Origin of the sequence: Pseudomonas nabeulensis (assembly GCF_004682045.1) — a bacterium.
GTDB lineage: Bacteria > Pseudomonadota > Gammaproteobacteria > Pseudomonadales > Pseudomonadaceae > Aquipseudomonas > Aquipseudomonas nabeulensis.
Map to the genome: position 1 here is coordinate 1 of NZ_QUZT01000009.1, position 113,742 is coordinate 113,742.

Annotated in this window: 105 protein-coding genes and 1 pseudogene (1 of these 106 only partly in view); 61 read left to right on the top strand and 45 right to left on the bottom strand. The window is 60.2% G+C overall.

The window, feature by feature from the left end:
• Window positions 1-1,111: 1,111 nt before the first annotated feature.
• The 3 genes and pseudogenes from DYL61_RS31850 to DYL61_RS06990 form a co-directional block, all read left to right on the top strand.
• Window positions 1,112-1,315: pseudogene (locus tag DYL61_RS31850) on the top strand (HAMP domain-containing protein); the annotation flags it as partial.
• 153 nt (window positions 1,316-1,468) lie between these two features.
• On the top strand, window positions 1,469-2,173 hold the full coding sequence (locus DYL61_RS31855; RefSeq protein ID WP_420825068.1) for a methyl-accepting chemotaxis protein: 705 nt from the start codon (window positions 1,469-1,471) through the stop codon (window positions 2,171-2,173).
• Between the two features lie 126 nt (window positions 2,174-2,299).
• Window positions 2,300-2,731 (top strand): hypothetical protein, encoded by a 432-nt coding sequence (locus DYL61_RS06990; protein WP_135307756.1) that lies wholly within the window; start codon window positions 2,300-2,302, stop codon window positions 2,729-2,731.
• Here DYL61_RS06990 and DYL61_RS06995 read toward each other — a convergent pair.
• Both DYL61_RS06995 and cra read right to left on the bottom strand, forming a co-directional pair.
• Window positions 2,678-3,454 (bottom strand): TatD family hydrolase, encoded by a 777-nt coding sequence (locus DYL61_RS06995; protein WP_135307757.1) that lies wholly within the window; start codon window positions 3,452-3,454, stop codon window positions 2,678-2,680. The two genes, DYL61_RS06990 and DYL61_RS06995, sit on opposite strands and share 54 nt — an antisense overlap.
• A gap of 2 nt (window positions 3,455-3,456) precedes the next feature.
• Window positions 3,457-4,452, bottom strand: coding sequence for a catabolite repressor/activator (cra, locus tag DYL61_RS07000; protein ID WP_135307758.1), 996 nt, complete (start codon window positions 4,450-4,452; stop codon window positions 3,457-3,459).
• A 294-nt stretch (window positions 4,453-4,746) separates the two neighbouring features.
• Between cra and ptsP the strand changes: the two genes are divergently transcribed.
• The 4 genes from ptsP to DYL61_RS07020 all read left to right on the top strand — a co-directional run bounded on the left by ptsP (window position 4,747) and on the right by DYL61_RS07020 (window position 11,986).
• Window positions 4,747-7,605, top strand: a complete 2,859-nt coding sequence (gene ptsP, locus DYL61_RS07005; protein ID WP_135307759.1) for a phosphoenolpyruvate--protein phosphotransferase — start codon at window positions 4,747-4,749, stop codon at window positions 7,603-7,605.
• Window positions 7,606-8,526, top strand: a complete 921-nt coding sequence (gene pfkB, locus DYL61_RS07010; RefSeq protein WP_135307760.1) for a 1-phosphofructokinase — start codon at window positions 7,606-7,608, stop codon at window positions 8,524-8,526.
• Between the two features lie 11 nt (window positions 8,527-8,537).
• Complete coding sequence (locus DYL61_RS07015; RefSeq protein WP_135307761.1) at window positions 8,538-10,250, top strand: PTS fructose-like transporter subunit IIB; 1,713 nt, start codon at window positions 8,538-8,540, stop codon at window positions 10,248-10,250.
• Window positions 10,251-10,444: 194 nt separating this feature from the next.
• Window positions 10,445-11,986 (top strand): alkaline phosphatase D family protein, encoded by a 1,542-nt coding sequence (locus tag DYL61_RS07020; protein WP_135307762.1) that lies wholly within the window; start codon window positions 10,445-10,447, stop codon window positions 11,984-11,986.
• A 133-nt stretch (window positions 11,987-12,119) separates the two neighbouring features.
• On the opposite strand, the gene DYL61_RS07025 is transcribed toward DYL61_RS07020, so the two are convergent.
• Window positions 12,120-14,645 carry a PepSY domain-containing protein gene (locus tag DYL61_RS07025; protein WP_135307763.1) on the bottom strand — a complete coding sequence of 842 codons (2,526 nt, stop codon included), beginning with the start codon at window positions 14,643-14,645 and terminating at the stop codon, window positions 12,120-12,122.
• A 135-nt stretch (window positions 14,646-14,780) separates the two neighbouring features.
• Window positions 14,781-17,084, bottom strand: a complete 2,304-nt coding sequence (locus DYL61_RS07030; RefSeq protein WP_135307764.1) for a TonB-dependent receptor — start codon at window positions 17,082-17,084, stop codon at window positions 14,781-14,783.
• Between the two features lie 209 nt (window positions 17,085-17,293).
• Here DYL61_RS07030 and DYL61_RS07035 point away from each other — a divergent pair, with 209 nt between their 5' ends.
• Window positions 17,294-17,974: a Fe2+-dependent dioxygenase gene (locus tag DYL61_RS07035; protein WP_135307765.1), complete on the top strand. Its 681-nt coding sequence runs from the start codon at window positions 17,294-17,296 to the stop codon at window positions 17,972-17,974.
• 1 nt (window position 17,975) lies between these two features.
• Window positions 17,976-18,728, top strand: coding sequence for a tetratricopeptide repeat protein (locus DYL61_RS07040; protein ID WP_135307766.1), 753 nt, complete (start codon window positions 17,976-17,978; stop codon window positions 18,726-18,728).
• Window positions 18,729-18,851: 123 nt separating this feature from the next.
• On the opposite strand, the gene DYL61_RS07050 is transcribed toward DYL61_RS07040, so the two are convergent.
• The 5 genes from DYL61_RS07050 to DYL61_RS07070 form a co-directional block, all read right to left on the bottom strand.
• Window positions 18,852-20,015, bottom strand: coding sequence for a type III PLP-dependent enzyme (locus tag DYL61_RS07050; RefSeq protein WP_105697409.1), 1,164 nt, complete (start codon window positions 20,013-20,015; stop codon window positions 18,852-18,854).
• A gap of 476 nt (window positions 20,016-20,491) precedes the next feature.
• Window positions 20,492-21,649 (bottom strand): osmoprotectant ABC transporter ATP-binding protein OsmV, encoded by a 1,158-nt coding sequence (locus DYL61_RS07055; RefSeq protein WP_135307767.1) that lies wholly within the window; start codon window positions 21,647-21,649, stop codon window positions 20,492-20,494.
• Window positions 21,646-22,299, bottom strand: coding sequence for an ABC transporter permease (locus tag DYL61_RS07060; protein ID WP_135307768.1), 654 nt, complete (start codon window positions 22,297-22,299; stop codon window positions 21,646-21,648). The genes DYL61_RS07055 and DYL61_RS07060 overlap by 4 nt, the downstream gene beginning before the upstream one ends.
• Window positions 22,300-22,310: 11 nt before the next feature.
• On the bottom strand, window positions 22,311-23,207 hold the full coding sequence (locus DYL61_RS07065; protein ID WP_135307769.1) for a glycine betaine ABC transporter substrate-binding protein: 897 nt from the start codon (window positions 23,205-23,207) through the stop codon (window positions 22,311-22,313).
• Between the two features lie 9 nt (window positions 23,208-23,216).
• The gene (locus DYL61_RS07070) at window positions 23,217-23,933 is read right to left on the bottom strand and encodes an ABC transporter permease (protein WP_105697406.1); all 717 of its coding nucleotides are present in this window, start codon (window positions 23,931-23,933) and stop codon (window positions 23,217-23,219) included.
• A gap of 331 nt (window positions 23,934-24,264) precedes the next feature.
• Here DYL61_RS07070 and DYL61_RS07075 point away from each other — a divergent pair, with 331 nt between their 5' ends.
• From DYL61_RS07075 to DYL61_RS07085, 3 genes are all read left to right on the top strand, one after another.
• Window positions 24,265-25,848: a peptide chain release factor 3 gene (locus tag DYL61_RS07075; RefSeq protein ID WP_105697405.1), complete on the top strand. Its 1,584-nt coding sequence runs from the start codon at window positions 24,265-24,267 to the stop codon at window positions 25,846-25,848.
• Window positions 25,849-26,092: 244 nt separating this feature from the next.
• Window positions 26,093-26,338 (top strand): hypothetical protein, encoded by a 246-nt coding sequence (locus tag DYL61_RS07080; protein ID WP_135307770.1) that lies wholly within the window; start codon window positions 26,093-26,095, stop codon window positions 26,336-26,338.
• Between the two features lie 99 nt (window positions 26,339-26,437).
• On the top strand, window positions 26,438-26,695 hold the full coding sequence (locus tag DYL61_RS07085; RefSeq protein ID WP_135307771.1) for a hypothetical protein: 258 nt from the start codon (window positions 26,438-26,440) through the stop codon (window positions 26,693-26,695).
• 113 nt (window positions 26,696-26,808) lie between these two features.
• On the opposite strand, the gene DYL61_RS07090 is transcribed toward DYL61_RS07085, so the two are convergent.
• From DYL61_RS07090 to DYL61_RS07140, 11 genes are all read right to left on the bottom strand, one after another.
• Window positions 26,809-27,780, bottom strand: a complete 972-nt coding sequence (locus DYL61_RS07090) for a peptide ABC transporter ATP-binding protein (RefSeq protein WP_105696218.1) — start codon at window positions 27,778-27,780, stop codon at window positions 26,809-26,811.
• Window positions 27,780-28,748 (bottom strand): ABC transporter ATP-binding protein, encoded by a 969-nt coding sequence (locus DYL61_RS07095; protein WP_135307772.1) that lies wholly within the window; start codon window positions 28,746-28,748, stop codon window positions 27,780-27,782. Before DYL61_RS07095 ends, DYL61_RS07090 begins: the two co-directional genes overlap by 1 nt.
• Before the next feature lie 10 nt (window positions 28,749-28,758).
• Window positions 28,759-29,670: an ABC transporter permease subunit gene (locus DYL61_RS07100; RefSeq protein ID WP_105696216.1), complete on the bottom strand. Its 912-nt coding sequence runs from the start codon at window positions 29,668-29,670 to the stop codon at window positions 28,759-28,761.
• Window positions 29,671-29,680: 10 nt separating this feature from the next.
• Window positions 29,681-30,691: an ABC transporter permease subunit gene (locus DYL61_RS07105; RefSeq protein WP_017739471.1), complete on the bottom strand. Its 1,011-nt coding sequence runs from the start codon at window positions 30,689-30,691 to the stop codon at window positions 29,681-29,683.
• A gap of 76 nt (window positions 30,692-30,767) precedes the next feature.
• Window positions 30,768-32,366, bottom strand: a complete 1,599-nt coding sequence (locus DYL61_RS07110; protein WP_135307773.1) for an ABC transporter substrate-binding protein — start codon at window positions 32,364-32,366, stop codon at window positions 30,768-30,770.
• 80 nt (window positions 32,367-32,446) lie between these two features.
• A complete protein-coding gene (locus tag DYL61_RS07115) occupies window positions 32,447-33,844 on the bottom strand; it encodes an OprD family outer membrane porin (protein ID WP_135307774.1) in 1,398 nt (465 codons plus the stop codon).
• 169 nt (window positions 33,845-34,013) lie between these two features.
• Entirely contained in the window at window positions 34,014-35,618 is a 1,605-nt protein-coding gene (locus tag DYL61_RS07120) for an ABC transporter substrate-binding protein (RefSeq protein WP_135307775.1), read from the bottom strand.
• A 303-nt stretch (window positions 35,619-35,921) separates the two neighbouring features.
• Complete coding sequence (locus DYL61_RS07125; RefSeq protein ID WP_135307776.1) at window positions 35,922-37,547, bottom strand: ABC transporter substrate-binding protein; 1,626 nt, start codon at window positions 37,545-37,547, stop codon at window positions 35,922-35,924.
• 258 nt (window positions 37,548-37,805) lie between these two features.
• Entirely contained in the window at window positions 37,806-39,407 is a 1,602-nt protein-coding gene (locus DYL61_RS07130; RefSeq protein WP_135307777.1) for an ABC transporter substrate-binding protein, read from the bottom strand.
• Between the two features lie 87 nt (window positions 39,408-39,494).
• Window positions 39,495-42,638 carry a dermonecrotic toxin domain-containing protein gene (locus tag DYL61_RS07135; RefSeq protein ID WP_238704544.1) on the bottom strand — a complete coding sequence of 1,048 codons (3,144 nt, stop codon included), beginning with the start codon at window positions 42,636-42,638 and terminating at the stop codon, window positions 39,495-39,497.
• A 348-nt stretch (window positions 42,639-42,986) separates the two neighbouring features.
• On the bottom strand, window positions 42,987-43,697 hold the full coding sequence (locus DYL61_RS07140) for an SIMPL domain-containing protein (protein WP_135307779.1): 711 nt from the start codon (window positions 43,695-43,697) through the stop codon (window positions 42,987-42,989).
• Between the two features lie 217 nt (window positions 43,698-43,914).
• Here DYL61_RS07140 and DYL61_RS07145 point away from each other — a divergent pair, with 217 nt between their 5' ends.
• From DYL61_RS07145 to DYL61_RS07155, 3 genes are all read left to right on the top strand, one after another.
• Window positions 43,915-45,177, top strand: a complete 1,263-nt coding sequence (locus DYL61_RS07145; protein ID WP_135307780.1) for an ATP-binding protein — start codon at window positions 43,915-43,917, stop codon at window positions 45,175-45,177.
• On the top strand, window positions 45,170-45,730 hold the full coding sequence (locus DYL61_RS07150) for a response regulator transcription factor (RefSeq protein ID WP_135307781.1): 561 nt from the start codon (window positions 45,170-45,172) through the stop codon (window positions 45,728-45,730). Before DYL61_RS07145 ends, DYL61_RS07150 begins: the two co-directional genes overlap by 8 nt.
• Window positions 45,731-45,828: 98 nt before the next feature.
• Window positions 45,829-47,553 carry an ABC transporter ATP-binding protein/permease gene (locus tag DYL61_RS07155; RefSeq protein WP_135307782.1) on the top strand — a complete coding sequence of 575 codons (1,725 nt, stop codon included), beginning with the start codon at window positions 45,829-45,831 and terminating at the stop codon, window positions 47,551-47,553.
• Between the two features lie 195 nt (window positions 47,554-47,748).
• On the opposite strand, the gene DYL61_RS07160 is transcribed toward DYL61_RS07155, so the two are convergent.
• Window positions 47,749-48,186 (bottom strand): Z-ring associated ZapG family protein, encoded by a 438-nt coding sequence (locus tag DYL61_RS07160; RefSeq protein WP_105696206.1) that lies wholly within the window; start codon window positions 48,184-48,186, stop codon window positions 47,749-47,751.
• A 147-nt stretch (window positions 48,187-48,333) separates the two neighbouring features.
• On the opposite strand from DYL61_RS07160, the gene DYL61_RS07165 reads away from it, so the two are divergent.
• From DYL61_RS07165 to zapE, 3 genes are all read left to right on the top strand, one after another.
• Complete coding sequence (locus DYL61_RS07165; protein WP_135307839.1) at window positions 48,334-48,963, top strand: alpha/beta hydrolase; 630 nt, start codon at window positions 48,334-48,336, stop codon at window positions 48,961-48,963.
• A gap of 24 nt (window positions 48,964-48,987) precedes the next feature.
• Window positions 48,988-50,343 (top strand): tryptophan--tRNA ligase, encoded by a 1,356-nt coding sequence (locus DYL61_RS07170; RefSeq protein ID WP_135307783.1) that lies wholly within the window; start codon window positions 48,988-48,990, stop codon window positions 50,341-50,343.
• A gap of 79 nt (window positions 50,344-50,422) precedes the next feature.
• Window positions 50,423-51,517: a cell division protein ZapE gene (zapE, locus tag DYL61_RS07175; RefSeq protein WP_135307784.1), complete on the top strand. Its 1,095-nt coding sequence runs from the start codon at window positions 50,423-50,425 to the stop codon at window positions 51,515-51,517.
• A gap of 116 nt (window positions 51,518-51,633) precedes the next feature.
• Here zapE and DYL61_RS07180 read toward each other — a convergent pair whose 3' ends face one another.
• Window positions 51,634-52,554: a GlxA family transcriptional regulator gene (locus tag DYL61_RS07180; RefSeq protein WP_193559431.1), complete on the bottom strand. Its 921-nt coding sequence runs from the start codon at window positions 52,552-52,554 to the stop codon at window positions 51,634-51,636.
• Between the two features lie 220 nt (window positions 52,555-52,774).
• Between DYL61_RS07180 and DYL61_RS07185 the strand changes: the two genes are divergently transcribed.
• The gene (locus DYL61_RS07185) at window positions 52,775-53,911 is read left to right on the top strand and encodes an acyl-CoA dehydrogenase family protein (RefSeq protein WP_135307786.1); all 1,137 of its coding nucleotides are present in this window, start codon (window positions 52,775-52,777) and stop codon (window positions 53,909-53,911) included.
• 130 nt (window positions 53,912-54,041) lie between these two features.
• Here the strand turns inward: DYL61_RS07185 and DYL61_RS07190 are convergent, their stop codons facing one another.
• Complete coding sequence (locus DYL61_RS07190) at window positions 54,042-55,082, bottom strand: NADP(H)-dependent aldo-keto reductase (protein WP_135307787.1); 1,041 nt, start codon at window positions 55,080-55,082, stop codon at window positions 54,042-54,044.
• Between the two features lie 248 nt (window positions 55,083-55,330).
• On the opposite strand from DYL61_RS07190, the gene rplM reads away from it, so the two are divergent.
• From rplM to DYL61_RS07230, 8 genes are all read left to right on the top strand, one after another.
• Window positions 55,331-55,759 (top strand): 50S ribosomal protein L13, encoded by a 429-nt coding sequence (gene rplM, locus DYL61_RS07195; RefSeq protein ID WP_105696198.1) that lies wholly within the window; start codon window positions 55,331-55,333, stop codon window positions 55,757-55,759.
• A 14-nt stretch (window positions 55,760-55,773) separates the two neighbouring features.
• Window positions 55,774-56,166 carry a 30S ribosomal protein S9 gene (gene rpsI / locus DYL61_RS07200; RefSeq protein WP_135307788.1) on the top strand — a complete coding sequence of 131 codons (393 nt, stop codon included), beginning with the start codon at window positions 55,774-55,776 and terminating at the stop codon, window positions 56,164-56,166.
• A gap of 267 nt (window positions 56,167-56,433) precedes the next feature.
• On the top strand, window positions 56,434-57,030 hold the full coding sequence (petA, locus tag DYL61_RS07205; RefSeq protein WP_135307789.1) for a ubiquinol-cytochrome c reductase iron-sulfur subunit: 597 nt from the start codon (window positions 56,434-56,436) through the stop codon (window positions 57,028-57,030).
• Window positions 57,030-58,241, top strand: coding sequence for a cytochrome b (locus DYL61_RS07210; protein ID WP_017734511.1), 1,212 nt, complete (start codon window positions 57,030-57,032; stop codon window positions 58,239-58,241). Before petA ends, DYL61_RS07210 begins: the two co-directional genes overlap by 1 nt.
• On the top strand, window positions 58,241-59,023 hold the full coding sequence (locus DYL61_RS07215; protein WP_135307790.1) for a cytochrome c1: 783 nt from the start codon (window positions 58,241-58,243) through the stop codon (window positions 59,021-59,023). Before DYL61_RS07210 ends, DYL61_RS07215 begins: the two co-directional genes overlap by 1 nt.
• A gap of 146 nt (window positions 59,024-59,169) precedes the next feature.
• On the top strand, window positions 59,170-59,787 hold the full coding sequence (locus DYL61_RS07220) for a glutathione S-transferase N-terminal domain-containing protein (protein ID WP_105696195.1): 618 nt from the start codon (window positions 59,170-59,172) through the stop codon (window positions 59,785-59,787).
• A gap of 17 nt (window positions 59,788-59,804) precedes the next feature.
• Entirely contained in the window at window positions 59,805-60,224 is a 420-nt protein-coding gene (locus DYL61_RS07225; protein WP_135307791.1) for a ClpXP protease specificity-enhancing factor, read from the top strand.
• Window positions 60,225-60,366: 142 nt separating this feature from the next.
• Complete coding sequence (locus DYL61_RS07230) at window positions 60,367-61,116, top strand: FadR/GntR family transcriptional regulator (RefSeq protein ID WP_105696193.1); 750 nt, start codon at window positions 60,367-60,369, stop codon at window positions 61,114-61,116.
• A 13-nt stretch (window positions 61,117-61,129) separates the two neighbouring features.
• Here DYL61_RS07230 and DYL61_RS07235 read toward each other — a convergent pair whose 3' ends face one another.
• Window positions 61,130-61,495: a hypothetical protein gene (locus DYL61_RS07235; protein WP_135307792.1), complete on the bottom strand. Its 366-nt coding sequence runs from the start codon at window positions 61,493-61,495 to the stop codon at window positions 61,130-61,132.
• 257 nt (window positions 61,496-61,752) lie between these two features.
• Here DYL61_RS07235 and kdgD point away from each other — a divergent pair, with 257 nt between their 5' ends.
• From kdgD to DYL61_RS07260, 5 genes are all read left to right on the top strand, one after another.
• Window positions 61,753-62,664: a 5-dehydro-4-deoxyglucarate dehydratase gene (gene kdgD / locus DYL61_RS07240; protein ID WP_135307793.1), complete on the top strand. Its 912-nt coding sequence runs from the start codon at window positions 61,753-61,755 to the stop codon at window positions 62,662-62,664.
• A gap of 54 nt (window positions 62,665-62,718) precedes the next feature.
• Window positions 62,719-64,164 (top strand): aldehyde dehydrogenase family protein, encoded by a 1,446-nt coding sequence (locus tag DYL61_RS07245; RefSeq protein WP_135307794.1) that lies wholly within the window; start codon window positions 62,719-62,721, stop codon window positions 64,162-64,164.
• 99 nt (window positions 64,165-64,263) lie between these two features.
• Complete coding sequence (locus DYL61_RS07250; protein WP_135307795.1) at window positions 64,264-65,628, top strand: MFS transporter; 1,365 nt, start codon at window positions 64,264-64,266, stop codon at window positions 65,626-65,628.
• Window positions 65,629-65,639: 11 nt separating this feature from the next.
• Window positions 65,640-67,193 (top strand): galactarate dehydratase, encoded by a 1,554-nt coding sequence (gene garD / locus DYL61_RS07255; protein WP_135307796.1) that lies wholly within the window; start codon window positions 65,640-65,642, stop codon window positions 67,191-67,193.
• A gap of 174 nt (window positions 67,194-67,367) precedes the next feature.
• On the top strand, window positions 67,368-68,309 hold the full coding sequence (locus tag DYL61_RS07260) for an AEC family transporter (RefSeq protein ID WP_105696188.1): 942 nt from the start codon (window positions 67,368-67,370) through the stop codon (window positions 68,307-68,309).
• A gap of 108 nt (window positions 68,310-68,417) precedes the next feature.
• On the opposite strand, the gene DYL61_RS07265 is transcribed toward DYL61_RS07260, so the two are convergent.
• The 6 genes from DYL61_RS07265 to gatC all read right to left on the bottom strand — a co-directional run bounded on the left by DYL61_RS07265 (window position 68,418) and on the right by gatC (window position 73,673).
• Window positions 68,418-68,801 carry a carboxymuconolactone decarboxylase family protein gene (locus DYL61_RS07265; protein WP_135307797.1) on the bottom strand — a complete coding sequence of 128 codons (384 nt, stop codon included), beginning with the start codon at window positions 68,799-68,801 and terminating at the stop codon, window positions 68,418-68,420.
• Window positions 68,798-69,844: a calcium/sodium antiporter gene (locus tag DYL61_RS07270; RefSeq protein WP_105696186.1), complete on the bottom strand. Its 1,047-nt coding sequence runs from the start codon at window positions 69,842-69,844 to the stop codon at window positions 68,798-68,800. The genes DYL61_RS07265 and DYL61_RS07270 overlap by 4 nt, the downstream gene beginning before the upstream one ends.
• Before the next feature lie 58 nt (window positions 69,845-69,902).
• Window positions 69,903-70,274 carry a septal ring lytic transglycosylase RlpA family protein gene (locus tag DYL61_RS07275; protein ID WP_135307798.1) on the bottom strand — a complete coding sequence of 124 codons (372 nt, stop codon included), beginning with the start codon at window positions 70,272-70,274 and terminating at the stop codon, window positions 69,903-69,905.
• A 187-nt stretch (window positions 70,275-70,461) separates the two neighbouring features.
• A complete protein-coding gene (gatB, locus tag DYL61_RS07280) occupies window positions 70,462-71,907 on the bottom strand; it encodes an Asp-tRNA(Asn)/Glu-tRNA(Gln) amidotransferase subunit GatB (protein ID WP_135307799.1) in 1,446 nt (481 codons plus the stop codon).
• A gap of 10 nt (window positions 71,908-71,917) precedes the next feature.
• Entirely contained in the window at window positions 71,918-73,369 is a 1,452-nt protein-coding gene (gene gatA, locus DYL61_RS07285) for an Asp-tRNA(Asn)/Glu-tRNA(Gln) amidotransferase subunit GatA (RefSeq protein WP_135307800.1), read from the bottom strand.
• Between the two features lie 16 nt (window positions 73,370-73,385).
• A complete protein-coding gene (gene gatC / locus DYL61_RS07290; protein WP_105696182.1) occupies window positions 73,386-73,673 on the bottom strand; it encodes an Asp-tRNA(Asn)/Glu-tRNA(Gln) amidotransferase subunit GatC in 288 nt (95 codons plus the stop codon).
• A 210-nt stretch (window positions 73,674-73,883) separates the two neighbouring features.
• Between gatC and mreB the strand changes: the two genes are divergently transcribed.
• From mreB to tldD, 8 genes are all read left to right on the top strand, one after another.
• Entirely contained in the window at window positions 73,884-74,921 is a 1,038-nt protein-coding gene (mreB, locus tag DYL61_RS07295) for a rod shape-determining protein MreB (protein ID WP_002555108.1), read from the top strand.
• A gap of 140 nt (window positions 74,922-75,061) precedes the next feature.
• Window positions 75,062-76,144 carry a rod shape-determining protein MreC gene (gene mreC / locus DYL61_RS07300; protein ID WP_135307801.1) on the top strand — a complete coding sequence of 361 codons (1,083 nt, stop codon included), beginning with the start codon at window positions 75,062-75,064 and terminating at the stop codon, window positions 76,142-76,144.
• Complete coding sequence (mreD, locus tag DYL61_RS07305) at window positions 76,144-76,632, top strand: rod shape-determining protein MreD (protein WP_105696180.1); 489 nt, start codon at window positions 76,144-76,146, stop codon at window positions 76,630-76,632. Before mreC ends, mreD begins: the two co-directional genes overlap by 1 nt.
• 51 nt (window positions 76,633-76,683) lie before the next feature.
• A complete protein-coding gene (locus DYL61_RS07310; RefSeq protein WP_135307802.1) occupies window positions 76,684-77,280 on the top strand; it encodes a Maf family protein in 597 nt (198 codons plus the stop codon).
• 70 nt (window positions 77,281-77,350) lie between these two features.
• Window positions 77,351-78,808, top strand: a complete 1,458-nt coding sequence (gene rng / locus DYL61_RS07315) for a ribonuclease G (protein WP_003171790.1) — start codon at window positions 77,351-77,353, stop codon at window positions 78,806-78,808.
• A gap of 42 nt (window positions 78,809-78,850) precedes the next feature.
• Entirely contained in the window at window positions 78,851-82,666 is a 3,816-nt protein-coding gene (locus DYL61_RS07320; RefSeq protein ID WP_135307803.1) for a YhdP family protein, read from the top strand.
• A gap of 48 nt (window positions 82,667-82,714) precedes the next feature.
• The gene (locus tag DYL61_RS07325) at window positions 82,715-83,563 is read left to right on the top strand and encodes a carbon-nitrogen hydrolase family protein (RefSeq protein WP_135307804.1); all 849 of its coding nucleotides are present in this window, start codon (window positions 82,715-82,717) and stop codon (window positions 83,561-83,563) included.
• Between the two features lie 16 nt (window positions 83,564-83,579).
• The gene (gene tldD / locus DYL61_RS07330; protein ID WP_105696176.1) at window positions 83,580-85,022 is read left to right on the top strand and encodes a metalloprotease TldD; all 1,443 of its coding nucleotides are present in this window, start codon (window positions 83,580-83,582) and stop codon (window positions 85,020-85,022) included.
• 46 nt (window positions 85,023-85,068) lie between these two features.
• Here the strand turns inward: tldD and yjgA are convergent, their stop codons facing one another.
• Window positions 85,069-85,590, bottom strand: coding sequence for a ribosome biogenesis factor YjgA (gene yjgA, locus DYL61_RS07335; protein ID WP_135307805.1), 522 nt, complete (start codon window positions 85,588-85,590; stop codon window positions 85,069-85,071).
• 108 nt (window positions 85,591-85,698) lie between these two features.
• On the opposite strand from yjgA, the gene pmbA reads away from it, so the two are divergent.
• The 6 genes from pmbA to DYL61_RS07365 all read left to right on the top strand — a co-directional run bounded on the left by pmbA (window position 85,699) and on the right by DYL61_RS07365 (window position 90,968).
• Entirely contained in the window at window positions 85,699-87,045 is a 1,347-nt protein-coding gene (gene pmbA, locus DYL61_RS07340) for a metalloprotease PmbA (RefSeq protein WP_135307806.1), read from the top strand.
• A gap of 148 nt (window positions 87,046-87,193) precedes the next feature.
• On the top strand, window positions 87,194-87,589 hold the full coding sequence (locus tag DYL61_RS07345) for a FagA protein (protein WP_135307807.1): 396 nt from the start codon (window positions 87,194-87,196) through the stop codon (window positions 87,587-87,589).
• Window positions 87,582-88,958, top strand: a complete 1,377-nt coding sequence (locus DYL61_RS07350; RefSeq protein ID WP_135307808.1) for a class II fumarate hydratase — start codon at window positions 87,582-87,584, stop codon at window positions 88,956-88,958. Before DYL61_RS07345 ends, DYL61_RS07350 begins: the two co-directional genes overlap by 8 nt.
• Window positions 88,959-88,985: 27 nt before the next feature.
• Window positions 88,986-89,429 carry a hypothetical protein gene (locus DYL61_RS07355; protein ID WP_105696171.1) on the top strand — a complete coding sequence of 148 codons (444 nt, stop codon included), beginning with the start codon at window positions 88,986-88,988 and terminating at the stop codon, window positions 89,427-89,429.
• A 1-nt stretch (window position 89,430) separates the two neighbouring features.
• Complete coding sequence (locus tag DYL61_RS07360; RefSeq protein WP_135307809.1) at window positions 89,431-90,042, top strand: superoxide dismutase; 612 nt, start codon at window positions 89,431-89,433, stop codon at window positions 90,040-90,042.
• 32 nt (window positions 90,043-90,074) lie between these two features.
• The gene (locus DYL61_RS07365) at window positions 90,075-90,968 is read left to right on the top strand and encodes a ZIP family metal transporter (RefSeq protein ID WP_135307810.1); all 894 of its coding nucleotides are present in this window, start codon (window positions 90,075-90,077) and stop codon (window positions 90,966-90,968) included.
• Between the two features lie 36 nt (window positions 90,969-91,004).
• Here the strand turns inward: DYL61_RS07365 and DYL61_RS07370 are convergent, their stop codons facing one another.
• From DYL61_RS07370 to DYL61_RS07415, 10 genes are all read right to left on the bottom strand, one after another.
• Window positions 91,005-91,277 (bottom strand): HPr family phosphocarrier protein, encoded by a 273-nt coding sequence (locus DYL61_RS07370; protein ID WP_135307811.1) that lies wholly within the window; start codon window positions 91,275-91,277, stop codon window positions 91,005-91,007.
• A 16-nt stretch (window positions 91,278-91,293) separates the two neighbouring features.
• Window positions 91,294-92,151, bottom strand: a complete 858-nt coding sequence (gene rapZ, locus DYL61_RS07375) for an RNase adapter RapZ (RefSeq protein ID WP_105696167.1) — start codon at window positions 92,149-92,151, stop codon at window positions 91,294-91,296.
• 2 nt (window positions 92,152-92,153) lie between these two features.
• On the bottom strand, window positions 92,154-92,618 hold the full coding sequence (gene ptsN, locus DYL61_RS07380; RefSeq protein ID WP_135307812.1) for a PTS IIA-like nitrogen regulatory protein PtsN: 465 nt from the start codon (window positions 92,616-92,618) through the stop codon (window positions 92,154-92,156).
• Between the two features lie 12 nt (window positions 92,619-92,630).
• On the bottom strand, window positions 92,631-92,936 hold the full coding sequence (hpf, locus tag DYL61_RS07385) for a ribosome hibernation-promoting factor, HPF/YfiA family (RefSeq protein WP_135307813.1): 306 nt from the start codon (window positions 92,934-92,936) through the stop codon (window positions 92,631-92,633).
• Between the two features lie 75 nt (window positions 92,937-93,011).
• Window positions 93,012-94,505 (bottom strand): RNA polymerase factor sigma-54, encoded by a 1,494-nt coding sequence (locus DYL61_RS07390; RefSeq protein WP_135307814.1) that lies wholly within the window; start codon window positions 94,503-94,505, stop codon window positions 93,012-93,014.
• A 185-nt stretch (window positions 94,506-94,690) separates the two neighbouring features.
• Window positions 94,691-95,416 (bottom strand): LPS export ABC transporter ATP-binding protein, encoded by a 726-nt coding sequence (gene lptB, locus DYL61_RS07395; RefSeq protein WP_003171806.1) that lies wholly within the window; start codon window positions 95,414-95,416, stop codon window positions 94,691-94,693.
• Complete coding sequence (gene lptA / locus DYL61_RS07400) at window positions 95,416-95,949, bottom strand: lipopolysaccharide transport periplasmic protein LptA (RefSeq protein WP_135307815.1); 534 nt, start codon at window positions 95,947-95,949, stop codon at window positions 95,416-95,418. Before lptA ends, lptB begins: the two co-directional genes overlap by 1 nt.
• Window positions 95,936-96,508, bottom strand: coding sequence for an LPS export ABC transporter periplasmic protein LptC (gene lptC, locus DYL61_RS07405; RefSeq protein ID WP_135307816.1), 573 nt, complete (start codon window positions 96,506-96,508; stop codon window positions 95,936-95,938). Before lptC ends, lptA begins: the two co-directional genes overlap by 14 nt.
• A gap of 8 nt (window positions 96,509-96,516) precedes the next feature.
• Window positions 96,517-97,041: a KdsC family phosphatase gene (locus DYL61_RS07410; protein ID WP_135307817.1), complete on the bottom strand. Its 525-nt coding sequence runs from the start codon at window positions 97,039-97,041 to the stop codon at window positions 96,517-96,519.
• Window positions 97,042-98,016, bottom strand: a complete 975-nt coding sequence (locus DYL61_RS07415; RefSeq protein ID WP_135307818.1) for a KpsF/GutQ family sugar-phosphate isomerase — start codon at window positions 98,014-98,016, stop codon at window positions 97,042-97,044.
• A gap of 311 nt (window positions 98,017-98,327) precedes the next feature.
• On the opposite strand from DYL61_RS07415, the gene DYL61_RS07420 reads away from it, so the two are divergent.
• The 10 genes from DYL61_RS07420 (at window position 98,328) to hisC (ending at window position 106,371) form a co-directional block, all read left to right on the top strand.
• Window positions 98,328-99,137, top strand: a complete 810-nt coding sequence (locus DYL61_RS07420) for an ATP-binding cassette domain-containing protein (RefSeq protein ID WP_003171811.1) — start codon at window positions 98,328-98,330, stop codon at window positions 99,135-99,137.
• Window positions 99,137-99,934 (top strand): lipid asymmetry maintenance ABC transporter permease subunit MlaE, encoded by a 798-nt coding sequence (gene mlaE, locus DYL61_RS07425; RefSeq protein WP_105696159.1) that lies wholly within the window; start codon window positions 99,137-99,139, stop codon window positions 99,932-99,934. The genes DYL61_RS07420 and mlaE overlap by 1 nt, the downstream gene beginning before the upstream one ends.
• Window positions 99,934-100,401: an outer membrane lipid asymmetry maintenance protein MlaD gene (gene mlaD, locus DYL61_RS07430; protein WP_003171814.1), complete on the top strand. Its 468-nt coding sequence runs from the start codon at window positions 99,934-99,936 to the stop codon at window positions 100,399-100,401. Before mlaE ends, mlaD begins: the two co-directional genes overlap by 1 nt.
• A gap of 11 nt (window positions 100,402-100,412) precedes the next feature.
• On the top strand, window positions 100,413-101,063 hold the full coding sequence (locus tag DYL61_RS07435; RefSeq protein ID WP_135307819.1) for an MlaC/ttg2D family ABC transporter substrate-binding protein: 651 nt from the start codon (window positions 100,413-100,415) through the stop codon (window positions 101,061-101,063).
• Window positions 101,060-101,365, top strand: coding sequence for an STAS domain-containing protein (locus tag DYL61_RS07440; protein WP_135307820.1), 306 nt, complete (start codon window positions 101,060-101,062; stop codon window positions 101,363-101,365). The genes DYL61_RS07435 and DYL61_RS07440 overlap by 4 nt, the downstream gene beginning before the upstream one ends.
• Before the next feature lie 114 nt (window positions 101,366-101,479).
• Window positions 101,480-101,719 carry a BolA family protein gene (locus tag DYL61_RS07445; protein ID WP_008434291.1) on the top strand — a complete coding sequence of 80 codons (240 nt, stop codon included), beginning with the start codon at window positions 101,480-101,482 and terminating at the stop codon, window positions 101,717-101,719.
• A gap of 23 nt (window positions 101,720-101,742) precedes the next feature.
• Window positions 101,743-103,008 carry a UDP-N-acetylglucosamine 1-carboxyvinyltransferase gene (murA, locus tag DYL61_RS07450; RefSeq protein ID WP_016974278.1) on the top strand — a complete coding sequence of 422 codons (1,266 nt, stop codon included), beginning with the start codon at window positions 101,743-101,745 and terminating at the stop codon, window positions 103,006-103,008.
• A 226-nt stretch (window positions 103,009-103,234) separates the two neighbouring features.
• A complete protein-coding gene (hisG, locus tag DYL61_RS07455; RefSeq protein WP_071494135.1) occupies window positions 103,235-103,870 on the top strand; it encodes an ATP phosphoribosyltransferase in 636 nt (211 codons plus the stop codon).
• Between the two features lie 128 nt (window positions 103,871-103,998).
• Window positions 103,999-105,315, top strand: a complete 1,317-nt coding sequence (gene hisD, locus DYL61_RS07460; RefSeq protein WP_135307821.1) for a histidinol dehydrogenase — start codon at window positions 103,999-104,001, stop codon at window positions 105,313-105,315.
• 3 nt (window positions 105,316-105,318) lie between these two features.
• Window positions 105,319-106,371: a histidinol-phosphate transaminase gene (hisC, locus tag DYL61_RS07465; RefSeq protein ID WP_135307822.1), complete on the top strand. Its 1,053-nt coding sequence runs from the start codon at window positions 105,319-105,321 to the stop codon at window positions 106,369-106,371.
• A 144-nt stretch (window positions 106,372-106,515) separates the two neighbouring features.
• On the opposite strand, the gene DYL61_RS07470 is transcribed toward hisC, so the two are convergent.
• Window positions 106,516-107,790, bottom strand: coding sequence for a uracil-xanthine permease family protein (locus DYL61_RS07470; RefSeq protein ID WP_135307823.1), 1,275 nt, complete (start codon window positions 107,788-107,790; stop codon window positions 106,516-106,518).
• Window positions 107,791-107,792: 2 nt separating this feature from the next.
• Complete coding sequence (gene upp / locus DYL61_RS07475) at window positions 107,793-108,431, bottom strand: uracil phosphoribosyltransferase (RefSeq protein WP_105696151.1); 639 nt, start codon at window positions 108,429-108,431, stop codon at window positions 107,793-107,795.
• Between the two features lie 164 nt (window positions 108,432-108,595).
• On the opposite strand from upp, the gene DYL61_RS07480 reads away from it, so the two are divergent.
• The 4 genes from DYL61_RS07480 to DYL61_RS07495 all read left to right on the top strand — a co-directional run bounded on the left by DYL61_RS07480 (window position 108,596) and on the right by DYL61_RS07495 (window position 110,603).
• Window positions 108,596-109,153, top strand: a complete 558-nt coding sequence (locus DYL61_RS07480; protein WP_105696150.1) for a hypoxanthine-guanine phosphoribosyltransferase — start codon at window positions 108,596-108,598, stop codon at window positions 109,151-109,153.
• A gap of 3 nt (window positions 109,154-109,156) precedes the next feature.
• Window positions 109,157-109,624 (top strand): WbuC family cupin fold metalloprotein, encoded by a 468-nt coding sequence (locus tag DYL61_RS07485; RefSeq protein WP_135307824.1) that lies wholly within the window; start codon window positions 109,157-109,159, stop codon window positions 109,622-109,624.
• A gap of 35 nt (window positions 109,625-109,659) precedes the next feature.
• Window positions 109,660-110,145: a hypothetical protein gene (locus tag DYL61_RS07490; RefSeq protein WP_135307825.1), complete on the top strand. Its 486-nt coding sequence runs from the start codon at window positions 109,660-109,662 to the stop codon at window positions 110,143-110,145.
• Window positions 110,146-110,315: 170 nt separating this feature from the next.
• Window positions 110,316-110,603 (top strand): PA4642 family protein, encoded by a 288-nt coding sequence (locus DYL61_RS07495; RefSeq protein WP_016976601.1) that lies wholly within the window; start codon window positions 110,316-110,318, stop codon window positions 110,601-110,603.
• 82 nt (window positions 110,604-110,685) lie between these two features.
• On the opposite strand, the gene mqo is transcribed toward DYL61_RS07495, so the two are convergent.
• A complete protein-coding gene (gene mqo, locus DYL61_RS07500; protein WP_135307826.1) occupies window positions 110,686-112,194 on the bottom strand; it encodes a malate dehydrogenase (quinone) in 1,509 nt (502 codons plus the stop codon).
• 724 nt (window positions 112,195-112,918) lie between these two features.
• Window positions 112,919-113,152, bottom strand: coding sequence for a hypothetical protein (locus DYL61_RS07505; protein WP_135307827.1), 234 nt, complete (start codon window positions 113,150-113,152; stop codon window positions 112,919-112,921).
• A 194-nt stretch (window positions 113,153-113,346) separates the two neighbouring features.
• Here DYL61_RS07505 and DYL61_RS07510 point away from each other — a divergent pair, with 194 nt between their 5' ends.
• Window positions 113,347-113,742: the 5' portion of a YajG family lipoprotein gene (locus DYL61_RS07510; RefSeq protein WP_122487557.1), read on the top strand. Its footprint extends 189 nt past the window's final position; 396 of the gene's 585 nt are visible here — the first part of the coding sequence; it begins with the start codon at window positions 113,347-113,349; its stop codon lies off the right edge, out of view.

A 113,742-nucleotide genomic window follows, 5' to 3' on the forward strand; every position in this document is an offset into this window, starting at 1 on the left:
GAATGCGGTGGTTGTTGCATCTGGGTACGTCGAATCGTCGTTAACCTTAAGTTACAAAACTCCCTTTCAAATTGAGCTATACAGGTGATGGCTAACTGCCGCCCCTGCGCCTCAATAAAAATAAAAGAAAGGGAGTTCACCTGTGAAGAGCTTGCTCTATCCCGCCGTCGCGCTGATGAATCGCCTGAGTTTCGGCATGAAGTTCAGTTTGATCAGCGTGCTGTTCCTGCTGCCGATGCTGGCGACCAACTATTACCTGGTGCGTGATTCCTGGCGCGAATTCCAGGCCACGCGAATCGAACTGCAAAGCCTCGATCTACTGGGTAGCAGCCTGGCGCTGCGACGCGACCTGGAAACCCTCAACAATCAGGTACAGATCAACGCAACCCTTGGCCAAGCCGGCAAGGCCGGTGACCTTGAGGGCAAGATCAGCGCCTTGGAACAGAGCGTATTGAGCCGCCTGCAAGGCCTTGCTGCGATGACCACTGATGCCGATCAGGTCGCCGCGTTCAACGCTAAACGGGATGAGTTGATCGCGGCCTTCAAAGCCCAGCAACAGGAAACCTCGCTATTGAGCAAAAGCGCATTGATCGGCAAGTTGCTGAACAAAGCACAGATGCTCAGCCAGATCATCGCCAGTCAATCCGGCCTGAGCCGTGATCCCCAAAGTGACCTGCGCCAACTCAGCGAACTGATCACCAGCGTGACGCCGCAGGTCACCCAGACCTTGGGCGAAGGGCGGGCGATGGGCGCTTATTCCCTGGGCCAGGGTTTTCTCAATTCGTCGTCCAGCACGCGTTTTGACGAATTGTTGCAGCAACTGGAGAAGCTCCAGTCTGAATACGGTTTGAAGTTGCAGGACGCATTGGGCGCCAGCAACGCGGCGCAGGCCTCGCTCGACAGCCTGGCCAAGGCCAGCAGCGCCAGCCTCAAGCAAGGCAGCGAGTTGTTTGAAGAACAGGTCGTCATGGCCGAAACCCTCGACGCGCCCTGGCAGGGTTTCTACGACAACGTTACGCAACTGATGGCCCAAACCTACCAGCTCAATGAAGCCACCCTGGCGTTCATCGGGCAGCAGTTGGACCAGCGTTTGGCGCAGAACCGTACACACATGGTGACGTTGATCTCGGCGCTGAGCGCAGTGTTCCTGTTGATCTTTTATCTGTACGGCGGTTTCTACGCGTCTACCCGCACCACACTTCGGCGTTTGGGACTGATGATGGACAAAGTGGCGGCGGGTGACATGACCGTTTCCTTTGTTTCCCACAGCCGCGATGAGTTGGGCGACCTGGGCCAGGTGTTCAACGGCACCGTGGCGAAGATCCATGATTTGATCGAGCGAGTCGGGCACACCGTCGGTCAGGTCGAGCTGCAAGCCGGCCAGGTGGAAACCGTCTCGGCCCACAGCAACCAGGCCGTGTCCGGCCAGCGCACCCAGATCGAGCAAGTGGCCACCGCCATGAACCAGATGTCATCCACTGCTCAGGAAGTGGCGCGCAGTGCGGCGGCGGCGGTCAGCAGTGCCCATAGCGTCAACGATGAAACTGTCAGTGGTCGTGGCCTGGTGCAATCCCAGCAGGGCAGCATCGCGCGGCTGGCGTCGGAAATTGACCAGTCGGTGCAGGTGATCAACCAGTTGGCCACGGACAGCCAGTCCATCAGCAGCGTGTTGGAAGTGATCAAAAGCATTGCCGAACAAACCAACTTGCTGGCGCTCAATGCCGCCATTGAGGCGGCACGCGCCGGTGAGCAAGGGCGTGGTTTTGCGGTGGTGGCCGATGAGGTGCGCACCTTGGCGCGGCGCACCCAGCGTTCAACCGAAGAAATCGAGCAGATGATCAGCCGGTTGCACAGTGGCGTAAGTGCGGCAGTGAAGGCCATGGGCACCAGTCATGCCATGGCGAATGGCACGGTGGGGCAGTCGGAGAAGGTGCAGCAGGCGTTGGAAAATATCCTCGGCGCTGTAGGCATGATCGTTGATCAAAACCAGCAGATTGCGGCAGCGGTTGAGCAACAGACAGCGGTTGCCCACGATATCGACCAGAACATCGTCGAAATCAACCGTGCCGGGGAGCATGCGGCCCACGGTGCGCATCAGACTGAAGCGGCGAGCCGCCAGCTGTCTATGCAGGTGATCGAGTTGAAACAACTGATCGGTGCGTTTCGTGTGTAGGACTATGCTGTAGGCTTTATCTAAAATGAGTGTGGCGTTTGTCCTGATTTCCCCGAGGATGCTTTTTGGTCACCTGAATAAGTGAGAATTTATTTCACTCAAGTCGACGTTCCAGGGAGCACAGCGATGACCGCTGCAATCGGCATCAAAGGGCACTGCGCCCACTGCGACATTACCTTCGAACTCAAGCCTTGGCAGGTGAATGCCATCGCCATCGAGGAGCCCTTCGATTGCCCGTACTGCCAACGGGTCTTGCAGTTGAGTTGTCCGCGGCAATTGCGTCAGTTCAAGGCGCTGGATCATTGGGCGCTGGTGCGTCCGAGCATGGCGGTACTGACGTGTGTCGTGCTGATCGTGGCACTGGTGGCGGAGTGGGTGGGCCTGATCAGCGTGATCGGCCAGTTCAATGTGTCGCTGGTGGTGTTGTTGGTGCATTTTCTGGCACTGCGTTACGCGCGTTTCCGTCAGCGCATTACCCTGGACCTGCAAGTGGTGACGCCAGCGCTACCAGTCGAACAGCTCGCACGCATTGCGTGTGCTCGCCTCAGCCAGCAATAACGGCTCGATGCCCATGCGCTCGGCCAGCGCAGTGCAGATATCTGGCAGGTGTTGCGGGCTGTTGCGCTGGCCTGGGTACATGGCGGGCGCCATGTCGGGTGAGTCGGTTTCCAGCACCACCGCGTCCAGGGGCAATTGCGCCAGCACCTTGTGCATGCGCAGGGCCTGTGGCCAGGTGGCAGCGCCGCCCAGGCCCAGCTTGAAGCCCAACTTGATGTACTCGCGGGCTTCCTCACGGCTGCCGGCAAATGCATGGACAATGCCGCCCCGAGGCAGGCGGATGCGCTTGAGGGTGGCGATCACCGCCGCGTGGCTGCGGCGCACGTGCAGCAGCGCCGGCAGTTGGAAGTCCACCGCGAGCTTGAGTTGAGCTTCAAACAAGGCTTGCTGGCGTTCGCGGTCCAATGCTTCAAGGAAGTAATCCAGACCGATTTCTCCCACCGCGCAAAGCTGTCGATGGCCTTGCAGTCGGGTCAGCCAGTCGCCCAGCGCTGTCAGGTCGGCGGGGCGATGCTCATCGAGATACACCGGGTGCAGGCCAAAGGCGGCGAATAAACTGTCATCGGCTTGCACCAGATCCCACAGCCGCTGCCAATTGCGCTGATACACCCCCAACACCACCATGCGTCGCACGCCCCGTTCACGACTGTGGGCGAGGACCTCCCGGCGGTCGCTGTCAAAGTCCGGGAAGTCCAAGTGAGTGTGAGTGTCGATCAGCTCCACGCTCAGGCCTCGTGAATCCGTTGCTTGAACGTACGGCCGATGGCGTGCACGCCCGGTTGGTACTGTTGCTCTTCAATCGCGGCCAGGGCCAGTTTCAGGGCGGTGTCGGCGATCAGTTGATGTTGCTGGGCCATGGCATTGACCGGCAATGGCAGGAAGTCCAGCAATTGGGTATCACCAAAAGTGCCTAGGCGCAGGGGCCGCGATTTGAGCGGGAAGTCGTGCAGCGCGTCGAACACACCTTGCAGCAGCACGTAGGACGTGGTCACCAGCGCATCGGGCAAATGCCCCAGGCGTTGCAGGAGTTGCTCCATCAGCTGTCGGCCACCGTCACGACTGAACGACTCGCTGTGTTCGATCAACACCTCGCCCTTGAAGTCGTGCAGTGCTTCGCGAAATCCAGCGGCGCGCTCCTGGCTGATACTCAGCTCGGGCCGCGCACCGATCAGCACGATCTGCTTGGGCAGCGGTTGCAGCAGGCTGCTGGTCAGTTGCTGGCAGGCCTGGCGGTCATCGCTGACCACCGAGCAGAACTGCCCTGGCTCCATCACCCGGTCAATCGCGATCACCGGCAGGCCTTTGGCTTGCAGCTCGCGGTAGCTGTCATCGCTGGAGGGGAGGCAGCTGGCCACGAACAGCGCATCACAACGCCGGGCGCGAAACAGCTGGAGCAGTTGGCGCTCGCTGTCGGCCTCGTCGTCGGAACTGGCAATCAGCAACTGATAACCCCGCGCCCGTGCGCCTTGTTCCAGCAGCTTGGCGATGCGTGCGTAACTGGGGTTTTCCAGGTCGGGCAGGATAAAGCCCAAGGTGCGTGTGTGCCGGCTGCGCAGCCCGGCCGCCTGGGGGTTGGGGGTGAAACCATGGGCTTCGACCACCGCCCGCACCCGCTCGACGGTGGCGTTGCTGATGCGTTGCTGTTCGGCTTTGCCGTTGATGACGTAGCTGGCGGTGGTCACGGACACACCGGCAAGACGTGCGATATCACTGAGTTTCAAACCGGGATTTCCTTGTTTTTTAGAGCTTGCCCCGACATTTTGTCCAATCGTAACCGATTACTGCATACAACCAATGTCTTGGCTCAAGCGCCGAGTGGTTCTTCAAGGTTGCGTCATTAACGCGTAATCTGCCATAAATTCTAGATTAAACGTTTCAGCAGGCGTATTTTTACGACATTCGCTACTGACTGGTCGCTGCCAATTGACTGATCAGTCAGTTATTTTTGAACACCCCTACACTGTTTTATTCAAAACAATACCTAGTGCGCCCACCGCACTAACTAGGAGAACGGCATGCTTGAGCTCACTGTAGAGCAGATTTCCATGGGCCAGGTGGCTGTGGATAAATCTGCTGCCTTGCACTTGCTCGCGGAAAAACTGGTGGCCGATGGCCTGGTCGCCGAGGGTTACCTGAGCGGCTTGCAAGCCCGTGAAGCCCAAGGCTCGACCTTCCTCGGCCAAGGTATTGCCATCCCCCACGGTACGCCCGAAACCCGCGACCAGGTGCACTCCACCGGCGTGCGCCTGCTGCAGTTCCCCGAAGGGGTGGACTGGGGCGACGGCCAGATCGTCTACCTGGCGATCGGCATCGCCGCCAAATCCGATGAACACCTGCGCCTGCTGCAACTGCTCACCCGTGCCCTCGGTGAAACCGACCTGGGCCAGGCGCTGCGCCGTGCCGGTTCCGCCGAAGCCTTGCTGAAATTGTTGCAAGGTGCGCCGCAGGAACTGGCGCTGGATGCGCAGATGATCAGCCTGGGCGTGTCCGCCGATGATTTCGAAGAGCTGGTATGGCGCGGTGCACGCCTGTTGCGCCAGGCCGATTGTGTAAGCAATGGTTTCGCTGCCGTCTTGCAGCAAGTCGATGCGCTGCCCCTGGGCGATGGCCTGTGGTGGTTGCACAGTGAGCAAACCGTCAAGCGCCCCGGCCTGGCATTCGTGACGCCGGATAAACCCATGCGTTATCTCGGCCAGCCCCTCAACGGCCTGTTCTGCCTGGCCAGCCTCGGCGAAGCGCACCAAGCCTTGCTCGAACGCCTGTGCGCCTTGCTGATCGAAGGCCGTGGCCAGGAACTTGGTCGCGCCACCAGTAGCCGCGCAGTCCTTGAAGTGCTCGGCGGTGAACTGCCGCCAGACTGGCCCAACGCCCGTATCACCCTGGCGAATGCCCATGGCCTGCACGCGCGCCCGGCGAAGATCCTCGCGCAACTGGCGAAAAGTTTTGACGGTGATATCCGTGTGCGCATCGTCGACGGCCCGGTGGGCGCCGTCTCCGTAAAAAGCCTGAGCAAGTTGCTGAGCCTCGGTGCACGACGTGGCCAAGTGCTGGAATTTGTCGCTGAACCGACGATTGCCGGCGATGCGCTGCCGGCCCTGTTGGCCGCTGTGGAAGAAGGCCTTGGCGAAGACGTCGAGCCGCTGCCCACCGTGAGCGCTCAGCCGGTAACTGCTGATAGTGAACCGGTGCTCAGCGCACCGCTGGCCGGCAGCCAAATCCAGGCCATCGCCGCCGCGCCGGGTATTGCCATTGGCCCTGCGCACATCCAGGTCCAGCAAGTGTTCGATTACCCGCTGCGCGGTGAGTCTGCGGCGGTTGAGCGTCAACGCTTGCACAGCGCATTGACCGATGTGCGCCGGGATATTCAGGGCCTGATCGAGCGCAGCACGTCCAAGGCGATCCGCGAGATTTTCATCACCCACCAGGAAATGCTCGACGACCCGGAACTCACCGATGAAGTCGACACCCGCCTCAAGCAAGGCGAGAGCGCGGAAGCCGCGTGGATGAGCGTGATCGAAGCCGCCGCCAAGCAGCAAGAGTCGCTGCAGGACGCCTTGCTCGCCGAGCGTGCCGCCGACCTGCGGGACATTGGCCGTCGTGTGCTGGCGCAACTGTGCGGCGTCGAAACGGCCCAGGAACCGAACGAGCCCTACATCCTGGTGATGGACGAAGTCGGTCCTTCGGACGTTGCACGGCTGGACCCGGCGCGTGTCGCCGGTATCCTCACCGCCCGTGGCGGCGCCACGGCCCACAGCGCCATCGTCGCCCGCGCCCTGGGCATTCCTGCACTGGTCGGTGCAGGCCCGGCCGTGTTGCTGCTCAAAGCCGGTACGCCGTTGCTGCTCGATGGCCAACGCGGCCGCCTGCACGTAGACGCCGACGCCGCCACCCTGCAACGCGCGACGGTCGAGCGTGACACCCGCGAACAACGCCTGCAAGCCGCCGCCGCCCAGCGCCACGAACCGGCGCTGACCCGCGATGGCCACGCCGTGGAAGTGTTTGCCAATATCGGCGAAAGCGCCGGTGTGGCAGGCGCGGTGGAGCAGGGCGCTGAAGGCATTGGCCTGCTGCGCACCGAACTGATCTTTATGGCGCACCCGCAAGCGCCGGATGAAGCCACCCAGGAAGCCGAATACCGCCGCGTACTCGACGGCCTCGCCGGGCGCCCGTTGGTGGTGCGCACCCTGGATGTAGGCGGCGATAAACCGCTGCCGTATTGGCCGATTGCCGAGGAGGAAAACCCCTTCCTCGGCGTGCGCGGTATTCGTCTCACCTTGCAGCGCCCGCAGATCATGGAGGCGCAATTGCGTGCACTGTTGCGTTCGGCAGACAACCGTCCGCTGCGCATCATGTTTCCCATGGTCGGCAGCGTCGATGAATGGCGCGCCGCCCGTGACATGACCGAGCGCCTGCGCCTGGAAATCCCGGTGGCAGACTTGCAGCTGGGCATCATGATCGAAGTCCCTTCGGCTGCTTTGCTGGCACCGGTGCTGGCCAAGGAAGTCGACTTTTTCAGCGTCGGCACCAACGACCTGACCCAGTACACCCTGGCCATCGACCGTGGCCATCCCACCCTGTCGGCCCAGGCCGACGGCTTGCACCCGGCGGTGCTGCAACTGATCGACATCACCGTGCGCGCCGCCCATGCCCATGGCAAATGGGTGGGTGTGTGCGGCGAGTTGGCGGCTGACCCATTGGCGGTGCCGGTGCTGGTCGGCTTGGGGGTGGATGAGTTGAGCGTGTCGGCCCGCAGCATCCCCGAGGTGAAGGCGCGGGTGCGTGAATTCAGTCTGAGCGAGGCCCAGGGCCTGGCGCAAAAAGCACTGGCGGTGGGTTCGCCCGCCGACGTGCGTGCCCTTGTGGAGGCCGTGTAGATGGCAAGGATTTTGACCCTGACGCTGAACCCGGCGTTGGACCTGACGGTACGCCTGGCGCGCCTTGAGCCCGGTGAAGTCAACCGCAGCGAAACCCTGCTCACCCATGCCGCCGGCAAGGGCGTGAACGTGGCACAAGTGCTGGCGGATCTGGGGCATCAAGTGAGCGTCGGCGGGTTTCTCGGCGAGGCCAACCCCGAGGCGTTTGAGGCGCTGATTGCCCGCCGTGGATTTGGCGATGTGTTCATTCGTGTGCCGGGTGAAACCCGCAGCAATATCAAGATTGCCGAACAGGACGGCCGGGTCACCGACATCAATGCCCCCGGGCCGTTGGTGGATGAGCGAGCGCAAGAAGAATTGCTCGAGAGGGTGGCGATCATCGCCCCTGAATTCGATGCCGTGGTGGTCGCTGGCAGCTTGCCGCGTGGCGTCAGCCCGCAGTGGTTCCAGGGGTTGCTGGAGGCCTTGAAAGGGCTGGGTTTGAAAGTCGCCCTGGACACCAGCGGCGAAGCCTTGCGTGCCGGATTGAACGCGGGCCCGTGGATGGTCAAGCCTAACACCGAAGAACTCGCCGAGGCCTTTGATAACGCCACCGATGCCGTCAGCCAACTGCATCAACAGGGTGTCGAGCATGTGGTGGTCTCCGACGGCGCCGCGGGCGTGAATTGGTACGGCCCGGGTTTGGCGCTGCGTGCCTCGCCGCCCAAGGTCACGGTGGCCAGTACGGTGGGCGCCGGTGACTCGCTGCTGGCGGGGATGGTTCACGGTTTGCTCAGTGGCGATACGCCCGAGCAGACTCTGCGCCGTGCCACGGCGATTGCCGCGATGGCGGTGACGCAAATTGGCTTTGGCATCAGCGATGACGCGCAGTTGGCGCGTCTCGAAAGCGACGTCGATGTACGTGCGCTGACAGAACAATAAGAGGGTTTGTGATGAAGTTAGCCATTGTTACTGCCTGCCCGAACGGCATGGTCACCAGTGTGCTGTGCGCCCGCTTGTTGGACGCCGCCGCGCAGCGTCAGGGTTGGAGCACCAGCGTCGAGGTGGTGGATGCGCAGCGCCCGGAGCGCGCGCTGTCCCAGGCGACGATTGATGCTGCCGAGTGGGTATTGCTGGTCAGCAGCACGCCAGTGGATATGCAGCGTTTTATCGGCAAGCGCGTGTTCCAGAGCACACCGGCCCAGGCGCTGGCGGATGTGGAGGCGGTGTTGCGTCGTGGTGCCGAAGAGGCGCAGGTGTATGTCGCGACTGAGTCCGCGGCCACAAATGCGCCGCGTATCGTCGCCGTCACCGCGTGCCCGACCGGCGTCGCCCACACGTTCATGGCCGCTGAAGCTTTGCAGCAAACCGCCAAGCGCCTGGGCTACGACTTGCAAGTCGAGACCCAGGGTTCGGTGGGCGCGCGTACGCCGTTGAGCCCGGAGGCTATCGCCAATGCCGATGTGGTGTTGCTCGCGGCAGATATCGAAGTTGCCACTGAGCGTTTCGCCGGCAAGAAGATCTACCGTTGCGGCACTGGCATTGCCCTCAAGCAATCCGAGGCGACCCTCAACAAGGCGCTCGCTGAAGGTGCGGTAGAAAGTGCTGCGACAGGCGCAGTGGCCAAGTCGGAAAAAACCGGCGTGTACAAACACCTGCTCACTGGGGTGTCGTTCATGTTGCCGATGGTGGTGGCGGGCGGGTTGCTGATCGCGTTGTCATTCGTATTCGGCATCCAGGCTTTTGAACAGCCCGGCACACTCGCGGCAGCGTTGAAGTCGGTGGGCGACCAGGCGTTTATGCTGATGGTGCCGCTGTTGGCGGGCTATATCGCCTATTCGATTGCGGATCGGCCGGCGCTGGCACCCGGCATGATCGGCGGGTTATTGGCGACCACCCTGGGCGCCGGGTTTATCGGCGGTATCTTTGCCGGTTTCCTGGCCGGTTATTGCGTCAAGCTGATCACCCGCGCGGTGAAGTTGCCCCAGAGCCTGGATGCGCTCAAGCCGATCCTGATCATTCCGTTATTGGCGAGCCTGTTTACGGGCCTGGCGATGATCTATCTGGTTGGGCCACCGGTTGCTCGTATGCTCGTGGGCCTCACCAGTTTCCTCAGCTCCATGGGCACCACCAACGCGGTGCTGCTGGGCATCCTGCTCGGCGGCATGATGTGCGTCGATTTGGGCGGGCCGATCAACAAGGCGGCCTATGCGTTTTCCGTCGGCCTGCTGGCGGCCCATAGCGGCGCGCCAATGGCAGCCACCATGGCCGCGGGCATGGTGCCGCCGATTGGTATGGGGATCGCCACCTTCCTGGCGCGGCGCAAGTTTGCCCAGACCGAACGCGAGGCGGGCAAGGCGGCGATGATTCTGGGTCTGTGCTTTATCTCCGAAGGCGCGATTCCGTTTGCCGCCAAGGACCCGCTGCGGGTGATCCCGGCGAGCATCGCCGGGGGGGCATTGACCGGTGCGTTGTCGATGTATTTCGGCTGTGTGCTGGCGGCGCCCCATGGTGGGTTGTTTGTGTTGGTGATCCCGAATGCGATGAACCATGCGTTGCTGTATTTGCTGGCGATTGTGGCAGGGAGTGTGGTGACGGGGTTGGTGTATGCGCTGATCAAGCAGCCGGAAGCGGTGGAGCTGGCTGTGGCACCAGCTAAAGCCTGACGCAGTAAAAATGTGGGAGGGGCGGTGCGACGATTCGACTTGCCCCCGATGGCGGTGTATCAGTCAGTTTATTGGTAGCTGACCCACTGCAATCGGGGGCAAGCCCCCTCCCACATTTGATCTTCACTGATCGCAAAATTAGTGTCATCTGCGCGTGCTTAAGTTGTCCTTTTGATACTCAAGAGGGCACCCGCATGAGCCACTTCGATCTTGGCCGTCGCCGCGTGATGCAAGCCGTTGGCGCCGGGCTGTTGCTGCCCGGTTTGGCCCCGGCGGTGATCGCCTCGGTCAAGGACCGCCCGCAGCTCACCGATGGCGTGCAGTCCGGCGATCTGCTGGGCGACCGCGCGATGATCTGGAGCCGCAGCGACCGCCCGGCGCGGATGGTGGTGGAGTGGGACACCCGCAGTGTGTTCAGCAACCCGCGCAAACTCATCTCGCCCCTGGCCGACAGCCGTACCGACTTCACCGCGCGCGTCGACCTCGCCGGCCTGCCCGCCGACCAGGCGATTTTCTACCGTGTGCACTTCGAAGACGCCCAGACCGGCGTCGCCAGTGAGCCCTGGTTCGGCCATCTGCGCAGTGCGCCGCAACAGCGCCGTGACATCCGATTTGTGTGGAGTGGCGACACCGTCGGCCAGGGCTTTGGCATCAACCCGGACATCGGCGGCATGCGCATCTATGAAGCCATGCGCCTGCGCCTGCCGGACTTCTTTATCCACAGCGGCGACACCATCTACGCCGACGGCCCGGTGCCTGCACAGCTCACGGTCGAGGACGGGCGCATCTGGCGCAATATCACCACCGAGGCCAAGAGCAAAGTCGCTGAAACCCTTGATGAATATCGCGGCAACTACCGCTACAACCTGCTGGATGAAAACGTGCGCCGCTTCAATGCCGAGGTGCCGCAGATCTGGCAGTGGGACGACCACGAGGTGGTGAACAACTGGTCCCCGAGCAAGCAGCTCGATGAGCGCTACCAGACCAAAGACATCAACACCCTGGTGGGCCGCGCACGCCAGGCCTGGCTGGAATATTCGCCGATGCGCCGCCAGACCGCTGATGGCGGCGGGCGGATTTATCGCAAGCTCAGCTACGGCCCGCTGCTGGATGTGTTCGTGTTGGATATGCGCAGCTATCGTGGCCCCAACGATGACAACCTGGGCGGCGAAAAACCCTTCCTTGGCCGTGAGCAACTGGACTGGCTCAAGCGCGAACTCAAGGGCTCGCAGGCGCAGTGGAAAGTCATCGCGGCCGACATGCCCATCGGCCTCGGCGTGCCGGATGGCGAGGTGAGCCCTGGCGTGCCGCGTTGGGAAGCCATCGCCAATAATGACCCCGGTGCACCGCAAGGCCGCGAAGTGGAAATCGCCGAGCTGTTGGGTTTTTTAAGGGCGCAGAAGGTGCGCAACCATGTGTGGCTGACGGCGGATGTGCACTACTGTGCGGCGCATCACTACCACCCGGATCGGGCGGCGTTCCAGGATTTCGAGCCGTTCTGGGAGTTTGTGGCGGGGCCGTTGAACGCGGGGAGTTTTGGGCCGAACCCGTTGGATAAGACCTTTGGGCCGGAGGTGGTTTTCCAGAAGGCACCGGCGGTGCAGAACAGCTCGCCGTTTGCCGGGTTCCAGTTTTTTGGCGAGGTGCAGATTGATGGGCAGACGGCGGAGTTGACCGTGATTTTGCGGGACTTGGATGGGGTGTCGGTGTTTGAACAAAAACTCCAACCCACCTGACCTGAAATGCAGTTTCAATGTGGGAGGGGGCTTGCCCCCGATAGCTGTGGGTCAGTTACAGATGAGCTGACTGACACACTGCCATCGGGGGCAAGCCCCCTCCCACATTTTGATCTCCAGTGGCTTTGAGGGATCAGTACACATCCCGGCGGTAGCGGCCCTGTTCGATCAAGCGTTCCACGGCGTCACTGCCCAAAATATCCACCAACGCCTTATCCACCCCAGCCGCCATCCCCTGCAAGCTGCCACACACATAAATCGCCGCGCCATCGGCCAGCCATTTACGCAGCACTTCGGCGGATTCGCGCAGGCGATCCTGCACGTAGATTTTCTCTTCCTGGTCGCGGGAAAACGCCAGGTCTAATAGCGCCAAATCACCACTGGCCAACCAGCCTTGCAGCTCGTCCTGGCACAGGAAGTCGTGCTTGATATTGCGCTCGCCAAACAGCAGCCAGTTGCGCTGTTGGCCGTCGGCAATCCGCGCCTTGAGCAAGCTGCGCAGGCCCGCCAGGCCGGTGCCGTTGCCCAGCAGGATCAGCGGCACCGGCGCGTCCGGCAGGTGGAAGCCACTGTTGCGGCGCAGGCGCAGGCTGATGGGCGAGCCGATGGCGGCGTGTTCGGTGAGCCAGCCGGAGCCCAGCCCCAGGCTGCCGTCGGAGTGACGCTCCTGGCGCACGATCAATTCCAGCACGCCGTCGCTGGCAATCGAGGCGATGGAGTATTCGCGCATGCTCAACGGCACTAATGCGTCCACCAGCGCCTGGGCGTGCAGGCCGACCAAGTGCGCGCGATGGGTCGGCAATTGGCGAGTGGCCAGGGCTTGGCCGAGGGTGTGCGCCAAGCCGTCGATCATCACGCCGTCGCTGCCAGCCAGGCCCAGGCCTTCAAGGAAGTGCTCGATGGCCCAGGGGCAATTGCGTGGCAGCAGTTCCACCAGGTCACCGGCTTGCCAGGTCTGTGGCGACGGCGCGGTGAGGCCCAGCAGGTAGACCTCGGAGCCGCTGCTGTCGCGGTTGAGCAGGCTGCGTTGGGTCAGTGTCCAGTTTTCGTATTGCGCGGTCGGCCACGCCGCCGCCGGTGCGTGACCGGTGAGCTGGCCGAGTTGCTGTTGCCAGTGCAGCAGGGCGGCGCTGTCGCCGCTGTCCACTTCCACCGGGGCGAACAGAGGGTTGCCGCCCTGGTTGGTCAGCCAGAAATGCAGGCGGCGGGCGAAGCCGCAGAAGTGTTCATATTGACGATCACCCAGGGCCAGCACCGAGTAGTTCAGGCCCTTGAGGGACAGGTCGTGGCCGAGCACGCTGCGCTCGAAACCCCGGGCGCTGTCGGGGGCTTCGCCGTCGCCGAAGGTGCTGACCACAAACAGCGCATTTTCTGACTGGCGCAGGTCGTCCTGGCTGACGTTGCCCAACGCCTGCACCTTCACTGGCAACCCGGCGGCCTGCAATTGCCCAGCCGTTTGCCAGGCCAGTTGTTCGGCAAAACCGCTCTGGCTGGCAAAGCCGATCAGCCAGGCCGGAGCATCACTGGCATTGGCGCCGAGGCCTTTGCGCGCATCACGCACCTGGCGTTTTTTGCGACGGCGGTCCAGGTACAACAGCCAGCCGGTGATAAAGAACAGTGGCATCAGCAACGAGCTGACGGTCAGCACGATCCGCCCAATCAGGCCGAAGTAACTGCCGGTGTGCAGTGCGTAGACGCTGGTCAGCAGTTGGGAGCCGAAGGTCTTGGTGGCGTAGCGGTCGTGGGACTTCACCTCACCGCTGGCTGGGTCGAGATTGATCTGGTTCAGCGCGCGGTCATGGGGCGAGTTTTTCAGCAGGTAGTACACGGTGGCCGGTTGCCCGGCAACGGCCGGCATGCGGATGTTGTAGGCGCTCAAATCGGGACCGGCGTTGCTGTAGATGCTGCTCCAGATTGCGTCGTAGTTGGCCACGGGCGTCGGGCCAACGGGTGGCGGGCCGCGTTTGCGCATGCGCTCGTTTTGCGGGGCGTCGGAGAGCAGTTTGGTCAGGCCTTGGTTGTACCAGTCGTAGGACCAATACAAGCCGGTGAGCGCGGCCAGCAGGTAGGCCAGCAGGCACCAGGTGCCGAACACCGAGTGCAGGTCCCAATTGAAGCTGCGGCCCTTTTTGCGCCAGTCCAGTGTCAGCCACACACGCCAGCTCGCCACTTGGCGCGGCCAGCGCAGGTACAAACCGGAGAGGCAGAAGAATACGAGGATCAGCGTGCAGGCGCCGGTGATGTTGCGCCCGGTGTCACCCATGACCAGGAAGCGGTGGAATTGCAGCAGGAACCCAAAGACGTCCTGGCCAACCACATCGCCCATGTAGTCGCCGGTGTACGGGTCGAAATAGCGCATCTGGCCCCGGCGCTCGCCAGGTGGCGGGGTGAAGAACACGCGGGCGGCGTTGCCGCTGTCGCTTTCGACCCAGAGCATGGAGACGGTTTTGCCTTCGGTGGCTTCCAGTTTGCGCACCAGTTCGGCGGGTGGCAGCACGCCGGCTTCGCGTTTCTCGACCGTCAGGACGGTGGGGTTGAGTGCCCGCAGAATTTCATCCTGAAACGAGACCGCCGCCCCGGTGATCCCCATCAAGGCCAGCACCAGCCCGGCGGTAATGCCGAAGAACCAGTGCAACTGGAACAGGGTTTTCTTCAACACGTCTGACCGCCTCGTCTATCTGGATGTGAATGCCACGGCGCGCATTATGCCGCGAGTTATCGAGAAATATTCTGTTTTACACGCAAAAGCCCCACGCATCCGATGCGTGGGGCCTTGGCTGTGGGCTGCCGGCTTTTAGAAGTGGAAGTTCGTAGAAAGCAGGGCCGTACGACCGGCCGCCTGGTTGGCGAAGTGCGCCCCGTAGGCTTTGTCGTAGTAGGTCTTGTCGGTCAGGTTCTGCACGTTTAATTGCAGGTCAATGTTCTTGGTCAGCTTGTAGCTGGCCATGGCGTCGTAGCGTGTGTAGGACGGTACATACACGGTGTTGGCCGCATCGCCGTAGACCTGATCGACGTAGAACGCGCCGCCACCGATGGTCAGCTTCGGCGTCACGTCGTAGCTGGTCCACAGGCTGAACGAGTTCTTCGGGGTGTTGGGCATCTGGTTGCCCTTGTTAGAGCCGGGTTGCACGACATTGGAGCGGTTGCCGTTTTTACCTGGGTCAACCAGTTCGCTCTTCAGGTAGCTGTAGCCCGCGAACACCTGCCATTGGTCAGTGATCTTGCCGCTTGCCGACAATTCCAGGCCGTCGACACGGGATTCACCGGCGGTTTCGTAAGTATCGTTACTCACCAGGATACGGGTGTTTTTCTTCTCGGTACGGAACACCGCAGCCGTCAGGGACAGGCGATTGTGGAACAGGTCCCACTTGGTGCCCAGCTCGTAGTTGACGGTTTCTTCCGGCTTCAGGTCGCTGGAGGTCGTGCCGGTCGGGAGAGCGTTGCTGTCGACGCCTTCACCTACCAGGCCGCCTGCGGGCGAGGCCGAGGTCGCGTAGGAGGTGTAGATGCTGCCGTTATCCAGCGGTTTCCAGACCAGACCGGCCTGCCAGTTGAAGAACTGGCTGTCGTCCTTGACCTTGGTGCGCGCCTTCACGGTGGCGGTCGGCACGGCGTTGGTGTTGGCTTCGGTGTCGAAGGTGTCATAGCGCAGGCCGACGTTCAGCAGCCATTTCGGGCCCAGTTCGATGGTGTCGAACACATAGGCGGCGCGGCTGGTGGCTTTGGTGTTGGTGCCCATGTAATTGCGCGCGATGCTGCCGTTCCAGGCGTCGTCCGGGGTCGGATTGCCCAGGGAGGTGCACTGTCCGCCTTGGCTGCCACCGGCCACGGTGCAGGTCGGGTTGCTGTTCGGCGTGACGGTGTAGCCGCTGACGCGGGTTTCTTCACCGGTGAATTCCAGGCCGGTGGAGTAACTGTGCTTGAAGCCCAGCGCCTGGAAGCTACCAAACAGATCGGTTTGGTTGGTCGTTGTGGTCGTGGTCGAGACACGGGTGTTGGCGCGGCGCCAAACAGTGCCGTATTTGTTGACGTTGAGCTTGCTGTCATCCGGCTGGGTCAGCACATAGTCCTGGCCCGTGCTGCCATGACGCAGGGTGTTCTTCAGCGTCATGTTGTCGTTCAGGTCGTGCTCGATGGAGAACGTGCTGATATCGGCGCGGGTCTTGCGGAAATCGCGGCTCTTGAGGCCGTAGAAGTTGCTGCTGTCGCCGCCGTCGGTGGGCTTGTCATGCCCGTGGACGGTGGCGGCGGCGGAGCTGTAACCGTACGGAATCCCCGAATCCGGCAGGTCGTCGCTTTCCATGTGGTAGTAGCTGAGGTTGACGCGGGTCGGGGTGCCCAGGCCAAAGGTCAGCGACGGGGCGACGCCCCAACGGTCGTAATTCACGGCGTCACGGCCGGCGACGTTTTGCTCGTGGCTCATCAGGTTCAGACGGAACGCGGCGCTGTCGTCGAGGAACTGACGGTTCACGTCGAGCACGTAGCGGCGGGTCTGGTCGGAACCGTAGGTGAAGCCACCGTTGGTGAAGTCCCGCGCTTGTGGGGTCTTGCTCACCAGGTTGATGCTGCCACCGGCCGAGCCGCGACCGCCAAACGAAGAGTTCGGGCCTTTGCTGACTTCGATGGACTCGATGTCGAAGATCTCGCGGCTCTGGCCGCCGGTGTCGCGCACGCCGTCCAGGTAGGTGTCGCCCTGGGCGTCAAAACCACGGATAAACGGACGGTCGCCCTGTGGGTTGCCGCCTTCACCGGCGCCGAAGGTGATACCCGGTACGGTGCGCAAGGCATCCTGCAACGAGGTGGCGGCGGTGTCCTTGAGCACCTGTTGTGGTACGACGGTGACCGAGCGCGGGGTGTCTACCAGCGGCGCGGTGTATTTCTGCGACGAGGCTTTTTCCACTTGGTAGGAAGTGTTGTCCTGCTCCTGGCCGGTGATGCTGGTTGCGCCGAGAGAGATGCTGTTGCGCTCGCCTTTTTGTTCGGTGTCCTCAGCCGCTTGCGCCAAGTGGGCGGCAGAGCTGGCGGTGAGTGCGACGCCGATGGCCGAGGCCAGCATGCGTGGTGAACTGGCAGGTGTTTTTATTGAAGTGCGCGACATGACGTGTCCTTTCCCCAAGGATGTGAGGCCGCGGAATATAGGGTGAACAAGTATTCATATCAATTGCGATACATTGCTAATTGCACTGAATTTACATTCTTTACACTTTCCGCTTACGGTTTTTACGAACTCATCCGTCCACGGCGTTTTACAGGCTTGATAAGAATCAATACCATTGGCGCCTCTCTGGTCCCCGATGGTATTGCCCCATGTTGCTGCACATTCCCGGCCTGTTCTCTCGTGAGGAAGTGCAGCGCATCCGCCAAGCGCTGGAAAACACCGAATGGGCCGACGGCAAAATCACCGCCGGGCACCAGTCCGCCAAAGCCAAACACAACCTGCAATTGCCCGAAGGTCACCCATTGGCCAAGGAAATCGGCGCGGCGATGCTGGAACGCCTGTGGAAAAATCCGCTGTTTATGTCAGCGGCGTTACCGAACAAGGTCATCCCGCCGCTGTTCAATTGCTACACCGCCGGTGGCAACTTCGACTTCCATATCGACAATGCCGTGCGCCAATCCCGGGGCAACATTGAGCGGGTGCGTACCGATTTGTCGTCCACGCTGTTTTTCAGCGACCCCGACGAATACGACGGCGGCGAACTGGAGATCCAGGACACCTTCGGCCTGCAACGCGTGAAGTTGCCCGCCGGCGACATGGTGCTGTACCCCGGTTCCAGCCTGCACAAAGTCAACGCCGTGACCCGTGGCGCGCGCTACGCCTCGTTCTTCTGGACCCAAAGCCTGGTGCGTGAAGACAGCCAGCGCACGTTGCTGTTCGAGATGGACGGCGCGATCCAGCAACTGACCGCCGATATGCCCGACCACCCGGCCCTGATCCAACTCACCGGCACCTACCACAACCTGCTGCGCCGCTGGGTCGAGGTCTGACATGGGCTTCTTGTTGCGTCGTGAAGAAGTGCTCAACGTCGAGCAATTGCAGAGCATGCTCGACGACTCCCCGGTACGCGCGGCCCAGGCGATTTTGATGGCAGCCAAAGAGGGCGTGGTCGACGCCCAGGCGCTGCTCGGGCAAATCCTGCTGGAAGGCCGGGGCATTGCACGGGATGAAGCGTTGGCACTGCGCTGGTTCCAGATTGCGGCCCAGGGCGGCCACTTGATGGCACGCAACATGGCCGGGCGTTGCCTGGAGCACGGTTGGGGCTGCGCTGCCGATGAAGCGGCGGCGGCGCGGGAATACCGCTTGGCGGCCGAGGCTGGATTGGATTGGGCTCAATACAACTACGCCAACCTGCTGGCCACCGGTCGCGGGGTTGCCGAAGACCGAGCGCAAGCACTGGGGTTTTATCGCCTGGCGGCCGAGCAAGGCCACGCCAAGTCGATGAACCTGGTGGGTCGTTATCTGGAAGACGGCCAGGTCTGCCCAAGGGATCTGGAGGCTGCTGTGGAGTGGTATCGCCGCTCGGCCGAGGGTGGGGATTTTCGCGGGCAGTTCAGTTACGCGGCGGTGCTGGCGGATAAAGGCCAGGTCGATGTGGCGCTGGAGTGGTTGGGCAAGGCGTTGGCGGGGGGGAATCTGAAGTTTTTGCGTACGGCGTACACGGCGTTGGGAGCGGCGAATGATCCGCAGATTCGAGCGATGGCTGAGGCGTACGAAGCGCGTGCTACTCAGCTAAATCTGTAAACACCGGTTGTGGCGAGGGAGCTTGCTCCCGCTGGGCTGCGTAGCGGCCCCAAGTTTTTTGGGAGCGCTTCGCACTCCAGCGGGAGCAAGCTCCCTCGCCACAGGGAGCCGGATTCTACAGGGTCAGACGTAGAAGGATTTCAGTGGTGGAAACCCATTGAACTCCACCGCGCTGTAGCTGGTGGTGTACGCACCGGTGGACAACCAGTACAACCGATCACCAATCGCCAGGTTCAGCGGCAGGCCGTACTTGTAGTTTTCGTACATGATGTCAGCGCTGTCGCAGGTAGGACCGGCGATGACCACTTCTTCCATCTCGCCTTTCTTCTCGGTCCAGATCGGGAACTTGATGGCTTCGTCCATGGTTTCGATCAGGCCGGAGAACTTGCCCACGTCCGTGTACACCCAACGCTCTACCGCGGTACGGGATTTACGTGCGACCAACACCACTTCACTGACCAGGATGCCGGCGTTGGCGATCAACGAACGGCCCGGCTCCAGGATGATTTCCGGCAGGTCATCGCCGAAGTCTTCCTTGAGGAAGCGGATGATTTCCTCGGCGTAGGTTTCCAGGCTGTTGGTACGGGTGATGTAGTTGGCCGGGAAGCCGCCGCCCATGTTGATCAGCTTGAGGTGGATGCCGTCTTCTTCTTTCAAACGCTCGAAGATCACTTTGACCTTGGCGATGGCCGCGTCCCACACACTGATATCGCGCTGTTGCGAGCCGACGTGGAACGAGATGCCGTAAGGCACCAGGCCCAGGTCACGGGCCAGGATCAGCAGGTCCATGGCCATGTCGGTCTGGCAGCCGAATTTGCGCGACAGAGGCCAGTCGGCCGTGGTCGAGCCTTCGGTGAGGATACGCACATACACTTTCGAGCCCGGCGCAGCCTTGGCGATGTTGCGCAGGTCGGCTTCGGAGTCGGTGGAGAACAGGCGCACGCCCTTCTCGAAGAAGTAGCGGATGTCCTTGGATTTCTTGATGGTGTTGCCGTAGCTGATACGGTCGGCGCTGACGCCACGGCTCAGTACTTTATCCAGTTCGTAGATCGAGGCGATGTCGAAGCTCGAACCTTTATCCTTGAGCAGGTCGATGATCTCGACGGCCGGGTTGGCCTTGACGGCGTAATACACCTTGGCGAATTCGAAACCGGCGCGCAGGTCGTCGTAGGCCTGGCTGATCATCGCGGTGTCGATCACCACGAACGGGGTTTCTTGCTTGTCGGCGAACGCCTTCATTTTGTCAAATGTGGCGCGCGCGAAATAATCTTCGACCTGGATCGACATGCTGGGAACTCCTACTGGCAAACTGAATTGATCAATGGGTGCAAATGAACGTCCTCCGTATCCCCACTTTGGTTCGCCTACTTCCCAAGGCATGTCGCCGAAAGCAAAAAGGCCATGGGATCTACCGCTTCCCTTGGCCTTGCTGTCTCGTCGTCAGTACTTGAGCCGGATGGATCGTTTCCAGCATGGACGTTCGGCGCGAACTTTAGGCGGTGAGGGGCTTGAGATCAACTAAAAATGTCGCGTTTTTGCACGCGTTCGTCGCGGGCACCCGTGCAGCTACTTATGTAACCGACAGGTGTGACGGAATGATGTTCCCCGGAGGGGGCAAATTGCCGGGATTTCCCTGACACACCCTAGAGCAAATGTGGGAGGGGGCTTGCCCCCGATTACAGTGTGTCAGTCAGCTTATCTGTAGCTGACACACCGCTATCGGGGGCAAGCCCCCTCCCACATTTTAACCGCGTTGTTTCAGGTCAGGCCAGGGCTGTCTCGGCAGGGGAGACGATGCTGGTCTTGCCCCCACGGGACTTACCAGAGCTCAGGTACTCGGCAATCGACTCCTGAGTCACTTCCCCGAGGAACACCCGCTCCGCATCCATCACCGGCAACCACGAACGGTTGAACTCGTACATGCGCGACAACAGGATGCGCAAATGCTCGTCATACGCTGCCGTGGCGTTGAACTCGCGCAGGTACTGGCCGCAGGTGCCGGTCTGACGGTGCAGGTCGCGACGTCGTACATAACCCAGCGCCTTGTTCTCTGCACAAGTCACCACCACATAGCGACGGTCATGTTCGTCCATCAGCTCCAACGCATCGGCCACCGGGGTTTCTGGGCTGACCGACGGCGCGTTGTCCGCCGCATCTTCGGCCTTCACCAGCAGCAGGCGCTTGAGGGTGCTGTCCTGGCCCACGAAGTTGCTGACGAACTCATCGGCTGGGTGCGCCAGCAGCGTATCCGGATGGTCGATCTGCAACAGCTTGCCGGCGCGGAAGATCGCGATCTTGTCACCCAGCTTGATGGCTTCGTCGATGTCGTGGCTGACCATGATCACGGTCTTGTTCAGTGCGCGCTGCATCTCGAAGAACTCGTTCTGGATCATCTCGCGGTTGATCGGGTCGACCGCGCCAAACGGCTCATCCATCAGCAGCAACGGCGCATCGGCGGCCAGCGCACGGATCACGCCGATCCGCTGTTGCTGGCCACCGGACAGTTCACGCGGGTAGCGATGCAGGTACTGCTTGGGTTCCAGCTTGATCATGCTCATCAACTCGCGGGCGCGGTCGTGGCATTTCTGTTTGTCCCAGCCGAGCAGTTTCGGCACGACCACGATGTTTTCCTCGATGGTCATGTTGGGGAACAGGCCGATCTGTTGGATCACATAGCCGATGTTGCGGCGCAGGGTCACCTCATCCAGGTCGGTGGTGTCTTCGCCGTTGATCAGGATCTTGCCCGAGGTGGGCTTGATCAGGCGGTTGATCATTTTCAGCGTGGTGCTTTTACCGCAACCCGATGGGCCGAGGAATACACAAATCTCGCCTTCGTTGACGGTCAGGCTTACATCGTTGACGGCGGTAATGGTCTTGCCGTTGCTTTGAAAAGTCTTGGACAGGTTTTGAAGTTCGATCATTTGAGCAATCCTTTTGGAGTCAGCGAGCGTTGCAGCCATTGCAGAAGCAGGTCGGCGAAGATGGCCAGGAGACTGACCAGCACGGCGCCAACGATCAGCATCGACATGTCGCTGCGGCTGATGGAAGCCAGAATAAGTACACCCAGGCCACCGGCGCCGATGGTGGCGGCGATGGTCATCACACCGATATTCATCACCACGGCGGTGCGCACACCGGCGAGGATCACCGGCACGGCAATCGGCAACTCGACCATGCGCAGGCGCTGGCCGAAGGTCATGCCGATGCCCCGTGCGGCTTCGCGAATGCCCGGTTCAACGCCGGTCAGGGCCAGGTAGGTGTTACGCATGATCGGCAGCAGGGAGTAGAGGAACACGGCGGTGATCGCCGGCATCGGCCCCAGGCCCTGGCCGAATTTGGAATAGAACGGCAACAGCAGGCCGAACAGGGCGATGGACGGTACGGTCAGCAGCACCGTGGCGCTGGCCTGCAACGGGCCGGCCAGGGTCGGAAACCGCGTCATCAGGATGCCCAGGGGCACGCCGATCAGGATCGCCAGGACCACAGCGATACCCACCAGGGTGATGTGCTGCCCGGTCAGGTGCAGGACTTGGGCCCAATCAAGATGGGAAAAGGCGTTCAGGAATTCCATGTCTTCTCCTCTTATTGATTGATGGGATGCTGGCGCAGAAAGTCTGCGGCAACAGCGGAAGGGCTTTCGTGATCGACGTCGACCCGCGCATTCAACTGGCGCATGGTTTCGTCGTCGAACAGGTCGGCCAGCGGTTTGAGCTCAGCCGCCAGTTGTGGGTGCTGGTCGAGGTATTGCTGACGGATCACCGGGGCGGCGGTGTAGTCCGGGAAGTAGTGTTTGTCGTCGGCCAGCAGCTTCAACTTGAAGGCATTCAAGCGACCGTCGGTGGTGTAGACCAGACCGGCGAACACCTGGTTATTGCGCAGCGCGGTGTAGACCAGGCCGGCGTCCATCTGCCGGGTGTTTTTGCGGGTCAGGTTCATGTCGTACAGCTTGACCATGCCGGCCAGGCCGTCGGAGCGGTTGGCGAACTCGGTGTCCAGTGCGACCAGGCGGTTTTCCTTGGCGTCTTGGGCCACGGCTTTGGTCAGGTCGCTGATGCTGTTGATCTCGGGATGTTCCTCGGCCACCTTCTCCGGCAGCGCCAGGGCATAGGTGTTGCTGAAACGTGATGGCGAGAGCCAGACCAGGCCTTTTTTCGCGTCGAGTTCTTTCACTCGGGCGTAGGACTGTTCGCTGTCGAGTTTCTCGTCGATATGGTTGTAGGCCACCAGCGACACGCCGGTGTACTCCCAGATCAGGTCCAGTTGCCCGCTTTCCTGGGCACTGCGTGCCAGGTTGCTGCCCAGGCCGCCCGTGACGCGGGCGTCATAGCCCTTGGTGCGCAGGTACTGGGAAGTGATTTCGGCCAGCAAGGTCTGTTCGGTGAACACCCGGGCGCCGATGCGGATCACCGGTTTTTCAGCGGCTTGCGCAATACCTGCACACAGCAGGACGCAGCTCAGTAGTAATGTCAGCTTTTTCATGTCGGCTCCTTAAGACGCACGCAGCCCGCGTTCCAGCCAGAGGCGGCTGGCCATGGTCACCAGACCGTCCAGCAGCAACGCCAGCAACGCGGTGCACGCGGCGCCGAGCAGCAATTGCGGCTGGTTGTTCAGGGCGATGCCAGGGAAGATCAGGCTGCCCAGGCTGTTGGCGCCAATCAGGAACGCCAGCGGGGCGGTCCCGACGTTGATCGCCAGGGCCACGCGCACGCCACCGATGATGATCGGCACGGCGTTGGGCAGCTCCACGCGAAACAGCACTTGGCGCGGCGTCATGCCGATGCCGGTGGCAGCTTCTTTGAGGGAACCCTGGACGTTTTTCAGGCCTTCGTAGGTGTTGCGCACGATGGGCAGGAGGGAGGCGAGGAACAGCGCGAAGATGGCCGGGCCGCTGCCGATGCCGAGGACGCCGAGGGCGATGGCCAGTACGGCCAGGGGAGGGACGGTGTTGCCGATGTTGAAAATCTGCATGAAGCGTTCTGCGCGCCCGACCATGTTCGGTCGGCTGAGCAGGATACCGGCGGGGATGCCCACAACGAGGGCCGCCAGCATGGAGACTAGAACAAGGATCAAATGAGCTTGCAGGTAAAACAACAAATCGTCGCGGTACAGTTCGATCGTGTTGATGCCGATCCAGTGGACCAGCAGGGCCAGGAGCGCGACGACAACCACGCCTCCTATCAGCCCTTTGCCATAGCGAATAGCCACAGGCGGACTCCTTTTTTCTTTTGTCGGCGAACACATTCTCCGGCGGCAATGCCATTCCTGGCTGTCGGCGAATGAGTTCGCGAAAAGCAGCTCGTCTTTACCGGCAACGCGGTAAGAATCCGAGCCATGAGCGCAGCCTCGTCAGGCTAACTTGCTGATTTATCAGCCCCTGTTCCGAGTGCGGTAGCAGGGGAGTGGACGTCTCGACCTTTTAAAAGGTTCCATACTTGGCAGCATTTAGCCACCCCTAATCGGGTGAACGGTGGTCCGGGTGCCTGGGATTACGCTATACTCGCCGCCCTTTTTTGACTCACCTGCCAGGCGATTTCCCATGACCCACCAGGCCGCCGAAGTCGCGAAACGCCGCACTTTCGCCATTATTTCCCACCCCGATGCCGGTAAAACCACCATCACCGAGAAGCTGTTGCTGATGGGCAAGGCAATCGCAGTGGCCGGCACGGTGAAATCCCGCAAATCCGACCGCCATGCCACCTCCGACTGGATGGAAATGGAAAAACAACGGGGTATTTCCATTACCACGTCGGTCATGCAGTTCCCGTATCGCGACCACATGGTCAACCTGCTCGACACCCCGGGCCACGAAGACTTCTCCGAAGACACCTACCGCACCCTGACCGCCGTGGACTCGGCGCTGATGGTCCTCGACGGCGGTAAAGGCGTCGAGCCGCGTACCATCGCGCTGATGGACGTGTGCCGTCTGCGTGACACGCCCATCGTCAGCTTCATCAACAAACTCGACCGTGACATCCGCGACCCTATCGAGTTGCTGGATGAAATCGAAGCCGTCCTGAAGATCAAGGCCGCGCCGATCACCTGGCCGATTGGTTGCTACCGCGACTTCAAGGGTGTGTACCACCTGGCTGATGACTACATCATCGTGTACACCGCCGGCCATGGTCACGAACGCACCGAAACCAAGATCATCGAAAAGCTCGACTCGGACGAAGCCCGCGCCCACCTGGGTGATGAGTACGACCGTTTCGTCGATCAGCTGGAGCTGGTGCAGGGCGCCTGCCACGAATTTAACCAGCAGGAATTCCTCGACGGTCAACTGACCCCGGTGTTCTTCGGTACTGCGTTGGGCAACTTTGGTGTCGACCACGTGCTCGACGCCGTTGTCGATTGGGCGCCGCGCCCGCTGCCACGGGTGGCCAACGAGCGCACCGTGGAGCCGGTGGAAGAGAAATTTTCGGGCTTCGTGTTCAAGATCCAGGCGAACATGGACCCCAAGCACCGCGACCGCATCGCCTTCATGCGCATTTGCTCCGGCAAATACGAAAAAGGCATGAAGATGCGCCACGTGCGTACTGGCAAGGACGTGCGCATCGGCGACGCCCTGACGTTCTTCTCCTCCGAGCGTGAACAGCTCGAAGAAGCCTACGCCGGCGACATCATCGGCCTGCACAACCACGGCACCATCCAGATCGGCGACACCTTCACCGAAGGCGAAGTGCTGGGCTTCACCGGTATTCCGCACTTCGCCCCGGAACTGTTCCGCCGCGTACGCCTGCGCGACCCGCTCAAATCCAAGCAATTGCGCCAGGGCTTGCAGCAACTGGCAGAAGAGGGCGCCACCCAGGTGTTCTTCCCCGAGCGCAGCAACGACATCATCCTCGGCGCCGTCGGTGTGCTGCAGTTCGATGTGGTCGCCAGCCGCTTGAAAGAGGAATACAAGGTCGAATGCTCGTATGAGCCCATCACCGTGTACTCCGCGCGCTGGATCGAGTGCAGCGATAAGAAGAAGTTGGAAGAGTTCTCCAACAAGGCCGTGGAAAACCTCGCGGTGGACGGCGGCGGTCACCTGACCTACCTGGCGCCGACCCGGGTGAACCTGGCGTTGATGGAAGAGCGTTGGCCGGATGTGAAATTCCGCGCGACGCGTGAGCATCACTAAGCTCTGAGTGGTAAAGAAAAGGGTGAAGCTGTCATGGCTTCACCCTTTTTATTGCCCAAAACACAAATCCAAATGTGGGAGGGGGCTTGCCCCCGATGGCGGTGTATCAGCCAAATATTTATTTGCTGACCCACTGCAATCGGGGGCAAGCCCCCTCCCACATTTTGATTTCCACATGGCTTGGGATTGGCGAGAACCGTGCATCGAGTCTAGTTTTTACCCCACGACTGAAAAGGAGACCACTGTGCGGAGTTTCAAACACGCCATCCACCTAGTGCTGCTCGCTGGCCTATTGCTACCCACCCTCCCAGCCCTGGCCGGCGCCGGCACACCCCAATGGAAAGACACCGGCCCCGTCACCAAGCGCAAACAAAACGAGGTCAACTCCGGCAGTTGGCAGCCCCAGGCCCAACCTGCGCCCAAGGAAGACGCCGAAAACCCCTACAACGAAGGGGAAGACAGCGAAACCTACGACGACGGCGATACCTGACAGACGAGATTGGCACAAACCCGGGATCGGAACTAGCTTGATTCTCAGCGACGGTCGAACGCCGGCGCATGGGATTCACTGACTGGACGGAAATCGACCATGACTATCTTTCAACGTTTAGTGCTGATGCTAAAAGTGCTGGTGATGTTGTCGCTGGGTGCCTCCTCCGCATGGGCCAACACGGCTGTGCAGAGCCAGGCGCCGGGGTTTGTGGCGACGCAGAGCGCGCAAACAGGATTGCAGTTGGCCAAGAGCGAATCAGAGCCGGGTGACGAAGACCAAGGCGGCTCCAAGGACGACGACGACCAACAAGCGCCGCCGGACGATGACGATACCGAGAGTGACAGCGATACCTGATTCAAGACGAAAAAAAGCCCCGCCTGCCGGACTGATGCGCAATCCGACGGGCGGGGCGGTAGAACTCATGCAATGCCCTGGGCGTGATCACCCAGGGCATTTTTGTTGCGGGGTCAGGCCACGAATTGCTCCGCGTAGTGGCACGCCACCTGCCGATTATCCAACGCGCGCAGTTGCGGCTCCTCGGTGCTGCACCGCGACGTCGCGTACGGGCAGCGCTTGTGGAACGCGCAACCCGGCGGCGGGTTCAGCGGGTTGGGCAGCTCGCCGACGATCTTGATCTTCGGCTTGTTCGGGTCTGGATGAATGGTCGGGGTGGCCGACAGCAGCGCCTGGGTGTACGGGTGCAGCGGGCGTGCGTAGATGTCTTCCTTGGGACCGACTTCCACCGGACGGCCGAGGTACATCACCATCACGTCATCGGCGACGTGTTGCACCACCGCCAGGTTGTGGGAAATGAACACGTAGGCCGTGTTGAATTCCTGCTGCAAGTCCATGAACAGGTTAAGCACCTGGGCCTGGATCGACACGTCCAGTGCAGATGTTGGTTCATCTGCCACCAGCACTTTCGGTTGCAGCATCATGGCGCGGGCCAGGGCAATACGCTGGCGCTGACCGCCGGAGAACATGTGCGGGTAGCGCTGATAATGCTCGGGGCGCAGGCCCACTTGCTTCATCATCGCCTGCACTTTCTCGCGGCGTTCGGCAGCGGACAGGTTGGTGTTGATCAGCAGCGGCTCGCCGAGTTGATCACCAACTTTCTGCCGTGGGTTCAGCGACGCGTACGGGCTCTGGAATACCATCTGCACGTCTTTGCGCAGTTGCTTGCGCTGGGCCTTGTCGGCGCCGGCGACTTCCTGGCCGGCGATTTTCAACGAGCCTGAAGACGGTTCTTCAATCAACGTGAGTGCACGGGCCAGGGTGGATTTGCCGCAACCCGACTCGCCTACAACGGCGAGGGTCTTGCCGGCTTCCAGCTCGAAAGACACGCCATTGAGGGCACGCACGGTGGCGTGGCCCTTGAACAGGCCACGGGACACTTCGTAGTGACGGGTGAGGTCGCGGGCGGTAAGAACGACGGCCATTACGCCACCTCCTGGTTCAAGGGGTAGAAGCAGCGCGCAAGGCTGTGGGCTTTAGGGTCCAGGCCCGGACGGGTCTGGCGGCAGCTTTCCTGCACGTACGGGCAGCGTGGCGACAGCAGGCAGCCCTGCGGACGGTCATAGCGGCCCGGCACGATGCCGGGCAATGTGGCCAGGCGTTCGGCGCCCATGCTGTGTTCCGGGATCGCCGCCAGCAGCGCTTCGCTGTAGGGGTGGGCGGGCACGTCGAACAAGCCCGGCACCTGGCCGACTTCCACGGCTTGGCCGGCGTACATCACACACACGCGCTGGGCGGTTTCAGCCACCACCGCCAAGTCGTGGGTGATCAGCACCAGGCCCATGTTCTGCTCTTTCTGCAGGGCCAGCAGCAGTTCCATGATCTGTGCCTGGATGGTCACGTCCAACGCCGTGGTCGGCTCGTCCGCGATCAGCAGTTTCGGCTCGCCGGCAATCGCCATGGCGATTGCCACGCGCTGGCTCATACCGCCGGACAGTTGGTGCGGGTAGGCATCCATACGGCTGGCGGCGCCTGGGATTTCCACTTTCTCCAACAGCTCGATGGCACGCTTGCGCGCTTGCTTGCCGGACATTTTCAGGTGCAGGCGCAGCACTTCTTCAATCTGGAAACCCACGGTGTAGCTGGGGTTCAGCGCGGTCATCGGGTCCTGGAACACCATCGCCAGGTCCTTGCCGACGATCTGGCGGCGCTGGCGGCTGCTCAGCTTGAGCATGTCCTTGCCGTCGAAGGTCAGCGAGTCGGCGGTGACGATGCCGGGGTGTTCGATCAGGCCCATCAGCGCCATCATGGTCACGGATTTACCCGAACCCGACTCGCCAACGATGGCCAGGACTTCGCCCTTGTCGACCTTGAGGTCGAGGCCATCGACCACCGGCACGGCGGTCTTGTCGCCGAAGCGGACGTTGAGATTCTTGATTTCTAACAGTGACATGGGAATCTCCTCAGGCGGCGTTCTTGAGTTTCGGGTCCAGCGCATCGCGCAGGCCGTCACCCATCAAGTTGATTGCCAGCACGCTGAGCAAAATGGTCAGACCCGGCAGGCTCACGACCCACCAGGCGCGTTCGATGTAGTCACGGGCCGAGGCCAGCATGGTGCCCCACTCAGGCGTAGGCGGTTGTACGCCAAGGCCAAGGAAGCCCAGGGCGGCGGCATCGAGAATCGCCGAGGAGAAGCTCAAGGTTGCCTGCACGATCAGCGGCGCCATGCAGTTAGGCAGCACGGTGATGAACATCAGGCGTGGCAGGCCGGCACCGGCCAGCCGTGCGGCGGTCACGTAGTCGCGGTTCAGTTCGCCCATCACTGCGGCGCGGGTCAGACGGACATAGGACGGCAGCGACACGATGGCGATGGCGATCACGGTGTTGATCAGGCCAGGGCCGAGGATCGCGACAATGGCAACCGCCAGCAGCAGCGATGGCAGGGCCAGCATGATGTCCATCAAACGCATGATGGTCGGGCCAAGCAAGCGCGGGAAGAACCCGGCGAACAAGCCCAGCAGGATGCCGGGAATCAGCGACATCACCACCGACGACAAACCGATCAGCAACGACAGGCGCGAACCCTGAATCAGGCGCGAGAGCAGGTCGCGGCCCAATTCGTCGGTGCCCAGCAGGAACTGCATCTGCCCGCCTTCCAGCCAGGCTGGCGGGGTGAGCAGGAAGTCGCGGTATTGCTCGCTGGGGTTATGGGGGGCCACCCACGGCGCGAAGATCGCGCAGAACACGATCAGCAGCATGAACGCCAGGCCGGCAACCGCGCCTTTGTTCTTGGAGAAGGCTTGCCAGAATTCTTTGTACGGGGACGGGTACAGCAGGCTTTGATCGACTGCTGACACTTGAGTAGGTGTGGTCATGGTCTTGATCTCAGCGCTGGTGACGGATGCGTGGGTTGGCGAAGCCGTAGAGGATATCCACCACGAAGTTCACCAGGATCACCAGGCAGGCGATCAGCAAAATGCCGTTTTGCACCACCGGGTAGTCCCGCGCGCCAATGGCTTCGATCAGCCATTTGCCGATGCCGGGCCACGAGAAGATGGTTTCGGTCAGGACCGCACCGGCCAGCAGCGTACCGACTTGCAGGCCGACCACCGTCAGTACCGGGATCAGCGCGTTGCGCAGGCCGTGGACGAACACCACCCGCGCCGGCGACAGGCCCTTGGCCTTGGCGGTACGGATGTAGTCTTCGCGCAGTACTTCGAGCATCGACGAACGGGTCATCCGCGCGATTACCGCCAGCGGAATGGTGCCGAGCACGATGGCCGGCAGGATCAGGTGGTGCAGGGCGTCGAAGAACGCATCCGGCTCGTCAGCCAGCAGGGTGTCGATCAGCATGAAGCCGGTGCGCGGCTCGATGTCGTAGAGCAGGTCGATCCGCCCGGATACCGGGGTCCAGCCCAGGCTTACCGAGAAGAACATGATCAGGATCAGGCCCCACCAGAAGATCGGCATCGAATATCCCGCCAGGGAGATGCCCATCACCCCATGGTCAAACAGGGATCCTCGCTTCAAGGCCGCGATCACCCCGGCCAACAGGCCCAGGATACCGGCGAACAACAGGGCGGCCATGGACAGTTCCAGGGTCGCGGGGAAGAGGGCGGTGAACTCGGTCCACACGCTGGTGCGGGTACGCAGGGATTCACCAAGGTCGCCTTGGGCGAGCTTGCCGACGTAGTCCAGGTATTGGGCGTACAGCGGCTTGTTAAGGCCGAGGCGTTCCATTGCCTGTGCGTGCATCTCGGGGTCGACGCGCCGCTCGCCCATCATGACTTCGACGGGGTCGCCAGGGATCATGCGAATCAACGCAAAGGTGAGCAACGTGATGCCGAAAAACGTGGGGATCAATAACCCCAATCGGCGGGCAATAAAACTAAACATCTTGTGGTGTACCTCAATCAGCCGGTTAGGCAGGTCCGGCACCGCCAGTGTCGACGGTGCCGAGCGTTTTTCTTATTTACTTCACCTGGGTAGTGGCGAAGTTATTGGTACCTAGAGGGCTTTGTTGGAAGCCTTCTACGTTCTTGCGCATGGCGGTGAACAGTTTCGGATAAGCCATGGGAAGCCAGGGTTGGTCTTTCTCGAAAACGTCCTGTGCTTGTTCATAGAGCGCCGCCCGTGCCGCCGGTTCCTCGACGGAGCGGGCCTTGTCGATCAGAGTCTGAAACTCTTCGTTACACCAGCGGGCGTAGTTTTCGCCGTTTTTCGCCGCATCGCAACTCAGGTTGGGCGTGAGGAAGTTATCCGGGTCGCCGTTATCACCGACCCAGCCGGATGACACCATGTCGGGCTCGCCGGCCTTGGCGCGCTTGAGCATTTCGCCCCACTCCATGACCTTGATGTTGAGCTTCAAGCCGACATCGGCCAAGTCGGCCTGCATACGCTGGGCGCCGAGCATCGGGTTGGGGTTGGTCGGGCCGCCGTTTGCGCGGGTGAACAACGTGAACTCGGTGCCTTCCGGCACGCCAGCTTCCTTAAGCAAGGCGCGGGCTTTATCGAGGTCACGTGGAGGGTTCTTCAGCTTTTCGCTGAAGCCCAGCAAGGTCGGTGGATAAGGGCCTGTGGCCACGACCGCATTGCCTTTACCGAACAGCGCATCGACATAGCCGGCCTTGTCAAACGCGATGTTGATCGCGTGGCGCACCCGTGCATCGCTCATGTACTTGTGTGTGGTGTTCAACGCGGTGTAGCTGGTAGTCATCGCCGCCAGCTCATCGATTTTCAGGTTCGGATCTTTCTTGATGCTGGGGATGTCGTCGGGCTTGGGAAACAGCGCGATCTGACACTCATTGGCCTTGAGCTTTTGCAGGCGAACGTTGTTGTCAGCCGTAATCGCCAGGATCAGCGGGTCGACCTGCGGCTTGCCACGGAAGTAGTCGGGGTTGGCCTTGAAGCGTGCCTGGGCGTCTTTTTGATAGCGAGTGAAGATGAACGGGCCAGTGCCAATGGGTTTTGCGTTCAAATCATCGGTCTTGCCTGCCTTGAGCAGTTGGTCAGCGTATTCCTTGGAGTGGATCGAGGAAAAGGCCATGCCCAGGTCTGCGAGGAACGGTGCTTCACGACGGGTCAGGGTGAAGACCACTGTGTGATCGTCAATCTTTTCCACGCTTTTGAGCAGTTCCTTGAAACCCATGCTTTCGAAATAAGGGAAGCCGGTCACAGACTTTTTATGCCACGGGTGATTCGGGTCCAACTGGCGCTGGAAGCTCCAAAGCACGTCATCGGCATTCATGTTGCGCGTGGGCTTGAAGTAATCGGTGGTGTGGAACTTGATGTCGTCACGCAGGTGAAAGGTGTAGGTCAGGCCATCGGCGCTGATCTCGGGCAGGTCCTTGGCCAGGGCCGGTACCACTTCGGTGGTGCCGGGCTTGAAGTCCACCAGGCGGTTGAACATGGTTTCCGCCGCGGCGTCAGCGGTCACTGCGGTGGTGTACAGCACCGGGTCGAAACCCTCCGGGCTGGCTTCGGTGCAGACCACCAGCGGTTTGGCCGCAATGCCGACCGCCACGCTCAACAGCGCAGCAGCCATGGCGGCTTGTAGCGGGAGCATTTTCATTCGCAGACCTCTGCAATCCATTGAACCAGACAAGCTTAGACGGCGGGCTCGCAATGAGCCCGCCGTCTACCTGGCGCTAATTAAAGAATGTTGAACGGGATGGTGGTGACCAGACGGAATTCACGGATGTTGCCGTCAGCCTGTTGGGCGCTGGCACGGTGCGTGATGTAGGTGCCACGGATGGTGGTGGCCTTGAGCGGGCCGCTTTGCAGGGCGTAGGAGGCGCCAACACCATATTCCTGGTGTTTCTCGCCGTCCATCAGACGCAGGTCGCTGCGGGATTTACCGGCTTCGCCGTAGGCAGTGCCATTGTAGTGAGTACCGTCAATGCCCCAGCCGCGTGCGGAGTAAGCGTTGAACTTCAAGCCTGGCACGCCGTATTCGGCCATGTTGATACCGTAGGCGACCTGGAAGGACTTCTCGTTCGGGCTGTTGAAGTCCGAAGTCAGGGAGTTGGCCAGGTAGATGCCGTTGGTTTCGTGCAGGTAGTCGAAGTACTCGTCACCGTTCACTTCCTGATACGAGAAGGTCAGGCTGTGAGCCTGGTGGGTCAGCCCCAGGGACAACGAGTAAGTGTCGTTGTCGATCTTGCCCATCTTCTTGCTGCCGGTATCGGTGGTCTTGTAGTAGTTCAGGCCGGTGGTCAGCCCGAGGACGCTGCTGTCACCCAATTCGTGGGTCGCGCCGAAGTAGTACTGGTTCCAGAAATCTTCGACGTGAGCCGCGAACACGCTGGTTTTCAGGCTTTTGAGCGGCTGATAGTTGAAACCGAGGGTCTGCACCTTGTCGGTGGTCTGGCCGTTACCGTACTCGGAGATGAATTTCGTCAGGCTTTGCTCGGTACGCGGCGAAACGCGATCGAAAATACCGCCCTGGAACGACAGGTTGCTGAACTCTTCGCTGTTGAAGCTCACACCTTCGAAGCTCGAAGGCAGCGCACGGTTGCCGATGGTGTCGACGATGCCGCTGCTGAAGTTCTGGCGACCGGCGGTCAGGGTGGTGTTGGACACACGGAACTTGACGTTGGCCAGGCCCAGCTTGCTCCACTGGTCTACGGCTTTGCCGTCGGAGTCGGCCAGGGTGCGGTTGGAGCCGCCCTTGATGTCACGTTTGCTGCGGTCCAGCACGATGGCGTTGTAGGCCGCGACTTCGGTTGCAACACCCACGGTGCCTTGGGTAAAGCCCGAGCTGTAGTTCAGGATGGTGCCCTGTACCCAGTTGGTGCGGTAGGCATCGGTACGGTCCTGGCCGTGCTTCTGGTAGGTGAATTTCTGGCCACGGAACTTGTTCTCGTTGGAGAACCAGTTACGGGTAGTACCGCCCAGGCTTTGACCGTCGATAAAGCCCTTGGCCTCGCTTTGGGCGCTGGAACCGGCCAATGTGGTAGGAACGAATTCCTGGCTTTGGGTTTCAGCGTAGGCGGTTGCCGTGATGCTGCTGATGGCCAGGGCCAGAAGCGCTTTGCTGCTCAGTTTCATGGATGAAGCTCCTTTGGTTCTCTTTTTTATGCCGGTCTTATTAGGTGAACCGGCTATTGGGTGTGTAACTCGTTCAAGCCTTTGCAAACGTTTGCTGTAGGAAAAATCCCGACAAAAAGCTGCACGTTTGCAGCAGGGCGGTTAAGCCCTGCGCAATCCGGTTATTTTCTTATGGGGTGATGCTGACGCCCGAGAACACGTTGCGGCCGAAGGGGCTCACTTTGAAACCTTCGACTTTGGCGCTTAACGGCTGGTTGACCGTCGAGTGGGCGACTGGCGTGATGGGCACCTGCTGTTTAAGCAGTTGCTGCGCCTGTTTGTACAGAACAGTCCGTTGTTCGCGGTCGGTGACGACCTTGGCTTGCTTGATCAGCTTGTCGTACGCCGGGTCACACCACATGGAGTAGTTGTTCCCGCCGATGGCGTCGCAGCTATAAAGAGTGCCCAGCCAGTTGTCCGGGTCCCCGTTGTCGCCGGTCCAGCCGATCAGGCTGACATCGTGCTCACCGTTCTTGGTGCGCTTGATGTATTCGCCCCACTCGTAGCTGACGATCTTGACCTTGAGGCCGATCTTGGCCCAGTCGCTTTGCAGCATTTCGGCCATCAGCTTGGCGTTGGGGTTGTACGGCCGTTGCACCGGCATCGCCCACAGGGTGATCTCGGTGCCTTCCTTCACGCCGGCAGCCTTGAGCAGTTCCTTGGCTTTTTCCGGGTTATAGGCGGCGTCCTTGATGGTGTCGTCGTAGGACCACTGCGTCGGCGGCATGGCGTTGACCGCCAATTGCCCCGCGCCCTGGTACACGGCGTTGAGGATGCTTTGCTTGTTCACCGCCATGTCCAGCGCCTGGCGCACTTCGAGCTGGTCGAACGGCTTGTGGCGCACGTTGTAGGCGATGTAGCCGAGGTTGAACCCGGGCTTGGTCAGCAGTTGCAGGTTTTTGTCAGCCTTGAGGGCGTCGACGTCAGCCGGGCGCGGATGTAAGGTCACCTGGCATTCGCCCGCCTTGAGCTTTTGCACGCGCACCGAGGCATCGGTGTTGATGGCGAAGATCAACTGGTCCAGCTTGACCTTGTCCGGGTCCCAGTATTGCTTGTTGGCGACATAACGGATCTGCGAGTCTTTCTGATAACGCTGGAAGACGAACGGGCCAGTGCCGATGGGCTTCTGGTTGATGTCGCTCGGCTTGCCCGCCTTGAGCAACTGCTCGGCGTATTCGGCCGACAGGATCGCGGCAAAGCTCATGGCGATGTTCTGCACGAACGCGGCGTCCACCGAGTTCAAGGTCATCACCACCGTGTGCGGGCCGGTTTTCTCGACCTTGGCAATGTTCTTGTTCAGGCTCATCCCGTTGAAGTACGGAAACTCGGTGGGGTAGGCCTTGCGAAACGGGTGGTCGGGGTCAAGCATGCGGTTGAAGGTGAACAGCACGTCGTCGGCGTTGAAGTCCCGCGTCGGCTTGAATTCCTTGTTGCTGTGGAACTTCACCCCTTCACGCAGGTGAAAGGTATAGGTCAGGCCGTCTGGCGAAATATCCCACTTGGTGGCCAGCGCAGGCACCACGTTGGTCGCACCTTTTTCAAACTCGACCAGGCGGTTGTACAGCGGTTCGGCCACATCGTTGTCAGTGGCGGTGGTGTACTGCGCGGTATCAAAGCCGGCCGGGCTGCCTTCCGAGCAGAACACCAGGCTCTTCTTGTCGGCGGCTTGGCCCATCGTGGCCACAGCCAGCAGGCTGGTGCCAAAAATTGCGGATAGAACGGTGGTATGGCGCATGACGATCCCGATCCTTGTTTGTAGTTGTCATCAGCGGGCCTCCCTCCGGTTTTCGGACAAGGGGGCGCCACTGATCCCACACACAGCAAGTGCCCTTCCTCGATTGGCATCGCTGCTGTCCTACGACGTTATGGGTCGCGGACTTCACAGTAAATGCGCAAAAACGGACAGACCTTGTAGGCAACGGGGACACAAATCGCAGTTCATTGCTGTAGGAAGCAACGGTTACGAATGTGGTCCATTTCCTACGGTCCGGGCGGATGCAATAACGGCGACGTTATGAAACGTCGCCGCCAGTGATCCTTACTTGCTGACGCTCACGCCATAGAAGGAGTTCAAGCCAAACGGGCTGATCTTGAAGTCCTGCACTTTAGCGCTCATGGGTTGATACACCGTCGAGTGCGCGATAGGTGTCATCGGGACTGCATCTTTAAGGATGTGTTGCGCCTGCTTATACAGCTCGGTGCGTTTGGCGACATCCGATGTGGCCTTGGCTTCTTTTACGATGCCGTCGAATTTCTTGTCGCACCATTTGGAGAAGTTGTTACCGGCCAGCGAGTCGCAGCCGAACAGCACGTTCAGCCAGTTGTCCGGGTCACCATTGTCACCGCTCCAGCCGATGATCATGGCTTGGTTCTCGCCGCCTTTGGAGCGCTTGATGTACTCGCCCCACTCGTAGCTGACGATGTTGACGTTCAGGCCGATCTGTTTCCAGTCGTTCTGCAGCATCTCGGCCATCAGCTTGGCGTTCGGGTTATACGGACGCTGAACCGGCATGGCCCACAGGGTGATCTTGGTGCCTTCCTTGACGCCAGCTTCCTTGAGCAGTTCCTTGGCTTTGGCAGGATCGTATTTCGCATCCTTGATAGTGGTGTCATACGACCACTGGGTTGGCGGCATGGCGTTGACGGCCAGTTGGCCGGCGCCCTGGTACACGGAGTCGATGATCTGCTGTTTGTTCACCGACATGTCCAGCGCCTGGCGAACGCGCAGGTCGGACAGTGGGTTGGCGTCAGTCTGGCCCTTGAGCACCGGCATGACGTTATAGGCGATGTAGCCCAGGTTGAAACCGGCCTGGTGCGGCAGTTTCAGGGCCGGATCTTTACCTAGCGCCTCGAGGTCGGCCGGGCGTGGGAACAGGGTCACCTGGCATTCGTTTTTCTTGAGCTTCTGGATACGCACCGACGGGTCAGTGGTGATGGCAAAGATCAGGTTGTCGATCTTCACGTCGGCAGGGTTCCAGTAGTCCTTGTTGCCGGTGTAGCGGATGTTCGAGTCTTTCTGGTAGCTCTTGAACACGAACGGACCAGTGCCGATTGGCTTCTGGTTGATGTCCTGGGCTTTGCCGTCTTTCAACAGTTGCGCGGCGTATTCAGCGGACTGGATCGAGGCGAAGCTCATGGCCAGGTTCTGGATGAAAGCGGCGTCCACGGTGCCAAGGGTGAACTTGACGGTGTGGTCATCGACTTTCTCGATGTTCTTGATGTTGGTGTCCATCCCCATGTCCGTGAAGTACGGGAACTCGGTGGGGTAGGCTTTGCGGAACGGATCGTCCTTGTTGATCATGCGGTTGAACGTGAACAGCACGTCATCGGCATTAAACGTACGGGTCGGCTTGAAGTACGGTGTGGTGTGGAACTTCACGCCGTCGCGCAGGTGAAAGGTGTACGTCAGGCCATCCGGGGAAACTTCCCACTTAGTGGCGAGCCCAGGAATCACAGCGGTGCCGCCGCGCTCAAACTGGGTCAGACGGTTGAACATGGTTTCGGCCGAGGCATCGAAGTCTGTTCCGGTGGTGTACTGGCCTGGATCAAAACCGGCCGGGCTCCCTTCGGAGCAGAACACCAGGTTAGTCGCCGCTTGGGCGAAAGGGGCTGCGGCCATAAGGCCTGCGCTAACTAATAACGGAAGGACTGCGTGTTTAAGCATGTTGGCCTCATGATTTGTTGTCATTTTTGGTGGTGAGGGCGACCTCGTGAGTCGGCCTGCGGATACTTATGCAGGGGCCATACCCAATGCAAGATGCAGAACCGTTGCAGGGGTGAAACAGTGGTACGAACGTACAGGAATGTCGCAATTATGAAAGTTTCTACACAATTGCGTACATTTGGAGGGTTTTTTCGGTGCATCGGGCGCACCAGGAAGGCCCGACCGAGGCGTCTAGCGCACCCGGTTGGGGCGGTGCTGTTACTTATCTAGACTCACGCCGTAGAAGGGCGTCAGGCCGAAGGGGCTGATCTTGAAGTCTTTGACTTCCTTGCGCAGTGGCTGGAAAACCGTCGAGTTTGCGATAGGCGTTATAGGGACTTGTTCCTTAAGTATTTTTTGCGCCTGTTGATACCACTTGATGCGCTGCTCGCGATCACTGCTGAGCTTGGCCTGCTGCACCAGCTTGTCGTAGGCTGGGTTACACCATTTGGCGTAGTTGCTGCCTTTCACCGCAGCACAACTGTAGAGCACGCCGAGCCAGTTATCCGGGTCGCCGTTGTCGCCGGTCCAGCCATAAATCATCGCGTCATGTTCGCCATTTTTGGCGCGCTTGATGTACTCGCCCCACTCATAGCTGACGATATTGGCCTTGATGCCGATCTTTTCCCAATCCTGCTGGATCATTTGGGCCGACATGCGTGCATTCGGATTGGACGCGCGCTGGACGGTCATGGCCCACAGGTTGATGGTCGTTCCAGGTGCAACGCCTGCTTCTTTTAGTAGCGCCTTGGCCTTGGCTGGATCGTGGGGCGCATCCTTGATATTCGGGTCATAAGACCACTGCGCCGGCGGCAGGGCGTTCTGCGCCAATTGCCCGGCGCCCTGGTACACGGCCTTGATGATCGCCGGCTTGTCGATGGCCATGTCCAAGGCCTGGCGCACCTTGAGCTGGTCCAGCGGCGGGTGGGTCACGTTGTAGGCGAGAAAGCCCAGGTTGAAACCGGCTTGTTGCAGCACGCGCAGGTTGGGGTCTTGCTTCATCACCTCGATGTCGGCAGGGCGCGGGTAGCCGCTGACCTGGCACTCGCCGGCCTTGAGTTTTTGCAGGCGCGAAGCGGCGTCGGGGGTGATGGCGAACACCAGGTTGTCGAGCTTCACATCCTCGGGTTTCCAATACTGTTTATTGGCTGTGTAGCGAATCTGCGAGTCCTTCTGGTAGCGCTTGAACACAAAAGGCCCGGTGCCCACCGGCTTCTGGTTGATGTCCTCGGCCTTGCCTTGCTTGAGCAACTGGGCGGCGTATTCGGCAGACTGCACCGAGGCGAAGCTCATGGCCAGGTTCTGCACAAACGACGCATCGACGTTATTGAGGTTGAAGCGCACGGTGTGCTCGTCGAGCTTGTCGAGACTCTTGATCGTGGTGTTCAGGCCCATGTCGGTGAAGTACGGCGACTCGGAGGGGTAGGCCTTGCGGAACGGGCTGTTGGCATCCAGCAGGCGGTTGAAGGTGAACAGCACGTCATCCGCGTTGAAATCGCGAGTGGGGGTGAAGAAGTCGGTGGTGTGGAATTTGACGCCATCCCGCAGGTGGAAGGTATACGCCAGGCCGTCCTTCGACACGTCCCAGCTTGTCGCCAGGCCGGGTTCGACCTCGGTGCCACCGCGTTTGAACTGGGTCAGGCGGTTGAACACCGTTTCGGCGGAAGCATCGAAATCGGTGCCGCTGGTGTACTGGCTAGGGTCGAAACCGGCGGGGCTGGCTTCGGAGCAGTAGACCAGGGTGGTGGCGGCCTGGGCCATCGGCATGAATGCCAGCAGGCCGGCGGCGAGGAGCAGCGGTTTGAAGGTGATTCTTTCCATGTAGACCCCTGAAGTGGCAGGGTTAGCCTGCCCAAACGAAAACGGCGTTAACCGAGGTTACCGCCGTTCAGGGGGATGTTTAAATAATCATTTCAGCACGAGCGTGAACTCAATGTTGGACGGCGCGTGTTTGTCGATAACGTAAACCCTGGCGGCGTCCTTGATCTCATTGCTTTCGGTGATTGTAAAAGTCCGTTTGGTGGTGATTTCAACCTCCGGTATTTTGTATCGATCAGCCTCCGGCTGGCTGATGGTGTTCTTGCTCACAAAGTTGACGTTGGCGCGGTTCGCGCTGGCGTCATATCTGATGATGATCTCCGTGTCCTTGCCGCCCAGGTAAAACCCGTCCTGCAGTCCGGTGGAATCCTGGTTCAGATAGTTCGAGGCCGGCGCCAGGGAGCCTTGATGAGCCACCTCGGAAATACGTGCCCGCAACATGGGATCAGGCACCAGCGTTTCAAATTGGCGGAGTCTTTCCGCTGTTTTTTCCAGGCCGTCTTGCGCCGTGCTCTTGAGCTCGGTACGCACTTCATTCGCTCCTTCCTTGACGACGACTGAGTAGTTGAAGCGCGAGAGGTCCTTGGTGAATTGTTCCGAATACTCGCTGGCACTGAAGTCCGAGGGGCCGGCGGCCTCTATCGTATCGACCTTGAAATTGTCTTCTGCCAGGTTCCAGGAAACGCCGATTTTGGATTTTATGACGCCGTTTTCTTCAATATTGCGGTTGGAGTAGTCATAGGTGACGTTGTCGTCCATTTTCAAATAGTCATCGATCTGTTCGGCACCTTTGATTTTTTTGCCTTCCAAATCAACAAATGCGTCGGAGATTTTTGGCGCTGCCTTGGTTTCATCTACCGATGGTCGCGACGGTTTGCTCCACGGCCACTTCCCGCCTGGGCCGATACCTCGCGCCCATTCGCCGTCAGCTGTTGCGTGAACGGTCATCACCGGCTTGCCTGTGTCACGGTCAATGACTTGCACGTAATCATTGCTTGGCTTGAAGTCACCTTTGATCTCAAACACCTGACGAACGCCGGTCGCATCGGTGTATCGGATAAACCAATGGTCTGTGCCTGATGCCTGATCTTTTACCTGATAAATGCCTTTTCCATTACGGGTGGCGTTTTCAATAAGTTGCTCACCGTTCGGTACTGCGTAGGCGCTGATATTTCCCGCTTGGCTGGGCTGCAACCGGTTGACTTCGGGGAGCGCCGGGGCACTTTCAATCCGGGGCCGCTCGCCTGGGGCAAGGGCGCGCGGGGGCTCCTGCGGTACAGCGAAGGGGTCCTCCACCGATCCGCTGGCCGCGGCCGAAAACAACGTGTTCAGCACCCCATCGAATGCCTTGGACGCACCGTCCTTGCGCTCGGCCTCGGTATCGCCGGATGACCCTTTTTCCGCCCCCAGCGCCACTTCGCTCAATCCGGTGACAACAGCCAGCGCCGCGACCGGCGCAGCAATGGGCGCCAGCTTGGCCAGCAGGCCTGCGGCTACGGTGATGTCGTTCAGCCAGGTGTCGCGAATCACTTCGCTGTTGGACTTGATCACAACGTCAGCATCGCTGTTCATGCGTTCTTTGGCGGCGGTTGCCAGGGTGGAGAACACATCGCCTTCAATGGCCGCGTGGCTGTCATTGATGGCTGGGCCATTCAATTTTCCGTTGGCCATTTTTTCAAGGAGCGTGTCCAGCCCTTCGGTTTTTTCGCCAACATGCGTGAACCACAGTACGGGCATCAACACCTTGGCCGCTTTGGCCGCAAACCCGGCTTCATGGTCCTGGCGGTAGCTCAACGGAAAGTGAGCGACCAGTGCTTCGCGTTTTTTCGGATCCCTGGTTTGGTCAACCACCCACTGGTTCAGTGTGTCCATGGAGTCGAACCTTAAAAAGGACGGCTCGGCACCCGGTATATAGAGCACTTGTCGACCACCGTCGGCAGCGCTGAATCGCACAATGTCGCTGGACGTAAAGCCTTGGATGTTCAACCCATGCGTGCGAACGAGACCGTTGACGGGAGCCTCGGCCTTGAGCTGCTCAACGCTTAGCGGCGTGTTCTCGTCGAGTGGCAGGTTGGACGCGGCGCCCATGACCAAGCGGTAGTCTTCGCGGGTGAATTTATGTTCGGGCGCTTGCAGTGCCTGTTCAGCGGTTGGCTTGCCTTCGTAAGCCGTGAGTTGCTTGCGCGCCTGGTAGGCGAACTCTCCTTTTATCGCGGTCTGGTAGTTCTCGGTATGGGCACTCCAGAAGTTGTCGATTTTCTGGGTCATCTGCGTCTGGAAGTCGGTTTTCCAACTGGCATGCATGAGCGCGGAAGGCGCGAGGGGAAATTGGTTGTGGGCGCCGTATCCACCCTTGGTACTTTGGCCTGGACCGGCCAGGTACAAACCGGCTTCCAGGTCCAGATTGCCGGGCACGCCGTCATGCTCATTGAAGTTTTTCAGCAGGGCATCCGGCAGGCGCAACGAGGAATAGGGTTCTTCATTGAGGTGTTCCCAGCCCGTGACGGTCGCCGTGTCATTGCTGAGCGGGGTGTTGGCGCCCTTGAAGCGGTTTAGATAGATCGTATCGGCATCGACTTGCTTGCCGGTCAATTCGAAAATCAACTTCTGCGCCCACTGCTTGGCTTCCTCCCGCGTATTGGGCAACTGAGTGGCCACGTCCACCGCCAAGCGCTTGTACTCCAGGGCTTGCGGGGCCGTGCTGTAGAACCTGGCGGCATTCTGTTTTTGCACGTCCAGGGCGTGCGCTGATCGGCTGCTGGCTGGGCGCACGCGGTCGTCCGCCGGGATCGGGTCGAACGCTTTCTGGTGCTCCAGGTGCCTGATTTGCTCGCTGGCCTGGGAGCGCTTCGAAGGGAGAGCAATACCCTGGAAGTTCGCGACCACCTTCGCGCTGACCTGATTAAAACCGTTGCCGAATCGCACACGCAACCCGCCTTTGTCTTCCGGGGCTATCACCTTGGCAGCGGCCAGCAGAGGGGCTGAGATCTGCCCCCAACCAGACGTGTCCGAGAGCGAAAACGTTTTGAGTGTTCCGTCGGCCTCGGCTGACAGCGTGCCTTTGGACGGGTCGACTGAAAGCAGGGCGGATGCCTCGATCTTCTGGTCGCGCAGCCAGCCTTGGACAACCGGGTGCTCCACTTGCGCTCGATACAATTCAAGCCATTGGCCCAATGTGCTTTGGGATGGAACCTTTATAAGGCCGGGATCGCTACGTAGAATTTTGCGCTGCACGGCTTCCAGGTAGGCGTTGAGCAGCGCTGTCTCGTGAGGCGATGGGGGGGCGACGGGCTGGTTTTGTGACGCCTGTGTACTGGCTGATGATATCGGTGAGTCGCCGGGGTGTCGTTGCAAGGGAGAGATGGGGTGAACGGGAGAGATAGACATAAATTCGGTTCTCGTGAGTTAAACGAACGCCTGGGCAGCACTCCCTGTAGCTGCGGCGTTGTTTGTGTCGTGAAAACCGGGTGACTGATTCCAACGGATGTGCTGCGGTATGTGACCTTGCCGTATGAAGCCTCTCCCAAAAAAAAAGGCGCAAACCTTGAAGGGATGCGCCTTTTCTGCCGCTGAGTACAGTGGTTATTGCAGCACTTCAATCACGCCATCCGCACTCATATTGACCTGGCTGGTGCCGGCTTCTACTTCGGGTGTCGGCGCCGAATCCGCCATGGCCGCTTTCATCATCATGCCGCCACGGGCATAGGGTTGTGGATAACCGTTGGTGTTGAAGTTCAGGTTGACGATTTTGTAACCCTTGCCGCCCAAGGCATCGGTGGCCAATTGCGCACGCGCCTTGAATGCTGCGACGGCGTCTTTGAGCAGCGCGTCTTCACTGGTCTTGCGTGTGGCGTCGGCGATGGCGAAGTCCATGCTGTCCATTTTCAGGGTGTTCAGCAGCTCGCCGGTGAGTTTGGACAGCGCCGGGAAGTCCGCGCTTTCCAGACGCAGCTCGGCGCGTTCACGCCAGCCAGTGATCTTCTGGTTCTTGCTGTCGTAGATCGGGTAGCTGTTGCGGCTGCCCTGGCGCAGGGTCACGCCTTTGACTTCGCGGGCCTGGCCGAGGGCTTTATTCATGGTGGTGGTGATTTCGGCGGCGAGCTTGGCCGGGTCGCTGTTCTGGGATTCGGTGTAGAGGGTCACGATCATTTTGTCGCGGGCCACCTCCTGGCTGACCTCGGCGCGCAGGGAAATCTGGTTGTAGTTCAGAGCGTCGGCGGCCAATGCGGGGAGGCTGGCAAAGGTGGCGGCACTGAGGGTGATAACGGCTGCACTGCGAGTGAAACGAGACATTTGAGCTCCTTGAGGATGCCGTGTAGGCATAGCGTGTTCGGTATGACTGTAGACGGTGGCATCCGGTTCTTCGGGTTTACACATTCGCAACAATTACGCGAGTGGCGACGAACGGTCATTTGCCCGGCCTGCGGCAAAGAGCCACACACGCCGTGTCGGCGGGCCTGCTTCGTTTATACTTGCGCCGATCCACCCGCAGCGCTCACCGGGAGAGCTCATGCTCGCCGCCGTAAAACTGACTTCCGCCACTCGCCAGAACCTATGGCGCCTGACGTTCATTCGCACCCTGGTCCTGGCCGCACAAGCCGGCTCCGTCGGGCTCGCCTATTGGTTCGACCTGCTGCCGCTGCCGTGGCTGCAATTGGGTGTGACCCTGGCCTTCTCCACCGTGCTGTGTGTGTTCACCGCCATCCGGCTGCGCACCACGTGGCCGGTGACCGAACTGGAATACGCGCTGCAATTGGCCTGTGACCTGTTTATCCACAGTGTGCTGCTGTACTTTTCCGGTGGCTCCACCAACCCGTTCGTGTCGTATTACCTGGTGCCGTTGACGATTGCCGCGGTGACCTTGCCATGGCGCTACTCGGTGGTGCTGTCTGGGATCGCCCTGACGTTGTACACCCTGTTGCTGGCGCGCTTCTATCCGCTGCAAACCTTCCCCATCGCCCGGGAAAACCTGCAGATCTACGGGATGTGGTTGAGCTTCGCCCTGTCCGCCGCAGTCATCACCTTTTTCGCCGCACGCATGGCCGAAGAGCTGCGTCGCCAGGAAGAACTGCGCGCCATCCGTCGCGAAGAAGGCCTGCGCGACCAGCAATTGTTAGCAGTGGCCACCCAGGCTGCCGGCGCCGCCCATGAGTTGGGCACCCCGCTGGCGACCATGAGCGTGCTGCTCAACGAAATGACCCAGGATCATCACGACCCGGCGTTGCAGGAAGACCTCGGCGTGCTGCGCGAACAGGTCAAGCAGTGCAAGCAGACCTTGCAACAACTGGTGCGTGCCGCCGAAGCCAATCGCCGCCTGGCGGTGGAAATGCAGGACGTGACCCAGTGGCTCGACGAAGCCCTGAACCGCTGGCACCTGATGCGGCCCGAAGCCAGCTATCGCTTCAACCTGCTGGGGCAGGGCGCTGTGCCGCGCATGGCGCCGCCGCCGGACCTGACCCAGGCGCTGCTCAACCTGCTGAACAACGCCGCCGACGCCTGCCCCGAAGGCTTGGGCGTACAGTTGGACTGGGATGCCGAAGACGTGACCATCAGCATTCGTGACCACGGCGCGGGCGTGCCGTTGGCCATTGCCGAGCAAATCGGCAAACCGTTCTTTACCACCAAGGGCAAAGGCTTCGGCCTGGGCCTGTTTTTGAGCAAGGCCAGCGTGACCCGCGCGGGCGGCTCAGTGAAGCTCTATAGTCATGAGGAAGGCGGCACGCTCACCGAGCTGCGCCTGCCCCGTGTCGCACGAGGAGATATCGATGAGTGACGAGATCCAAGTCGAAGGCGAAGAACTGCCGCACCTGCTGCTGGTAGATGACGACGCCACCTTTACCCGCGTGATGGCGCGCGCCATGAGCCGTCGCGGCTTTCGCGTAAGCACCGCATGTTCTGCCGAAGAGGGCCTGACTATCGCCCAGGCCGACCTGCCGGACTACGCCGCCCTCGACCTGAAAATGGACGGCGACTCCGGCCTGGTGCTGCTGCCCAAGCTGCTGGAACTCGACCCGGAAATGCGCGTGGTGATCCTCACCGGTTACTCCAGCATTGCCACCGCCGTCGAGGCGATCAAGCGCGGCGCATGCAACTACCTGTGCAAGCCGGCGGATGCCGACGACGTGCTGGCTGCGTTGCTGTCCGAGCATGCCGACCTGGATACCCTAGTGCCGGAAAACCCGATGTCGGTGGACCGCCTGCAGTGGGAACACATACAGCGCGTGCTCACTGAACACGAAGGCAACATCTCCGCCACTGCCCGCGCCCTGGGCATGCATCGCCGCACCTTGCAGCGTAAGTTGCAGAAGCGTCCGGTTCGCCGCTGAACGTAGTCTGAACAATTCGCTCAGGCCGCACGGAGCCTTGAACCGATCGTCTATGATCGGTTCAAACGCCTGTCACATTTTCTTACAGAGCCTGAACGATGAATCAGAACGCAGAGTATTCCGCGGTCAATGACGCGGTGCGTGGGCAATTTTTTCGCCGTACCTGGGCGATGATCACACCCTATTGGCGCAGTGAAGAGAAGGGTAAGGCGTGGTTGCTATTGGCGGCGGTGATTGGCCTGTCGCTGTTCAGTGTGGCGATCTCCGTGTGGATCAACCACTGGTATAAAGACTTCTACAATGCCCTGGAAAAGAAGGACACCGCGGCTTTCTGGCAGTTGATCGGTTACTTCGGCGGGATCGCCGCCGTGGCGATTCTCGGCGCGGTGTACCGCTTGTACCTGACCCAGATGCTGACCATTCGTTGGCGTGCCTGGCTCACCGAAAAGCACTTCGCCCGCTGGCTTGCCGACAAAAACTACTACCAGCTGGAGCAGGGCGGCTACACCGATAACCCGGACCAGCGGATTTCCGAAGACCTCAACAACTTCACCTCCAGCACCTTGAGCCTTGGCCTTGGCCTGCTGCGCAATGTGGTCAGCCTGGTGTCGTTCTCCATCATTCTGTGGGGCGTGTCGGGCAGTATCGAAGTATTCGGTATCACGATTCCTGGCTACATGTTCTGGTGCGCGCTGTTGTACGCGGCGGTGGGCAGTTGGCTGACGCATCTGATCGGCCGTCGCTTGATCGGCCTGAGCAACCAACAACAACGCTTCGAAGCGGATCTGCGTTTCTCCATGGTGCGGGTGCGGGAGAACGCCGAGAGCATTGCCCTGTATAACGGCGAGCCGAATGAAAACCAGCGCTTGAGCGCTCGCTTTGGCAAGGTCTGGCACAACTTCTGGGACATCATGAAAGTGTCCAAGCGCTTGACCTTCTTCACCGCCGGCTACAGCCAGATCGCGATCATCTTCCCGTTTATCGTTGCTGCGCCGCGCTACTTCACCGGCAAGATCGAACTGGGCGAACTGATGCAAATCAACTCGGCGTTCGGCAACGTCCAGGAGAATTTCAGCTGGTTTATCAGTGCGTATTCGGAGCTGGCTTCGTGGCGCGCCACCAGTGATCGTCTGCTGAGTTTTCATCAGGCCATGAGTGACAACGAGCAGCGCCCACCGGCGATTGATGTACGCCCCGAAGGCGAGCGCCTGGTGGTGCAAGGCTTGGGCATGGACCTGACCGATGGCCGTCACCTGCTGACCAGCGCCGACATGAGCGTAGAGCCAGGCCAGCGCGTGATGCTCAGCGGGCGTTCCGGCAGCGGCAAAAGCACCTTGCTGCGTGCGATGGGCCACCTGTGGCCGGCGGGTCACGGCAGTATTCTGTTGCCAGCGGCGCGCTATCTGTTCCTGCCGCAGAAGCCTTACTTGCCTATTGGTACTTTAAAAGCCGTGTTGAGTTATCCACAGGACGACAGCGTTTACCCGGCTGAACGTTATGCACAGGTCCTGGACACCTGCCGGTTGCCACATCTGGTCAATCGCCTGGATGAGGCCAACCACTGGCAACGCATGCTCTCACCGGGCGAGCAACAACGGCTGGCCTTTGCCCGTGCGTTGTTGTTTGCGCCGCAATGGCTGTACATGGACGAAGCCACATCGGCCATGGATGAAGAGGATGAGGCGACGTTGTACCAGGCGCTGATTGATGAGTTGCCGGGGTTGAGCATTGTCAGCGTGGGCCATCGCAGCAGCCTCAAGCGCTTCCATGGGCGGCATGTGCGGATTGAGGGTGGGCGGTTGCAGGAACAGCAACCGGCCTAAGGGTGTACTCGATTAATGTGGGAGGGGGCTTGCCCCCGATTGCGGTGGGTCAGTCACAACATCTGTAACTGACAGGCAGCCATCGGGGGCTCGCCCCCTCCCACATTTGATCTCCTGTGTTCTTGAGAGTGAGCACTTAACAAAAAGCCCGGCTGATCATCGATCAGCCGGGCTTTTTGATTGCTGGAAGAAAACTTACTTCTTCAAGCCGTAATGCTCATCCAGCATGCCAGGGGCGTTCGGCGTTTTTGGCGCGTAGTCCCGTGGTGGCTCCTGGTTTTCCCGCGGTGGGGTCAGGCGCTCACGTGGTGCTTGCGGTGCATCGGAATGCAGCGCGGCCAGCAGGCGCTGACGGGTGATGTCGTCGAGGGCCAGGCGGTTGGCACCGTCGGCGAGGTGATCCTGTACTTCCTGGTAGCTTTGGGTGAGTTTCTTGACCAGGTTGGCGGTGCTGTTGAAGTGGGTAACAACCTCGTTCTGATAACTGTCAAAACGTTCCTGAATATCATCCAACTGACGCTGCGTGCGGTTAGGCGCGGCATTCGGCAGCAGGCGAGCAACCAGGAATCCAATGGCGACACCGGCAACCAGGGCAAGAGTCGGCAACAACCAAACTAAGAGCGAGTGTTCCACGAGTCCTTCCTCTATAAACGGCTTTGCTTTACGTTAACGGCTCAAACCTGCGCTGTATACCGCGATTAAGCTCGCAATGATGCCATGCACAGACTTTTAGCTAGACGAGTCGACCCTTTGAGAGGTCACGGAGTTCATTCCTTGCTCATGCGTGAAACCCCCGTTTTGATCGATGGCCCGGTGGGCCAATTGGAAGCCCTGTACCTGGATCACCCCGAACCACGGGGCCTGGCGCTGATCTGCCACCCCAACCCGGTGCAGGGTGGGACCATGCTCAATAAAGTCGTATCGACCCTGCAACGCACCGCCCGCGATGCCGGTTTGATTACCTTGCGTTTCAATTACCGTGGCGTTGGCGCCAGTGCCGGTGTGCACGACATGAGCACCGGCGAAGTGGACGATGCCGAAGCGGCCGCCACCTGGCTGCGGGAAAAACACCCGGACCTGCCGATCACGCTGTTCGGCTTTTCCTTCGGTGGCTACGTGGCTGCCAGCCTCGGCGGTCGCCTGGAAGCCAAGGGCGAAAAACTTGCCCACCTGTTTATGGTCGCCGCAGCAGTGATGCGCCTGCGCGATTCCGATGCGTTGCCACAGGGCTGCCCATTGACCCTGATCCAGCCGGAAACCGACGAAGTGGTCGACCCGCAGCTGGTCTACGACTGGTCCGCCGCCTTGAATCGCCCCCATGAGCTGCTGAAAGTGGCAGAATGCGGGCACTTTTTTCATGGCAAGCTCACCGATCTCAAGGATCTGGTGCTGGCGCGCCTCTCGAATTGATAGCAGTCTGATAAGCGATTACCCATGACGACTCGTACCCGTATCCTCACCGGCATCACCACCACCGGCACGCCGCACCTGGGCAACTACGCCGGTGCGATCCGCCCGGCGATCCTCGCCAGCCAGGACGCCAATGCCGACTCCTTCTACTTCCTGGCCGACTACCACGCCCTGATCAAATGCGATGACCCGCAGCGCATCCAGCGCTCGCGTATGGAAATCGCCGCGACCTGGCTGGCCGGTGGCCTGGATGTGAACCGGGTGACCTTCTACCGCCAGTCCGACATCCCGGAAATCCCCGAGCTGACCTGGTTGCTCACCTGCGTTGCCGCCAAGGGCCTGCTCAACCGCGCCCACGCGTACAAGGCCTCGGTGGACAAGAACGTGGAAGCCGGCGAAGACCCGGATGCGGGCATCAGCATGGGCCTGTACAGCTACCCGGTGCTGATGGCGGCGGACATCCTGATGTTCAACGCCCATAAGGTGCCGGTCGGCCGTGACCAGATCCAGCACGTGGAAATGGCGCGCGACATCGGCCAGCGCTTCAACCACCTGTTTGGCAACGGTAAAGAATTCTTCACCATGCCCGAGGCGTTGATCGAAGAAAGCGTCGCCACCTTGCCGGGCCTGGACGGTCGCAAGATGTCCAAGAGCTACGACAACACCATCCCGTTGTTCACCAGCGCCAAGGACATGAAGGACGCCATCTCGCGCATCGTCACCGACTCCCGCGCGCCGGGCGAAGCCAAGGACCCGGACAACTCCCACCTGTTCACCTTGTACCAGGCATTTGCCAGCAAGGCCCAGGAAGAAGAATTCCGTGCCGAGCTGCTGCAAGGCCTGGGCTGGGGCGAGGCGAAGAATCGTCTGTTCCAGCTGTTGGACGGCCAATTGGGCGAAGCCCGCGAGCGTTACCATCAACTGATGTCGCGCCCATCGGACATGGAAGATCTGCTGCTGATCGGCGCCAAGAAAGCCCGCGCCGTGGCGGCACCGTTCCTGGCTGAGCTGCGTGAAGCGGTGGGCCTGCGTTCGTTCGTCAACCAGACGGCGGCTCCGGTAGCGGCCAAGAAGAAAGCCGCGAAAGCCGCGCGTTTCGTGAGCTTCCGCGAAGCTGACGGTAGCTTCCGCTTCCGCTTGCTGGCGGCCGATGGCGAGCAATTGCTGTTGTCGCGCAACTTCGTCGACGGCAAGGCCGCGGGTGCTGTGACCAAACAATTGCAAAGCGGTGACGCGCTGGACGTACGCACTGAAGCCCTGGGTTTCAGCGTATGGCTGGACGGCGCAGTGGTCGCCGATAGCGCCGCGTTCACCGACGAAGCGTCGCGCGACGCTGCCATCACCGCTTTGCGCGTCGCGTTGACCCCTCTCGAAGATTGACCCGACCAAGGGTTGATTGCCATTAATCAGGGCCGTCGTTACAGTGACGGCCCGTTTTTGTTGCCTTGCTAACGAAATTATGACGCCCCTAGAACGATATCAAGCTGATCTGAAACGCCCTGAATTCTTCCACGACGCGGCCCAGGAAACGGCGGTGCGCCATTTGCAGCGCCTGTATGACGACCTCGTCGCGGCTTCGCAAAGCAAGCCAGGGATGCTCAGCAAGCTGTTTGGCAAGAAAGACCACACCCCGGTCAAAGGCCTGTATTTCTGGGGCGGCGTGGGCCGGGGCAAGACGTACCTGGTCGACACCTTCTTCGAAGCGCTGCCGTTCAAGGAAAAAGTACGGACGCACTTCCACCGCTTCATGAAGCGCGTGCACGAAGAAATGAAGACCCTGCCGGGCGAGAAAAACCCGCTGACCATCATCGCCAAGCGTTTCGCCGACGAGGCGCGGGTGATCTGCTTCGATGAATTCTTCGTCTCCGACATCACCGACGCCATGATCCTTGGCACCCTGATGGAAGAACTGTTCAAGAACGGCGTGACCCTGGTTGCCACGTCGAACATCGTGCCGGACGGCTTGTACAAGGATGGCCTGCAACGTGCGCGCTTCCTGCCGGCCATTGCGCTGATCAAGCAGAACACCGAGATCGTCAACGTCGACAGCGGCGTCGACTACCGCCTGCGTCACCTGGAGCAAGCGGAGCTGTTCCACTTCCCGTTGAACGAAGCGGCCCACGACAGCCTGAAAAAGAGCTTCCGCGCGCTGACGCCGGAATGCACCCAGGCGGTGGAAAACGACAAGTTGATGATCGAGAACCGCGAAATCGTCGCCCTGCGTACCTGCGATGACGTGGCCTGGTTCGACTTCCGCGCCCTGTGCGACGGCCCGCGTAGCCAGAACGACTACATCGAACTGGGCAAGATCTTCCACGCGGTGATCTTGAGCGGCGTGGAGCAGATGGGCGTGACCACCGACGATATCGCGCGACGGTTTATCAACATGGTCGATGAGTTCTACGACCGTAACGTCAAGCTGATCATCTCGGCGGAAGTTGAGCTCAAGGATCTGTACACCGGCGGTCGCCTGACCTTCGAATTCCAGCGCACCCTCAGCCGCTTGCTGGAAATGCAGTCCCACGAGTTCCTGTCGCGCGGGCACAAACCTTAAGAACAACGCAAATCAAATGTGGGAGGGGGCTTGCCCCCGATAGCGGTTTATCAGTCACATATGCAGTGACTGACACTCTGTCATCGGGGGCAAGCCCCCTCCCACATTTTTTACCGCTACGCAGCCTGCTGAAACTGCTGCCGATACTGGTTCGGCGACAACTCCGTGTGCTGCCTGAACAACCGCGCAAAGAAACTCGCATCGTCATACCCCACTTCGTAGCTGATGGTCTTGATGCTCTTGCGGCTGCCCGAGAGCAAGCCCTTGGCGGTCTCGATACGCAGGCGTTGCAGGTAATGCAGCGGCTTGTCACCGGTCGCGGTCTGAAAGCGGCGCATAAAGTTGCGGATGCTCATGCCATGTTCCCGGGCCACGTCCTCGAAGCGGAACTTGTCGGCGAAGTGCTCTTCGAGCCAGTGCTGGATCTGCAGGATGATCACATCCTGATGCAGTTTCTGCCCGCCAAATCCAATGCGTCCCGGTGAATAGCTGCGCTGTACTTCATAGAGAATGTCGCGGGCCACGGCTTGGGCGATGTTGGCGCCGCAGAAGCGTTCGATCAGGTAGATGTACAGGTCGCAGGCCGAGGTGGTGCCACCGGCGCAATACAGGTTGTCGGCGTCGGTGAGGTGCTTGTCCTGGTTCAGTTGAACCCGTGGGAAGCGCTCGCTGAACGCGTTGAAAAAACGCCAATAGGTGGTCGCCTCCTTGCCATCGAGCAAACCGGCTTCGGCCAGCCAGAATACGCCAGTAGCCTCGCCGCAGAGGACGGCGCCGCGGGCGTGTTGCTCGCGCAGCCATGGCAGCACTTGGGGATAACGCGTGCACAGCGCGTCGAAGTCGTCCCAGAAGGCCGGCAACACAATGATGTCGGCGTCGCCCAGGCCGCCGTCCACTGGCATGATCACATCACTGAAACTGCGCACCGACTGCCCGTCCGGGCTGACCAGGCGTGACTCGAACGCGGGGATGAGGCCCAGGCCTTGTTGCTTGCCGTAACGCAGGCTGGCGAGGTGGAAGAAATCCTTGGCTTGCATGAGGGTTGAAGCGAAGACCCGATCAATGGCCAAAATGCTGACGCGCCGCAGGGGCGTGGAGATTTGGTTAGACATAATTTCATTTATTCTTATAGGGGAAAGTGGTCACCAGACGGCTGGATCGTCTTATTTTTTGTCGCATGTGTCCAGTGTCCCGTGCTGCCTTCGCGGCATAGTCTCTGTGGGCTTGTTTTTGTCCGACAATCCCCGCAGGTGAGCCATGATCCCCAGAACCTTGTTCAGCCCCGAGCACGAACTCTTCCGCGAGAGCGTGCGCACCTTCCTCGAAAAAGACGCCGCGCCGTTCCATGGGCAATGGGAAAAGCAGGGTTATATCGACAGAAGCCTGTGGAGCAAGGCGGGGGAGGCGGGCATGTTGTGTTCCCATCTGCCGGAGGAGTACGGCGGCCTGGGCGCGGATTTCCTGTACAGCGCGGTGGTGATCGAGGAGATCAGCCGGCTGGGCCTGACCGGCATCGGGTTTTCCCTGCATTCGGACATCGTGGCGCCGTACATCCTGCATTACGGCAGTGAGGCGCTGAAACACAAATACCTGCCCAAGTTGATCTCCGGCGAAATGGTCACCGCCATTGCGATGACCGAGCCGGGTGCCGGGTCCGACCTGCAAGGGGTCAAGACCACTGCTGTGCTGGACGGCGACGAGTATGTGATCAACGGCTCCAAGACCTTTATCACCAATGGCTATCTGGCGGAGCTGGTGATCGTCGTCGCCAAGACCGATCCCAAGGCCGGCGCCAAGGGCACCAGTTTGTTTCTGGTGGAGGCCGACACACCGGGCTTCGACAAGGGCAAGCGCCTGGAGAAGGTCGGCATGAAGGCCCAGGACACCTCCGAGTTGTTTTTCCAGGACGTGCGTGTGCCCAAGGAAAACCTGTTGGGCCAGGCGGGAATGGGCTTCGCGTATTTGATGCAGGAGCTGCCCCAGGAACGGCTGACCGTGGCGATCGGTGCGCTGTCATCCGCCGAAGCGGCGTTGGCGTGGACGCTGGAATACACCCGCGAACGCAAGGCGTTCGGCAAGGCGATTGCGGATTTCCAGAACACCCGGTTCAAGCTGGCGGAGATGGCCACCGAAATTCAGATCGGCCGCGTGTTCGTCGACCAGTGCATGGCGCTGCATCTGGAAGGCAAGCTGGATGTGCCAACGGCGGCGATGGCCAAGTACTGGGCCACGGACCTGCAATGCAAGGTGCTCGATGAGTGCGTGCAGTTGCACGGCGGCTACGGCTTCATGTGGGAATATCCGATTGCGCGGGCCTGGGCGGATGCGCGGGTGCAGCGGATTTATGCGGGGACCAATGAAATCATGAAGGAGATTATTGCGCGGGCGCTTTGATCTTGTGGTGTTGCTGAGGGCCTCATCGGGGGCAAGCCCCCTCCCACACTGACTGTATTCACAAGTCTGAATATGTGAATACAGTCAAATGTGGGAGGGGGCTTGCCCCCGATGGCGGCCTACAAATCAATCAAGGCGCCGGATTCGGATGATCCTTCTGAATCGCCTCAATCCCCTCCAGCACTTCCTTCGACAGCTTCAGATCAGCACTGGCGATATTGCTGTCCAACTGCTCCAGCGACGTAGCCCCAATGATATTGCTGGTCACAAACGGCTGTTGCGTCACAAACGCCAACGCCATCTGCGCCGGGTCCAGCCCATGTTCCCGCGCCAGCGCCACATAACGGCTGCACGCCGCCTCCGACTGCGGGTTGAAGTAACGACTGAAACGGCTGTATTCCGTCAGCCGCGCCTTGGCCGGGCGCGCGCCGTTCTCGTACTTGCCACTGAGCATGCCGAACGCCAGGGGCGAGTAGGCCAGCAGGCCGCATTGTTCGCGAATGGCGACTTCCGCCAGGCCCACTTCAAAGCTGCGGTTGAGCAGGTTGTACGGGTTCTGGATCGACACCGCACGGGTCCAGCCACGGGCTTCGGCCAGGGCCAGGAACTTCATGGTGCCCCACGGGGTTTCGTTGGACAGGCCGATATGACGGATCTTGCCGGCCTTTACTTGCTCGTCCAGCACTTCGAGGGTTTCTTCCAGCGGGGTGAGGTCGTCCTCGTCCTTGTGCTGGTAGCTCAGTTGGCCGAAGAAGTTGGTGCTGCGCTCCGGCCAGTGCAGTTGGTAGAGGTCGATCCAGTCGGTTTTCAGGCGCTCGAGGCTCGCATCCAGGGCTGCGACGATGTGCTTGCGGTTGTGGCGCAGGTAGCCGTCGCGGATGTAGTCGATGGTATTGCCCGGGCCGGCGATCTTGCTGGCCAGGATCCAATCGGCGCGGTCGCCACGGCTTTTGAAATAGTTGCCGATATAACGCTCGGTGGTGGCATAGGTGTCGGCCTTGGGCGGCACCGGGTACATTTCGGCGGTGTCGAGGAAGTTGATCCCCGCGCCCTTCGCCCGCTCGATCTGTGCGAAGGCCTCTGCCTCGCTGTTCTGCTCGCCCCAGGTCATGGTGCCCAAGGCTATCGCGCTCACGTTCAGATCCGTACGGCCCAGCTGTCGATAATCCATCGGGTACTCCTTCAGGGAAAACAATCATAAAAGCAGGTTGAATTTTTTTTCGCAATCTGCATAATTGCCCACCTCTTTCTGCAGTGGAAGTGATGCGCCGCCTGCCGAAGAATCTTGCCGTTGAACGGACGCGCCGACCCGAGCCCCCGATAGCGTCTGTATCCGGCTGCCTTTGACTTGTCAAAGTACGCACTATTCAGTAAGATCCGCCGTCTAATTTACAGGGCGGCCCCTGAGGCTATTAAAGAATGACAACTTTTACTGCAAAACCGGAAACAGTTCAGCGCGACTGGTTTGTCGTCGACGCCGCTGGTCAGACCCTGGGTCGTCTGGCCACTGAAGTCGCCAGCCGTCTGCGTGGCAAGCACAAGCCTGAGTACACCCCTCACGTTGACACCGGTGACTACATCGTGATCATCAACGCTGAGCAGGTTCGTGTAACCGGCAACAAAGCAAGCGACAAAATGTACTACCGTCACTCCGGTTTCCCAGGCGGTATCAAGTCTTCCAACTTCGAAGGCCTGATCTCCAAGAAGCCTGAAGCCCCGATCGAAATCGCGGTCAAAGGTATGCTGCCTAAGGGCCCACTGGGTCGCGATATGTTTCGCAAGCTGAAAGTCTATGCGGGCGCTGTACACCCTCATGCTGCTCAGCAGCCCCAAGAACTGAAGTTTTAACGGAATAGTTCATTATGTCGGCGACTCAAAATTACGGCACTGGCCGTCGCAAAACCGCAACCGCTCGCGTTTTCCTGCGTCCGGGTACTGGTAACATCTCGATCAACAACCGCTCCCTGGACAACTTCTTCGGTCGCGAAACTGCCCGCATGGTAGTTCGTCAGCCGCTGGAACTGACCGAGACCGTTGAAAAGTTCGATATCTACGTCACCGTTATCGGTGGCGGTGTAAGTGGTCAAGCTGGCGCAATCCGCCACGGTATCACTCGCGCACTGATGAGCTACGACGAAACCCTGCGTAGCGCTCTGCGCAAAGCTGGTTACGTTACTCGCGATGCCCGTGAAGTTGAACGTAAGAAAGTCGGTCTGCGTAAAGCGCGTAAGCGTCCGCAGTACTCGAAGCGTTAATTCGCTTTACGTTCCACAAAAACGCCCAGCCTCCTCACGGAGCTGGGCGTTTTTTATTGCCTGCGATTTGTGTAGAAAAATCGCCGTGACAACTTGCCACATCTGTAGAGCCCCTATACTACAAGGCCTGGAACCCAACCTTCGGGTAATTCCCTTGTCAGAGTGTGGGCTTTTCATTACCATCCGACAAAATTTTTATAAGTAAAAGATTCAACACTTAGTAGACGCCTGATTTAACAGGCCAAAAAGCTGATGGGAGAGGACTGAATGAGCAATGACGGCGTGAATGCAGGCCGGCGTCGCTTCTTGGTAGCAGCCACATCCGTGGTGGGTGCTGCAGGAGCGGTGGGGGCTGCGGTCCCGTTCGTGGGGTCATGGTTTCCCAGTGCCAAGGCGAAAGCCGCAGGTGCACCGGTGAAGGTGAATGTCAGCAAGATCGAGCCAGGCCAGCAGATGATTGCTGAGTGGCGCGGCCAGCCGGTTTTCATCGTTCGTCGTACCGAGGAAATCCTGGGGAATCTTAAGAAAATCGAAGGTCAGTTGTCCGACCCCGAATCGAAGAACTCCGACCAACCCGCCTACGCCAAGAACGAAGTTCGTTCGATCAAACCAGAGATTTTGCTGCTGATCGGTATCTGCACCCACCTGGGTTGCTCGCCTACCTTCCGCCCGGAAGTTGCTCCTGCCGACCTCGGCAAGGACTGGGTCGGTGGCTACTTCTGCCCTTGCCACGGCTCCCATTACGACCTGGCCGGTCGCGTCTACAAGTCCCAGCCCGCACCCTTGAACCTGCCAGTTCCGCCACATCAATACGAGACTGACAGTGTCATTGTCATTGGCGTCGACGAGGGGGAGAAAGCCTGATGAGCAAGTTCATGGATTGGGTCGATGCGCGCTTCCCCGCCACTAAAATGTGGGAAGACCATCTCAGCAAATATTACGCACCAAAAAACTTCAACTTCTTCTACTTCTTCGGCTCCCTGGCGCTGCTGGTGCTGGTCAACCAGATTGTCACTGGTGTCTGGCTGACGATGAGCTACACCCCTTCGGCGGAAGAGGCGTTCGCCTCCGTCGAATACATCATGCGTGACGTCGAGTACGGCTCGATCCTGCGTCTGCTGCACTCTACCGGTGCTTCGGCGTTCTTTATCGTCGTCTATATGCACATGTTCCGTGGCCTGCTCTACGGTTCGTACCAGAAGCCCCGTGAGTTGGTGTGGGTCTTCGGCATGCTGATCTACCTGGCACTGATGGCCGAAGCTTTCATGGGTTACCTGTTGCCGTGGGGCCAGATGTCGTACTGGGGTGCCCAGGTGATCATCTCGCTGTTTGGTGCGATTCCGGTGATCGGCAACGACCTGACCCAGTGGATCCGGGGTGACTACCTGATCTCCGGCATCACCCTGAACCGCTTCTTTGCGTTGCATGTGGTGGCCTTGCCGATCGTGATCCTGGGCCTGGTGGTGCTGCACATTCTGGCGCTGCATGAGGTGGGTTCCAACAACCCGGATGGCGTGGATATCAAGAAGCACAAGGACGAGAACGGCATCCCGCTGGATGGCATTCCGTTCCACCCGTACTACACCGTCAAAGACATTGTCGGTGTCGTGGTGTTCCTGTTCGTGTTCTGCTCGATCGTGTTCTTTTTCCCGGAGATGGGTGGTTATTTCCTGGAGAAGCCTAACTTCGAACAGGCCAACGCCTTCAAGACCCCCGAGCACATTGCCCCGGTCTGGTACTTCACGCCGTTCTACGCAATCCTGCGGGCGATCCCCGACAAGCTCATGGGCGTGATCGCCATGGGCGCGGCCATTGCGGTGCTGTTCGTGTTGCCTTGGCTCGACCGAAGCCCGGTCAAGTCCATGCGCTACAAGGGCTGGCTGAGCAAGATCTGGCTGTGGGTGTTCTGCATTGCCTTCGTGATCCTGGGTGTATTGGGCGTATTGGCGCCAACCCCTGAGCGTACGTTGCTGTCGCAGGTCTGCACCTTCCTGTACTTCGCCTACTTCATTCTGATGCCGTTCTACACCCGGCTCGAGAAGACCAAACCGGTTCCGGAAAGGGTGACTGGCTGATGAAAAAGTTATTCGTTGCTTTGATCCTTGCGGCCCTGCCGCTGCTGTCTTTCGCTGCCGAGCACGGCGGTCCGGAGTTGGAAAAAGTCGACATCGACGTGTCCGACAAGGCTGCCATGCAGGATGGCCTGCGTACGTTTACCAACTATTGCATGGGCTGCCACAGCGCCAAGTTCCAGCGTTACGAGCGTGTCGCAGATGACCTGGGTATCCCTCATGAGGTGATGCTCAGCCACTCGGTGTTCACCGGCGCCAAGATCGGCGACCACATGAGCATCGGCATGCAACCTGCCGACGCCAAGACCTGGTTCGGCGCTGCGCCACCTGACCTGACCTTGGTAGCACGCGTGCGCGGCACCGACTGGCTCTACAACTACCTGAAATCCTTCTATGAAGACCCTGCACGCCCTTACGGCGTGAACAACAAAGTCTTCCCGAACGTCGGCATGCCCAACGTTCTGGTCGGCCTGCAGGGGCGCCAAGTGGTAGGATGCAAGCAGGTTCAGGTCGTTGAAGACGGCAAGAAGCAATATGATCCGCTGACCGGCACGCCTTTGACTCACGAAGCGTGCGATCAACTGACCATCCTGCCCAAGACCGGTACGCTGAACGAAGAGCAGTTCGACGAGAAGGTAAAAAATCTCGTGACCTTCCTGGCCTACTCGGCCAACCCGGTCAAACTGCAACACCAGCGCATCGGTACGTATGTCTTGCTGTACCTGGCTTTCTTCTTCGTATTCGCTTATCTGCTCAAACGCGAGTACTGGAAGGACGTGCATTGATCCAACCGTAAGCAATTGCTGTTAATCTTGCGCGCCCAGCGGCATCTCTGAACACGTAGCGACCTGGCTGAGCCGGTTGTTACAGAGATGCTCTCTGGGCGCGCTCGTTTTTGAGCTTTCGATAATTTCAAGCGAGGAGGACCGCCATGGGCGTGACCAATCGGTTGGCCTGTTACTCCGACCCCGCCGACCACTATTCCCACCGAGTGCGTATCGTGCTGGCAGAGAAGGGTGTCAGCGCCGAGATCATCAGTGTGGAGGCGGGCCGTCAGCCGCCAAAGCTGATCGAAGTGAACCCTTACGGCAGCCTGCCCACCCTGGTCGACCGTGACCTGGCGTTGTGGGAGTCGACCGTGGTGATGGAATACCTGGATGAGCGTTACCCGCATCCGCCTTTGCTGCCGGTCTACCCGGTGGCGCGTGCCAATAGCCGCCTGCTGATCCATCGGATCCAGCGTGACTGGTGCGGGCTGGTGGATGTGATTCTGGATTCAAAGACCAAAGAAGCCGTGCGCACGCAAGCGCGCAAGGAATTGCGTGAGAGCCTCACCGGTGTGTCGCCGCTGTTCGCCGACAAGCCTTTTTTCCTCAGTGAGGAACAAAGCTTGGTGGATTGCTGCCTATTACCCATACTCTGGCGCTTGCCGATTCTCGGTATTGAATTGCCGCGGCCTGCCAAGCCGCTGCTTGATTACATGGAGCGCCAGTTTGCGCGTGAGGCTTTCCAGGCGAGTCTGTCTGGTGTCGAACGCGATATGCGCTAAGGCTTAAGGAGCCGTTGATGAACTCCAGTCGACCTTACCTGGTCCGCGCGCTCTATGAGTGGATTGTGGACAACGATTGCACCCCGCACATGCTGGTCAATTCCGAATTTCCTGCGGTTCAGGTACCGCAGGGTTTTGCCAGCGACGGACAAATCGTGCTGAACGTATCGCCGAGTGCAGTGCGCCATCTGCACATGGACAATGAAGCGGTGAGCTTCGAAGGGCGTTTCGGCGGTGTGCCGCATACGCTATTTGTGCCGATTGGTGCCATCCTCGGGATCTACGCCCGTGAGAATGGCCAAGGCATGGTGTTCGATCTGGAGTCGCCTTTCGAGGATGACGAAACGATCGAAAGCGAAGACGGCGATGACCTGCCGCCACCGGATGCCGAGCCACCGCGCCCCAGCGGCCGGCCGAGCCTGAAAGTGGTGAAGTAACTGGCTTTCGCCGTTGGCTGAGTCTGGAAAATACCTCGACCTGTGTCGGGGTATTTTTTTGCCTAAACGGCCTGGAACGGTGATCGTACAACCGCCATGGGCTATCATGCGTGCTCAAGCTCACCGAGAAAGATGATTCATCATGGAAAACACCAACACCGCCCCTCGTCTTCCCCGCAAGCGTCGCAGCCTTGCCCAGGAATTGGTCACGGTGTTGTCCGAGCAGATCCGCGACGGTGAGCTCAAGCGCGGCGACAAGCTGCCCACCGAGTCGGCGATCATGGATGCCCACGGGGTCAGCCGCACCGTAGTGCGTGAAGCGATCTCGCGCTTGCAAGCGGCAGGGCAGGTTGAAACCCGCCACGGTATCGGCACCTTTGTGCTGGATACACCGAGCCCGAGTGGCTTTCGTATCGACCCTGCCACGGTCGTCACCCTGCGTGATGTGTTGGCGATCCTGGAACTGCGTATCAGCCTGGAAGTGGAATCCGCAGGTTTGGCGGCGTTGCGTCGCAGTGCTGAACAATTGGCCGCCATGCGCGCCGCCCTCGACGCCCTGAACGAAAGCGCAGCACACGACGGCGATGCAGTGGCCTCCGACTTCGCGTTCCACCTGGAAATTGCGCTGTCCACCGGTAACCGCTATTTCACCGACATCATGACCCACCTGGGTACTAGCATCATCCCGCGCACCCGCCTGAATTCGGCGCGCCTGGCCCACGATGACCAGCAGCACTACATGAGTCGCTTGAGCCGTGAACACGAAGAAATCTACGAGGCGATTGCTCGCCAGGATTCGGACGCGGCGCGTGCCGCCATGCGCCTGCACCTGACCAACAGCCGCGAGCGACTGCGCCATGCCCATGAAGAGGCAGAGGCGCAGCGGGGGTAGGTCGTCTTGCCCGTCAAACTTGAATGTGCAGCAGTAGGGGCGCTGATTCGAGTTGGGTTTCACGTTCGCCGCCGATGACCAGTTTGACCTCTACATCCTGGCCTTGGAGCGGTTTCAAAACGTCATCAGGGATAGTCTCGCCAGGCTCGTCAATCACTCCGGGATCGGCGTCAGGCCCCTCATCCTTGTAGACGCCTGAGCCCTCGCTACGCCAGATTTCAGTCCCTAGTTTAATCAAGACGGCATAGACACGGTCGTACGGTGTAAGGACTGTTGTGTCTGCAACCTTGAGAACCAGATCCTTGACCGGGACCACAGTGGCGCCGCTGGACGTTTTCTGATTGAGTTTTTTATCGAGTAGTGGCGCTGAAATGGTCATGGCAGTTCCTCCTAGAAGTATCACGGCCTGAGTTTTTGGCTCGTCTGCAATTAACCTACTGAACTGCCATGCGCATAACTGTTAGAAATAACAGTTGCGACCAACGGTCCCTAAGCCATTGACTCGTTGGCGCTTTAGAGGTGAGTGCCGAAAAATTGCTGTTGACGAATTTATTTATAGTTGTACGATGACGTACGACATCACCAAAACCAACAACAACCTTTCGCCAGAAAGTCTTTACCCAGGGTGTTCGAATAATGAATCCACAAGAACTGAAGTCCATCCTCTCCCACGGTCTGCTGTCTTTCCCGGTGACCGATTTCAATGCCCAGGGTGACTTCCACCAGGCGGGCTATATCAAGCGTCTGGAATGGCTGGCCCCGTACGGCGCCACCGCTTTGTTCGCTGCCGGCGGTACCGGTGAGTTTTTCTCTCTCGCTGCCAGCGAATACTCTCAGGTGGTCAAGACTGCCGTTGATACCTGCGCTTCCAGCGTGCCGATCCTTGCCGGTGTCGGTGGTTCGACTCGCCAGGCCATCGAGTACGCTCAAGAAGCTGAACGCCTGGGCGCCAAAGGCCTGCTGCTGCTGCCGCACTACCTCACCGAAGCCAGCCAGGACGGCGTTGCCGCCCACGTTGAAGCCGTGTGCAAGTCGGTAAAAATCGGTGTGGTTGTCTACAACCGCAACGTTTGCTGCCTGACCGCGCCGTTGCTGGAACGCCTGGCCGAACGCTGCCCGAACCTGATCGGCTACAAAGACGGCCTGGGTGATATTGAATTGATGGTCTCGATCCGCCGTCGCCTCGGTGATCGTTTCAGCTACCTCGGCGGCCTGCCGACTGCAGAGGTTTACGCTGCTGCCTACAAGGCCCTGGGCGTGCCGGTGTACTCCTCGGCGGTGTTCAACTTCATCCCTAAAACCGCGATGGACTTCTACCACGCGATTGCCAAGGACGATCACGCCACCGTTTCCAAGATCATCGACGACTTCTTCCTGCCGTACCTGGACATTCGTAACCGCAAGGCCGGTTATGCCGTGAGCATCGTCAAGGCCGGTGCAAAAATCGTTGGCTATGACGCAGGCCCGGTGCGCACCCCGCTGACCGACCTGCTGCCGGAAGAATACGAAGCCCTGGCCGCGCTGATCGACAAGCAAGGCGCGCAATAACTTATCAACAAGGCCGCTGAGCAATCAGCGGCCTTTTGCGTCAGGAGAAGATTCGTGTCCCAAGCTCAACGTTTTGATAACTACATCAATGGCCAGTGGGTGGCCGGTGCTGATTATTGCGTCAACCTCAACCCGTCGGAGTTGTCCGATGTCATTGGCGAATACGCCAAGGCTGATGTGGCCCAAGTCAACGCCGCCATCGATGCCGCCCGCGCTGCATTCCCGGCGTGGTCTACCTCCGGGATCCAGGCGCGTCATGACTCGCTGGATAAAGTCGGCAGCGAAATCCTCGCCCGCCGCGAAGAGCTCGGCACCTTGCTGGCTCGGGAGGAGGGTAAGACCCTGCCCGAAGCCATCGGCGAAGTGACCCGCGCCGGTAATATCTTCAAGTTCTTCGCCGGTGAATGCCTGCGTCTGTCCGGCGATTACGTGCCGTCGGTGCGCCCGGGCGTCAACGTTGAAGTGACGCGCGAAGCCCTCGGTGTGGTTGGCCTGATCACCCCGTGGAACTTCCCGATTGCAATTCCCGCCTGGAAAATCGCTCCGGCCCTGGCCTACGGCAACTGCGTGGTGATCAAACCCGCGGAGTTGGTGCCGGGTTGCGCCTGGGCCCTGGCAGAGATTATCTCCCGCGCCGGGTTCCCCGCCGGGGTGTTCAACCTAGTGATGGGCAGCGGTCGTGTGGTTGGCGATGTGTTGGTCAACAGCCCGAAAATCGATGGCATCAGCTTCACCGGTTCCGTGGGTGTGGGTCGTCAGATCGCCGTGAGCTGTGTATCGCGCCAGGCCAAAGTGCAATTGGAAATGGGCGGCAAGAACCCGCAGATCATTCTCGACGACGCCGACCTCAAGCAGGCCGTCGAGCTGGCCGTGCAGAGTGCGTTCTACTCCACCGGCCAGCGTTGCACCGCCTCCAGCCGCTTGATCGTCACCGCCGGTATTCACGACCAGTTCGTTGCGGCGATGGCTGAGCGTATGAAGTCGATCAAGGTCGGTCACGCGCTTAAAAGCGGCACTGACATTGGCCCGGTAGTTTCCCTGGCCCAGTTGGACCAGGACTTGAAGTACATCGACATCGGCCAAAGCGAAGGTGCGCGGTTGGTGAGCGGTGGCGGCCTGGTGACCTGCGACACCGAAGGTTACTTCCTGGCGCCGACGCTGTTTGCCGACAGCGAAGCCGCCATGCGCATCAGCCGTGAAGAGATCTTCGGCCCGGTGGCCAACGTGGTGCGCGTTGCGGACTACGAGGCGGCGCTGGCCATGGCCAACGACACCGAGTTCGGTTTGTCGGCGGGCATTGCCACCACGTCGCTCAAGTACGCCAACCACTTCAAGCGCCACTCCCAGGCCGGGATGGTGATGGTCAACCTGCCGACCGCCGGCGTGGACTATCACGTTCCATTCGGTGGCCGTAAAGGCTCATCCTATGGTTCGCGTGAGCAAGGTCGCTATGCGCAAGAGTTCTACACCGTGGTGAAAACCAGCTACATCGGTTCGTAATACGCAACACCTGATGGGGGCCAGATGCCTGCTGGTCCCCATGACAAAAAACAGAAAACCATTACCCGCAAAAAAAATAATTAGTGGGAGTACTTCTACATGCAAGCGACCAAGCCGACCCACGTCCGCTATTTGATCCTGCTCATGCTGTTCATTGTGACCACGATCAACTACGCCGACCGGGCCACCATCGCCATCGCGGGCTCCAGCCTGCAAAAAGACCTCGGCATCGACGCGGTCACCCTCGGTTATATCTTCTCTGCATTCGGATGGGCCTACGTGGCCGGGCAAATTCCCGGTGGCTGGCTGCTGGACCGATTCGGCTCGAAAAAAGTCTATGCCCTGAGCATCTTCACCTGGTCCCTGTTCACCGTGCTGCAAGGCTATGTCGGTGAGTTCGGCGTCTCCACCGCGGTGGTTGCGCTGTTTATGCTGCGCTTCCTGGTGGGCCTGGCCGAAGCGCCGTCCTTTCCCGGAAATGCCCGTATTGTGGCGGCGTGGTTTCCTACGGCTGAACGGGGTACGGCTTCGGCGATCTTCAATTCGGCACAGTACTTCGCCACGGTGTTGTTCGCGCCGCTGATGGGCTGGATCGTCTATAGCTTCGGCTGGCAGCACGTGTTTATCGTGATGGGCCTGATCGGCATCGTGTTCTCGGGCGTCTGGCTGAAAGTGATCTACAGCCCACGCCAGCACCCGATGATCAACGAAGCCGAACTCAACCACATCGCCGCCAATGGCGCGATGGTCGATATGGACCAGGACAAGGCCAAGGGCAAGAAAACCGACGGTCCGAAGTGGGATTACATCCGCCAACTGCTGACCAACCGCATGATGCTCGGCGTGTACCTGGGCCAGTACTGCATCAATGGCATCACCTACTTCTTCCTGACCTGGTTCCCGGTGTACCTGGTGCAGGACCGTGGCATGACCATCCTCAAGGCCGGCTTCATTGCCTCGTTGCCGGCAATCTGCGGATTTATCGGCGGCGTGTTGGGCGGGGTGATTTCCGATTACCTGCTGCGCAAAGGCCATTCCCTGACCTTCGCCCGCAAGGCGCCGATCATCGGTGGCTTGCTGATTTCCAGCAGCATCGTGGCGTGCAACTACGTGGATATCGAATGGATGGTGGTGGGCTTCATGGCGTTGGCCTTCTTCGGCAAAGGCGTTGGCGCACTGGGTTGGGCGGTGGTGTCCGACACCTCGCCGAAACAAATCGCCGGTCTCAGTGGCGGCTTGTTCAACACCTTCGGTAACCTGGCGTCGATCACCACGCCGATTGTGATCGGCTACATCATCAGCACCACCGGTTCGTTCAAGTGGGCCCTGGTGTTCGTCGGCGCCAACGCGCTGGTGGCGGTGTTCAGCTATCTGGTCATCGTTGGCCCGATCAAACGTGTAGTACTCAAAGAGCCGCCAACCAAGGGGCCTGAGTTGACCAACCTAACCGAAGCGCATTCCTGAGGGGCGATGTAATGCAGTTGATTGAACATGCCGACTCGCCGCGCTCCATTCGTTTGCACGAGCGCGACAACGTAGTGATCGTGGTCAATGACCAGGGCGTACCGGCCGGGACCGAGTTCCCGGACGGCCTGGTGACCGTGGATTTCATCCCCCAGAGCCACAAGGTGACCCTGGAAGATATCCCCGAAGGCGGTCAGATTATTCGCTACGGCCAGACCATCGGTTACGCCTTGGCGCCGATTCCGCGCGGCAGTTGGGTCCAGGAAGATCAACTGCGCATGCCGACTGCGCCGCCGTTGGACAGCTTGCCGCTGTCCACCGACGTACCGGAAACCCCAGCGCCGTTGGAGGGGTTTACCTTCGAGGGCTACCGCAACGCCGATGGCACTGTGGGTACACGCAATATCCTTGGTATCACCACCACGGTGCAGTGCGTCACGGGCGTGCTGGACCACGCGGTCAAGCGCATCAAGGACGAATTGCTGCCCAAGTACCCCCACGTCGATGACGTGGTGGCGCTGACCCACAGCTACGGCTGCGGTGTGGCAATCACGGCAACCGATGCCTATATCCCGATTCGCACCGTGCGCAATCTGGCGCGCAACCCCAACCTCGGCGGCGAAGCCTTGGTGATCAGCCTGGGCTGCGAGAAATTGCAGGCCGGGCAGGTGATGCACGACAACGACAGCTCGGTTGACCTGAGCGAGCCGTGGTTGTACCGGTTGCAGGATTCCAGCCACGGTTTTACCGAAATGATCGAACAGATCATGGAGCTGGCCGAGACGCGCTTGAAGAAACTCGACCAGCGTCGTCGCGAAACCGTGCCGGCCTCGGAACTGATCCTGGGCATGCAGTGCGGCGGCAGCGATGCGTTTTCCGGCATCACCGCCAACCCGGCACTGGGCTATGCCTCGGACTTGCTGTTGCGGGCGGGGGCGACGGTGATGTTTTCCGAAGTCACTGAGGTGCGTGACGCGATCTACCTGCTGACCTCCCGCGCCGAGAGCGAAGCCGTTGCCCAGGAGCTGGTCAGGGAAATGGACTGGTACGACCGTTACCTGGCCAAGGGTGAAGCGGATCGCAGTGCCAACACCACGCCGGGCAACAAGAAGGGCGGGTTGTCGAATATTGTCGAGAAGTCCTTGGGCTCCATCGTCAAATCCGGCAGCAGCGCGATCAACGGCGTGCTTGGTCCTGGTGAGCGCTTCAAGGGCAAGGGCCTGATCTTCTGTGCCACGCCGGCCAGTGACTTTGTGTGCGGCACCTTGCAACTGGCGGCGGGCATGAACTTGCATGTGTTCACCACCGGTCGTGGTACGCCATACGGGCTGGCGATGGCGCCGGTGGTGAAGGTGTCGACGCGAACCGAACTGGCGCAGCGCTGGCCGGACCTGATCGACATTGATGCCGGACGCATCGCTACCGGGCGGGCGAGCATTGAGGAATTGGGGTGGGAGCTGTTCCACTTCTACCTGGATGTGGCCAGCGGCAAGCAGCAGACGTGGGCGGAGCGGCACAAGCTGTATAACGACATTACGTTGTTCAATCCTGCGCCGATTACCTGAGACCGTGTCGCGGCCATCGGGGGCAAGCCCCCTCCCACACTTGACCGATTTCCAACATGAGAATGCGGTCGAATGTGGGAGGAGGCTTGCCCCCGATAGCGGTCTAACAGGCACTGCGCGTCCGCATGGCTTATCATTAGCCACCTAACGACGCTCACCAAGGTTCTCCCCGGCATGCTGGCTATTTTCCTCACCACCCTCACGATCACCGCGCCGGTGTTTGCCATGCTGTTTCTGGGTGTGCTGCTCAAGCGCATCAACTGGATCAACGACAACTTTATCCACACCGCTTCCTCGCTGGTGTTCAACGTCACCATGCCGGCGTTGCTGTTTCTGGGCATCCTGCATGCCGACCTGCACTCGGCGCTCAAGCCGGGGTTGCTGATCTATTTCGCCGTTGCCACCTTGCTCAGCTTTGCCCTGGCCTGGGGCTGGGCGATCTTCAAGTGCAAGCGTGAAGACCGGGGTATCTACACCCAGGGCGCGTTTCGCGGCAATAACGGCGTGATCGGTTTGGCGCTGGCCGCCAGCATGTATGGCGATTACGGTATTTCCCTCGGCGCGATCCTCGCGGCGCTGGTGATCCTGTTCTACAACACGCTGTCGACCATTGTGCTGGCGGTGTACAGCCCGGTGATCAAGTCCGACCCGTGGAGTATCTTCAAAAGTGTGATCGCCAACCCGCTGATCATCAGCGTGATCGCCGCCACGCCGTTTGCGGTATTTCAAATCGGCTTGCCCGGTTGGCTGGAATCTTCCGGCAAATACCTGGCAGACATGACCTTGCCCCTGGCGCTGATCTGCATCGGAGGCACCTTATCCCTGGCGGCATTGCGCAAAAGCGGCAGCATGGCGCTGAGTGCGAGCCTGGTGAAGATGATCGGGTTGCCGCTGGTGGCTACGTTCGGAGCTTGGCTGCTGGGGTTCCGGGGGCCGGAGTTGGGGATTCTGTTTCTGTACTTCGGCGCGCCGACGGCGGCCGCCAGTTTTGTGATGGCCAGGGCGGCAGAGGGCAATCATGAGTTGGCGGCGGCGATCATTGTGATCACCACGTTGATGGCGGCGGTGACCACCAATATCGGGATTTTTGTGTTGCAGGCGGGGGGCTGGATCTGAATTTTGTGGTGTGTGTTAGGGCCAATCGGGGGCAAGCCCCCTCCCACATTTGATTTGTGAATACATTCAAAGGTGGGAGGGGGCTCGCCCCCGATAGCTATCTAACAGTCACCGCTGATCCGCCTGATACGCCTCAATCACTTCCTGCGCCGCCCGAAACGCATCAATCGCCGCCGGCACACCGGCATACACCGCGCAATGCAGCAACGCCTCGCGAATCTCTTCTACCGTGCAGCCATTGTTCAGTGCGCCGCGCACATGTCCCTTGAGCTCCTGCGGGCACTTGAGCGCAGTGAGGGCGGCCAGGGTGATCAAGCTGCGGGTCTTGAGCGGCAAACCGTCGCGATTCCACACACTGCCCCAGGCATGTTCGTTGACGAAGTCCTGCAGCGGCTGGGTGAATTCGGTGGCATTGCCCAAGGCGCGGTCGACGAACACATCGCCCATCACCTGGCGACGCATTTCAACCCCGGGCTTTTTGTTATCGGTCATTGCGATTCCCTCTTGTGTTGACGGCGCCAGGCTCGCAGCGTGCTGAACAACAGGAAAGCCACCAGCACTGGCAGGACGTAATACAGCATCAGGTGTTCAAGCCGGGTGGCCAGCGGCATGCCGGTGGTGAACGCCATCACGTGCAGCCCGTAGGCCAGGTACAGGCCCAGGAACACCAGGCCTTCGGCGCGGGTCACGCGGTACCCGATATAGAACACCGGCAGGCACAGCACGGTCGCGGTGAGCATCACCGGCAGGTCGAAGTCCAGGGCGTTGGGCGACACCGACAACGGCGAGGGCGCTACCAGGGCGGTAAAGCCCAGCACCCCCAGCAGGTTGAACAGGTTGCTGCCGATCACGTTGCCGACGGCGATTTCCCGCTCGCCGCGCACGGCGGCAATCAGTGAGGTGGCCAGGCAGGGCAGTGAGGTGCCGACGCCGATCAGGGTCAGGCCGATGATGCGTTCCGACAGGCCCAGGTCGCTGGCCACGTCCACCGCCGCACCCAGCAGCAAATGCCCGGCCAGCACCAGGATCAACAGGCCGACGAGCATCAGCAGCACACTGCTCAGCCACGGTGCGCGGGCGACGGTATCCAGCGTGCGCGGTCGGCGGGAGTGGCGAGTCTGGTAATGCAGCACGCCAAGATAGGCGATCAGGGCCGCGAGCAAGATCAGGCCGTCGACGGGGGTGAGTGCTTCGTTCGCCGCCAGCACAAACACCAGCAGCGCGGCGAGGATCATCACCGGGATATCCAGGCGCACCAGTTGGCGTGAGACCCGCAGCGGAATGATCAGCGCCGACAGGCCCAGGGTCACCAGGATGTTGAAGATACTGCTGCCGATCACGCTGCCCACGGCGATATCGGTATTGCCGGCCAGGGTGGCTTGCAGGCTGACGGTCATCTGCGGTGCGCTGCTGCCGAAGGCGACGACGGTCAGGCCGATAATCAATGGCCGCACCTTGAGGCTGGCCGCCAGGCGCACGGCGGCGCGCACCAGGATCTCGGCGCCGCAGATCAGCAGCACCAGGCCACTGACCAATTCCAGCAGGCTCCAGGGGGAGAGGGCGGTTAATCCGAAAATGGCCGGGCCTCCATCGTCAGTTGCTCATGGCTTGCACGCGTACCCGCGCGGTGCCGCTGCTGATCATGCCCAGTTGCTCGGCGGCCTTGCGTGAAAGGTCGATCAAACGCCCACGGGTATGCGGGCCGCGATCATTGATGCGCACCACCACGGATTTGTCGTTGTTGAGATTGGTCACCTTGACCTGGGTGCCGAACGGCAATCGCCGATGAGCGGCGGTCAGGGCGTTCTGGTTGAAGGGTTCACCGCTGGCGGTCTTGTTGCCATGGTGCTTGGCGCCGTAATAGGACGCGGTGCCGGTTTCGTCATAGCCGTTGGGGTCGATGACACCGCTGGCGCAACCGGCCAACAGGGAAAAAAGAGCCAGGAGGCCAATTAGGCGCTTCATTCAAGGTATTCCGATATCAAAGGTGGCAGGGACTTATGTGGGAGGGGGCTTGCCCCCGATAGCGGTGTGTCAGCTAAATAATCATCAACTGACACACTGCAATCGGGGGCAAGCCCCCTCCCACACAAGCTGTTCCCACAGTGGGTCCGAGTCGAGCATGAAATCTCACTCGGACCATTCATTGCTGTCAGCCTTCGAGCTTGCTTTTCAGCAATTCGTTCACCTGTTGCGGGTTGGCCTTGCCTTTGGAGGCTTTCATCGCCTGGCCGACAAAGAAGCCGAACATCTTGCCGCGCTTGGCTTCGTCTGCCGCACGGTACTGTTCGACCTGCTCGGCGTTGGCCGCGAGCATTTCGTCCAGCACCGCGGAGATGGCGCCGCTGTCGGTGACTTGCTTGAGGCCGCGTGTCTCGATGATCTCGTCGGCGCTGCCCTCACCGCTGGCCATCGCTTCGAACACGGTCTTGGCGATTTTGCCGGAGATGGTGTTGTCCTTGATGCGCAGCAGCATGCCGCCCAACTGCTCGGCGGTGACCGGCGCTTCGTCGATTTCCAGGCCCTGTTTGTTCAGCAGGCTGCCCAGCTCAACCATCACCCAGTTGGCCGCCAATTTGGCGTCACCGGCGATGCTCACGACTTTTTCGAAGTAGTTGGCTTGCTCGCGGCTGGAGGCCAAGACGCTGGCATCGTAGACCGACAGGCCGAACTGCTCCTGGAAGCGCTCGCGTTTCTGCTGCGGCAATTCCGGCAGGGTGGCGCGGATGTCGTTGAGGAACGAGTCCTCAAGCACCACCGGCAACAGGTCCGGATCGGGGAAGTAACGGTAGTCGTTGGCTTCCTCTTTGCTGCGCATGGCGCGGGTTTCGTCTTTGTTCGGGTCGTACAGGCGGGTCTGCTGGATGACCTTGCCGCCGTCTTCGATCAGCTCGATCTGGCGCTGTACTTCGCTGTTGATCGCCTTCTCGATGAAACGGAACGAGTTGACGTTCTTGATCTCGCAGCGCGTACCGAACTCGACCTGGCCCTTTGGACGGATCGACACGTTGCAGTCGCAACGCAGCGAACCTTCGGCCATGTTGCCGTCGCAGATGCCCAGGTAGCGCACCAGCGCGTGGATCGTCTTGACGTAGGCCACGGCTTCCTTGGCGCTGCGCATGTCCGGCTCGGAAACGATTTCCAGCAGCGGCGTGCCGGCACGGTTGAGGTCGATACCGGTGGCGCCCGGGAATTCTTCGTGCAGGCTCTTGCCAGCATCTTCTTCCAGGTGGGCGCGGGTCACGCCGACACGTTTGATGGTGCCGTCTTCCAGCGGGATATCCAGGTGGCCTTTGCCAACAATCGGCAGTTCCATCTGGCTGATCTGGTAGCCCTTGGGCAGGTCCGGGTAGAAGTAATTCTTGCGCGCAAACACGTTGTGCTGGCCGATCTCGGCGTCAATCGCCAGGCCGAACATCACCGCCATGCGCACCGCTTCCTGGTTCAGCACCGGCAGTACGCCGGGCATGCCCAGGTCGACCAGGCTGGCCTGGGTGTTCGGCTCGGAACCGAACGTGGTGGCGCTACCGGAGAAAATCTTCGATTGGGTGGCGAGCTGGGTATGAATCTCCAGCCCGATCACAACTTCCCATTGCATAGTGTTCTCCTCAGAAGCCGGTAGGGGTGCGGGTGTGCCAGTCGGTGTTCAACTGGTACTGGTGCGCCACATTGAGCAGGCGGCCTTCCTGGAAATACGGGGCGAGCAGTTGCACGCCGACCGGCAGGCCATCGACGAAACCGGCGGGCATGGACAAGCCCGGCAGGCCGGCGAGGTTGGCGGTGATGGTGTACAGGTCTTCGAGGTACGCGGCCACCGGGTCGCCGTTCTTGGCGCCGAGCTTCCAGGCCGGGTTCGGCGTGGTTGGGCCGAGGATCACGTCGACCTGTTCAAACGCTGCCATGAAGTCGTTCTTCACCAGGCGACGGATTTTCTGCGCCTTGAGGTAGTACGCATCGTAGTAACCGGCCGACAGCGCGTAGGCACCGACCATGATGCGGCGTTGGACTTCGGCGCCGAAGCCTTCGCCACGGGAGCGCTTGTACAGGTCGGTGAGGTCTTTCGGGTTTTCGCAGCGATAGCCGAAACGCACGCCGTCGAAACGCGACAGGTTCGATGAGGCTTCTGCTGGCGCGATCACATAGTACGCAGGAATCGCGTGCTGGTTGTTCGGCAGGCTGATTTCCTTGATCACGGCGCCGAGCTTTTCCAGCTCCTTGACGCTGTTGTGCACCAGCTCCGCAATGCGTGGGTCGAGACCGGCGCTGAAGTATTCCTTCGGCACGCCGATGCGCAGGCCCTTGATCGAGGTGTTGAGGCTGGCGCTGTAGTCCGGCACCGGCTCATCGATGCTGGTGGAGTCCTGTTGATCGAACCCGGCCATGCCTTGTAACAAAATCGCGCAGTCTTCGGCGGTGCGCGCCAAAGGGCCGCCCTGATCGAGACTGGAGGCGTAGGCGATCATGCCCCAGCGGGATACGCGACCGTAGGTCGGCTTCAAACCGGTAAGGTTGGTGAACGCCGCAGGTTGGCGGATGGAGCCGCCGGTGTCGGTGGCCGTGGCCGCCGGCAGGAAGCGCGCCGCAACGGCGGCAGCCGAACCACCGGATGAACCGCCAGGCACGTGCTCCAGGTTCCACGGGTTTTTCACCGCGCCGTAGTAGCTCGATTCGTTGGCCGAACCCATGGCGAATTCGTCCATGTTGGTCTTGCCCAGGGTCACGGCCCCGGCGGCAGCCAGCTTGGACACCACGGTGGCGTCGTAGGGCGCCTTGAAGTTGTCGAGCATCTTCGAGCCGCAGCTGGTGCGAATGCCCTGGGTGCAGAACAAATCCTTGTGGGCGATAGGTGCGCCCAGCAATGCACCCGTTTCACCATTGGCGCGACGCACGTCGGCGGCCTTGGCCTGGCTTAGGGCCAGCTCCTCGGTGAGGCTGATGAAGCTGTTGACCTTGGGATCGTGCTCGGCGATGCGCGCCAGCAGGGTCTTGGTCAGCTCTTCGGAAGAAAACTTTTTGTCGGCGAGACCGCGGGCGATCTCGGCCAGAGTCATGTGATGCATGAAAGGCTCTTTCCCTTTAGTCGATGACTTTCGGAACCAGGTACAGGCCGTTTTCGACCGCTGGCGCGATGGACTGGTAAGCCTCGCGGTTATTGCGCTCGGTCACGACGTCGGCGCGCAGGCGCTGACTGGCTTCCAGCGGGTGAGCCAGGGGCTCGATGCCGTCGGTATTCACGGCCTGCATTTGGTCAACCAGCCCGAGAATGCTGTTCAGGGCTGCGGTGGTCTGTGGAAGATCGTCTTCATTCAGGCCAAGCGAGGCCAGATGCGCGATTTTTTCCACGTCGGAGCGTTCAAGCGCCATGGGATTCTCCAGTGGAAAACAGAACGGAGGGCGTCCGTGTGTTAGATTGTCGGAACACTACCGCATTTCTACGGTCATATGGCCGCGATTGTGGGGGTTGGTGCACAGAAAGTCGGCCAATTTAGCACATTGGCGCCTTGCCCAAAATCCCTGTCGTTGTTAGAGTTTGCCGCACTTTTTTACCCACGCGTTGCCTAGGGTCCTTTCCCCATGTTCAAGAAACTGCGTGGCATGTTTTCCAGCGATCTTTCCATTGACCTGGGCACTGCCAACACCCTTATTTACGTGCGCGAGCGCGGTATCGTCCTGAATGAGCCATCGGTTGTGGCTATTCGGACCCATGGTAATCAGAAAAGTGTCGTTGCCGTCGGCACCGAGGCCAAGCGCATGCTCGGCCGTACACCAGGCAATATTGCTGCCATTCGTCCGATGAAAGACGGCGTGATCGCCGACTTCAGCGTCTGCGAAAAGATGCTGCAGTACTTCATCAACAAGGTTCACGAAAACAGTTTCCTGCAGCCCAGCCCTCGTGTGCTGATCTGCGTTCCGTGCAAGTCCACCCAGGTTGAGCGTCGCGCCATCCGTGAATCGGCCCTCGGTGCCGGTGCCCGTGAAGTGTTCCTGATCGAAGAGCCAATGGCTGCTGCGATCGGTGCCGGCCTGCCGGTTGAAGAAGCCCGCGGTTCGATGGTGGTGGATATCGGTGGTGGTACCACTGAAATCGCCCTGATCTCCCTGAACGGTGTGGTGTATGCCGAATCCGTCCGCGTGGGCGGCGACCGTTTCGACGAAGCGATCATCACTTATGTGCGTCGTAACTACGGCAGCCTGATCGGTGAATCCACCGCAGAGCGCATCAAGCAGGAAATCGGTACTGCCTACCCGGGCGGCGAAGTGCGCGAAGTCGATGTTCGCGGCCGCAACCTGGCCGAAGGCGTTCCACGTGCCTTCACTCTGAACTCCAACGAAGTGCTGGAAGCTCTGCAAGAGTCCCTGGCCACTATCGTTCAGGCTGTGAAGAGCGCCCTGGAGCAATCGCCGCCGGAACTGGCTTCCGACATCGCCGAGCGTGGCCTGGTGTTGACCGGTGGTGGCGCCTTGCTGCGTGACCTCGACAAACTGCTGGCCCAGGAAACTGGCCTGCCGGTGATCGTCGCCGAAGACCCGCTGACCTGCGTTGCCCGTGGCGGTGGTCGTGCACTGGAAATGATGGATAAACACACCATGGACCTGCTCTCCAGCGAATAAGTCATTGCTGTTGAGCCCATGTTTCGCCCGCAGGCAGCACTTTGCAGTGCTGCCTGTTGGCGTTTATCTTCTTCAATCTGCATCCAGGCCGGTTAGATGCCGTATGAATAAAGAAAACATTTGCCTGGGAGGAGCGGCTTATTAAACCGCTTTTCACCAAAGGCCCCTCATTGGGCGTGCGCCTGTTGGTGCTGGTCGTGCTTTCGGTCGCGCTGATGGTGGTCGATGCGCGCTTTGCGCTGCTCAAGCCGGTGCGTAGCCAAATGTCGCTGGTGTTGATGCAGACTTACTGGATCACCGACCTGCCGCAACGTCTCTACCAGGGCGTGGCCAGCCAATTCGGCAGCCGCACCGAACTGGTCGCCGAGAACGAAAAACTCAAGACCGAAAACCTGCTGTTGCAGGGGCGCATGCAAAAGCTCGCGGCCCTCACCGAGCAGAACGTTCGGCTGCGCGAGTTGCTCAATTCTTCCGCATTGGTCAACGAAAAGGTCGAAGTGGCCGAGTTGATTGGTATGGATCCGAATCCCTTTACCCATCGCATCATCATCAACAAGGGTGAGCGCGACGGCGTAGTGCTGGGTCAACCGGTGCTCGACGCCCGTGGCCTGATGGGCCAGGTGGTCGAGTTGATGCCCTACACCTCGCGAGTATTGTTGCTGACGGACACCACCCACAGCATCCCCGTGCAAGTGAACCGCAACGGCCTGCGTGCGATTGCCAGCGGCACCGGCAACCCGGAGCGCCTGGAATTGCGTCACGTCGCCGACACCGCCGACATCAAGGAAGGCGACCTGCTGGTCAGCTCCGGCCTTGGCCAGCGTTTCCCGGCGGGTTACCCGGTGGCGACGGTGAAGGAAGTGATCCACGATTCCGGCCAGCCGTTTGCCATCGTGCGTGCGGTGCCGACTGCCGCCTTGAACCGCAGCCGCTACCTGCTGCTGGTGTTCAGCGACAACCGTACCCCCGAAGAGCGCGCCAATGACGCCGCCCAGGCCCAGGAAGCGGAAGACAAGCAAAACGGTGTCGCGCCGATCGTGCCTGCAACGGTGCCGAAGCCGGCATTCGTGGGCCCACCTGCGCCGCCTGCTACTGCGGCGCCCGTGGCAACCCCCGTCAAGCCTGCGGCCCACAGCACGCGTGCGACTAAACCACCGGCCACAACGCCAGCCGCCAAGCCACCGGCAACCGCCCCGGCCACCACACGGCAGAGGGAGGAATAATGGCCAGTACCCATTCGCGTAATGGCTGGATCGTCTGGCTGACCTTTGCCATCGGCCTGTTGCTCAGCGTTTCGCCGCTGCCGCAATTCATGGAAATCCTGCGCCCGCTCTGGCTGGCGCTGTTGCTGGCGTTCTGGTCGCTGAACCTGCCGCATAAAGTCGGCATGGTCACGGCGATGTTCCTGGGCTTGGCGGAAGATGTGCTCTATGGCACTTTGCTGGGTCAGAACGCGTTGATCCTGACCTTGATTACGTTCCTGGTGTTGTCGTTGCAACAGCGCTTGCGCATGTTCCCGATGTGGCAACAGTGCCTGGTGATCCTGGTGATTTTCGGTCTGGCGCAGTTGGTGCAGTTGTGGCTCAGTGCCTTGACCGGCAACCGTCAGCCGACCTTGGCGTTGGTACTGCCAGCCTTGGTCAGCGCGCTGCTGTGGCCTTGGATCAGCTTCGGTCTACGTGGGTTACGTCGTCGCTATAAAATCAATTGAATGGATTGCGAGGCTCTGCCTGGTTATCGAGCCCCACAGGGAGAGTCTGCAATGAATTCGCTTTATCTGGCCTCGGGCTCCCCGAGGCGGCGTGAACTGCTGACCCAGATCGGTGTGCCTTTCACCGTGGTCAGTGCCGCTATTGATGAAACCCCTCTTACCAATGAATCAGCCGTTTCCTATGTCGAGCGCCTCGCGCTCGGCAAGGCATCGGCAGGTTTTGCTGTGCTCGGCAACACCGCCGGCGCCTGTGTGCTGGGCGCCGATACCGCCGTGATCGTAGACGGCAAGATCCTCGGCAAACCCGTGGACCAAGCCGATGCACTGGCAATGTTGATGGCCCTGGCGGGGCGAGAACATGAAGTGTTGACCGCCATTGCTCTTACGGACGGCCAGCGCACCGAGACCGTTTGTGTAAGCAGTCGTGTACGTTTTCGCGGCATTTCTGTCGAGGAAGCTACAACCTACTGGCACAGTGGCGAACCGCAGGACAAGGCGGGCGGCTATGCTATTCAAGGGTTGGGCTCGGTGTTTGTCGCCGGTCTCAATGGCAGTTATTCCGCCGTGGTAGGCCTGCCGGTGTGCGAAACCGCGCAACTGCTCAAGCAATTCGGCATACCCTGTTGGCAAAACCTTACCGCGCGCTGATCGCTTTACCTGCGCGCCCAGCCATAAGCGATCGGTCACTATTGTGAAAACGCCTGAACGAGACCCAGCCATGAGTGAAGAGATTCTGATCAATATCACGCCGATGGAATCACGCGTGGCGGTGGTAGAGAACGGTGTTCTGCAGGAAGTGCATGTCGAGCGCACCCAGAAGCGTGGGATTGTCGGCAATATCTATAAAGGCAAGGTCGTGCGCGTATTGCCGGGCATGCAGGCGGCATTCGTCGACATCGGCCTGGACCGCGCCGCGTTTATCCATGCTTCGGAAATTTCCCTGCGTGAAGGCCCGGCGGTAGAAAGCATCAGCGCCCTGGTGCATGAAGGGCAGAGCCTGGTGGTGCAAGTCACCAAGGACCCCATCGGCTCCAAAGGCGCACGCCTGACCACGCAATTGTCGATTCCATCGCGCTACCTGGTGTACATGCCGCGCACTGCCCATGTCGGTATTTCCCTGAAGATCGAAGATGAAGGCGAGCGCGAGCGCCTGAAAAAAGTCGTCAGCGACTGCGTGGCCGCCGAAGGCATCAAGGAAGCGGGCGGGTTTATCCTGCGTACCGCCGCCGAAGGGGCGGGTGCGGATGAGATCCTGATGGACATCCGCTACCTGCGGCGCCTGTGGGACCAGATCGGCGCACAGATCAAGACCATTGGCGCGCCCAGCGTGATCTATGAAGACTTGGGTCTGGCCCTGCGCACCCTGCGCGACCTGGTCAGCCCGAAGATTGAGAAAATTCGCATCGACTCGCGGGAAACCTTCCAGCGCACCACGCAATTTGTTGCCGAGTTGATGCCGGAAATTGCCGACCGCCTGGAACACTACCCTGGTGAGCGTCCGATCTTCGACTTGTACGGCGTCGAAGACGAAATCCAGAAAGCCCTCGAACGCAAGGTGCCACTCAAGTCCGGCGGCTACCTGGTGGTCGACCCGGCGGAGGCCATGACCACCATCGACGTCAACACCGGCGCGTTCGTGGGCCATCGCAACCTCGAAGAAACCATCTTCAAGACCAACCTCGAAGCCGCCACCGCGATTGCCCGACAACTGCGCCTGCGCAATCTAGGCGGCATCATCATCATCGACTTCATCGACATGGAAGATGAAGAGCACCAGCGCCAGGTGCTGCGCACCCTGGAGAAACAACTGGAGCGCGATCACGCCAAGACCAATATCATCGGCATCACCGAGTTGGGCCTGGTGCAGATGACCCGCAAGCGCACCCGTGAGAGCCTGGAACAAGTGCTGTGCGAGCCGTGCAGCAGTTGCCAGGGGCGCGGCAAGTTGAAGACTCCGGAAACGGTTTGCTACGAGATTTTCCGGGAAATCTTACGAGAGGCACGAGCCTATCAGGCTGAAGGTTATAGAGTGCTCGCCAACCAGAAAGTGGTCGATCGGTTGCTGGACGAAGAGTCCGGTAACGTTGCCGAATTGGAAGGGTTTATCGGACGCACGATTCGTTTCCAGGTCGAAACCATGTATTCCCAGGAACAATACGACGTGGTGCTGCTCTGATCCCCATTCGCTTAACTATTTCTGCCTTGAGGGTCGCCTGACATGGAGCGTCTTATACGCTTTTTTGCCGCCCTGACCCGTTGGGGCCTGGGCCTCAGTGCTTTGTTTCTGGTCTTGGCGGCGGTGTACGTGAGCCTCGGGCGCGAATTGACCCCGCTGGTGGCCGAATACCGCGCCGAAGTTGAAGCCAAGGCCCAGGCTGCGGTGGATATGCCCGTGCACATCGGTAGCCTCGAAGGTCGCTGGAGTGGTTTTGCCCCCGTCTTGCTGGCCCACGACGTGATGGTCGGCGAGGGCAGCAGTGCCCTGCGCCTGGACCAGGTCGAAGTGGTGCCGGATATGTGGGCGAGCCTGATGGCGCGCGAAGTGCGCATCGCCCATTTGAATGTGAGTGGCCTGCAACTCAGCGTCAAGGAAGACAAGGACGGCCACTGGGCGCTGCAAGGGTTGCCGGTACAGGACGACCAGCCGCTGGACCCGGAGCAGGTGCTCACGCGCATGCAAATGGTCAAGCGCGTGTCGCTGCTCGACAGCCAGGTCACCTTGCAACCCTTCGACCAGGCGCCGAAGACCTTGACCTATGTGGGCCTGAGCCTGCACACCGGCATGACCCGCCAACGCCTGGACGCACGCGTGACCCTGCCGGATGGCCAGCCCCTGGCCGTGAGCCTACGAACGCGCATTCGCGCCAGCCAATGGAAGGACGCTGAAATCCAGGCTTACCTGAGCCTGCCGCAGAGCGATTGGGCCAAGTGGATCCCGGCCAAGTTGACCCAGCAATGGAAGCTCACGCAGTTCAAGGCCGGCGGCGAATTCTGGCTGACCTGGGCCAAAGGCACCGTGCAAAACGCGGTGGTGCGGCTTAATTCGCCACAAGTGAAGGGCAGCTACGCCGACCGCAAGCCGGTGCATATCGAGAATCTCGCCCTGACGGCCTACCTGCAACGCAGTGAGACCGGCCTTAAGGTGCTGTTTGATTCGTTGGCGATGAACCTCGGGGATACCCGTTGGGAATCGCACCTGCAATTGCAGCAAACCTTGGCCACTGACAAAGACCTGGAAGTCTGGAAACTCCAGGCCGACCGTCTGGACCTGACCCCTGTCACGCCGTTGCTCAATGCCCTGGCGCCGCTGCCGGAAGGCTTTGCCAAAACCATCGAACACCTGAAAGCCACCGGGGTGTTGCGCAACGTGCTGGTGGATTTCCGCCCGCAGGACACCACCGACCAGAAAGTCAGTTTTGCCGCGAACCTGGAGCGCATCGGTTTTGACGCCTACTTCGGCGCACCGGCGGCGCGTAATGTGTCCGGCAGCATCAGTGGTGACCTGGGCCATGGCGAACTGCGCATGGACAGCAAGGATTTCTCCCTGCACCTCGACCCGATCTTCGCCAAGCCGTGGCAGTACATCCAGGCCAATGCACGGCTGACATGGAAGCTGGATAAAGAAGGCTTCACCCTGATCGCCCCGTACATCAAGGTGCTCGGCGAGGAGGGCAAGGTGGCGGCCGACTTCCTGATCCGCCTGCACTTTGATCATAGCCAGGAAGACTACATGGACCTGCGGGTCGGTATGGTCGATGGCGATGGACGCTTCACGCCCAAATACCTGCCGGCCGTATTGAGCCCAGCGTTGGATGAATGGCTGCGCACGGCGATTCTCAAGGGCGCGGTGGATGAAGGTTTCTTCCAGTACCAGGGCTCGCTGAACCACGATGCCTTACCGGCATCGCGCAATATCAGCCTGTTCTTCAAGGTGCATGACGCTGAGCTGGCGTTCCAGCCGGGCTGGCCCCACGTCAGCAAGGTCAAGGGTGAGGTGTTCGTCGAGGAAAGCGGCGTGCGCATCCTGGCCAGCAAGGGCCAGTTGCTCGATACCAAGGTCAAGGACGTCTACGTCAATATTCCCCATGCGCCGGCGGGCAAGGACAGCCATCTGCTGCTGACCGGTGGTTTTGCCGGCGGCCTGGGGGATGGTTTGAAAATCCTGCAGGAAGCGCCGATTGGTACGGCGTCGACGTTTGCCGGTTGGAAAGGCGAGGGTGACCTGCAAGGCAGCCTGGACCTGGATATTCCGCTGGCCAAGGACGCCGAGCCGAAAATCGTGGTGGACTTCAAGACCGATAAATCCCGCCTGCAATTGGCCGAGCCGACCCTGGACCTGACCCAGCTCAAGGGCGACTTCCGTTTTGACAGCGCCAAGGGGCTGAGCGGCCAGAACATTACCGCCCAGGCGTTTGATCGGCCGATCACTGCGCAGATCGCCGCCGATGGCAAACCCGGCAAGATCAGTACGCGGGTGACTGCCAAAGGCCAGGTTACGGTCAAGCGGCTGACAGATTGGTTGAAAATCACCCAGCCATTGCCGGTGTCCGGCGACATCCCGTATCAGTTGCAGCTCAACCTGGACGGGGCCGATAGCCAATTGATGGTCAGCTCCAATCTCAAGGGTGTCGCCGTGGACTTGCCGGCACCGTTCGGCATGCCGGCCAGCCAGGGGCGTGACAGCGTGTTCCGCATGACGTTGCAGGGCTCCGAGCGCCGCTACTGGTTCGATTACGGCGAACTGGCCAATTTCACCTTTGCTGCGCCGCCGGACAAGTTCGGCGAGGGTCGGGGTGAGTTGTTCCTCGGCGATGGTGACGCGCTGCTGCCGACGACCAAGGGCTTGCGTATTCGTGGGGTGTTGTCGGAACTGGATATCGACCCTTGGAAGAAACTGGTGGACCGTTACGCGGGCAATGATCCGGGTGGCAGCGCCAAGCAACTGCTCAGTAGCGCCGACTTCAAGGTGGGCAAGCTGACCGGCTTTGGCACCCAGTTCGACCAGGTCAAATTGCAGCTCGACCGCAAGCCAGCAGCGTGGGGCTTGCAGCTCGACAGCCAGCAAGCCAAGGGCAGCGTCAACCTGCCGGACGCCAAGGGCGCACCGATTGCGGTCAACCTGCAATACGTGAAGTTGCCGGCGGTGGACCCGACGGCACAGGCTGACGAGAACGCGCCGGATCCTTTGGCGGGTATCGACCCCAAGGATATTCCCGCGCTGGATATCGCCATTGACCAACTGTTCCAAGGGCCAGACCTGGTGGGCGCCTGGTCGCTGAAGATCCGCCCGACCGCCAAGGGCCTGGCCTTCAATAATCTGGACCTGGGCCTCAAGGGCATGCAGCTCAAGGGCGCTGGAGGTTGGGAGGGTTCGGCCAGCGACAGCAGCAGTTGGTACAAGGGCCGCCTGGACGGCAAGAATATTGGTGATGTGCTCAAGGGCTGGGGTTATGCGCCGACCGTCACCAGCCAGGATTTCCACCTGGATGTAGATGGCCGCTGGCCCGGTTCGCCGGCGTATGTCGGGCCTAAGCGTTTCTCCGGCAGCCTGGATGCATCGTTCCGTAACGGTCAGTTCGTGGAAGTGGACGGGAGCGCCCAGGCCCTTCGGGTATTTGGGTTGCTGAACTTCAACTCCATCGGGCGGCGTTTGCGCCTGGACTTCTCGGACCTGCTCGGCAAGGGCTTGAGCTACGACCGGGTCAAGGGTTTGCTGGCGGCCAGCAATGGCGTGTTCGTTACCCGCGAACCCATCACCATGACCGGGCCGTCGACCAACCTGGAACTCAACGGCACCCTGGACCTGGTGGCCGACCGAGTCGACGCCAAGTTGCTGGTCACCTTGCCGGTCACCAACAACCTGCCGATTGCCGCGTTGATCGTCGGCGCGCCGGCCATTGGTGGTGCGTTGTTCCTGATCGACAAGCTGATCGGTGATCGGGTTTCGCGCTTTGCCAGTGTGCAATACACGGTACAGGGCCCGTGGAAGGATCCGAAAATCACCTTCGACAAGCCATTTGAAAAACCAAACTGAGAGCCTGTGGAGTAGCATGGCCGCATGCCCATTACGGAGTGTCGGCCCATGTCCTTTGCGGTAATTCAAATGGTCAGCCAGAGCGATGTGCTGGCCAACCTGGCCCAGGCCCGGCGCTTGCTGGAGCAAGCGGCGGCGGCTGGGGCGAAGCTGGCGGTGCTGCCGGAAAACTTCGCAGCCATGGGCCGTCGCGATGTGGCCGATATCGGCCGCGCCGAAGCGCTGGGCGAGGGGCCGATCCTGCCGTGGTTGAAACAGACCGCCCGCGACCTCACCTTATGGATAGTGGCCGGTACTTTGCCACTGCCACCCAAGGATCAACCGCACGCCAAGTCCAACGCCTGTTCGCTGCTGGTCGATGATCGCGGTGAAATCGTCGCTCGATACGACAAGCTGCACCTGTTCGATGTCGACGTTGCAGACGCGCGCGGTCGTTATCGCGAATCTGACGACTATGCTTTCGGTGGCAACGTGGTGGTGGCGGATACACCGGTCGGCCGTTTGGGCCTGACGGTGTGTTACGACCTGCGCTTCCCCGAGCTGTACAGCGAGTTGCGTGCGGCGGGAGCGGAATTGATTACCGCGCCATCGGCGTTTACCGCCGTGACAGGCGCGGCGCATTGGGACGTGCTGATTCGCGCACGGGCCATCGAGACCCAGTGTTACTTGCTGGCAGCCGCCCAGGGCGGCGTGCATCCGGGCCCACGGGAAACCTATGGGCATGCGGCGATTGTCGACCCGTGGGGCCGTGTACTGACCCAACAGGATCAAGGCGAAGCGGTGTTGTTGGCCGAACGCGATAGCAGTGAGCAAGCGTCGATAAGGGCGCGTATGCCGGTGGTCAACCATCGGCGCTTTTTCTCGCAGGGCGCACAGCGGCCTGCTTCGGAACGATGAATTTAAGGCCAAACCTATGAGCGAGTTGTTGTCCTCAGTCAGTGAACACCTCCTGGCACCCGGTGGCGTGACCATCGAAAGTCTGCAAACCGTACTGGGCGATCTCGCCGGGCCGGGCATCGACGCGGCTGACCTGTATTTCCAGGGGCAGATCTCCGAGTCCTGGGCCCTGGAAGACGGCATCGTCAAGGAAGGCAGTTTCAACCTTGACCAGGGCGTGGGCGTGCGTGCGCAGTCCGGTGAAAAAACGGGTTTTGCCTACAGCAACGCCATCACCCTGGAAGCCTTGGGCCTGGCGGCGCGTGCCGCGCGTTCAATTTCCCGTGCCGGGCAAAATGGCACGGTGCAGGCGTTCAGCACCCAGGACGTGGCCCAGCTTTACGCGCCGGATAATCCCTTGGAAGTGATCAGCCGTGCCGAAAAGGTCGAGCTGCTCAAGCGTGTCGACGCCGCCACCCGCGCCCTGGACCCGCGTATCCAGCAGGTCACCGTGAGCATGGCCGGTGTGTGGGAACGCATCCTGGTAGCCTCCACCGATGGCGGCCTGGCGGCGGATGTGCGCCCGCTGGTGCGCTTCAACGTCAGTGTGATTGTCGAGCAGAACGGCCGTCGCGAACGTGGCGGCCATGGCGGCGGCGGGCGTACCGACTACCGTTATTTCCTCACCGAAGACCGCGCCATGGGCTATGCCCGTGAGGCGCTGCGCCAGGCGTTGGTCAACCTTGAAGCCATTCCGGCTCCGGCAGGTACGTTGCCAGTGGTGCTGGGTTCGGGCTGGTCCGGCGTGTTGCTGCACGAAGCGGTCGGCCATGGCCTGGAAGGCGACTTCAACCGCAAGGGCAGTTCGGCCTACAGCGGGCGTATGGGCGAAATGGTTGCCTCCAAACTCTGCACCATCGTCGATGACGGCACCCTGGCCGGTCGCCGTGGCTCGCTGAGCGTGGACGATGAAGGTACGCCGACCGAGTGCACCACCCTGATCGAGAATGGTGTGCTCAAGGGCTACATGCAGGACAAGCTCAACGCTCGCCTGATGGGCGTAGCGCGTACCGGTAACGGTCGCCGCGAATCCTACGCGCACCTGCCGATGCCGCGTATGACCAACACTTACATGCTCGGTGGTGAAAGCGACCCGGCAGAAATCATCGCTTCGGTAAAACGCGGCATCTATTGCGCCAATCTTGGCGGCGGCCAGGTGGATATCACCAGCGGCAAGTTCGTGTTCTCCACCAGCGAGGCGTACCTGATCGAGGACGGCAAGATTACCGCGCCGGTCAAAGGCGCAACGTTGATTGGCAACGGGCCGGAAGCCATGAGCAAGGTGTCGATGGTCGGTAACGACCTGTCGCTGGACAGCGGCGTGGGCACGTGCGGTAAAGATGGGCAGTCGGTGCCGGTGGGTGTCGGCCAGCCAACGCTGAAAATTGATGCGATCACCGTGGGTGGCACGGGCGCGTAAGGGAGGTGGAGCTTCGGGTGGCGAAGTTCGCCACCCGGGGAAGGGATCAACGCAGGCCGCGTTGGGTCTCGTCCAGCTCTCGGATGTACTTGAAGATTTTACGGCTGGTGGCCGGCGCCTTGTTATGCGCCAGCTCGTGCTGGGCCTGACGGATCAGGGAGCGCAATTGCTGGCGGTCCGCGTCCGGGTAGTCCAATACGAATTTCTCCAGCACGGCGTCGTCGCCCGAAATCAGGCGGTCACGCCAACGTTCCAAGTTGTGGAAGCGTTCGTTGTATTGGCGAGTGGAGGCATCGGTTTGATCGAGCAAGGTCAGAATGGCGTCAATGTCTTGGTCGCGCATCAATTTGCCGATAAACGAGATGTGCCGTTTACGCGCGATATTCGCGGTGTGCTTGGGCGCATCGGCCAAGGCTCGACGCATTTCGTCGGTCAGAGGCAGTTTTGCAATCAAATCTTTCTTGAGCGTTGTAAGGCGCTCGCCGAGGTCAACCAGAGCATGCAGCTCACGTTTGACCTGGGATTTGCTTTTCTCCCCATCGAGGGAGTCGTCGTAAGAATCAACCATGGTGGCAGTCCGCAAAGAAACGCCGCCATGATAACCAGTCGGGGGCCGCTTGTCCGGCCCGGTCGCTCGATGGCCTTAACCGAAAGCAGAATTTGAGTGGAGAAAACCATGAGTGCAGCCCAAAGCGTCGGTCCGCAAGCGTTACCGGCACTGCAGGAACAAGTCGAGCAGATCCTGGCCGAGGCCAAGCGCCAGGGCGCCAGTGCCTGTGAAGTGGCGGTATCGCTGGAGCAGGGGCTGTCGACTTCGGTGCGCCAGCGGGAAGTGGAAACCGTTGAGTTCAACCGCGATCAAGGTTTTGGCATCACCCTGTATGTAGGGCAGCGCAAAGGCTCGGCCAGCACGTCGGCCAGCGGACCGGACGCGATTCGTGAAACCGTCGCCGCCGCATTGGCCATCGCCAAGCACACTTCCGAAGATGAAAGTTCAGGTCTGGCCGATAAAGCCCTGATGGCCAAGGACTTGAAGGATTTCGATCTGTTCCACGCCTGGGACATTACGCCCGAGCAAGCCATCGAGAAAGCGCTGCTCTGCGAAGCCGCCGCGTTCGATGCCGATGCCCGCATCAAGAACGCCGATGGCACCACGTTGAGCACGCATCAGGGCTGCCGCGTGTATGGCAACAGCCACGGTTTTATCGGCGGTTATGCGTCCACGCGCCATAGCTTGAGCTGCGTGATGATCGCCGAAGCCAACGGCCAGATGCAGCGTGATTACTGGTACGACGTGAACCGCCAGGGCGAACTGCTGGCGGATCCTGCCAGCATTGGCCAGCGTGCCGCGCAACGTGCCGCGAGTCGATTGGGCGCACGGCCTGTACCGACGTGCGAGGTGCCGGTACTGTTCTCGGCGGAATTGGCCGGCGGTTTGTTCGGCAGTTTCCTGGGGGCGATTTCGGGTGGGAACCTGTACCGCAAGTCGTCGTTCCTCGAAGGTGCGATTGGCCAGAAGCTGTTCCCCGAGTGGCTGACCATCGATGAGCGTCCGCACCTGATGCAGGCTATGGGCAGCACCTCGTTCGATGGCGATGGCCTGGCAACGTATGCCAAGCCGTTTGTCGAAAAAGGCGAGCTGGTTTCCTATGTGTTGGGCACTTATTCGGGGCGCAAGCTCGGTCTGCCAAGCACCGCCAACGCTGGGGGTGTGCACAACTTGTTCGTCACCCATGGCGATGAAGACCAGGCGGCGTTGCTGCGTCGTATGGGCCGCGGCCTGCTGGTGACTGAGTTGATGGGGCATGGCTTGAACATGGTCACGGGCGATTACTCCCGTGGCGCGGCGGGTTTCTGGATCGAAAACGGTGAGATTCAATTCGCCGTCCAGGAGGTGACCATCGCCGGCAACCTGCGTGACATGTTCAAGCAGATTGTTGCGGTAGGTAATGACTTGGAACTGCGCAGCAACATTCGCACCGGTTCGTTACTGATCGAGCGGATGACCGTCGCGGGTAGCTGATCCTTTCGCCGCTTCATCAAAAAGGCGCGTCATCTTCGGATGACGCGCCTTTTTTTGTGGCCGTGTTGCAGGCGGATCAACCTGCCACTCTTGTTTTGATTCTTAATATCATTTAATAATAAATATCATTACCGAATGAGTGTGGATCATGAGTTCTGTCCTGCATGAGGATCCCTACCTGGAGAGCTGGCGCTGGATGAGTCGCCAGATTCGCTGCGGTCTCAACCCCGACGAGCCGCGCCTGATCGAACATTACCTCAGTGAAGGTCGATATCTGGCGTGCTGCACCGCGACCCATCCGTGGACGATCGCTGAAACCTCATTCCGACTGCTGCTCGACACCGCCAGCGATATCGCGCTGCCATGGCATTGGCGTTCCTTGTGCCTGGACCAAGCCTGGCGCCCCCTGCGTGACCTGGAAAAACTTTCTCACTGTGCCTGCCGCCTCAAGCGCTGGCAGAGCTTTGCGTGGCGATTGGCGACCTGCGAATTGCTGCCGTCTATTTCTCACTCCGACCTGGTGCAAGGATCTAACGATGAGTAACACCCGTATCGAACGCGACAGCATGGGCGAACTGCAAGTACCGGCCGAGGCCCTGTATGGCGCACAAACCCAGCGTGCGGTGAACAACTTCCCGATCAGCAACCAGCGCATGCCGGCGCAATTCATTCGCGCCCTGATCCTGGCCAAGGCCGCTGCGGCCAAGGTCAACGTCGACCTCAAGCAGATCAGTGAAGGGCAGGGCAAGGCGATTGTCGAGGCTGCCCAAGGTTTGCTGGAAGGCGATTTCATGCAGCACTTCCCGGTGGATATCTTCCAGACCGGCTCCGGCACCAGTTCCAACATGAACGCCAACGAAGTGATTGCCACCCTGGCCACGCGTTTGCTCGGCGAGTCGGTCAATCCCAATGACCACGTGAACTGCGGCCAAAGCTCCAACGATATTATCCCGACCACCATCCATGTCAGCGCCGCGCTGGTCCTGCACGAGCAAACGCTGCCGGCCCTGTTGCATCTGGTGCAGGTCATCGAACAGAAAGCCGAAGAAGTCCACCCGTTTATCAAGACCGGCCGCACCCACCTGATGGATGCCATGCCCGTACGCATGAGCCAGGTGCTCAACGGTTGGGCTCAGCAACTCAAGGCCAACATCGGGCACTTGCAAGATCTGCTGCCAGCCCTGCAGGCCCTGGCCCAGGGCGGCACCGCAGTTGGCACAGGGATCAATGCTCACCCGGAGTTCTCCGCACGTTTCAGCCAGCAACTGAGCAGCCTGACCCATGTGAAGTTCACGCCGGGCAAGAACCTGTTCGCGTTGATCGGTTCACAGGACACCGCCGTCGCGGTTTCCGGCCAGTTGAAAGCCGTTGCCGTCTCGCTGATGAAAATCGCCAACGACCTGCGCTGGATGAACTCCGGTCCCTTGGCCGGTCTGGGTGAAATCGAATTGGAGGGGCTGCAACCGGGCTCCTCGATCATGCCCGGCAAGGTCAACCCGGTCATCCCGGAAGCGACCGCCATGGTCGCCGCGCAGGTCATCGGCAATGACACGGTGATCACTGTCGCCGGTCAGTCGGGCAACTTCGAGCTGAACGTGATGCTGCCGATCATCGCCCAGAACTTGCTCAGCAGCCTGGAATTGCTGGCCAACTCCAGCCGTTTGCTGGCGGACAAGGCCATCGCCAGCTTCAAGGTCAATGAGGCCAAGCTCAAGGAAGCGCTGTCGCGCAACCCGATCCTGGTCACCGCACTCAACCCGATCATTGGCTATCAGAAAGCCGCTGAAATCGCCAAGAAGGCCTATCAGCAAGGTCGTCCGGTGATTGATGTCGCGCTTGAACACACCGACCTGGACCGCAGCCAGCTGGAAGTCCTGCTGGACCCGGAAAAGCTCACGGCCGGCGGCGTGTAATCACCGACTCTGCTTTGGAGGCTCACCATGGAGCACTGGAAACGTACGATCGAACGGGCCAATCGCTGCTTTATGGCGGGCGAGTTGGTTGACGCTCGCGAGGCTTATTTGCAAGCCCTGGCCCTGGCCCAAGTGCTGTTCGAACGCTGGGCGGATGCCGACGAAGCGGTGGCGGCCTGCGTCATTTCCCATCACAACCTGGCGGACCTGCACCTGCGCCTGAACCAGCCGGAGGAAAGCGCGGAATACCTCTGCGCTATCCATCAGCGGCTGTTGCAGGCCATGCAGGACCCGCGTCTGACCCCGCAATTACGCGAGGCGGCGCTGCGCCAGAGCAGCAAGACCTACGTCGAGCTGTTGAATTTCATCAGCGATCACGGCGAGTACCCGCGTACTCATCGCTTGCTCGGCAGCACTGCGGCGCAAACGGATGCGTCGACCCGCAACAGCCCTCATTACGGAGTTCATTGAAATGTCCTACACCTTGCCTGCCCTGCCTTACGCCTACGATGCCCTGGAACCGCATATCGATGCGCAAACCATGGAGATTCACTACACCAAGCATCACCAGACCTACATCAACAACCTTAATGCCGCAGTTGAAGGCACCGAGTTTGCCGGCTGGCCGGTTGAAAAACTGGTGTCGAGCGTCCAGCAATTGCCGGAGAAGCTGCGCGCAGCCGTCATCAACCAGGGCGGCGGCCACGCTAACCACTCGCTGTTCTGGGCCGTGATGTCACCCAAGGGCGGCGGTAAACCCGAAGGGGCGCTGGGCAAAGCGGTGGATGAGCAACTGGGTGGTTTCGAAAGTTTCAAGGAAGCGTTCACCAAAGCCGCGCTGACCCGTTTCGGCAGCGGCTGGGCCTGGCTGAGCGTGACCCCGCAAAAGACCCTGGTGGTAGAAAGCAGCGGTAACCAGGACAGCCCGTTGATGAACGGCAACACGCCGATCCTCGGCCTGGACGTGTGGGAACACGCCTATTACCTGCTGTACCAGAACCGTCGCCCGGAATATATCAACGCCTTCTACAGTGTCATCAATTGGCCGGAAGTCGCCGAACGCTACCAGGCCGCGTTGGCCTGATATCCACCCTATAACAAGATCTAAGGCCGACTATGGGCACTGAAACACTGGCGATCAGCAGCGGGCGAATGTTTCGCTATGCGTTTGGCTCGCTGCTGCTATTGGCAGGTACTGCATTGCTGGTGGCCCACGGGCTGGACTGGTTGAACCTGGAGCCGCGCATCCTGCGTGCGCTGCAGGGTGGGGCGATCTGTGCGTTGGGTACTGCGCTTGGCGCGGTGCCGGTGCTGGTGATTCGGCGGATGCCCGTAGCCTTGAGTGACACCTTGCTCGGTTTTGGGGCCGGGGTGATGCTGGCGGCGACGGCGTTTTCGCTGATCGTACCGGGTATTGCCGCCGCTGAAAGCCTGGGGCTGTCGCCTTGGGGCGCCAGTGGCTTGATCAGCTTCGGCATTATGCTGGGGGCGTTCGGTTTGTATCTGGTCGACCGCAAGGTTTCCGGTGCCAGCCCGGAAATGTTGGTGGGCACGCCGGATAACCCGGTCATCCCGCCACGCATCTGGCTGTTCGTGTTCGCCATCATCGCCCACAACATTCCGGAAGGCATGGCCGTGGGCGTGTCGGCGGGTGGCGGGATGCCCGACGCCGATAGCCTGGCCATGGGCATTGCGTTGCAGGATGTGCCCGAAGGTCTGGTGATCGCGTTGGTCTTGGCTGGGGCAGGGATGTCGCGGGTCAAGGCTTTTCTGATCGGTGCCGCGTCAGGCCTGGTGGAGCCAGTGTTCGCCGTGCTGTGTGCTTGGCTAGTGAGCCTGGCGGAAGTGCTGCTGCCGCTGGGCCTGGCCCTGGCTGCGGGTGCGATGTTGTTGGTGGTGACGCACGAAGTCATCCCCGAGTCGCGACGCAATGGTCACGAGAAGCTCGCCAGCTTGGGGTTGTGCATTGGGTTTTGTTTGATGATGGTAATGGACACGGCTTTGGGGTGAGGCCATTGCGGCCCCGCCCTGTGTCAAAGGGTGAGTTTACTCACCCTCATCAAAGAAGTTATTGATCAGCGCCACCAGCGCGTTCATCGCCTCTTCTTCTTGCTCGCCTTCGGTCTTCAAATGAATCTTGGTGCCCTTGCCGGCGGCCAACATCATCATCGCCATGATGCTTTTACCGTCAACCATGGACTCCGGAGTGCGCCCCGCGCGAATCTGGCAGGGAAACTGCCCGGCCACGCCGACAAATTTGGCCGAGGCACGGGCGTGCAGGCCCAGCTTGTTGATGATTTCAATTTCCAGAGCGGGCATCGCGGGGGTGTTCCTTTCAGCTAAGGTCGCGGTGGCGGACCTGGACGTTCTTGAGGGTTTTTTGCAGCACCTGACCCAGGCGCTCAGTCAGGTAGACGGAGCGGTGATGGCCACCGGTGCAGCCAATCGCGATGGTGACATAGGCTCGGTTGCTCGCAGCAAAGCGCGGCAGCCATTTGAGCAGGTAGCTGGAAATGTCCTGGAACATCTCCTCCACATCCGGTTGCGCGGCCAAATAGTCGGCCACCGGTTGATCCAGCCCCGACTGCTCGCGCAGTTCCGGCTTCCAGTAAGGGTTGGGCAGGCAGCGCACATCGAACACCAGGTCCGCATCCACCGGCATGCCACGCTTGAAACCAAAAGACTCCACCAGAAACGCCGTACCAGGCTCCGGCTGGTTGAGCAGGCGCAGCTTGATGGCGTCGCGCAACTGGTACAGGTTGAGGCTGGTGGTGTTGATCTTGAGGTCGGCGAGGTCAATGATCGGGCCCAGCAGCTTGGTTTCATCTTCGATGGCTTCGGCCAGGGAGCGGTGGGGGCTGCTGAGGGGGTGGCGTCGACGGGTCTCGGAGAAGCGCTTGAGCAACGTCTCTTCGTCGGCATCCAGGTACAACACGTCGCAATGGATATGCTTGGCCCGCACTTCCTCGAGCAGGATCGGGAAGCGCTCGAGGTGGCTGGGCAGGTTGCGGGCATCAATCGAAACGGCGACCAGAGGCTGGGCCAGCTCCGTGTGGATCAGTGCACGTTCCGCCAGTTCCGGCAGCAGGCCGGCGGGCAGGTTATCGATGCAATAGAAACCGTTGTCCTCAAGGACATTGAGGGCGGTGCTTTTACCCGAGCCGGAGCGGCCACTGACGATGATCAAGCGCATGATTACTGCCCGCTCTGTTCATCCAGGACAACCTGGTACAGCGCCTCATTGCTGCTGGCACTGCGCAGTTTGTCGCGTACTTCCTTGCGGTCGAGCATGCTGGCGATCTGCCGAAGCAGTTCCAGGTGCGCATCGGTAGCCGCCTGCGGGACCAGCAGTACAAACAGCAGGTCGACCGGGGCGCCGTCGATGGCGTCGAAATCGATGGGAGCGTCCAGGTGCAGCAGGGCGCTGACAGGTGTCTCGCAGCCTTTGAGGCGGCAGTGGGGAATCGCGATGCCGTTGCCAAAACCGGTGGAGCCGAGTTTTTCACGGGCGATCAGCGCCTCGTACACATCTTGCATCTCCAAATCAGGCACTTCGCGGCTGATCAGGTTGGCAATCTGTTCGAGGGCTTTCTTTTTACTGCCGCCCGGCGCGTTCACGAGGGAACGGCCGGGGGTCAGGATGGTTTCAAGTCGAATCATGGGTGGGGAGTGTTAGCGGCCAGTGCCCTGGAGAAGGCTCTGCTGCTTTTCCTTATGCTTTTTAAGTTGGCGGTCAAGCTTGTCAGTCAGGGCATCGATTGATGCATACATGTCTTCATGCTCGGCATTGGCGACTACTTCGCCACCGGGAATCTGTAGGGTCGCTTCGATTTTCTGCTGAAGTTTGTCGACCTTCATGATCACTTGCACATTGGTGATCTTGTCAAAATGACCCTCAAGCCGTTTCAGCTTCTGCTCGACATAGTCGCGCAGTGGAGGGGTGACTTCTATATGTTGTCCACTGATGTTGACTTGCATACAGCTTCTCCTTCGTTGCCAGTGCATAAAGCGGCAGGCCGGGGTGCCTGCCACTGGAACGCTATGGCCCGCCCGTCACATCAAACGCTTACGCTCGCTGGAAGGCGCGATCCCAAGGGATTCGCGGTACTTGGCGACGGTTCGACGGGCGACCTGAATGCCTTGTGCCTCCAGTAAACCAGCGATCTTGCTGTCACTCAACGGCTTTTTCTGATTTTCCGCGGCAACCAATTTTTTGATGATCGCGCGGATCGCTGTGGAGGAGCATTCGCCGCCTTCTGAAGTGCTGACATGGCTGGAGAAAAAGTATTTCAGTTCATAAATACCCCGTGGGGTGTGCATGAACTTTTGCGTGGTCACCCGGGAAATCGTCGATTCGTGCATGCCCACCGCCTCGGCGATGTCGTGCAGGACCAACGGTTTCATCGCTTCATCGCCGTACTCCAGGAAGCCGCGCTGATGCTCGACGATCTGGGTGGCGACTTTCATCAGGGTTTCATTGCGGCTTTGCAGGCTCTTGATGAACCAGCGCGCTTCCTGCAACTGGTTGCGCATGAAGGTGTTATCGGCACTGGTGTCGGCGCGGCGCACAAAACCGGCGTATTGCGGGTTGACCCGCAAGCGTGGCACCGATTCCTGGTTCAGCTCGACCAGCCAACGTTCGTTGTCCTTGCGCACGATCACGTCCGGGACCACATATTCAGCCTCGCTGGACTCGATTTGCGAGCCCGGGCGGGGGTTCAGGCTCTGCACCAGCTCAATGACCTGGCGCAGATCGTCTTCCTTGAGCTTCATGCGGCGCATCAACTGGCTGTAGTCGCGGCTGCCCAGCAGATCGATGTAGTCGGTAACCAGGCGCTGGGCCTCGCTGAGCCATGGTGTCTTCGCGGGCAGTTGGCGCAATTGCAGCAGCAGGCACTCGCTGAGGCTACGAGCGCCGATGCCGGCTGGCTCGAATTGCTGGATGCGGTGCAGGACGGCTTCGATTTCGTCCAGCTCGATATCCAGTTCCGGATCGAACGCCTCAAGGATTTCTTCGAGGGTCTCGTCCAGGTAGCCCTGGTTGTTGATGCAGTCGATCAGGGTCACGGCGATCAGGCGATCGGTGTCCGACATCGGTGCCAGGTTCAATTGCCAGAGCAGATGGCTTTGCAGGCTCTCGCCAGCGGAGGTGCGGGTGGTGAAGTCCCACTCGTCATCATCGTTGCTGGGCAGGCTGCTGGCGCTGGTCTGGTAGACGTCTTCCCAGGCGGTATCGACTGGAAGCTCGTTGGGAATGCGTTCGTTCCATTCGCCGTCTTCCAGGTTATCCACCGTGGGGGCGGTTTCCTGGTAGGAGGGTTCCTGCACGTCGGAGTTGGGTTTTTGCTCGATATTGTCAGCCATCGGGTCCGTATTATCGAAGTCGTCGCCTTCTTCCTGGCGTTCGAGCATCGGATTGGACTCCAGGGCCTCCTGGATTTCCTGTTGCAGGTCCAGGGTCGACAATTGGAGCAGGCGGATGGCCTGTTGCAGCTGCGGTGTCATCGTCAGCTGCTGGCCCATTCTCAGGACTAGCGATGGTTTCATGGCAGGGGCTTAACACCTTATTCGCCGGCGCAATGCGCCATCCACGACAGGGCGCGTGAGCGCCAAACATAAGCAAATTATATGCCTGATGTCGGGGGCTTTGCCTAGAGCGCGGTAACAATAAAAATCCGGAGGTCTTTATTGACTCCCGCGCGACTTGGCGAGCAGCCGTGACACCACAGTGTTTACAGGCGGAACTCGTGACCCAGGTACACTTCCTTGACCAGCTCGTTGGCCAGGATGGTCGCCGAATCACCTTCGGCAATCAGTTGGCCGTCGTTGACGATATAGGCGGTTTCGCAGATATCGAGGGTCTCACGCACGTTGTGGTCGGTGATCAGTACACCGATACCCTTGGCCTTGAGATGGTGGATGATCTGCTTGATGTCGCCGACCGAAATCGGGTCGACGCCGGCAAACGGTTCGTCCAGCAGGATGAACTTCGGCGCGGTAGCCAGGGCGCGGGCGATTTCCACGCGGCGACGCTCACCACCGGACAGGCTCATGCCAAGGTTGTCGCGAATGTGGTTGATGTGGAACTCCTGCAGCAGGCTTTCCAGCTCTTTGCGACGGCCATCGCGGTCGAGTTCCTTGCGGGTCTCAAGGATCGCCATGATGTTGTCGGCAACCGACAATTTGCGGAAGATCGACGCTTCTTGCGGAAGATAGCCGATACCCGCACGGGCACGTCCGTGCATGGGCTGGTGGCTCACGTCCAGGTCGTCGATCAGCACGCGACCCTGGTCGGCCTGGACCAGGCCGACGATCATGTAGAAGCAGGTGGTCTTGCCGGCGCCGTTGGGGCCGAGCAAGCCGACGATCTGGCCGCTGTCGATCGACAGGCTGACGTCGCGCACGACCTGGCGGCTTTTATAGGCCTTGGCCAGATGCTGGGCTTTCAGGGTTGCCATTACTCGGCCTTCTTCTTCGGCTGGATAACCATATCGATACGCGGACGTGGTGCAGTCACCTTGGTGCCATTGGCACGGCCGGCGTTGGCGATCTGCTTCACGGTGTCATAGGTGATTTTCTCGCCTTCCGTGGAGTTGCCATCGGGGCTGAGCACCTTGGCCTGGTCGATCAGGATGATGCGATTCTGTTGGGCGTGATACTGGATGGTCTTGCCATAGCCCTTCATCGGGCCTGTGTCGGTCGGCGCCTGTTTCTGCTCGAAGTAGGCCAGGTTGCCCACCGAGGTGACCACGTCGATGTCGCCGTTCGGGGTGCGGGTCAAGGTCACGGTGTTGCCGGTGATCTTCATCGAACCCTGGGTGATGATCACCCCGCCGGTGTAGGTGGCAACGCCTTGCTTGTCATCCAGTTGCGCATCGTCAGCGGAGATATGGATCGGCTGCTGGCTATCGTTCGGCAGAGCCCAGGCGCTCACGCTTCCCAGTGCTGCGCCCAAACCGAGCAAAATAGGGAGAGTTTTAACGAGCCTCATACTGTCCTCTTACGTTCGATAGCAGGTGTATCCTGCTTTCTTTCAAATACGCTTTCATTCCCTTGCCAGTCGATACACCGCCAGCGCCGTCGATTCTAACGTCTTGCTCGGTCTGCGCATATTGCTTCTGCGGGAATACGGTCATGCGACTGCTGGTAATCACCGTGTCGCGGTTTTTGTCGTCGGTGCGCGCAACGCGGACCGAGTCGATCAGTTCTACCTCGGTGCCGTCCGGGTTGACCTCGCCACGCTTGCTGGTGACGTGCCATGGGTATTCGGTGCCACGGTAGATGTTCATGTCCGGGTTGGTCAGTAGAGTGACTTCGGTGGCCTTCAAATGTTCGACTTTGTCCGACGTCATTTCGTACTGCACCTTGCCGTCGGGCAGGAACTGCACGCTTTTGGCATTGATGGCGTAATAGTCGATCGCGCCCTCGTCAACCTGCGCCGCAGGCTGGTCGAGAAAGCGCTCCGGGCTGATATTCCAGTAGCCCACCGCCAGGAACAGCGCGGCGATGACCCCGAATAACAGGAAGTTGCGAATCTTTTTGCTCAGCATAAAACGCTCTATAGGTAGGCGGCGTGGGCCGCTTCAAGGCTGCCTTGGGCGCGCAGGATCAGCTCGCAGAACTCGCGGGCAGCGCCTTCGCCGCCACGGGCGGTGGTGATGCCATGGGCGTGCTCGCGAACAAACGTTGCCGCATTGGCGACGGCCATGCCCAGGCCCACCCGGCGAATCACCGGCAAGTCGGGCAGGTCGTCACCCAAGTAGGCGACCTGCTCATAGCTTAGGTTGAGTTGGCCAAGAAGCTCGTCCAGAACCACCAGTTTATCCTCGCGGCCCTGATACAGGTGAGGAATCCCCAGGTTTTGTGCACGGCGTTCCACAACGGGGGTTTTTCTGCCGCTGATGATGGCTGTTTGCACGCCCGCCGCCATCAGCATCTTGATGCCTTGGCCGTCGAGGATGTTGAACGTCTTGAATTCGCTGCCGTCTTCGAGGAAGTAGAGGCGGCCATCGGTCAGCACGCCATCAACGTCGAAAACAGCCAGCTTGATATGTTTGCCGCGCTGCAGCAGGTCGCTGGTCATTTACATCACTCCTGCACGCAACAAGTCGTGCATGTTGAGGGCGCCAATCGGGTGGTTGTCGCTGTCGACCACTACCAATGCGCCGATCTTGTGGTCTTCCATGATCTTCAAGGCTTCGGCGGCGAGCATTTCAGGGCGTGCGGTCTTGCCGTGAGGTGTCATCACCGCGTCGATGGTCGCGGTGTGAATGTCGATGGTGCGGTCCAGGGTGCGACGCAGGTCGCCGTCGGTGAAGACGCCGGCCAGTTTGCCATCGGCTTCCAGGATCACGGTCATGCCCAGGCCTTTGCGGGTCATTTCCATCAGTGCGTCTTTCAGCAGGGTGCCACGCTGCACGTGAGGCAATTCATCGCCCGAGTGCATGACGGTTTCCACTTTCAGCAGCAGGCGACGGCCCAGGGCGCCACCTGGGTGGGAAAATGCGAAGTCTTCTGCAGTAAAACCGCGGGCTTCCAAGAGCGCTACCGCCAGGGCGTCGCCCATGACCAGGGCGGCGGTGGTGGAGGAGGTCGGCGCCAGGTTCAACGGGCAGGCCTCGTGGGCCACGTGAACATTCAGGTTCACTTCGGCGGCCTTGGCCAGCGTTGATTCCGGGTTGCCGGTCACGCTGATCATCTTGATGCCCAGGCGCTTGATCAGCGGCAGCAGGGTCACGATCTCGTTGGTGGTGCCGGAGTTGGACAAGGCCAGGATGATGTCATCCTGGGTGATCATGCCCATGTCGCCGTGGCTGGCTTCGGCCGGATGCACGAAGAACGCGGTGGTCCCGGTGCTGGCCAGGGTGGCGGCGATCTTGTTGCCGACGTGGCCGGATTTGCCCATGCCCAGTACGACAACGCGGCCTTTGCTGGCCAGGATCATCTCGCAAGCGCGTACGAAATCTGCGTCGATGTGCGCCAGCAAGCCTTCTACGGCTTCAAGCTCGAGGCGGATGGTGCGTTGTGCGGATTGAATAAGGTCGCTGGATTGGCTCATGTCTGAAATCGTATAGCCTGACGAAAAGTCGGCGATTATAACGGTAATGATCGATTCCCTCACGTAAGTTCGTCAGGCTTTCTTCTGTAGGCGCTTGAGATTCATGCCCAGCAACGTTTTTTCCCTGTCTTGAATCTGAACAAGCACTGTTCCGGCCTTGGGCGCCTTGTACCAGCAGTGATATAGTTCGCCGCCAGTTCGGTCCGCTCTGCCCATGTGGCGATGTATTTCGCGCCTTATTTGCGCAAGCTGTGCAAACGTTTGTCGCAAGCGTGGTGTCTGAGTGAGAGGCTGCATCCCAAGGAGATTAGATGAGTGCCGATAACGCCTACGCGGTCGAGCTGAAGGGACTGACCTTCAAGCGCGGGACGCGCAGCATCTTCAATAACGTCGATATTCGCATTCCCCGTGGCAAGGTCACGGGCATCATGGGGCCTTCCGGTTGCGGCAAGACCACCCTGTTGCGGTTGATGGGCATGCAATTGCGGCCCAGTGCCGGCGAAGTGTGGGTCAACGGCCAGAACCTGCCGACGCTGTCGCGCAGTGACCTGTTCGATGCGCGCAAGCACATGGGCGTGCTGTTCCAGAGCGGTGCGCTGTTTACTGATCTCGACGTTTTCGAAAACGTGGCCTTCCCGCTGCGGGTGCATACCCAGCTGTCCGATGAAATGATTCGTGACATTGTGTTGCTGAAACTGCAAGCCGTAGGCCTTCGCGGTGCCATCGACCTGATGCCCGATGAGCTTTCCGGCGGCATGAAGCGCCGCGTGGCGCTGGCACGTGCCATCGCCCTCGACCCGCAAATCCTCATGTACGACGAACCCTTCGTGGGTCAAGACCCCATCGCCATGGGCGTTCTCGTGCGGCTTATCCGTTTGCTCAACGATGCGCTGGGCATTACCAGCATCGTGGTCTCCCATGATCTTGCAGAAACCGCGAGCATTGCCGATTACCTCTATGTGGTCGGCGATGGCCAAGTGCTGGGGCAGGGCACGCCTGAAGAACTGATGAACGCCGATAACCCGCGCATTCGCCAGTTCATGACCGGCGATCCCGATGGCCCGGTGCCTTTTCACTTTCCGGCAGCGGACTACCGCTCAGATCTTCTGGGGAAGCGCTGATGCGCAAGACATCTATCATCGAGAAGGTCCGCCTTTTCGGTCGCTCGGGCATCGACATCGTCGAAGTGCTGGGCCGCTCTACGATTTTCCTGTTCCACGCCTTGCTCGGTCGCGGTGGCATTGGTGGCGGTTTTGGCCTGCTGATCAAGCAACTGCACGCAGTAGGCGTGATGTCCCTGGTGATCATCGTGGTCTCCGGGGTGTTCATCGGTATGGTGCTGGCGTTGCAGGGCTTCAATATTCTCTCCAGCTACGGTTCGGAACAGGCGGTGGGGCAGATGGTCGCCCTGACGCTGCTGCGTGAACTGGGGCCGGTGGTGACAGCCTTGCTGTTCGCCGGTCGTGCGGGGTCTGCGTTGACCGCCGAGATCGGCAACATGAAATCCACCGAGCAACTGTCCAGCCTGGAAATGATCGGCGTGGACCCGCTCAAGTACATTGTTGCCCCGCGCCTGTGGGCCGGCTTCATTTCCCTGCCTCTGCTGGCGATGATTTTCAGCGTGGTGGGTATCTGGGGCGGTTCGTGGGTGGCGGTGGACTGGTTGGGCGTCTACGACGGCTCCTACTGGGCCAACATGCAAAACAGCGTGACCTTCAGCGGTGACGTGCTCAACGGCATCATAAAGAGCATCGTCTTTGCCTTTGTAGTGACCTGGATCGCCGTATTCCAAGGCTACGACTGTGAGCCCACCTCAGAAGGGATCAGTCGCGCCACCACCAAGACCGTTGTGTACGCCTCGCTGGCGGTACTGGGCCTTGACTTCATTTTGACCGCCTTGATGTTTGGAGATTTCTGATGCAAAACCGCACTGTGGAAATCGGTGTCGGCCTTTTCTTGCTGGCTGGCATCCTGGCTTTACTGTTACTGGCCCTGCGCGTCAGCGGTCTTTCGGCCAGCCCCACCGCCGATACTTATAAACTTTATGCGTACTTCGACAATATCGCCGGTTTGACTGTCAGAGCTAAAGTGACCATGGCCGGTGTAACTATCGGCAAGGTCACGGCAATCGATCTGGACCGCGACAGCTTCACCGGTCGAGTGACGATGCAACTGGACAAGAAGGTCGATAATCTGCCGACCGACTCCACTGCATCTATCCTCACTGCGGGTCTGCTGGGCGAGAAATACATCGGTGTCAGCGTGGGCGGGGAAACAGCCCTGCTCAAGGATGGTTCGACCATTCACGACACGCAGTCGTCGCTGGTGCTTGAGGACCTGATCGGTAAATTCCTGCTCAATACGGTCAATAAAGACGCCAAATGAGGAATCTGTTCATGATCTCTACCTTGCGACGCGGGCTGCTGGTACTGCTGGCAGCGTTGCCGCTGATGGCCAACGCGGCAGGTTCTGCGCACGATCTGGTGCAGGACACGACCAACAAGATGTTGGCTGACCTGAGCGCCAACAAAGAACAGTACAAGCAAGACCCGAGCAAGTTCTACGACGCGCTTAACACCATTGTCGGCCCGGTGGTCGATGCCGAGGGCATTTCCCGCAGCATCATGACGGTCAAGTACTCGCGCAAGGCGACCCCGGAGCAGATGCAGCGCTTCCAGGAGAACTTCAAGCGTGGCCTGTTCCAGTTCTACGGCAACGCACTGCTTGAGTACAACAACCAGGGCATTACCGTTGCGCCCGCCGGTGACGAGTCGGGTGACCGCACCAGCGTCAACATGAGCGTCAAGGGCAACAACGGTGCCGTTTACCCGGTGCAGTACACCCTTGAGAAGATCAACGGCGAGTGGAAACTGCGTAACGTGATCATCAACGGTATCAACATCGGCAAGCTGTTCCGTGATCAGTTCGCCGACGCCATGCAGCGCAACGGCAACGACCTGGACAAGACCATCAATGGTTGGGCCGGTGAAGTGGCCAAGGCCAAGGAAGAAACCGACAAGCAAGCCGCCGGGAAGCCTGCGCAATGACCGAGTCGGCCGTTCGTTTGGGCGATGCCGGCGAGTTGTTTATCTCCGGCGTGCTGGACTACCGCTCCGGGCCTGACCTGCGCAAGCAGGGGCAGGCGCTGATCAAGTCCAGCAGCGCGCCTGCGTTGGTGCTGGATTGCTCGGCGGTGACCAAGTCCAGCAGCGTGGGTTTGTCGTTGCTTCTGTGCTTCATGCGGGATGCCCAGGCGGCGAAAAAAACGGTCAGTATCCGTGCATTGCCTGACGACATGCGCGAAATTGCCGAGGTTTCCGGTCTGACCGAGCTGTTGGCCCACCCTTAATACACATTATTAGAGAGGCCCCCCGTCAGAGTCCTGCTATGCGGGGTTCGCAGGCGCGGGGCTTTTTTGTATGATGTGCGACCCGTGCGCACTGGGCGCCGATAGAGGTTGAGCATGCAGGCCCTAGAAGTTAAGAGCTTCCTTGAAGGAAAGCTGCCGGAAACGAACGTTGAAGTTGAAGGCGAAGGCTGCAACTTCCAGCTGAACGTGATTAGCGATGAACTGGCGGCACTCAGCCCGGTCAAGCGTCAGCAGCAGATCTATGCCCATTTGAACCCGTGGATCACCGATGGCAGCATCCATGCGGTCACTATGAAATTTTTCAGCCGCGCGGCCTGGGCCGAGCGCACCTGAGCCCCCAAGGCGTCGAGATTCTTATGGATAAATTGATTATTACCGGTGGTGCCCGCCTTGATGGCGAGATCCGCATCTCCGGCGCGAAAAACTCCGCCTTGCCGATCCTGGCAGCAACCCTGCTGTGCGATGGTCCGGTTACCGTGGCCAACCTGCCGCACCTGCACGACATCACCACCATGATCGAGCTGTTCGGTCGCATGGGCATCGAGCCGGTGATCGACGAGAAGCTGGCTGTCGAAATCGACCCACGCACCATCAAGACCCTGGTGGCTCCGTACGAACTGGTGAAAACCATGCGTGCGTCGATCCTGGTGCTGGGCCCGATGGTTGCCCGTTTCGGCGAAGCCGAAGTGGCCCTGCCTGGCGGTTGCGCCATCGGTTCGCGTCCGGTGGACCTGCACATCCGTGGTCTTGAAGCCATGGGCGCGGTTATCGACGTCGAAGGTGGCTACATCAAGGCCAAGGCGCCGGAAGGCGGCTTGCGTGGCGCGAACTTCTTCTTTGATACCGTCAGTGTGACCGGTACCGAGAACATCATGATGGCCGCTGCCCTGGCCAAAGGCCGCAGCGTCCTGCAAAACGCCGCGCGCGAGCCGGAAGTGGTCGACCTGGCCAACTTCCTGAACGCCATGGGCGCCAAGGTTTCCGGCGCTGGCACCGACACCATTACCATCGATGGTGTCGAGCGCCTGCACACCGCAACCTACAAGGTCATGCCTGACCGTATCGAGACCGGCACCTACCTGGTTGCCGCCGCCGTTACCGGTGGTCGCGTCAAGGTCAAGGACACCGATCCGACCATCCTGGAAGCCGTCCTGGAAAAACTGCGCGAGGCGGGTGCCGAAATCACCACCGGCGAAGACTGGATCGAGCTGAACATGCACGGCAAGCGTCCTAAGGCCGTCAACGTGCGTACCGCGCCGTACCCGGCGTTCCCGACCGACATGCAAGCGCAGTTCATTTCCCTGAACGCGATTGCCGAAGGCACCGGTGCCGTGATCGAGACCATCTTCGAAAACCGCTTCATGCACGTGTATGAACTGCACCGCATGGGCGCGAAGATCCAGGTCGAAGGCAACACCGCCATCGTGACCGGCACCGATAAGCTCAAGGGCGCGCCAGTCATGGCCACCGACCTGCGTGCTTCGGCCAGCCTGGTGATCTCGGCGTTGATCGCTGAGGGTGACACCTTGATCGACCGCATCTACCACATCGACCGTGGTTACGAGTGCATCGAAGAGAAACTGCAGATGCTCGGCGCGAAAATCCGCCGCGTACCGGGCTAGTCCCCGGAGTGACCTGTGGCGAGGGAGCTTGCTCCCGCTGGAGTGCGAAGCGCTCCCAAGATTTTTGGGGCCGCTTCGCGGCCCAGCGGGAGCAAGCTCCCTCGCCACAGGGTTGTGCTTGCTGTTAGCTGAATTTGTTTCAAATCGAGGCTGTAATGGCCTCGATCTGTGTCCGGCGCCGTTTGCGACCGGGCAGCAATAGCCTGATGAAGGACTGACGTTTCCCATGTTGACCATCGCACTGTCCAAGGGCCGCATCCTTGACGACACTTTGCCGCTTCTGGCTGAAGCGGGCATCGTGCCGACCGAGAATCCGGACAAGAGCCGCAAGCTGATCATCCCCACGACCCAGGACGACGTTCGCCTGCTGATCGTGCGGGCTACCGACGTGCCGACCTACGTTGAACATGGCGCGGCCGACCTGGGCGTCGCCGGTAAAGACGTGCTGATGGAATACGGTGGCCAAGGCTTGTACGAGCCTCTGGACCTGCGTATCGCCCTGTGCAAGCTGATGACCGCCGGCCGTGTCGGTGACGTCGAGCCCAAGGGCCGCCTGCGGGTTGCCACCAAGTTCGTCAACGTCGCCAAGCGTTACTACGCCGAGCAAGGCCGTCAGGTCGATATCATCAAGCTCTATGGCTCGATGGAACTGGCGCCGCTGATCGGCCTGGCCGACAAGATCATCGATGTGGTCGACACCGGCAATACCCTGCGTGCCAACGGTCTTGAGCCGCAAGAATTCATTGCCGACATCAGCTCCCGCCTGATCGTCAACAAGGCATCGATGAAGATGCAGCATGCGCGTATCCAGGCGTTGATCGACACCCTGCGCACGGCAGTGGAGTCGCGACACCGCGGTTGACCTACCCGCGTAGCCGGAAGGCTGCGCCCGTCTATCCGCCTCATAGCCAGAATTCTCAGGTGCCCAAGCGGAAACGACTGCTAATTTAGGGCGCCTGAGTTTTTGCCATTTCTATTGAGGCCCTCGCTATGACCACGTCCACTGCAATTGCCCGACTCAACGCTGCCGACCCGGATTTCGCCCATCATCTGGATCATCTGCTGAGCTGGGAAAGCGTGTCCGACGATTCGGTCAACGGGCGTGTGCTCGACATCATCAAGGCCGTGCGCGAACGCGGTGATGCGGCGCTGGTGGATTTCACCCGCCAGTTCGATGGGCTGGACGTGGCGTCCATGTCCGACCTGATCCTGCCCCGCGAACGCCTGGAACTGGCCCTGACGCGCATTACCGCGCCGCAGCGTGAAGCCCTGGAAGTGGCGGCGGCGCGGGTGCGCAGCTACCACGAAAAACAGAAACAGGATTCCTGGAGCTACACCGAGGCCGATGGCACCGTGTTGGGTCAGAAGGTCACGCCGCTGGACCGTGCCGGTCTGTACGTACCGGGCGGTAAAGCCTCGTATCCATCCTCGGTACTGATGAACGCCATTCCGGCCAAAGTGGCCGGCGTGACCGAGGTGGTCATGGTGGTGCCGACCCCGCGCGGTGAAATCAACGAACTGGTGCTGGCTGCTGCCTGCATCGCCGGTGTCGACCGGGTGTTCACCATCGGTGGCGCCCAGGCCGTTGCCGCCCTGGCCTATGGCACCGAAAGCGTGCCGAAGGTCGACAAGGTGGTTGGCCCCGGCAACATCTATGTCGCCACCGCCAAGCGTCACGTGTTCGGCCAGGTCGGTATCGACATGATTGCCGGCCCTTCGGAAATCCTCGTGGTATGTGACGGCCAGACCGACCCGGACTGGATCGCCATGGACCTGTTCTCCCAGGCCGAACACGACGAAGACGCCCAGGCGATCCTGGTCAGCCCGGACGCTGAGTTCCTCGACAAGGTTGCGGCCAGCATCGACAAGCTGCTGCCGACCATGGACCGCGCCGAAATCATCGAGAAGTCGATCAATGGCCGTGGCGCCTTGATTCTGGTGAGCGATATGGAGCAAGCCATCGAAGTGGCTAACCGCATTGCGCCGGAGCACTTGGAGCTGTCCGTGGCCGACCCGCAAGCCTGGTTGCCATCGATTCGCCACGCCGGTGCGATCTTCATGGGCCGCCACACCAGCGAAGCCCTGGGCGACTACTGCGCCGGCCCGAACCACGTGCTGCCGACGTCCGGCACTGCACGGTTCTCGTCGCCGCTGGGGGTGTATGACTTCCAGAAGCGTTCTTCGATCATCTTTTGCTCCCCGCAGGGTGCCTCCGAGCTGGGCAAGACCGCCTCGGTACTGGCCCGTGGTGAGTCGCTGAGCGCCCACGCGCGCAGCGCCGAATATCGCATCGTCAAGGGAGAGTAAGGCATGAGCAAATTCTGGAGCCCCTTCGTCAAGGACCTCGTGCCTTACGTACCGGGTGAGCAACCGAAGCTGACCAAACTGGTCAAGCTCAACACCAATGAAAACCCCTACGGCCCATCGCCCAAGGCGTTGGCCGCGATGCAGGCCGAGTTGAACGACAACCTGCGCCTGTACCCGGACCCCAACAGCGACGTGCTCAAGCAGGCGGTGGCCAAGTACTACGGCGTCGATTCCGGCAAAGTGTTCCTGGGCAACGGTTCCGACGAAGTCCTCGCGCACATCTTCCACGGCCTGTTCCAGCACGACTTGCCGCTGCTGTTCCCGGATATCAGCTACAGCTTTTATCCGGTGTACTGCGGCCTGTATGGCATCCAGTCCGACCCGGTGCCGCTGGACGAGCAGTTCCAGATCCGCGTGGCGGACTATGCCAAGCCCAACGGCGGCATCATCTTCCCCAACCCGAACGCGCCGACCGGCTGCGTGTTGGCGTTGGACGCGGTGGAGCAGATCCTCAAGGCCAGCCCGGATTCGGTGGTGGTGGTCGATGAAGCCTATATCGACTTCGGCGGCGAAACCGCCATCAGCCTGGTGGACCGCTACCCGAACCTTCTGGTGACCCAGACCCTGTCCAAATCGCGCTCACTGGCCGGTTTGCGCGTCGGCCTGGCCGTGGGCCATCCGGATTTGATCGAGGCGCTGGAGCGGGTCAAGAACAGCTTCAACTCGTATCCGCTGGATCGCCTGGCGATTGTCGGCGCGGCGGCGGCGTTTGAGGACCGAGAGTACTTCGAGAAGACCTGCCAATTGGTGATCGACAGTCGCAACCAGGTAGTGGCGCAGTTGGAAGCCAAAGGCTTTGAAGTACTGCCGTCGGCGGCCAACTTCATCTTTGCCCGTCACCCCAAGCACGACGCTGCCGGCCTTGCGGCCAAATTGCGTGAGCAGGGTGTGATCGTGCGGCACTTCAAGCAGGAGCGGATTGCCCAGTTCCTGCGGATCAGCATCGGTACGCCGGAGCAGAACCAGGCGCTGGTTGATGGGCTTGGCGAGCTCTAAGCCACACTGAAGATGTAAAAATGTGGGAGGGGGCTTGCCCCCGATAGCTGTGTGTCAGTCGCTACATGTGTGACTGATACACCGCCATCGGGGGCAAGTCGAATCGTCGCACCGCCCCTCCCACATTTTGTTTTGCGTTGGCAGTTAGAGCAACGGTTCGTCAGGCTTCTTGTTCTTCCAGCCATCATTGCCCGGCAGCAGCAGGTTCAGACCAATCGCTACCACCGCACACAGGGCGATGCCCTTGAGGCCGAAATCATCCGGGCCGGTGCCGGTTCCCACCAGTACACCGCCAATCCCGAACACCAGCGTCACCGACACAATCACCAGATTGCGCGCTTCGCCCAGGTCGATCTTGTGGCGAATCAAGGTGTTCATCCCCACTGCAGCAATCGAACCGAACAGCAGGCACAGAATCCCACCCATTACCGGCACCGGGATGCTTTGCAGCAATGCGCCGAACTTGCCGATGAAGGCCAGGCTGATGGCAAATACCGCCGCCCAGGTCATGATCTTCGGGTTGTAGTTCTTGGTCAGCATCACTGCGCCCGTCACTTCGGCGTAGGTGGTATTCGGCGGGCCGCCAAACAGGCCCGCGGCCGTGGTGGCGATACCGTCACCCAGCAGGGTGCGATGCAGGCCAGGCTTCTTCAGGTAGTCGCGACCGGTCACGCTGCCCACCGCAATTACACCGCCGATATGTTCAATCGCCGGGGCCAGGGCCACCGGGACGATAAACAGGATCGCCTGCCAGTTGAACTCCGGCGCGGTGAAGTGGGGCAGGGCGAACCATGGTGCGGCGGCGATCTTGGCGGTGTCGACCACGCCAAAGTAGAACGACATCGCAAAGCCCACCAGCACGCCGGAGATGATCGGCACCAGGCGGAAAATGCCCTTGCCGAATACCGCCACGATCAACGTGGTGAGCAGCGCCGGCATCGAGATCATCATCGCGGTCTGGTAGTGGATCAGTTCGCTGCCATCACCGGCCTTGCCCATTGCCATGTTGGCGGCAATCGGTGCCATGGCCAGGCCGATGGAGATGATCACCGGCCCGATGACCACGGGCGGCAGCAGCCGGTCGATAAACCCGGTGCCTTTGATCTTCACGGCGAGGCCGAGGAAGGTATAAACGAAACCGGCTGCCATCACCCCGCCCATGGTCGCCGCGAGGCCGAACTGGCCCTTGGCGAGAATGATCGGGGTAATGAAGGCAAAGCTCGATGCCAGGAACACCGGCACCTGCCGTCCCGTCACCACCTGGAACAACAGCGTGCCCAGGCCTGCGGTGAACAGTGCGACGTTTGGATCAAGACCTGTGATCAGCGGCATCAACACCAGCGCGCCAAATGCCACGAAGAGCATTTGTGCGCCAGACAGGATCTGGCGCCAAAGCGGGTCGTTGAATTCATCCTGCATGGTCACGCGTCCTTCTGCTTGGTGCCGAAGATCTTGTCACCGGCATCGCCCAGGCCCGGGATGATGTAGCCGTGTTCGTTCAAGCGCTCATCGACGGAGGCCGTGTAGATCTGCACATCCGGGTGGGCTTTCTCGACAGCCGCGATACCTTCGGGCGCTGCAACCAGCACCATGGCGCGGATGTCCTTGCAGCCGGCTTTTTTCAGCAGGTCGATGGTGGCAACCATGGAACTACCGGTGGCCAGCATCGGGTCAATGATCATCGCCAGGCGCTCGTCGATTTCCGGGACGAGTTTTTCCAGGTAGGTGTGGGCCTCCAGGGTCTCCTCGTTGCGGGCCACGCCAACGGCGCTGACCTTGGCGCCCGGGATCAGGCTGAGGACGCCTTCGAGCATGCCGATACCGGCACGCAGGATCGGCACGACGGTGATTTTCTTACCGGCGATTTTCTCCACTTGGACAGGGCCTGCCCAACCTGGAATCTCGTAGGTTTCCAGGGGCAAATCCTTGGTGGCTTCGTAAGTGAGCAACGCTCCGACTTCCTGAGCAAGCTCACGGAAATTCTTCGTGCTAATGTCGGCGCGGCGCATAAGGCCGAGCTTGTGTCGGATCAGCGGGTGGCGGATCTCGCGAGTGGGCATGGGAAAGGCTCCGGCGGCGGGCAAAAAAACCGGCCTAGATTAATCTATCCGAGGGTGTTGTCCTATAGACATCTAGTACGTTAGTCCATTAAGGCTTGATCGGAGCGCACGAGAAGCGTACCTTCGCCCGCTTTTCTTGCCACAGCACCCCCTTGGAGAGCGCCATGTCCGCTGATCTCGAGCATATCCGTCAAATCATGCGCGAGGCTGACTGCCTGTACACCGAAGCGCAAGTCGAAGCAGCGATCGCCAAGGTCGGCGCCCACATCACCCGCGAAATGGCCGACACCAACCCGGTGGTTTTCTGTGTGATGAACGGTGGCCTGATCTTCGCCGGCAAATTGCTGACTCACCTGCAATTCCCGCTGGAAGCGTCCTACCTGCACGCCACCCGCTATCGCAACGAAACCAGCGGCGGCGACCTGTTCTGGAAAGCCAAGCCGGAAGTCTCGTTTATCGACCGCGACGTGCTGATCATCGACGACATCCTCGATGAAGGTCACACCCTGGGCGCGATCATCGACTTCTGCAAACACGCTGGCGCACGTAAAGTGCACACCGCCGTGCTGATCGACAAAGACCACGACCGCAAGGCTCGCCCGGACCTGAAAGCCGATTACGTGGGCTTGCCGTGCATCGACCGTTATATCTTCGGTTACGGCATGGACTACAAAGGCTACTGGCGTAATGCCAATGGCATCTACGCCGTTAAAGGAATGTAAGTAATGACCCGTTTTCTTGATCGATCGCTGTTTGCCGAGTTGGCCGAGAAAGCGGGCGCCAGCCCTCGGGGTCGGCACCACCATAACTTCCACCACATGGAAGAACCGTGTCATCGCCTGGCCGTGGGCCTGCAGCCCAGCACCTATGTGCCGCCGCATCGGCACCTGAGCGCGGACAAGGCGGAAACCTTGCTCGTGCTGCAAGGCAGCCTGGGGTTGCTGGTGTTCAGCGACACCGGCGAGGTGATCGCCAAGCGCGTGATGCAGGCGGGCGGCGAATGCGCTGGCGTTGATCTGCCGCCGGGCGTGTTCCACGGCCTGGTGGTGCTTGAGCCCGATACTGTGATGTTCGAGTGCAAGGCCGGCCCTTACCGTCCGGTGGGCGAGGGCGAGATGGCCGACTGGGCGCCTCGCGAAGGTGATGCGGGTGTTGCCGAGTATCAACGCTGGATGCTTGCCCAGTTCGATTGAGCTACAGTGCTGGGCCCATCTAGCCGGAGCGGCCCATGAGCTTGTTGATTCGCACCTGCGCCGCCCTGGCGCTGACCCTTAGCCTGCCTCTCGCAGCGGCCCCCGCCGTGATGCACAGCCAGTTCCTGCCGCCGGATGACCTCACCCTGCGCGCTGAAACACCGGAGCAGCAGCAATTGCTGCAAGTCACCGAATACGCCGTGGTGGTGGGCAACCAGCGTCAATCCAGCCAGCAGCCGATTCCGGTGACTTCGCCGTTGATGATCCGCCTCAAGGGCAAATCCCTGAATAAAGGCGCGACCATCAGCCAGGTGGTGCTCAACTTCGATGCCGAAAGCAAAAGCCTGAAAAAGCCCGCCTATGACGATAAGAGCAAGACGCTGACGCTGTCGTATCCGATGGCGCAGTATCGGGCGATTGTCGATTTACTGCGCAATGACACGGTGTATGTGCAGTTCCTCAGTTATGCCAACGGGCATATCTGGGCGGATTTGCACACTGGCGCCGTTCGCGCGCGGTAGTCGCTACATAGCTAGGCAATGTGGGAGGGGGCTTGCCCCCGATGGCGGTGTATCAGTCAAAAATTTTGAGCCTGACTCACCGCAATCGGGAGCAAGCTCCCTCCCACATTGGATCTCCAGCAAGGTAGACTTCTTCCCCCGTGAAAAATGTCTGCAGGCTGGAGTCGGTAATGCGTAAAGATAAGAAACAGGTGATTGGCGATGAGATCGGCGATGATCAGATCAAGTTGTTCCTGGACTTCGAGCCAGTCGACGCGACTTCCCCGTCCCTGCACAAACTGATCAAGGCCTACCGTGGCCTGCGTATCGACGATTTCGAGCGCTTCCTGGGCTTTTTCAAGGAGGCCGGCCTGGACCTCGACGGCAAGGATGAGCATGGCCAGACGTTCGTCGACCTGATCAAGGACCAGCGCAACGCGGACGAGTACATCGAACTGATCGAAAACGCTCGCGGCTGATTATCCAGGCAAAAAAAACGCCCCGTCCTCATGCAGAGGGCGGGGCGATCGTTCCCACGCTCTGCGTGGGAATGTCACGACCTCAAGCGTAGCTCTCGGTCTCGGCAGCAGGTTCCACCAGCTCCAGGCTGATGTTGTTCTGCGTGTTGATCTTGCGATACAGCTCGGCGTCCGTTTCCAGAACCTTCTCCCGCGCCGGGAAGATCTCCTGAAGCTTGGCCGCCCACTCACCGGCCGCTTTGCCAGGGAAGCACTTCTCGATCAGTTCCAGCATGATCGAAACCGTCACCGAAGCGCCCGGAGACGCGCCCAACAGTGCCGCGAGCGAACCGTCCTTGGCTGCGACCAGCTCGGTGCCGAATTGCAGCACGCCGCCTTTTTTCGGGTCTTTCTTGATGATCTGCACCCGTTGGCCGGCCACTTCCAGGCGCCAGTCCTCGGCTTTCGCCTCGGGGTAGAAGCGGCGCAGGGACTCCAGGCGCTGCTCCATGGATTGGCGCACTTCGCTGACCAGGTACTTGGTCAGGTCCATATTGTCGCGGGCCACGGCCAGCATCGGGCCGATGTTGCCGGCGCGAATCGACATCGGCAGGTCCAGGAACGAGCCGTGCTTGAGGAACTTGGTGGTGAAGCCGGCGTATGGCCCGAACAGCAGGGATTTCTTGCCGTCGACTACGCGGGTGTCTAGGTGCGGCACGGACATCGGCGGCGAACCCACGGCGGCCTGGCTGTAGACCTTGGCCTGGTGGTGTTTGACCACCTCGGGGTTGTCGCAACGCAGCCACTGGCCGCTGACCGGGAAGCCGCCAAAGCCTTTGCTCTCTTCGATGCCCGAGGCTTGCAGCAGCGGCAGCGCCGCGCCACCGGCGCCGAGGAAGACGAACTTGGCGTCGACTTCACGGCTGTTGCCGCTGTTGACGTCCTTGATGCTCACGGTCCAGCCGGCGCCATTGCGCTTGAGGCCGGTGACGCGCTTGCAGTACTTGACCTGGGCATCCGGCGAGCTGGTCAGGTGACCCAGCAACTGGTTGGTCAGGGCGCCGAAGTTGACGTCGGTGCCGTTGAGTACGCGGGTGGCGGCGATTTTTTCGTCTAGCGGACGGCCCGGCATCATCAGCGGCATCCACTCGGCCATCTCGCTACGGTCTTCGGTGTAGTGCATATCCGAAAACGCGTGGTGTTGGCTGAGGGACTCAAAGCGCTTCTTGAGGAAGGACACGCCTTTTTCGCCCTGCACGAAGCTCAGGTGTGGTACCGGGCTGATAAAGGACTTGGACGAGCCAAAGGTGCCTTTTTTGGTCAAGTACGCCCAGAACTGCTTCGACACCTCGAACTGGGTGTTGATGTGCACGGCTTTCTTGATGTCGATGGAGCCATCGGCGGCCTGCGGCGTGTAGTTCAGCTCACACAGCCCGGCGTGGCCGGTGCCGGCGTTGTTCCACGGGTTGGAACTCTCCGCGGCACCCGAATCCATCAGCTCAACGACTTCCAGTTTGAGGCCGGGGTCGAGCTCTTTAAGCAATACGGCCAGGGTGGCACTCATGATGCCGGCCCCTACCAGTACTACGTCGACTGCTTCGTTATGCGCCATTTAACGCGTCTCCAAAATCTGCAGCACCAAATTGACGGCATGGCTGCCAGGAGTGACGGGGCGATTCACGTGTTGCCCCAGGTTACCCATGGCCAGGATCGCCATATCCGTTTCGCAATTCTTTGCACGTTCAGCACACGCTTCCTGCCGGGCTAATCTGCCTATGAACGCATTCATGGGCGCCTGTGGCAATTCGACTTATGGTCAAAGCGTGCGATTCGTGCAATCAATCCGTAGCGGACAGGCTCAAGCTCCGGTTGTTGAGGAGTACTCGGTCCTGTGGGGTTGGGCTGTTCCAGACGCTGATGGTGCTTGTTCAAACGCCAAACTATTCATTTGCTCGCCACACTCTTGTGAAGTTGTGAAAACCCGTTTTTTCACGCTCTTTTGAAGACGTGAACCTCAAAAAAGGGCTGCCCCAGCCTGGCACCTGGCCCGGATACCTTGCCGACACGCGGCAAAACGGGCAAACAACTCAAGTGGCCGAGCGCAATGGCAGCTCTGGCAGATTCGGCAAAGGCGGGTGGTTTGCAGGGAAAACAGCAAGCGCGCCAGCTTCACTCGATCTGTGTGGGCGGCTCTCTGTGGGCGTTTGGGGGGTTAATACCGAGGCATTAACGATGCTGCGGGGCCCGATCAGGAGACGTCCTTATAATCGGGGGGAGATTGTAGCGAAGAACGCCAAGGAAATGGGCGTGTTTTATGACTTTTATTAGGTGTTCGGTCAGGCGGCCAACGGCTGGTGGCGCGGCGACCTTGCCTGGCGTGGGCTCACACGGACATGGGCCGGCAGTGGGCGATGCATCCAGCTCAGGCGAATCTCCTCGATTTCCACCCAGCCGTTGCCCACGGGCGGCTGGCTGCACTCTTTGAAGGCTTGGCAGCGGCCTTCGGCGTCCAGCAGGGCGAACTGGCGAAGAGCGGGTTTGCGTGCGAACAGCGACCAGAGAAAATGCATGGCGATCAACCTCCTGAGATTGGGGCCAAGCATGCCGTCGAGGGATGACGGGCCGATGTAACGGCTGTGACATCTCGGTGACATCGAACCGCCGCGTGCGCCGTGGGTCTCAGGTTGTAACTGGGCCTAGTTCCCGGCGATGGCGCACCGCTATACTGCCGGCCTGTCGGTACTTGAATCCTGGAGAGAAGCGCATGTTGCAACGCCTGTTGTTCGGTTTGATCACTGTGACCAGTTTGACCCTGGTTGGCTGCGCCAATAGCCCGCAACAACTGAGCCCGGAACCGAAACTCACCACCCAGTTGGCCCCGGTAGGTCATGGCCAGCCGGTATCGGTGCGTGTGGTTGATGGCCGCCCGTCGCCGACCCTGGGTTCCCGCGGCGGCCTGTATCCGGAGACTGCGCTGGTGTCCGTGAACGCTCAGGATGTGCTGCCCAAGCTGCAAGCCCAGGCCGAAGCGGCTGTGCGCCTGCTGGGGTTCACCCCGGCCAACTCCCCAGGTGCGCCGCAGTTGACCATCACCCTGGCCGAGCTGAAATACCAGTCGCCCAAAGATGGCCTATACGTGACTGAAGCGTCCATCGGCGCG

Excerpts from the sequence above, each read along its gene's own strand:
- DYL61_RS07410 (WP_135307817.1), bottom strand. The coding sequence starts at position 97,041 with ATGACCAGCGACCTGCTGCAGCGCGGCAAACATATCAAGCTGGCTGTT.
- DYL61_RS07220 (WP_105696195.1), top strand. The coding sequence starts at position 59,170 with ATGGGCGTGACCAATCGGTTGGCCTGTTACTCCGACCCCGCCGACCAC.
- gatC (WP_105696182.1), bottom strand. The coding sequence starts at position 73,673 with ATGGCGCTTGAACGCTCCGACGTGGAAAAAATCGCGCATCTGGCCTCG.
- DYL61_RS07190 (WP_135307787.1), bottom strand. The coding sequence starts at position 55,082 with ATGGATTATCGACAGCTGGGCCGTACGGATCTGAACGTGAGCGCGATA.
- DYL61_RS07055 (WP_135307767.1), bottom strand. The coding sequence starts at position 21,649 with ATGATCGAACTTCAAAACCTGTCCAAGACTTTTCAAAGCAACGGCAAG.
- DYL61_RS07090 (WP_105696218.1), bottom strand. The coding sequence starts at position 27,780 with ATGGCCGTCGTTCTTACCGCCCGCGACCTCACCCGTCACTACGAAGTG.
- DYL61_RS07495 (WP_016976601.1), top strand. The coding sequence starts at position 110,316 with ATGCGTAAAGATAAGAAACAGGTGATTGGCGATGAGATCGGCGATGAT.
- garD (WP_135307796.1), top strand. The coding sequence starts at position 65,640 with ATGCAGTTGATTGAACATGCCGACTCGCCGCGCTCCATTCGTTTGCAC.
- hisC (WP_135307822.1), top strand. The coding sequence starts at position 105,319 with ATGAGCAAATTCTGGAGCCCCTTCGTCAAGGACCTCGTGCCTTACGTA.
- DYL61_RS07120 (WP_135307775.1), bottom strand. The coding sequence starts at position 35,618 with ATGCGCCATACCACCGTTCTATCCGCAATTTTTGGCACCAGCCTGCTG.
- mlaD (WP_003171814.1), top strand. The coding sequence starts at position 99,934 with ATGCAAAACCGCACTGTGGAAATCGGTGTCGGCCTTTTCTTGCTGGCT.
- DYL61_RS07060 (WP_135307768.1), bottom strand. The coding sequence starts at position 22,299 with ATGGAATTCCTGAACGCCTTTTCCCATCTTGATTGGGCCCAAGTCCTG.
- DYL61_RS07235 (WP_135307792.1), bottom strand. The coding sequence starts at position 61,495 with ATGACCATTTCAGCGCCACTACTCGATAAAAAACTCAATCAGAAAACG.
- DYL61_RS07020 (WP_135307762.1), top strand. The coding sequence starts at position 10,445 with ATGAGCCACTTCGATCTTGGCCGTCGCCGCGTGATGCAAGCCGTTGGC.
- kdgD (WP_135307793.1), top strand. The coding sequence starts at position 61,753 with ATGAATCCACAAGAACTGAAGTCCATCCTCTCCCACGGTCTGCTGTCT.
- hpf (WP_135307813.1), bottom strand. The coding sequence starts at position 92,936 with ATGCAAGTCAACATCAGTGGACAACATATAGAAGTCACCCCTCCACTG.
- DYL61_RS07260 (WP_105696188.1), top strand. The coding sequence starts at position 67,368 with ATGCTGGCTATTTTCCTCACCACCCTCACGATCACCGCGCCGGTGTTT.
- DYL61_RS07040 (WP_135307766.1), top strand. The coding sequence starts at position 17,976 with ATGGGCTTCTTGTTGCGTCGTGAAGAAGTGCTCAACGTCGAGCAATTG.
- DYL61_RS07505 (WP_135307827.1), bottom strand. The coding sequence starts at position 113,152 with ATGCATTTTCTCTGGTCGCTGTTCGCACGCAAACCCGCTCTTCGCCAG.
- DYL61_RS07225 (WP_135307791.1), top strand. The coding sequence starts at position 59,805 with ATGAACTCCAGTCGACCTTACCTGGTCCGCGCGCTCTATGAGTGGATT.
- DYL61_RS07490 (WP_135307825.1), top strand. The coding sequence starts at position 109,660 with ATGAGCTTGTTGATTCGCACCTGCGCCGCCCTGGCGCTGACCCTTAGC.
- DYL61_RS07445 (WP_008434291.1), top strand. The coding sequence starts at position 101,480 with ATGCAGGCCCTAGAAGTTAAGAGCTTCCTTGAAGGAAAGCTGCCGGAA.
- DYL61_RS07360 (WP_135307809.1), top strand. The coding sequence starts at position 89,431 with ATGTCCTACACCTTGCCTGCCCTGCCTTACGCCTACGATGCCCTGGAA.
- DYL61_RS07485 (WP_135307824.1), top strand. The coding sequence starts at position 109,157 with ATGACCCGTTTTCTTGATCGATCGCTGTTTGCCGAGTTGGCCGAGAAA.
- tldD (WP_105696176.1), top strand. The coding sequence starts at position 83,580 with ATGAGCGAGTTGTTGTCCTCAGTCAGTGAACACCTCCTGGCACCCGGT.
- hisG (WP_071494135.1), top strand. The coding sequence starts at position 103,235 with ATGTTGACCATCGCACTGTCCAAGGGCCGCATCCTTGACGACACTTTG.
- DYL61_RS07035 (WP_135307765.1), top strand. The coding sequence starts at position 17,294 with ATGTTGCTGCACATTCCCGGCCTGTTCTCTCGTGAGGAAGTGCAGCGC.
- DYL61_RS07015 (WP_135307761.1), top strand. The coding sequence starts at position 8,538 with ATGAAGTTAGCCATTGTTACTGCCTGCCCGAACGGCATGGTCACCAGT.
- rapZ (WP_105696167.1), bottom strand. The coding sequence starts at position 92,151 with ATGCGCTTGATCATCGTCAGTGGCCGCTCCGGCTCGGGTAAAAGCACC.
- mqo (WP_135307826.1), bottom strand. The coding sequence starts at position 112,194 with ATGGCGCATAACGAAGCAGTCGACGTAGTACTGGTAGGGGCCGGCATC.
- DYL61_RS07030 (WP_135307764.1), bottom strand. The coding sequence starts at position 17,084 with ATGTCGCGCACTTCAATAAAAACACCTGCCAGTTCACCACGCATGCTG.
- DYL61_RS07320 (WP_135307803.1), top strand. The coding sequence starts at position 78,851 with ATGGAGCGTCTTATACGCTTTTTTGCCGCCCTGACCCGTTGGGGCCTG.
- DYL61_RS07350 (WP_135307808.1), top strand. The coding sequence starts at position 87,582 with ATGAGTAACACCCGTATCGAACGCGACAGCATGGGCGAACTGCAAGTA.
- rplM (WP_105696198.1), top strand. The coding sequence starts at position 55,331 with ATGACAACTTTTACTGCAAAACCGGAAACAGTTCAGCGCGACTGGTTT.
- yjgA (WP_135307805.1), bottom strand. The coding sequence starts at position 85,590 with ATGGTTGATTCTTACGACGACTCCCTCGATGGGGAGAAAAGCAAATCC.
- DYL61_RS07075 (WP_105697405.1), top strand. The coding sequence starts at position 24,265 with ATGACCCACCAGGCCGCCGAAGTCGCGAAACGCCGCACTTTCGCCATT.
- DYL61_RS07165 (WP_135307839.1), top strand. The coding sequence starts at position 48,334 with ATGCGTGAAACCCCCGTTTTGATCGATGGCCCGGTGGGCCAATTGGAA.
- DYL61_RS07470 (WP_135307823.1), bottom strand. The coding sequence starts at position 107,790 with ATGCAGGATGAATTCAACGACCCGCTTTGGCGCCAGATCCTGTCTGGC.
- DYL61_RS07085 (WP_135307771.1), top strand. The coding sequence starts at position 26,438 with ATGACTATCTTTCAACGTTTAGTGCTGATGCTAAAAGTGCTGGTGATG.
- upp (WP_105696151.1), bottom strand. The coding sequence starts at position 108,431 with ATGCCCACTCGCGAGATCCGCCACCCGCTGATCCGACACAAGCTCGGC.
- lptA (WP_135307815.1), bottom strand. The coding sequence starts at position 95,949 with ATGAGGCTCGTTAAAACTCTCCCTATTTTGCTCGGTTTGGGCGCAGCA.
- DYL61_RS07440 (WP_135307820.1), top strand. The coding sequence starts at position 101,060 with ATGACCGAGTCGGCCGTTCGTTTGGGCGATGCCGGCGAGTTGTTTATC.
- mreD (WP_105696180.1), top strand. The coding sequence starts at position 76,144 with ATGGCCAGTACCCATTCGCGTAATGGCTGGATCGTCTGGCTGACCTTT.
- rpsI (WP_135307788.1), top strand. The coding sequence starts at position 55,774 with ATGTCGGCGACTCAAAATTACGGCACTGGCCGTCGCAAAACCGCAACC.
- DYL61_RS07130 (WP_135307777.1), bottom strand. The coding sequence starts at position 39,407 with ATGGAAAGAATCACCTTCAAACCGCTGCTCCTCGCCGCCGGCCTGCTG.
- petA (WP_135307789.1), top strand. The coding sequence starts at position 56,434 with ATGAGCAATGACGGCGTGAATGCAGGCCGGCGTCGCTTCTTGGTAGCA.
- DYL61_RS07105 (WP_017739471.1), bottom strand. The coding sequence starts at position 30,691 with ATGTTTAGTTTTATTGCCCGCCGATTGGGGTTATTGATCCCCACGTTT.
- DYL61_RS07215 (WP_135307790.1), top strand. The coding sequence starts at position 58,241 with ATGAAAAAGTTATTCGTTGCTTTGATCCTTGCGGCCCTGCCGCTGCTG.
- DYL61_RS07390 (WP_135307814.1), bottom strand. The coding sequence starts at position 94,505 with ATGAAACCATCGCTAGTCCTGAGAATGGGCCAGCAGCTGACGATGACA.
- lptC (WP_135307816.1), bottom strand. The coding sequence starts at position 96,508 with ATGCTGAGCAAAAAGATTCGCAACTTCCTGTTATTCGGGGTCATCGCC.
- DYL61_RS07145 (WP_135307780.1), top strand. The coding sequence starts at position 43,915 with ATGCTCGCCGCCGTAAAACTGACTTCCGCCACTCGCCAGAACCTATGG.
- mlaE (WP_105696159.1), top strand. The coding sequence starts at position 99,137 with ATGCGCAAGACATCTATCATCGAGAAGGTCCGCCTTTTCGGTCGCTCG.
- DYL61_RS07185 (WP_135307786.1), top strand. The coding sequence starts at position 52,775 with ATGATCCCCAGAACCTTGTTCAGCCCCGAGCACGAACTCTTCCGCGAG.
- DYL61_RS07050 (WP_105697409.1), bottom strand. The coding sequence starts at position 20,015 with ATGTCGATCCAGGTCGAAGATTATTTCGCGCGCGCCACATTTGACAAA.
- DYL61_RS07180 (WP_193559431.1), bottom strand. The coding sequence starts at position 52,554 with ATGCAAGCCAAGGATTTCTTCCACCTCGCCAGCCTGCGTTACGGCAAG.
- ptsN (WP_135307812.1), bottom strand. The coding sequence starts at position 92,618 with ATGATTCGACTTGAAACCATCCTGACCCCCGGCCGTTCCCTCGTGAAC.
- DYL61_RS07345 (WP_135307807.1), top strand. The coding sequence starts at position 87,194 with ATGAGTTCTGTCCTGCATGAGGATCCCTACCTGGAGAGCTGGCGCTGG.
- DYL61_RS07370 (WP_135307811.1), bottom strand. The coding sequence starts at position 91,277 with ATGCCCGCTCTGGAAATTGAAATCATCAACAAGCTGGGCCTGCACGCC.
- DYL61_RS07230 (WP_105696193.1), top strand. The coding sequence starts at position 60,367 with ATGGAAAACACCAACACCGCCCCTCGTCTTCCCCGCAAGCGTCGCAGC.
- DYL61_RS07210 (WP_017734511.1), top strand. The coding sequence starts at position 57,030 with ATGAGCAAGTTCATGGATTGGGTCGATGCGCGCTTCCCCGCCACTAAA.
- DYL61_RS07420 (WP_003171811.1), top strand. The coding sequence starts at position 98,328 with ATGAGTGCCGATAACGCCTACGCGGTCGAGCTGAAGGGACTGACCTTC.
- lptB (WP_003171806.1), bottom strand. The coding sequence starts at position 95,416 with ATGGCAACCCTGAAAGCCCAGCATCTGGCCAAGGCCTATAAAAGCCGC.
- ptsP (WP_135307759.1), top strand. The coding sequence starts at position 4,747 with ATGCTTGAGCTCACTGTAGAGCAGATTTCCATGGGCCAGGTGGCTGTG.
- DYL61_RS07265 (WP_135307797.1), bottom strand. The coding sequence starts at position 68,801 with ATGACCGATAACAAAAAGCCCGGGGTTGAAATGCGTCGCCAGGTGATG.
- DYL61_RS07325 (WP_135307804.1), top strand. The coding sequence starts at position 82,715 with ATGTCCTTTGCGGTAATTCAAATGGTCAGCCAGAGCGATGTGCTGGCC.
- murA (WP_016974278.1), top strand. The coding sequence starts at position 101,743 with ATGGATAAATTGATTATTACCGGTGGTGCCCGCCTTGATGGCGAGATC.
- DYL61_RS06990 (WP_135307756.1), top strand. The coding sequence starts at position 2,300 with ATGACCGCTGCAATCGGCATCAAAGGGCACTGCGCCCACTGCGACATT.
- DYL61_RS07275 (WP_135307798.1), bottom strand. The coding sequence starts at position 70,274 with ATGAAGCGCCTAATTGGCCTCCTGGCTCTTTTTTCCCTGTTGGCCGGT.
- DYL61_RS07365 (WP_135307810.1), top strand. The coding sequence starts at position 90,075 with ATGGGCACTGAAACACTGGCGATCAGCAGCGGGCGAATGTTTCGCTAT.
- DYL61_RS07150 (WP_135307781.1), top strand. The coding sequence starts at position 45,170 with ATGAGTGACGAGATCCAAGTCGAAGGCGAAGAACTGCCGCACCTGCTG.
- DYL61_RS07110 (WP_135307773.1), bottom strand. The coding sequence starts at position 32,366 with ATGAAAATGCTCCCGCTACAAGCCGCCATGGCTGCTGCGCTGTTGAGC.
- DYL61_RS07310 (WP_135307802.1), top strand. The coding sequence starts at position 76,684 with ATGAATTCGCTTTATCTGGCCTCGGGCTCCCCGAGGCGGCGTGAACTG.
- DYL61_RS31855 (WP_420825068.1), top strand. The coding sequence starts at position 1,469 with ATGTCATCCACTGCTCAGGAAGTGGCGCGCAGTGCGGCGGCGGCGGTC.
- DYL61_RS07125 (WP_135307776.1), bottom strand. The coding sequence starts at position 37,547 with ATGCTTAAACACGCAGTCCTTCCGTTATTAGTTAGCGCAGGCCTTATG.
- DYL61_RS07140 (WP_135307779.1), bottom strand. The coding sequence starts at position 43,697 with ATGTCTCGTTTCACTCGCAGTGCAGCCGTTATCACCCTCAGTGCCGCC.
- hisD (WP_135307821.1), top strand. The coding sequence starts at position 103,999 with ATGACCACGTCCACTGCAATTGCCCGACTCAACGCTGCCGACCCGGAT.
- DYL61_RS07250 (WP_135307795.1), top strand. The coding sequence starts at position 64,264 with ATGCAAGCGACCAAGCCGACCCACGTCCGCTATTTGATCCTGCTCATG.
- DYL61_RS07065 (WP_135307769.1), bottom strand. The coding sequence starts at position 23,207 with ATGAAAAAGCTGACATTACTACTGAGCTGCGTCCTGCTGTGTGCAGGT.
- DYL61_RS07170 (WP_135307783.1), top strand. The coding sequence starts at position 48,988 with ATGACGACTCGTACCCGTATCCTCACCGGCATCACCACCACCGGCACG.
- gatB (WP_135307799.1), bottom strand. The coding sequence starts at position 71,907 with ATGCAATGGGAAGTTGTGATCGGGCTGGAGATTCATACCCAGCTCGCC.
- rng (WP_003171790.1), top strand. The coding sequence starts at position 77,351 with ATGAGTGAAGAGATTCTGATCAATATCACGCCGATGGAATCACGCGTG.
- DYL61_RS07155 (WP_135307782.1), top strand. The coding sequence starts at position 45,829 with ATGAATCAGAACGCAGAGTATTCCGCGGTCAATGACGCGGTGCGTGGG.
- DYL61_RS07355 (WP_105696171.1), top strand. The coding sequence starts at position 88,986 with ATGGAGCACTGGAAACGTACGATCGAACGGGCCAATCGCTGCTTTATG.
- gatA (WP_135307800.1), bottom strand. The coding sequence starts at position 73,369 with ATGCATCACATGACTCTGGCCGAGATCGCCCGCGGTCTCGCCGACAAA.
- DYL61_RS07480 (WP_105696150.1), top strand. The coding sequence starts at position 108,596 with ATGTCCGCTGATCTCGAGCATATCCGTCAAATCATGCGCGAGGCTGAC.
- pmbA (WP_135307806.1), top strand. The coding sequence starts at position 85,699 with ATGAGTGCAGCCCAAAGCGTCGGTCCGCAAGCGTTACCGGCACTGCAG.
- DYL61_RS07435 (WP_135307819.1), top strand. The coding sequence starts at position 100,413 with ATGATCTCTACCTTGCGACGCGGGCTGCTGGTACTGCTGGCAGCGTTG.
- pfkB (WP_135307760.1), top strand. The coding sequence starts at position 7,606 with ATGGCAAGGATTTTGACCCTGACGCTGAACCCGGCGTTGGACCTGACG.
- DYL61_RS07115 (WP_135307774.1), bottom strand. The coding sequence starts at position 33,844 with ATGAAACTGAGCAGCAAAGCGCTTCTGGCCCTGGCCATCAGCAGCATC.
- mreB (WP_002555108.1), top strand. The coding sequence starts at position 73,884 with ATGTTCAAGAAACTGCGTGGCATGTTTTCCAGCGATCTTTCCATTGAC.
- zapE (WP_135307784.1), top strand. The coding sequence starts at position 50,423 with ATGACGCCCCTAGAACGATATCAAGCTGATCTGAAACGCCCTGAATTC.
- DYL61_RS07100 (WP_105696216.1), bottom strand. The coding sequence starts at position 29,670 with ATGACCACACCTACTCAAGTGTCAGCAGTCGATCAAAGCCTGCTGTAC.
- DYL61_RS07415 (WP_135307818.1), bottom strand. The coding sequence starts at position 98,016 with ATGAGCCAATCCAGCGACCTTATTCAATCCGCACAACGCACCATCCGC.
- DYL61_RS07095 (WP_135307772.1), bottom strand. The coding sequence starts at position 28,748 with ATGTCACTGTTAGAAATCAAGAATCTCAACGTCCGCTTCGGCGACAAG.